Origin of the sequence: Macrococcus epidermidis (assembly GCF_024205965.1) — a bacterium.
GTDB lineage: Bacteria > Bacillota > Bacilli > Staphylococcales > Staphylococcaceae > Macrococcoides > Macrococcoides epidermidis.
The window spans coordinates 749,730-865,072 of record NZ_CP073819.1; the positions used below are offsets into that span (position 1 = coordinate 749,730).

Here is a 115,343-nt window from a genome sequence, read left to right on the forward strand (position 1 = left end):
ATAAAGTTAGAACGGTCGGTATTCAACTAGAAGATTTAAATGAATCTATGAAAATTATCGCAGTTGCAGGTGGAAGTACTAAACAATATGCGATTGAAGCATATTTAAATGTTGCACCCAAACATACGATTTTAATTATTGATTCAACTGTAGCGCATTGGCTGGTGAAACAAATTAAACAACAGACTTTACCAGTTACATAATTTAAGTTATATGCGTAATATTTTTGTTTTAATGACTTTTATGGTTATAATTAAATTATGTTGTATAACGTGAAATAATTAGTGAAAGTATACAAATTGTGTATTTGATTAATGTGTTAAAAGAATTGGATTCACTTAGGGGTATCCCCTAATAAAATATATATGATATATAAAGGAGGCCATTACTCATGGCAGTAAAAGTAGCAATTAACGGATTTGGTAGAATTGGACGTTTAGCATTCAGAAGATTACAAGAAGTAGAAGGTATTGAAGTAGTAGCAGTTAACGATTTAACAGACGATAAAATGTTAGCGCATTTATTAAAATATGATACAACGCAAGGCCGTTTCAAAGAAGAAGTAGAAGTAATTGAAGGTGGATTCCGTGTAAACGGTCGCGAAATCAAATCATTCGAAAATCCAAACCCTGCTGAATTACCATGGGGCGAACTTGGAATCGATGTTGTTTTAGAATGTACTGGTTTCTTCACTGATAAAGAAAAAGCACAAGCGCATATCGAAGCAGGTGCTAAAAAAGTATTAATTTCAGCACCGGCAAAAGGTGACTTAAAAACTGTAGTGTACAACGTTAACCATGACGTATTAGACGGTTCAGAAGAAATCGTTTCAGGTGCTTCATGTACGACTAACTGTTTAGCACCAATGGCTAAAGTATTAAACGATGAATTCGGAATTATCGAAGGATTAATGATGACAGTTCACGCATTCACAGGTGACCAAAATACATTAGATGCACCACATGCTAAAGGTGACTTCCGTCGTGCACGTGCAGCAGCAAACAACATCGTACCTAACTCAACAGGTGCTGCAAAAGCAATCGGTTTAGTAATTCCAGAATTAAAAGGTAAATTAGATGGATCAGCACAACGTGTTCCAGTACCAACAGGTTCTGTAACTGAGTTAACTACAATTTTAGAAAAAGAAGTTTCAGTTGAAGAAGTAAACGCTGCAATGAAAGCTGCTTCTAACGAATCATTCGGTTACACTGAAGATGAAATCGTTTCTTCTGATATTATCGGTATTACTTATGGTTCATTATTCGATGCAACACAAACACGTGTAATGACTGTTGGTGAACACCAAATGGTTAAAACAGTAGCTTGGTACGATAACGAAATGAGTTATACTGCTCAATTAGTACGTACTTTAGAATTCTTAGCTGAACAAGCACAATCTAAATAACATTTTATTCACGCGTAAGCGGGGGAAGATTTCGCTTCTCCTGCTTATTTTATTATTAGGGGTTCATTGTTATAATTAACATCGTAAACACTAATATTTTATAGGAGGCCACAAAGATGGTTAAAAAAATTGTTTCAGATTTAGACTTAAAAGATAAAAAGGTTTTAGTACGTGCAGATTTTAACGTACCTATGAAAGATGGTGCGATTACTAATGATAATCGTATCGTAGAAGCATTACCTACTATTAAATATATTATTGAACAAGGTGGTAAGGTTATTTTATTCTCTCACTTAGGTAAAGTGAAAGCAGAAGAGGATAAAGCGAAGTTATCATTACAACCTGTAGCAACACGATTAACTGAACTATTAGGGAAAGATGTTAAATTTGTAGCTGAAACACGTGGACAAGCATTAGAATCAGCAATTGATGCATTAGCTGCGGGAGATGTTTTATTATTTGAAAACACACGTTTTGAAGATGTAGATGGTAAGAAAGAAAGTAAAAACGATCCTGAATTAGGTAAGTACTGGGCTTCTTTAGGAGATGTGTTTGTCAATGATGCTTTTGGTACAGCTCATCGTGAGCATGCATCAAACGTAGGAGTAGCTACACATTTAGAAACTGCTGCTGGATTCCTGATGGAGAAAGAAATTAAATTCATAGGTGGCGTAGTAGAAAATCCTGAGCGCCCATTTGTAGCAATTTTAGGTGGCGCGAAAGTCTCTGACAAAATTGGCGTTATCGAAAACTTATTAAAAGTAGCTGATAAAGTATTGATCGGTGGAGGTATGGCTTATACTTTCTTAAAAGCTCAAGGTAAAGAAATCGGTCAATCATTATTAGAAGAAGATAAGATTGAATTAGCGAATGATTTATTAGCACGAGGAGAAGGTAAGATTGTATTACCAGTTGATGCAGTTGTAACGAAAGAATTCTCAAATGATGGAGAAATTTCAACTGTTTCAGTTGATGAAATTCCTCAAGATTTACAATCGTTAGATATTGGACCAGCTACGATTGAATTATTCAAAAAAGAATTAGAAGGCGCTAAAACAGTAGTTTGGAACGGACCAATGGGTGTATTTGAAATGAGCAACTTCGCTAAAGGTACAATCGGTGTTTGTGAAGCGATTGCACATTTAGATGGTGCGACTACAATTATCGGTGGTGGAGATTCAGCTGCAGCTGCTATGGATCTTGGATTTGCAGATAAATTTACACATATTTCAACAGGTGGCGGAGCGTCATTAGAATATTTAGAAGGTAAAGAACTACCTGGTATTAAATCAATCTCTGAAAAATAAAAAGGTGGCTATTAAAATGAGAAAACCAATTATCGCAGGAAACTGGAAAATGAACAAAACAGTTAAGGAAGCAAAAGATTTTGTCGCTAATTTACCTGCTTTACCAAGCACGGATAGCGTTGATGCAGTTATTTGTGCACCAGCAATTCAATTAGATGCATTAGTAAGTGCGAACGTTGAAGGTTTAAATATCGGCGCGCAAAACTGTTATTTTGAAGATAATGGAGCATATACTGGAGAAACTTCACCAGCTGCTTTAAAAGACTTAGGTGTTAAGTATGTAGTTTTAGGGCATTCTGAACGTCGTGAGTACTTTGGTGAAACAGATGAAGATGTAAATAAAAAAGCATTAGCTGTTTTTAAACACGGTATGACGCCAATTATCTGCTGTGGTGAAACAGATGAAGAACGTGAATCAGGTCAATTTGAAGCTCGTGTTGGTTCTCAAGTTTCTAACGCATTAAAAGGATTTACTGAAGAACAAGTTAAATCTGCTGTCATTGCTTATGAACCAATCTGGGCAATTGGAACTGGTAAATCTGCTACAAGTGAAGATGCTGAGTCATCTTGTAAATTCGTTCGTTCAGTTGTTGAAAAAGACTTCAATACAGAAGTAGCACAAGCTGTACGTATTCAATATGGTGGTTCTGTTAAACCTGAAAACATTAAAGAATACATGGCAAATGAAAATATTGACGGTGCGTTAGTAGGCGGAGCGTCATTAGAAGTAGATTCATTCGTAAAATTGTTAGAAGGTGCTAAGTAATGAAAAGCCCAACTGCTTTAATCATACTTGATGGCTTTGCTTGCCGAGAAGAGACATTCGGTAATGCAGTAGCTCAAGCAAATAAACCGAATTTTGATCGTTACTACAACAAATATCCACATGAGCAATTAATGGCGTGTGGACTTGATGTAGGATTACCAGAAGGACAAATGGGTAATTCAGAAGTTGGCCATTTAAACATTGGTGCCGGCCGCATTGTGTATCAATCATTAACACGTATCAATAAATCAATTCAAGATGGTGACTTCTTTACAAATGAAGTGTTATTAGATGCGATGAAACATGTAAAAGAACATGAGTCAGCGTTACACTTAATGGGATTATTATCTGACGGTGGTGTACACAGTCATTACAAACATCTGTTTGCATTATTAAAGCTTGCAAAAGAACAAGGTGTTGAAAAAGTTTATGTTCATGCATTTTTAGATGGTCGTGATGTTGGTCAGCAAACAGCATTACAATTCATTGAGGAAACTGAACATCAATTTAAAGAAATTGGTGTTGGACAATTTGCATCTGTTTCAGGTCGTTATTATGCGATGGATAGAGATAAGCGCTGGGATCGTGAACAGTTAGCATATGATGCGATGACATACGGTAAAGGTGTCGAATACAAAACAGCTAAAGCTGGTGTTGAAGCAAGTTATGCTGAAGGTGTTAACGATGAGTTCGTAGTACCATTCGTAGTAAAAGACGAAGAAGTTGGTTCAGAAAATACAGGTGTTAATGATGGAGATGCAATGATCTTCTTCAACTTCAGACCGGACCGTGCAGCACAATTATCAGAAGTCTACACGAATGAGGAATTTGATGGTTTTAAAATGGATAAACGATTAATCGGCATCAAATTTGTAACATTTACTAAGTATAATGATCAAGTGAAAGCTGATGTTGTGTTTGTTAAAGAGGATTTAGTCAATACCATTGGTGAAGTTGCAAGTAAAAATGGCTTAAAACAATTACGTATTGCAGAAACTGAAAAATATCCACACGTGACATATTTCATGAGTGGTGGACGTAATGAAGCGTTTGATGGAGAACGTCGTGTATTAATTGACTCACCAAAAGTTGCAACATATGATTTGAAACCTGAAATGAGTGCATACGAAGTACGAGATGCATTGCTTGCAGAACTTAATAAAGGTGATTTGGATTTAATTTTATTAAACTTTGCCAATCCTGATATGGTAGGTCACTCAGGGATGCTTGAACCTACAATTAAAGCGATAGAAGCAGTCGATGAATGTTTAGGTGCTGTCGTTGATAAGATTATAGAAATGGGAGGCACTGCAATAATTACAGCTGACCATGGGAACTCAGATGAAGTATTAACAATCGACGGAACACCTATGACTGCGCATACAACTAATCCGGTGCCAGTAATTGTAACACGTGAAGATATTACCCTGCGTAGTGGTGGCCGTTTAGCTGATTTAGCACCAACATTAATTGATTTATTAGGTGTTGAAAAGCCTGTCGAAATGACCGGTGAATCATTAATTCAAAAGTAATTCACACTTAGATTAAAAGTATTACTAAAATTAATTTAATTAATTGATTATTCCTGACAAATCGGGAATAATAAAATAGAAAATAAAACAAACAAAGGAGTTTTACACATGCCAATTATTACAGATGTTTATGCACGCGAAGTATTAGATTCAAGAGGTAATCCTACAATTGAAGTTGAAGTATTTACAGAAAGTGGTGCTTTAGGTCGTGCATTAGTACCTTCTGGTGCTTCTACTGGTGAACATGAAGCTGTTGAATTACGCGATGGTGATAAAGACCGTTACATGGGTAAAGGTGTATTAAAAGCTGTTGAGAATGTTAATGAAATTATCGCTCCAGAAATCATCGAAGGTGATTTTTCAGTTTTAGACCAAGTATCAATCGACAAAATGATGATCGCTTTAGACGGTACAGAAAACAAAGGTAAATTAGGTGCAAATGCTATTTTAGGTGTTTCAATCGCTGTAGCGCGCGCAGCTGCTGAATACTTAGGTATGCCTTTATACAAATACTTAGGTGGATTTAACGGTACACAATTACCAGTGCCTATGATGAACATCGTTAACGGTGGTTCTCACTCTGACGCACCTATCGCATTCCAGGAGTTTATGGTATTACCGGTTGGCGCACCTAACTTTAAAGAAGCTTTACGTTGGGGAGCAGAAATTTTCCATAACTTAGCGAAAATTTTAAAATCTCGTGGATTAGTAACTGCAGTAGGTGACGAAGGTGGATTCGCTCCAACATTCGAAGGTACTGAAGATGCAGTTGAAACGATTTTAGAAGCAATTAAAGCAGCAGGTCTTGAACCAGGTAAAGATGTATTCTTAGGTTTCGACTGTGCTTCATCTGAATTCTATGAAAACGGTACTTATGATTATGCTAAGTTCGAAGGTGAAGGCGGTGCGAAACGTACTTCAGCTGAACAAGTAGATTACTTAGAAGAATTAGTTAATAAATATCCAATTATCTCTATCGAAGATGGTATGGATGAAAACGACTGGGACGGTTGGAAAGCTTTAACTGAACGTTTAGGAGATAAAGTTCAATTAGTTGGAGATGACCTGTTCGTTACGAATACTAAAATTTTAGAGCGTGGTATCAACGAAGGTGTTGGTAACTCAATCTTAATCAAAGTTAACCAAATTGGTACTTTAACTGAAACATTTGAAGCAATCGAAATGGCTCAAAAAGCTGGTTATACTGCAGTAGTTTCTCACCGTTCTGGTGAAACTGAAGATACTACAATTGCTGATATCGCAGTTGCTACAAATGCAGGTCAAATTAAAACTGGTTCATTATCACGTACAGACCGTATTGCGAAATACAACCAATTATTACGTATTGAAGATGAATTATTTGAAACTGCTAAATTTGAAGGATTAAACTCTTTCTACAACATCAGTAAATAATAACTTTATAGTCTATACATCGAAAAGGAACGTGACGACGTTCCTTTTCTTTATGTTTCTTTTTACAAGTGAATATGTTAATATAATATGAGTTATTAGAAATTGAGGAGGACCATCAATGAATACTTTACTTACAGTATTACTAATTATTGATTGTCTTGTATTGATCACTGTTGTGTTATTACAAGAAGGTAAGAGCAATGGCTTATCAGGAGCAATTAGTGGTGGAGCTGAACAATTATTCGGAAAACAAAAACAACGTGGTGTTGATTTAATTTTAAATAGAATTACTATTGTTGCGTCTGTTTTACTTTTCTTAATTACAATTGCAATCGGTTATTTTGGTATTTAATAAGGGGTCCGGACACGTTGTTCGGGCTTTTTTATTTTTATTTTGTACTTAAAACACATACAATAAATATATAAGGAGATATTTTTGATGAAAATGAAAATTCAATTACCTAAACCATTCTTTTTTGAAGAAGGCCCAAGAGCAGTGTTGTTATTACATGGCTTTACTGGAAACTCTTCTGATGTGCGTCAATTAGGACGTTTTTTACAGAAACAAGGGTATACATGTTATGCACCGCATTATGAAGGACACGGTGTACCTCCAGAGGAGCTGCTACAGTCCAGTCCACATGTTTGGTGGAGTCAGGTTATAGAAGCTTATGATTTCCTGAAATCAAAAGGATATGATGAAATAGCAGTAGCTGGTGTATCACTGGGAGGCGTATTTAGTTTAAAATTGAGTCAATATCGAGATGTAATAGGTGTTGGGACGATGTGTTCACCAATGCATATAAAGACGACAGGGAATATGTTTGATGGTGTGCTTGCATATGCACGTGAATTTAAAAAGCGTGAAGGAAAGACGCCTGAACAAATTGAGAACGAGATGTCAGCCTTTCATCCAACATCAATGCTTGAAGAATTACAGACGACATTAGCTGAAATAAGACCAACTTTAGATAATGTATATGCGCCTTTATTCGTTGCACAAGGACGTTTAGATACAATGATAGATATTGATTCAGCGAATATTATATATAATGAATCTGAAAGTGAAGAAAAAGAGATACATTGGTATGAGAAAAGTGGTCATGTTGTTACAATAGATATTGAGAAAGAACAATTGTTTAATGACTTTTTAGCATTTTTAGAAAAGCTTGAATGGTCAAATTAAAAAGGAGGCAATATATATGCATCTATTTGAAGAAGAAGTTATTGCATATTTACAATCATTAAAAGGGAATGCAATTACGGTAGAAGATATAGAAAAACATCTTGGTTTAAAAGATGCAGATGCCTTTACTGGACTTGTAAAAACTTTAGTAGCGCTTGAGCAGTCAGGCAAGATCAATCGCACTAAAAATGATAAATACTATATACCGGGTAGTCCGGGAGACTTAGTACAAGGTACTCTAAGTCAGCACAAAAAAGGATTCGCTTTCGTTCGTCCGGAAAATGAGGCGATAGAAGATGTATTTATCCCGCCAAATAAGATCAACAGAGCGATGGATGGCGATACAGTATTAGTGAGTGTGTCAAAAGCAAGTGATGGGCGTAACGAAGGTGAAGTTAAAGCAATACAGAAACGTGCGATAACGCAAGTTGTCGGAACCTATACTGAAGCGAGACATTTTGGGTTTGTACTTCCGGATGATAAACGTATTACACAAGATATCTTTATTCCTAAAGGTAAAAATCTTGGTGCTGTAGAAGGACATAAAGTATTAGTGGAATTGACACAATATGCTGATGGCACGAACAATCCTGAAGGTATGGTTAAAGCAATCCTTGGACATAAAAATGATCCTGGTGTAGATATATTATCCATTATCTATACACATGGTATTAATATTGATTTCAATCCTGCAACTATTGAAGAAGCGAACAATGTGCCGGATGAAATTGAACCACATGATTATAAAGATCGTGTAGATTTACGTGACGTATTAACCATTACAATTGACGGTGCTGATGCCAAAGATTTAGATGATGCGATTAGTGTAGAAAAGTTAGAAAATGGCAATTATAAATTAATCGTTTCAATTGCTGACGTCAGTCACTATGTTACGGAAGGATCAATGCTAGATCAGGATGCATTTGAGCGTGGGACGAGTGTCTATTTAGTCGATCGCGTAATACCTATGATTCCACATCGATTAAGTAATGGTATCTGTTCCTTAAATCCTAAAGTCGATCGATTGACGTTAAGCTGTGAGATGGAAATCGATCATACAGGACGTGTTGTAAATCATAAAATTTATCAAAGTGTGATAAACTCTGATGAAAGAATGACGTATGATGCTGTCAATCAGATATTAGAGCATAATGATGAAATCTTAATACATGAGTATAAACATATTCATGAACTGTTGATACACGCAAAAGATTTAGCTGATATATTAAAACAAATGCGTGTAAATCGTGGAGAAATTGATTTCGACCTTAAAGAAGCTAAGATTTTAGTAGATGAAGTAGGTGTGCCTAAAGAAGTTGTTATTCGCGAGCGCGGATTAGGTGAACGATTAATTGAATCATTTATGTTAATGGCCAATGAAACCGTAGCCGAACACTTTGCAAAATTAAAAGTACCATTTATTTATCGAGTCCATGAAGAACCGAAAGCAGACAGATTAAAGCGATTCTTTGAATTCATTACAAATTTCGGTTTAATCGTTAAAGGCGGTACTGAAAATATTCATCCAAAAACGCTTCAGAATATCGGTAAAGAAATTAAAGATAAACCAGAGGAATTAGTTATCTCTACACTTATGTTACGTTCAATGCAGCAAGCGAAATACTCTGAACAGAATTTAGGACATTTTGGACTTTCTGCTGAATACTATACACACTTTACATCACCAATCAGACGTTATCCGGACTTAATTGTTCATAGATTAATCCGCAAATACTTAATCGAACATTCAATGAATGAAGAACAAAAAGCAATATGGGAAGACAAGCTTGTTGATATCAGTGAACATACTTCTAAACGTGAACGCCGTGCGATTGATGCAGAACGTGATACAGATGATCTGAAAAAAGCAGAATATATGATTCAACATTTAGGTGAAGAGTTTGAGGGTATTATTAGCTCTGTTGCTAACTTCGGAATGTTTGTAGAACTTGAGAATACAATCGAAGGTATGGTACATAACTCTAATATGACAGATGATTATTACCACTTTGATGAACGTCATATGGCGATGATTGGTGAACGTCATGGTAAAGTGTTTAAAATCGGTCAAAAAGTAAAAGTAAAAGTCGTGAATGTAAATGTTGATGAACGCATGATTGATTTTGCGATAGTCGGTATGGACATGGCTAAAATTGAAAGTAAAATACGTGAAGTTAAGATTAAAGCTGAACGTAAAAGTGGTGGTAACAATAATAACCAAAAACCACGTAAAAAAGGTCGTGGAAAAGCGGCTGGCGAAAAGTTTAGTAAAGCAGCGAAGAAAAATGGTGGAAAGAAACCATTCTATAAATCCAAAGCAGTGAAAAATGCAGGTAGAGGCAAAAAGAAATAGAGGTGAAGTTATGCCAAAAGGTGACGGAAAGACATTAGCACAAAATAGAAAAGCAAGTCATGATTATACCATTGAAGAAACATTTGAAGCGGGAATTGTGTTACAAGGGACAGAAATTAAATCGATAAGACGCGGCAGTGCGAACTTAAAAGATTCTTACGCAAGAGTGTATAACGGTGAAATGTATGTGTATAACATGCATATCGCACCGTATGAAGAAGGAAATCGATTTAATCATGATCCTTTGAGAACACGTAAACTGCTTATGAAACGTAAACAAATCGATAAATTGTTTGGTCAGACACGTGAGCAGGGTTATGCGTTAGTGCCACTTAAGTTATATATTAAGAATGGTTACTGTAAGATGCTTGTAGGACTTGCCAAAGGTAAGAAAGACTACGATAAACGACATGCATTGAAAGCAAAAGAAGCGAAACGTGAAATGGATCGTGCGATGAAAGAGAAATACTAACTACCGGAGAAATTCGGTAGTTTTTTGTTGTGCAAGTAATAAATATTTTCCAGTGCAAAGAATTAATGAAGTAATCAAATTCTATTTAATATATAAAAGAGCTTATACCCCTTAAGGTATAAGCTCTTCTTTATGTATGGAGACGGCGGGAGTCGATTATTACAATATTGATAGTAATTAAAAAATGCTCAAAGCACTGATATAATAACGTTTTCGATACCTAGCACAATAGCAATATATCGTATAAATTATAAGTTTTAATCAAATTTGGGGGAACGATTAGCCCTCTAAATTGATAGTTTTTTTACTGTTATCAAATTTAGTATTTAAACCCTCTTTGAATACAGTAGCATACTTAATATTTGGCTTACCATCTTCAAGTGTGAAATGATATTTGGCTACTGGTTCATTATCTTCTTTTATCGTTAGATCCTCACCAGCAACAACAACTGCATAATTTTGAACATCACTAATTATAAAATTCCATTCTGAAAAATATTCAATATCAAATTTATTAATTCTGTTTTTATCCATGAGATGCATTATCTCTTTTTGAGTAGACGGGTACAAGTGACCGTATCGGGTAGTTACCTCTACAGTAGATGAATGACCAAGCCTAGATGCAACTATCATTGGACTAGCACCATTATTTATTAATAAACTAGCGTGTGAGTGTCTGAACTCATGAAGTACGATACGTGGTATATCATCACCTAATGAGTCGAGTACAGTCTTATACCATCTATCAATAGTGGACTCACTGAAAGGCTTTGTAAACGTACCAAACAACACATAGAAGTCTTTATATACGTTATGTTGCTTATACCATTCCTGGTATTGCTTTAATTCTTGCATTATATGGTCAGGAAGATATACATCACGAGTTGATGCCTTTGTTTTAGTCGTTGTAATTGTACCGTGGTAGTCCGTTTTATCTATATGGATATAACCCTCATTCCAATTAATATCATTCCATGTCAACGCTCTACATTCACCCTTACGACATCCAGTCCAATAGAGAAGTGAGAAAAACATTCTATGTTGTAAAGATGGCACAGCATCAATAAATGTATTGAATTGGTCAAGAGTCCAGTATTCTAATCTCTTATGTGACTCTATCTCAAAGTTACCAACTAATGATGCTACATTCTTCTCTAGTCCATGATAGGTGATAGCATGGTTTAATATCTGTACCAGGAATACATGCATCTTCTTTAGGAACTCACCACTATAACCCTCTTTTAACTTCTTATTCTGAAACTTCATAATGAGTTTGGTATCTATCTCAAATACATCAGCTTTATTAAAGAATGGCAGTAAGTGATTATTTAAATGCGTTTTAAGTGCTTTGATGCTGGATGCTTTACGTCTTGCAGAATACCATTCAAGATATTCATTGGCTAACTCATCAAAGGGGAGTTTATTTATCTTACCAATGCCCTCCAACTCATCAATAAACCTATTACATTCTTGTACTGCATCTTTACGCATTTTAAAGCCACTTCTTGAAATCTCTTTACGCTTACCAGTTACATCATAATATTTAAGTCGGAAGTAGTAAGTACCACGCTTTTCATCCTTATGAATGTTATGTGAGATTTTTAGATCATGCATAGGCTAGTCCTCTATTTTTTCTGTTAAAAGTAACTCAGTTAATGAATTTTTATCAAAATGATTAAGGTTGTCTTCATTCGTAAGTAAGTTAAATAATTCTGTAGAATTGCTTATTTTTCTAAATTTACTTTGCAAATATACATCTATCAATTTTTTTATAGTCCTTATATCTCTGTTATCCAAAGTGTTGTAGAAAAACATATCATTTTCATTCAGAGATATTTTATTTTTAATATTTTTACGAAATATATAGGAACGGCCATAAAAAATTTCATATTCATTTTGAGTTAATAACCATTCGAGATCTAAAAATGGTTTGTCGACAATATTAAAAGAGGAAGAATTCTTGTTTAATAACACTTTGTTTTCATATATGTCTTTTTCTTTAGAAGTTGAGTTTTTTATTTTATTTTCCATGTCTGTGATATAAAAGTCATTAAATTTAGTAAATATAATATCCAAATCATTTTTCTTTAAATCGCTATCTTCAGCGTTTAAGAATTTTTTTAGTATTTCTTTAATTTCATAATCAATTAATTCAGAAACATCATCTACATTTTCATATTGGTTTGTTAATGAAATTAAATTCTTTTTAAAGCCTTTTAATATGTTATAGAGGTATTTTTCAGTAGGGAAATTTCTTTTGCCATTTTCTAATTTACTTATGTAGGCAGTAGAAACGTCAGATAGATCCGAAAACCTTTTAACTGATAAATTATAATACTCTCTTTCATTCTTTAATAATTCTCCGAATTTCATTATATTATCACCTCATTATTATATTAACAGAAATTTTGTACTTTGGGTACAAAAATATAAGTGTTGACAATATGTAATGTATATTATATTATTAATTTGTACTTATAGTACAAACAAGTAAACATATACAAAAAGCAGAGGTGATAATATGAAAAATCAATTCAGTACGATTTTAGGTTCTCAAAAGAAAACTATGTCAGACGTATACAAAGCCACTAAGATTAGTCGCACAACGTTATCTGGATTATTCTATGAACGCACTAAAAACCCAGATACACAAACAGTGATGAAGATATGTGAGTATCTGGATATCACACCCGATGAATTTTTCGGAATTAAAAAAGAGGAGGGATAACATGAGTAAACATTGGCAGTTGTATATTTTGAGAAGTGAGGCAGGTAAAAGTCAAAAAGACATGGCAAAGTTACTAGGTATCTCACCTAATCGCTACTTATTACGTGAAAATATGAAAGCAGATTTCAGTTTGCCAGAGGCTCAAAAACTTGCAGAGTACTTCAATGTATCACTTGATGAACTATTCCCACCTAAAAATGTAAAGGAAGTGGGATAGATGAAATACGCAATATCATTTTTAATCTATACGATCATTACAATGCTTATTATGGTGAATTTAACTGATGAAGTAATTGCATTATATTGCTTGTACTTTTCAACTATAGGAATGGTACTCATAGCAACAGCAGGAATTATAAATTATGAAGAGAAAAGAGGATATTAAACATGACAGACAAACAAATTAAAGAGATTTACAAATTAGCAGATGTATTAGAAACGATTACTAATAATGAAGTAGATTTATTTGAAAGCGAAATTAAAGTAGGTGGACAAACATTCAAAGTTGAATTAGAGCCATTAGAGTATGCTCAAGTAGTGGCAAAAGGTGTAAGTAATGCATTGATTGAAGTAGTAAATATGGAGGATGAAGAGTAATGGATATTAGAGATATGAAACTACAACTCGAAATGTTGCAATTAAAAGTTAATGCTTTAACTGACCATGTTTATGATCATCTATCACAAATAGAAACATCTATTGAAATGGATTGGATAGAGCCTAATCCAGTAGCGAAACGCTATTTAATCGAAAATATGAGAGATATTTATATCACATCTACAGTTGCATCAGATATTGAAAAAGATGTTGAACGTTTATATGAAGAAATTTGCAAAGAAAAAGCCAGTACATCTCTAAACTTTGGCGAGTCAGATGTACCAGCAACGAACGAACAATAATGAAATTGTTCAACTGTATATTATATATGAAAGTTGGTGTTTTTATAAGTGAATACACCTAATTATAACATGAATATGATGTTGAATGTATATAAAAATCAGTATTCAAATACTTATATAGGTAGTGAGTTGGTTACATTCGACAAGTTAGTTGAATGGCTAAAAATGACTATTATATCAAGTGATAAATTTAGTAACGGTACTTTCATTATTGGTGACATGAAAGAGGATAAGCACAGGAATGATGCCAATGTGATTAATCGACACGCACTCACTATAGACATTGATGATCTAGCACCAGGAACAACAGTTATAGATGAATTGAAAGATAGGTTTAACTTCTCTTACGTTCTATACAGTACGCACAATCACGAGCTACAAGCCCCACGTTATCGCTTGATAATACCATTAGATAAGCCAATAACAAAGAAATACTATAAGCCAGCTTTACAGCTATTTGAAAAGCAATTAGGACTAAATTTTGATGATAATGCTTTTGATTGGTCTAGGTGCATGGCTAGAACTTCATTAAAGACTAAAGAAAGCGAGTTTATATTTGAGTATCAGCATACTTATTTTCTTAATACTGAAAAGCTGATTGCTGGATTAGATGTGGATGAAACTATAACTATCGATTATTCAAGTATGAAACGTGACAGCAGTCATTGGGATGCTATTGGATATGGTGGTTTAACTGATGGAGATGGCAGAAACAACGCTTTAGCATCAATCACAGGACATTTAATGCGTAAGAATGTCGATATAAACCTTATTGTCGGTTTACTCACTACCTGGAATGACAGCAACAAGCCACCTCTACAATTAAAGGAATTTGAGAGAACTGTTAGATCAATAATTACTAAAGAATTAAAACGCAGAAATGGAGGTGCTTAATATCACAGAAACTGAACAACTTAAAAAAATAGCATCCGAATTGATGCAGGTACAAAAAGAAACAGGAACTCAGGAACTTATACCGAACAAATTTAATATTAATAGTAATGGTGCATTGTCGATATTGAAGAAATATATCAAAGATGAAAAAACAGGTGAACAAGTACCAAACTATGAATACGTGGCAAAAAACTTTCCTAGAATTGAGGGAAAATTTAGAGATGTTGAAACTGATGCACTATTCTATGTGATCTCTTTTAATGATGGTGGTAAGCGTATATTTAAGCGTGTTAAAGCCACTACACTTACTAAGAAAGCTGAACTATTAGAGTTGTCTTCTTATGGACTGGATGTATCAGATAACAATTATAAGAATGTCATGTTATTTCTTTCATTGATGCAGGCAACTAATGAATATATTGAAACGCAAGCATCAACACGGATAGGACATATCAAAAACTATTTTATTATTCCTAATGCAAAAGATGAAGATATTAAGCTATTCATCGAGGATGTATCATATCAGAAAATGGCAGATGCATTTAAAAGTAAAGGAACTTTAGAAAGCTATCAAAAGAATGTGTTTGAACTCATCAGAGACGAGCCGACAGCAGTTGTTACGCTTTATGGTGCTTTAGGTAGTGTATTACTTAAAGAACTTGATATTGAGCCATTCATATTAGATTTAAGTGGTAAGACATCTACAGGCAAGACAACAATACTTAAACTTGTTGCGAGTTGCTGGGGAACTGGGGAACTGGTGAACAGTTGGAACTCGACACAGGTCGCAATAGAACGTAAAGCATCATTTTATAATTCATTTCCTTTGTTGCTGGATGATACACGAGCAGGCAACCCCCATGTTATTAAGAATGTGATCTATAGCCATTCAGTCGGACACGACAAAGGTAGAGGAAACACTACCAGCATCAATAAAGAGAATAGTTGGCAGTCGATTTTAATATCTACTGGTGAGAATGCCATAAGTGAATATAGTGGTGGCAGAGGTGGTGCTGGTGCTAGAGCAATCACTATAGAAGATGAGCCATTTCAAGAGCCACGTTTTAATGAATTATATTCAGCTATATCAAAAAACTATGGCACTCTAGGGATTGAATTTTATAAACAGTTTGCAGATAACAAACAATTATATGTAGATCAATACCAGTATATATGCAAGAAATATCATAGTAAATCAAATAATAATGAAGTGCTTGAAAGACTATCTCGAGCCTTTGCATTATTGGAACTCACAGGCACGATATTGAACGACATTAAAGGCTTTGAACACAACTACAGCGACTATGTAGAACAAGCCTACAAGTCAATGCTAGAGCAAAATAAGGCTATTGATAAACCTAAGGAACTACTTATATCAGTACTGGAATATATGGATAGTCACAGGGACAACATTTTGTATGCTGGTGAAAAGTTTGGTAGAGGTGAGATAGTCGGAATATACAAAGACAATTATCTTGCAGTGATGCCACAGACACTCAAAATGTTACTAGAAATTGAATTACAAAAGACGTTAAAAGAGTGGCAGTCTAGAGGTTATCTAATTACAGATAATAATAGAACTGTAAAACAAGTTAAGCAAAGTGGCAGAAGGTATACAGCGTACGCAATTAGAAATTCAACAATTAATGAATTTGGATTTGACTTTAAAGAAGAAAAAAATGATTTTCCTTAAAGGTACAACTGGTACAACGTGAGTACAACATATTATTTGTATAACGTTGTACCGATAATCGTTGTCATATCAACGGTTAAACAAGATAGTACAACAAGTACAACGTAATTTTTAATAATATATATAACTTTTTATACTTTTAAGTAAATAGATAGATTAATAAATATATAAGTGTATTTTAAAAAAAGCGTGTACTTGTTGTACTATTCATTCAAACCGTTGGGAGAGTAAGGGTAAACGGTACAACAAAGACGTTGTACCTCACGATATTAGTGTTGTACCGTTGTACCTTTTTACCACCAACACATATAAAGTGGCTAAACTGTTATGTATTCTCCTTATCCACACACATATTAATATCCACACACATAAACACGGAGGAATTAATATGAAAACACTAGAAATAAATCAACAAAAATTAGAATTAGATGCAAAGATGAGCCAGGAACACTTAGATGTATTAAATATCATTAAGGAAAGCAAAGATGATGCAATCACAAGAAAGCAGATTGTCGCAATATTAGGCAAAGATGCAACTTATTTCAGACAACTAAATGACATTATCACTGATCTTGTTGTCATATTCAAAGAGCCTATCGGAAGTAGCTCAATTAAATATAAAAATGGTTACTTCTATTGTAAAAATGAGAATGATTTTAGGATTGCTAGAAACTCACTAAATTCTAGAGTCGATAAAATCAGGGAACGTGAAAGAGTACTATATGAATTGAGTAAGAATAAGTAACATCCGTTGAATGTCGGGAGACGTGCAACATTCCATTTTTCCTTATCCATTTATCCACACACATAAATTTTATTAATAAAAATAATGAAAGAGGTTGAAATATGAAGACACAGTATTTATTTGATACACATGAACAATTAATTAATGATAATTCAATGGTTATCGCTGATTTACAGGAAAGTATTAGAACGAAAAAGGGTGACTTAGACACATTTAATAAGCAGTATGAAGAGTTTATTAAGAATGGTGATGATGACAAAGCAGATAAGTTATTTAGTGAAATTGTTAAGGCTGAAACAGATATTAAGATGACACAAAAGAAGTTAGAGACTAAACGTCCTATCTTAAAAAATAAAGAGATAGATAATGCTATTGAAGTATGTACTCATCTTAAAGATTTACCGAACTTATATAAAGAAGAAGCTGAAATACTTAAAGATGAGTATATAGAGGCTAAAAAGAAGTTAGATGAAGCTGAAAATAAAATAAAAGAATTAAATAGAGAATTTGATAATGAATATCAAGATTATGTTGATTTATTTGATGAATACCATGGAGATTATCCACATGTAAACAAAGATTTTGTTGAAAGAGCAAAAGCGAAAGGTATAAGTAAAAACGCTGGAGAATTTCCTTTGAGAAAAAGTACATCTGTAAGAATAATTAATTTATATGAACTAAATAAAGAAATTGGAGGCAATAATTAATGAAAATTGAAAACTTAATACCTTCAGATTTTAGTAATCTTAAAAAAGCTTTGGAATCACAAGGAGTATACACTGGAACGATATTTAATGCTTTGGCACAAGATATAGAGCAAATACAAAATAAAGTAATGACAGAATTTGAGATTGACAAGAGCGAACTACAGACATAGAATTTAGAACTTAAACAAAAGTTGCAGGACTTTGAACATTCAGGATTGGAGACTAATTTAAACGGTAATGAGCGAACAAAATCGTTTTCTGAAAAGGTTAGAGAGAAAAGAGTAATAGGTAATAGTAAAAGTGCTGGTAATGAATACGAGAACTTATCATTAGCTGAAAAAATAAGAAGAAAAAGAATTATTTAATAATTAGGAGGAAATATATTATGAATCATAAAAAATTTACAAACTTAAGAAAAGTATTAGAGGACAAAGGAGTGAGCTTTGACATACCAATTATGTCGGCTATTGATAGAGATATTGAACAAAATATTAAGGGATTAAGTGATGTAAAAGAATCACAGAAAGAAGTAAATAAATCTAATACAGTAAATTCAAACGAACCGTTTTCAAAGTCTGTCGCTGATAAATTTAGATCTAAGAGAATAATTTAATAAATAGTTTGGCTAGATTGAATAAAATCAATTTAGCCATTCTTTATAAAATGAGGTGGTAAAGTGCAATTAACTGAAAGGCAAAGACGATTTGCAGATGAGTACATCAAAACAGGTAACGCATATCGCTCGTGTATTAATGCTGGATATAGTGAGAAATATGCTAAGTCACAAAGTCATTTATTATTGGAAAATGTGGGAATTAAGACTTACATAGACGAAAGACTAGATGCTATTAAATCTTATGAGATTGCAGAACAAAAAGAGATATTAGCATATCTTACAAGAGTAATGAGAGGACAAGAAACTGATACGGAAGTTATACCTATATCAGTTGGCAAAGGTATGCAGGAATTGAGAGAGATTGAAAAGAAAGTAGATTCTAATATTCGTGTTAAGTCAGCAGAGTTATTAGGTAAACGTTATGGTACATGGATAGATAAGCAGGAAAACACTAATAGCGTTATTCTTATAGATGTTGGCGAATATACAGAAGATTATCAAAAGCATGTTGAAGAAATAAGTGAGAAACTGCCTAACAGTACCATATTGATAAATGATGTACCTTTGGAGGACTAATGAAACAAGATTATAAAATTAATGAGAACGGTAAAGTAGTTATTGAATTGATAGCTGACAATTTTAAGCATATTGGCAAGAAAGGAAAGTTTAAAGGCTGGATAAGAATTGAACGGACAAATTATAATATAGAATTTAATAAAGTGGATGAAATTAATGTATTAGCTTACTGTCCGATATGTAATGAATTAAATAAAGCATTATATTTAGATCCATTTGATGAAACACCAGCACATGATAATGAACCGATTTGTTATAAATGTTGCAGTATTTGAATGATTTAGTTTAAAAATCGTAAGGTTTTGTAAGGTAGAGCCATAAAAACAGGCAAGGTTTAGGAAAGGTAATCTACTATTGAAATTCAAGGTATCCAAAGTTTTACCAAAGGTTAGCAAAAGATTAAAGTAAACGAGGTGATTATATGCAACCTACAAGATTAGATGGCAAACCTTATACTAAAGAAGAAATAGAGGTAATGTATAAATCAGCAATTAAAAGAGAAGGTGAAAAACGTCACAATAAATATAAACTTGATGATAACGCTACAAGTGAGAGTTTTTTTAAGTTTGTTGATAGAGAAGTTGAATGATTAGAAAAAGGGCTAGATTAGGTATAGGTATGTACAACTTATAAAGAGGTGATTTAATGAAGTTAATCAGATTCACCAGCACACACATTTATACACCATATAATAAAATAACTGAATATGAGTTATTAAGAGATTATTCACCTAATAGCATTAAATTAAAGATTGCTTTCATGAATATGCAGATCAATGAAATGTATCATTTATCAGTAAGCCATACTACAACAAGTGACACATTCGGAATAATTACAGTAGGATGCAAAGTTGAGGCTTTAGCACTATGGATAATTGAGCAGAAAGAGTCATTAGAGCGATACAAAGTTAAATCTAATACAAATATGCAGATATTAAAAGAATGCTTGAAATACTACTCTAAAATTGAACAGAGGGATATTAAGCGTTATCTTATATCTAACGGAAATTATGGCAGAGTTGATTTAATTGAACAGTTAAGAAAAGATATATTTGAGTATCGTCTTAAAGGCTATTTAGAGCGTGATACAGAGCAAGTTAAAGCAGAGGATATAAAACCCAATGGAAAGTGTTTGATTGCAGTATGAGTAAGGAAAAACGGGAATTAAAGAAGTACATATTAAACTATCATAAACAGATAGAAGATGTTGAAATTGATGATCATATGCTGGAGGATGAAATATTTTTCTCTTTAGATGATGTAACTGATGTAGATTATAATGAAGCACTTGAACAGGTTACTAATATAGCAGATTCAAATACTATTAATGTGCTGATTGAGAAAGTACAAGAGATAGCGACTGAAAGAGAAGAGGCTATATTCCTTTGTTTCTTGCAGGGTAAGGATATTGAAGAGATTAAGCGTATATTTATGCTAGGTGAGGCAATGCTTAATAAACATCTTGATAGAGTGATTGATAAAGTGTTAGAGGGTAGCCATTAAGTTGGTTATTCTCTTTTTATTAAATGTGTCAAAATTGTGAACAAAATATGATTAATTAATGTCAAGTAATTTAAATAAACTACTTTATGTATTGTTTTCGATATATAAGAGGGTATATAATTATTGAACAATTAATATTACAAACCATAAAAAAAAGGAGATGTTTAATATGACAGTAAGAATTCCATCTAAAGAATCTTTGAATATTAAAAAGCCGTCTCAAAGAGCTATCACAGAAATTAACAAACGTATTTCAGAAGGAAATAAACCAGTAAAAAAACCATTTCCTTATACTAATCTAGATTTCGTTACTATAAAATAAAAAAAAGAGTGATTTTTTGAATAAATTAAATCTTATCAATGTTAGAGGTATGTCCAAAAATGACATACCTCTATATAAATGCTCAAAATCTGAAGAGATAGATTATTTTTTAAATAATGAAGCATGGGAATATTCGAGACCAGACAAATTAATAAGCAATACTCACTATTTAATGATTGATGACAATATTGCAGGTTATTTCACTATATCATTACAGACTTTTAAAATGCATAGGACTAAGAAGAAAGAAATTAATATTACTAGTTATCATCACAAGAATGGTGAATATCAAGTGTTATATCTTAATCTTTTTGGTTTGGATGACAACTTTAAGAAAAAAACACTAGATAATACTGATATTAAGGTAAGTAATTATTTGATGTTCCAATTTTTTTTAAAAGCAAGTAGTATTTTAAATACTGTACCCTTTGCGTTAATAGTGTTGCAAGCCGAACAACCTTTACGTAAATTTTATGAGGGATATAAATTTGTTTATGTAGAGAAACATAGAAGTGGAAGAGGCATATACGTCTTACCATCATCTATTATTGATAATTTTTTCGATATGGAAGATCCGGAATATCCATTTTACGAACTTTTAAACTATTTACAAAATAATATAGAATAATTCCACCTTAAATTAACGTTTTGGTGGTTTTCTTATGCCCTATTTTAAGCGACTTTACGCACAATCACCCACGATATAAAAGTTATCGTGCTTAAAATCGGAATGTCAGAACACTGTAATTTACATAAATCATTGAAAAACAATCTTTATATCATTATGATGATTGTAATGGAAGATAATTCTATATGATATTACTTTGTGAAAGGGATGTTATTATGAATAATAAAAGCTACAAACTAAAAGAATTAGATGTAATTTTGATGGTAGTTTGTATGGGAATAGGTGCATTTCTAGGTTTATTAGCATATACACAAAACTGGTTAGGATAATAGTATTTTTAAGGTGGTATTTCATGTATAAAGAGCCAAATAAAAGAGATTGGATAATATTTATTGGATTAGTAATATTACTGTTAATAGGTTTCATTTTAGAAATATATTTGAGATTGAACTAAAAATCATACGCATTATATAGATTTCATTATGCATAAAATATTCATTCAAAGCCCAGTACCGAACACTCAAAAAGGCTTTAAATCAACAATGTATATTTTATGTATAAAGCTAAAAATATGCGAACACCTTAAACTGTTGATATGATTTGTTTTCATAAATATTTTCGTTTACATAATTAAATATTATCGGAAGTTAAAATGAATACCGTATACATTATGTAAAAATGGATATACCAATCTAATAGTATCTAATGAAAAAGAATTTACATTCAAATATCACATTACTAATGCTGGTATTGAATTAATGGATGAATTAAAAGAATACATAGAACACTATTAATATGGAAGAAACTCAAACAACTAAATGGCTACATATCAACGTGTGCTGGGGGAAAATTGGGGGAATACTGGGGGAACAAAAATAAAAACCCTTTAGCAACAAGGCTAAAAGGCTAATGTATGGAGACGGCGGGAGTCGAACCCGCGTCCAAAGATCCTGCAATTGATACTTCTACGTGTGTAGTCCTGTTATTGAATTTCACGATACATCTGAAAACGGACATCCGAATGTATCGCTAGCCCGATTAATCTCTTACGAACAGACTCCAGGCGGAAGTGTTCGTCGTATCCTACTAAAGTTGAACCTCTACATCAGGCACATAGGCGATGCTTGAGAGAGGTGCAGAGTGCGATTAGGCAGCTACTGCGAAATTGTTTGTTTTGCCAGTTATTATAACTGTTGTGTTGATAACGAAGACAACCCTCCGACACGCTATACCAACCCAAGTGACCCCTGTCGAATCCGTAACGCCCCCGAGATAGTATGAATAAAATAACTAGCATACTTAAATATAACAAATTGAAACACATATTTCAATAATAAAGCATAATACCTTATAGGTACTATGCTTTATTATGGATATGAATGGTCTTATCATTTTCATCAATAGATACGATAATCTGATTATTATTGTTCATATTTTTAAAAGTGATATTATCTTCACTATCTTTAGTGAATTCGATAACGTCCATTATGCTATGGCTTTTGTATATGGGTTTTGTAATCGCGATATAGTCTTCGTTTTCTACTAAACGAATGGCTATCTTCGTGTGGTTATCTATTTTCCATCCTGGTAACGTTTTTAAATCAAATAGTGTTTTCATTATTATCCTCCATATATTAATCACTATGCTTTCCAAATTAAATTCTTGTGAACTTATAATATGGGTATAATTGATACAATTTATTAATCAAGTAAGGTAAAATAGACTTAAGAGATTGTTCAATAATTAACAGCACTTATCTATTTTACCATACTTTCACTTTAATTATTGGATGAATAAGAGGAGGACTTATTTTGACAGAGCAGAGTAGTGCAATTCCAAAGGTAATATTGACGTTATCAGATGTACAGAACACAGATGATAAAGTGATTAAAGAAGCGATTGAATATATCGATTATTTCGATGTCGTTGAATATCGAGCTGACTTAGCACAAGGTTCAATTGAATTTTATGAATCTGAGATTGCTTTTATAAAGAATAAGTTTCCATCAAAACAAATTTTATTTACATATCGCACAGAAGATATGAATAACAAGACAAAAATTACGATGGATGCTTATTTTGAACTTATTAAAGAAGTGATAGAGAAAAAGTTATGTGATATTATCGATTTAGAATTGATGATGTACGAAGACTATATGGATAAATTATTGGTTTTGGCACGTGCGAATAATATTTTAGTGTTAATCAGTCACCATGAATATGAATTCACTCCACGTATTAAAGATATGCTCGCGATATATAATCGCATGATTAAACTAGATGCAGATTACTGTAAACTAGCGGTTAAACCGAATGATGGTAAAGATGTGCTTAACTTAATGTCAGCAGTTTATGAAACAAAACAAAACTGTAATTTAAATATTATCGGTATAGCAATGGGAGAAATTGGAAAGATTACACGAGTGGCGTGTGGGATATTTGGATCATCTATGACCTTTGGCTATGTCGGCAATCCAGTTGCACCAGGCCAAATTCATATTAAAGATTTACATGATCAGATTGTACTTTATAAGTCATGATTTACAAATTAATGATACTTCTTTATAATTGATAATGGTTATCATTTATGAGGAGGTATTTTTTTGGAATTAAAAGATGCGATAAAAAATAGAAGAAGTATTAAACAGTATGTCGATACAACTGTTGAAGATAGCGCTGTAGAACGTGCGATTGAATTAGCGACATATGCACCTAACCACGGTATGCGTGAACCTTGGCGCATTGTGTGGGTGAAAAAAGAAAGATTAGAAAACTATGCTCAGACGTTTGCTGACGTTGCATTTAAGAATAATGCAGAGAAAAAAATTCAGCATGTAGACAAAACAAAAATACTTGCTGGTATATTGTTAGTCGTTGGTCCACGCGATCGACGTCAAAAAGAAAATTTAGAAGATATTCTTGCGATTGGCGGTTTTATGCAGACGCTTTCATTAGCTTTATATGAAGAAAAGATAGGGAGCTGTATTAAAACACAACCACCTTTACTACACCCAGAGTTATCAAAACATCTAGGTTGCGAGGCTGATGAAATGATTTATGGAGCGGTTTATTTAACAGCTCAAACGGAATCAGAATATAAGCCACGAAAGAATAATAATTTAATTTCAACATATTAAAAAAACCATCCATTTCATCAATGGATGGTTTATAAATTTAAAATTTTATTTTAAGTTCTCGGCTAAAAATGCTTTAACTGATTCAGGTGTTTTTGCGTTAGCAGAATGAAGATGTGCTAATTTTTCACCTTTTTCAAAGATAAGGATACTTGGGATACCCATTACTTCATTCTCATCAGCAGCTTCAGGTACTTGGTCACGGTTGATTTTATACCATGTATAATCATTGTATTCATCTACAATAGGATCAATCCAGAAATCCATACGTGTACAATCGGGACACCAATCTGCAAAGAATTTTACGATTACTTTCTCATCTTGATTTATAATTTCTTTAAATTCTTCATATTGACTTATTGTTCTCATAATTATTCCCTCACAGTGTTTTATATAATTTATTTATATGATAATTATATACCTTTTTAATAAATTATTAAACGATAAGGATTGCAGTTGTAACCTTTAAGAATAATTGTTAATATTAGGTTAAATTAAGAAGGAGGCCTATGATGATAAAATTTTATCAGTTACCAAATTGTAGTACATGTAGAAAGGCAGCAAAATATTTAGAAACACATGGCGTTAGTTTTGAACCTATCCATATCGTTGAACTTACTCCCACGGCTGCTGAATTTAAAGCGATTGTAGAGCAGACAAATGTTGATGTTGATGCGCTTTTCAATAAACAGGGTGCTAAATTTAAAGCATTAAACCTTAAAGAAACATTAAGCGAAAAGTCAGATGATGAAAAGTTTGAATTACTTGCTTCAGATGGTATGTTAGTTAAAAGACCGTTAGCTGTTAATGGCAATAAAATTACTTTAGGCTTTAAAGAAAAAGAATATAGCGATACTTGGTTATAAAAATGATTGAATAAACGCTTACAATGTGTCATTATTATAGTGATAGTACTTTAATTAAACGGAGGGTTTATAATGTCAAACTTAAAATTTTCAAAAGATCACGAATGGGTAAAATCAGAAGATAATGTTAAAACAATCGGTATTACAGATTTCGCACAATCTGAATTAGGGGATATCGTATTCGTTGAATTACCAGAAGTTGGAGATGAAATCGAAGTTGGTGCTCCTTTTGGTAGCGTTGAGTCAGTAAAAACTGTATCTGAATTATATGCTCCTATCTCAGGCAAAGTTATTGAAGTTAACTCTGAATTAGAAGATTCTCCTGAATTAGTAAACGAATCAGCAATGGATCAAGCTTGGATGATTAAAGTTGAAGCTGACGATGCTGCACTTGAAGAATTAATGGATCAAGCACAATATGATGAAATGATTAACGCATAAATGGTATAATTTCCTTGATAATAATTTATCAAGGAATTTTTTTATTATCAAATTGCTAAAACTGAATACAATATGATAAAAAGGTGATGGACATGTCTGTAATTACTAAAGTTATCGTTGTAGAAGGAAAGCGTGACAAACTAAGATTACAAGAAGTATTAACGGAACCTGTACATATTATATGCACCAATGGCACGATGGGTATCGGAAAACTGGATGATATGATTGAAGATTTGTACCATCATAAAGTTTATATTATGACCGATAGTGATAAAGCTGGACGTAAAATTAGATCTTGGTTTAAACGCCATGTGAGTGAAAGTAATCATATTCATATTGATCCGAAATACGGTGAGGTGGGTAATTGTCCACTAGATTATTTAGCAAGAACGATGATGAAACATCAGTTTGATGTAAAACAACAATTGATATGGAAAGGTAAGCCCGCGCAATATGAACTTAAATCAGCTTTTGCAATTTGAAATTTCAGATCAACCATTTATTCTATTTGGATATACCCCGTTTTGTGGTACATGTAAGCTTGCAGAAAAGATGTTAGATATTACTGCTGCATCTCTAAATATACCCGTTATAAAAATTGATTTAAATTATTATGAAAATTTAAGTCAGTATTATGAAATAAAAAGTGTACCTGTGCTATTGTTTATTCGTAATGGGATAGTCGAAAATATTTCTTATCAATTTGAGTCCGTAACAACTTTGTATGAAAATTTAAATTTACTGTTGACGAATACTTCAAATTGACTTAAGATAAAGAACATATTCATAAAACAACTAAATAAACTCTTATCCAGAGTGGTGGAGGGATGTGCCCTATGAAACCCGGCAACCGTCAATAATGACATGGTGCCAATTCACATAAAGTTATATTAACTTTAGAAGATGAGAGAGTCGAAAATAGATAATTATCGTCTTTCTTATGTTCACATAGGAGAGACGTTTTTTTGTTAGGAGGCCAAATTTGATTACATTAAACAATGTTGTAAAGACATTTACAACAAAAAAAGGAAATATACAAGCTGTCGATAACGTAAATCTTGAAATTCAAAGCGGTGAGATTTACGGTATTATTGGTTTCAGTGGTGCCGGGAAAAGTACATTAATTCGAATGTTTAACGGATTAGAATTACCGACGAGTGGTGACGTGATTGTAAATGGCAGTACCATCAATAAACTGTCAAAGCAGCAACTGAATAAAGAACGTCAAAAAATATCAATGATATTCCAGCATTTTAACCTACTTTGGAGTAGAACGGTATATGACAATATTGCATTACCTCTTGAAATAGCCGGCGTTAAAAAGAGCGACATTAGTCCTAAAGTGAAATCTTTGATTAAACTTGTTGGATTAGAAGGCAGAGAAAATGCTTATCCATCAGAATTGTCAGGAGGGCAAAAACAACGTGTAGGTATTGCCCGTGCATTAAGTAATGATCCTGACGTTTTACTTTGTGATGAAGCAACGAGTGCTTTAGATCCACAGACGACAGATGAAATTCTAGAACTATTAGTTGATATCAATAAAACGTTGAACTTAACCATAATTTTAATCACCCATGAGATGGAAGTTATCCGCAAGATCTGTCACAAAGTAGCTGTAATGGAGTTAGGGAAAGTGGTTGAAGAAGGATCAGTGATAGAAGTATTTAATAATCCAAAAACAACTATCACAAAACGTTTTGTACGTGATGATATCCAGGATAATGAAACTGAGACTTCAATCGAAGAGATTAAACAAGCATATCCACATGGCAGTATCCTGAAATTAAAATTTGTTGGCTCTTCAACTGGCCAGCCTATCGTAAGTAAAGTAATTAAGAAGTACGGCATCGAGATGAATATCTTAGCAGGAAATGTTAAACATACTCAATCAGGATCTTTCGGTAATTTAATTGTTCATGTTAAAGAAGTTAACGGATCACTTCAACCTATCGCTGAAGAATTAAAAAGCCATGGTGTTGAGATGGAGGTAGAAAGACATGGATAATTTTATTAAAACATTGACAGATATGTTAAGCATGAAAAATGTGGTATGGGCAGATGTATGGACTGCAACCGTTGAAACTTTATCAATGACTTTTATTTCTGCAATATTCACATTTATATTTGGGTTAATTATCGGTATTATATTGTTCTTAACTTCTCGCAGTAAGTCAAAAGCAGCACGTGTATTTTATAGTGTTACAGCTTTTATCGTCAATTTATTCCGAGCAATCCCATTTATTATCTTGATTTTATTGCTATTTCCATTTACAAATTTAATCATGCAGACAATCAGTGGAGTAAAAGGAGCACTGCCAGCTTTAATTATTGGTGCGGCACCTTTCTACGCACGTCTTGTTGAAATTGGATTGAAAGAGATAGATAAAGGTGTAATCGAAGCTGTTGAATCAATGGGCGCAAATACATGGACATTAATTAAAAAAGTATTAATTCCTGAAAGTTTACCAGCAATTGTATCTGGTATTACAGTCACAACGATTGCACTCGTTGGTTCTACAGCAATCGCTGGCGTTATTGGTGCCGGTGGTTTAGGTAACTTAGCTTACTTAGTTGGATTCACAAGAGGACAAAATGACGTAATTTTTGTTTCTACAGTAATTATTTTAATTATTGTATTCCTCATTCAATTCGTCGGTGACATTATTACGAAGAAAGTTGATAAACGTTAATTATCCAGAATGGATTTTTATAAAAATAATACAAAAAAGAGGAGCGTTAAAAATGAAAAAATTATTTTACGTATTTCTTACTGCATCATTAATATTAATTCTTGCAGCTTGTGGTAATGATAAATCTGACGACAACAAAACTTCAAAGTCAGATGACAAAACGATCACAGTAGGGGCTTCACCCGCACCACATGCAGAAATTTTAGAAGAAGCAAAAGCAGCACTAAAAAAAGAAGGTTATGATTTAAAAATTAAAATCATCAATGACTATACAACACCAAACCGTATGTTATCAGAAGGTGACATCGATGCGAACTACTTCCAGCATACACCGTATTTAGAAACTGAGAAAAAAGCTAAAGGATACAACATTGAATCAGCAGGAAATGTCCACGTTGAACCAATGGCGGTATATTCAAAAAAAGTGAAAAACTTAGATGAATTAAAAAAAGGTGCAACAGTGTATGTATCTAATAACCCGGCTGAAGAAGGACGCTTCTTATCATTCTTTACAAAAGCAGGTTTAATTAAACTTAAAGACGGAGTAGATCCTGTAAAAGCGACATTTAAAGACATCGTTGAAAATAAAAAAGATATTCAATTCAACAACAAACAAGCAGCAGAGTTTGTTCCTAAAACTTATAACAATGGTGAAGGTGATGCAACAATCATCAACTCTAACTTTGCTTTAGCAAATAAATTAAATCCAGTTAAAGATTCAATTGCAATTGAAGGTGAAGATTCTCCATACGCAAATTTAATTGCAGTGCAAGAAGGACATAAAGATGATGCTAAGATCAAAGCATTAGTTAAAGTATTACAATCAAAAGAAATCCAGGATTTCATCAATAAAAAATATGATGGAAAAGTAATTCCAGCAAAATAGTAAAAAAATGAGATTAAGACATTTGTCTTAATCTCTTTTTTTATTAATGTGAAGATGATATAGAATGAAGAGTTAGTTTGGAAGAGATTTTTAAACTATATTGAAGATTAAGGTTGTATTCATGTTTCTTTATTTTCAATCAAAAGACATATTTTCTCACTGATTAAAAATATTTAGCCCGATTAATTTAACTAATATCTTATTTAGGTTATAATAAGTACTGTGATTTAAGTCATAGGTCTTTGACCTCAGATTAAAATTATTATAAACTAGATAAGATGAAATTATTATATATATCGGAGGGAATTCAATATGGTATCAGTTTTAGAAATTAAAGATTTACACGTTTCAATTGAAGGGAAAGAAATTTTAAAAGGTGTAAATTTAACGATTAAACAAAATGAAATTCATGCAATCATGGGGCCTAATGGTACTGGTAAATCAACTTTATCAGCAGCAATTATGGGTCATCCTAAATATGAAGTTACGCAAGGTGAAGTTTTACTTGATGGCGAGAATGTATTAGAAATGGAAGTTGATGAACGCGCACAAGCTGGTCTTTTCTTAGCGATGCAATACCCATCAGAAATTTCTGGTGTTACGAATGCAGACTTCTTACGCTCAGCAATTAATGCTAAACGTGAAGAAGGTAATGAAATCAATTTAATGCAGTTCATCAAGAAATTAGACAAAAATATGGAATTTTTAGAAATGGATTTAGATATGGCACAGCGTTACTTAAACGAAGGATTCTCTGGTGGGGAGAAAAAACGTAACGAAATTCTTCAATTAATGATGCTAGAACCTAAATTTGCAATCTTAGATGAAATCGATTCAGGTTTAGATATCGATGCATTAAAAGTTGTATCTAAAGGAATTAACGAAATGCGCGGAGAAAACTTCGGTTGCTTAATTATCACGCATTACCAACGTTTATTAAACTACATTACGCCTGACTTCGTACATGTTATGATGCAAGGTAAAGTTGTTAAATCAGGTGGAGAAGAGTTAGCGAAACGTCTTGAAGCTGAAGGTTATGACTGGATTAAACAAGAGCTTAACATTCAAGATGAAACAATTAACGCGTAATACCTGATAATTAAATAGGAGGAAAATGTGATGAGTACAATCGATGTAACAAACGATATGATTAAAAATTTCTCAGCATCACGCAATGAGCCAACATGGATGGCAGAATTACGTGCTGACGCTTTTAATAAATTAAATACAATTGAAATGCCAAAACCAGATAAAACAAAACTTGATAAATGGGTCTTTGATGTTCACCATAAAGCAATCAAAAGTGATGTCTATGCTTCAACTGATGCTTTACCTGAAGCGGTTAAAAATTTATTGGATATGGAGAATGTAGAAAACCTTATTGTGCAACATAACAATACACCTGCATTAGTAAAAGTTGAACAGTCTTTAATTGATCAAGGTGTAATCGTAAAAGATATTGAAACTGCATTAATTGAAAACAGTGATTTAGTAAAACAATACTATATGACTGAAGCTGTAAAAGTAGATGAACACCGCCTGACTGCATTGCATGCTGCTATGATGAATGGTGGTCTATTCGTATACGTTCCACGTAATGTAGTTGTTGAAAATCCAATTCAATATGTAGTATTACATGATAATGCAGATGTAAATATCATCAACCATTTAATCATTGTTGCTGAAGAAAGTGCTGAAGTAACATATGTTGAGAACTATTTATCAACTGTAGAAACAAAAGATGCACAGTTAAATTTAGTTTCTGAAGTTATCGCAAAAGATAATGCTAAGATCACTTACGGTGCCGTTGACTTTTTAAACAAAGGATTTACAGGACATGTGATTCGTCGTGGTATGGCTGCAAAAGATGCAACGATTGACTGGGCTTTAGGTTTGATGAATGATGGAGATACAATCAATGATAATACGACTTACTTAAATGGTGACAATTCTAAGAGTAATTTAAAGATTGTTGTAGTAGGTCGTGGAGAACAAAAATTAAACTTTACAACTCAAATCATACAATATGGTAAATCTAGTGAAGGTCATATCTTAAAACACGGTGTAATGAAAGATTCAGCATCTTCAATCTTTAATGGAATCGGCCACATTAAACATGGTGGTACAAAAGCAGACGCACAACAAGAATCACGTGTATTAATGTTATCAGAGAAAGCACGTGGAGACGCTAACCCGATATTATTAATCGATGAAGATGATGTTACAGCAGGACATGCAGCTTCTGTAGGCCGTGTGGATCCGATGCAATTATTCTATTTAATGAGTCGCGGTATTTCTAAACAGGAAGCAGAACGTTTAGTCATTCATGGTTTCTTAGCTCCAGTAGTAACTGAATTACCAATTGAAGCAGTAAAACGTCAATTAACAGACGTTATTGAAGAAAAAGTAATGGGTAAATTATAAAATACAGTTTTGAAAGGTCTTGATACAAAATGACCAGCTTAAATGTTGAAGCAATCAGAAAAGATTTTCCGATTCTAACTGAACAAGTAAACGGAAAAGATATCATTTATTTAGATTCATCAGCGACTAGTCAGAAACCTTCAAGTGTAATAGAGAAAACAAAATATTATTATGAGCATATGAATGCGAATGTACACCGTGGTGTACATACTTTAGGTACGCGTGCTACGGATGGGTATGAAAATGCACGCGAAACAGTACGCAATTTTATCAACGCGAAATATTTTGAAGAGATTATATTCACACGCGGTACGACAACAGCAATTAATACTGTAGCACACAGTTATGGTGATATTGCGGTTAGTGAAGGTGACGAAATTGTCATTACTGAGATGGAACATCATGCAAATTTAGTTCCGTGGCAACAACTTGCGAAACGTAAGAAAGCAGTGCTTAAATATATTCCACTTGAATCAGATGGCACGGTTACGTTGGAAAATGTACGTGCAACAGTTACAAGCAAGACAAAAATTGTTGCAATGGCACATGTTTCTAACGTTCTAGGCATAATCAATGATGTGAAAAGCATCGCTGAAATTGCACATGAAAATGGTGCTGTGATGGTAGTTGATGGTGCGCAGGCAATACCTCATATGAATGTTGATGTGACTGATTTAAATTGTGACTTCTATGCGTTCAGTGGACACAAGATGCTTGGTCCAACAGGAATCGGAGTTTTATATGGTAAAAGAGAATATTTAAATCAAATGGAACCGATTGAATTTGGTGGAGATATGATTGACTTTGTAGGCTTACAGGACTCTACATGGACAGAATTACCGACTAAATTTGAAGCGGGTACACCGCTTATCGCTGAAGCAGTAGGTTTAGCTGAAGCTATTAATTATTTAAGTAACATTGGCATGGACAATGTGCTAGCATACGAACATGAGCTTACGGCATATGCTTATGAAAAGATGAGTGAAATTGAAGGTTTAGAAATTTACGGTCCAACTGTAGATAAACGTGCAGGATTAATTACTTTTAATTTAGAAGGTGTACATCCGCATGATTTAGCAACTGCATTAGATTCACACGGTATTGCGATTCGTGCAGGGCATCATTGTGCACAACCTTTAATGAAATGGTTGGGACAGTCCTCTACAGCACGTGCAAGTTTCTACATCTACAACACAAAAGAAGAAGTAGATCAACTTGTTCAAAGCTTGAAAGAAACAAAGGAGTTTTTCAGTTATGAGTTTTAATAATTTAGATCAACTTTATCGTTCTGTCATAATGGATCATTATAAGAATCCTCGTAACAAAGGTGTTATCGAAGATGGTGCCTTAACAATAGATATGAACAATCCAACATGTGGAGATAGAATTCGTCTTACACTTGATATTGTTGATGATATTGTGCAGGATGCAAAGTTTGATGGTGAAGGTTGTTCTATCTCAATGTCTAGCGCATCAATGATGACTGAAGCAATAAAAGGTAAGACAATAGAAGAAGCATTAAAGATGAGTGATGAATTCTCTAAGATGATGCTTGGTGAAGATTATGAAATAGATGAAGAAGCTGGAGATATTGAAGCACTTTCTGGTGTAGCTAAGTTTCCGGCGCGTATTAAATGTGCGACACTTGCCTGGAAAGCATTAGAACGTGGCACAAAGAATGAAAACTAAAAGGAGTGAATGAAATGGTTAAACAAGCACCCGATGTTGGTGATTACAAATATGGTTTCCATGATAAAGACGTTTCTATTTTCCGTTCAGAACGTGGACTAACTGAAGATATCGTAAGAGAAATTTCAAAGATGAAGGAAGAGCCACAGTGGATGTTAGATTTCCGCTTAAAATCTTTAAAACAATTCTATAAAATGCCTATGCCGATGTGGGGTGGGGATTTATCAGAATTAAACTTCGATGAAATTACGTACTATGTAAAACCATCTGAACATACAGAACGTTCTTGGGACGAAGTTCCTGAAGAGATTAAACAAACATTTGATAAATTAGGTATCCCTGAAGCGGAACAAAAATATTTAGCTGGAGTATCAGCACAATATGAATCTGAAGTTGTATACCATAATATGCAGGAAGATTTAGAAGAACAAGGCATTATCTTTAAAGATACAGATTCTGCATTACGTGAAAATGAAGATATCTTTAAAGAGCATTTTGCTTCAGTAATTCCACCGGCAGATAATAAATTTGCTGCATTAAACTCTGCAGTTTGGTCAGGTGGATCGTTCATCTATGTACCAAAAGGTGTAAAATTAGAAACACCGTTACAAGCGTACTTCCGTATTAACTCTGAGAATATGGGACAATTTGAAAGAACATTAATCATCGTTGACGAAGGCGCAAGTGTACACTACGTTGAAGGATGTACAGCTCCAGTTTATACGACGAATTCTTTACACTCAGCTGTAGTAGAAATCATCGTTAAAAAAGATGCATATTGCCGTTATACGACAATTCAAAACTGGGCAAATAATGTATTCAACTTAGTTACAAAACGTACATTCGTTTATGAAAATGGAACGATGGAATGGATTGATGGTAACATCGGTTCTAAATTAACAATGAAATACCCTGCATGTTACTTATTAGGTGAAGGTGCACGTGGTATGACATTATCTATCGCCTTAGCAGGTAAAGGACAAGTTCAGGATGCTGGTGCGAAAATGATGCACATGGCACCAAACACTTCTTCAACTATCGTCTCTAAATCGATCTCTAAACAAGGCGGTAAAGTAGTTTACCGTGGTATCGTTCATTTCGGACGTAAAGCGACTGGTGCGCGTTCAAACATTGAATGTGATACATTAATCATGGACAATGAATCAACTTCAGATACTATTCCATATAACGAAATGTTAAATGATAATATTTCTTTAGAGCATGAAGCGAAAGTTTCTAAAGTATCAGAAGAACAGTTATTCTACTTAATGAGCCGTGGTATATCAGAAGAAGAAGCGACAGAAATGATCGTAATGGGCTTCATTGAGCCATTTACAAAAGAATTACCAATGGAATACGCAGTTGAAATGAACCGTTTAATTAAATTTGAAATGGAAGGTTCTATCGGTTAAAATATAAATAAATGCCTAAGACGCTATGTCTTAGGCATTTTTTTCTGTGTTGTAATATTTACCAATGAACTGCTGTTTGTCGTTAAATAAAGTCGGATAACTTAAAAATCCGACCATCACACTTGAAAGTGTTGCTGCTGTCAATAATAAGAACAGAATAAGTAATTGGAATTGTGCAGCAACGATAGGATCTGCCCCACCGATAATTTGTCCGCTCATCATTCCGGGAAGTTGCACGAGCCCCATTGTCTTTTGGCTTTCGATTGTCGGTATCATTGAATTTTTTATAGATGCCATAAGCACTCTATGAATGGCTTGTTTTGGATTTCCTCCAAGTGAGAGAATTAATTCGATTTGTTCTTCATTTTGATCAAGTTCACTTAAGAAACGATTGAGAAATAGTAGCGATAATACCATTGCATTACCAATCATCATTCCGCTAATCGGTATTACATAACGCGCTTCAAATGGTATGATATGAAAGCCTAGTAGAATGGTTTGCGTTACTACTTCTACTGTGATTAACGTCAGCACGATCTTCCAGGTGATACCTTTTATTCCTTTTCCTTTTTTTATAATATTTTGCGTTGCGGCTGTAATCATTAATAATATCATCAGCAGGATGTAGATTGGGTGATTGCCATCAAAAACGAAAGTTAGTAAATAACCGATGAAAATAAGCTGAATTGTACTTCTAATCGTTGCGATGATAATATCTTTTTCAAGCCCGAGTTTCAATGTATAACTTAAGACTAATGGTATCAGTACGAATATAAGTGTTAATGCCAGTTGTGTTAATGTCATTCTATTTCTCCTTTCAGAAAAGCATTCAAGGTTCCATTATTGGATTCAAATAATTGACTTGCTTCACCTGTAGTAACAACTTCACCATCTTTAAGCATGCAGTAGTAGTCTGCAGCCCGTTTCGCCTGATCAACGTCATGCGTTATCCAGATAACCGTGACGTTATATCTTTCATTGATTTTGTGAATCAATGCTTCTACTTCACGTACACTTCGTGGATCTAAGCTCGATGTAATTTCATCGAGTAATAAGACTTTAGGCTGGTTAACTAATGTTCGTGCGATAGAAAGACGTTGACGCTGTCCTCCTGAAAGACTTTTTACATTTGTATTGAGGTCAATTGTATCTAAATTTAGCTGGTCGAGCAGTTTCGATGCTGCTTCAACGGGTAACTTCTGATTAAAAAGCGTTTTAGGTAGATTGATATTATCGTATACTGTGCCTTGTATCATTGGTGCACTTTGAAGTGCTAATCCAATTTGTTTTTTCAGCTCAACTAAATCAAGTGATTGAATAGATTGATCATCAATTAATATATCACCAGAAGTTGGACTGATTAATCCGTTGATCATTTTTAAAATAGTCGTTTTGCCGGCACCACTGGGACCGATTAAAGCGGTGATCTTACCGGAATGAAAATTTGTCGATACATTTTTTATAATATGTTTATCATTAACAGAAAAATTTACATCATTAAGGGTAATGGTAGTCATAAGTTCTCCAATCTATATTTTGATAAGTTTATGATAAAATAACAGTTAGGTGATGAAATGATATATATAGGACTTACTGGTTGGGGAGATCATGATACATTATATGCAGATCTCACAAATAAAAATGAAAAGCTTTATCATTATGGTGCGCATTTTCCGATAGTTGAACTGGACGCTACGTATTATTCTGTTCAACCTGAACGCAATATTCAAAAATGGATAAAAGAAACACCGGATAATTTTAAATTTATCGTTAAAATTCATCAAGCACTCACAGGACATGCTGCAGTAGAAGATTTTGCTGCATCGAGAATGGAGCTCATTGAACAATTTAAAACAATGCTTCAACCTATATATGACGCTGGAAAGCTTGGATGTTTACTCATTCAGTTTCCACCTTGGTATGATTGTACTACAGTAAATATCAATTATATTATTTACTTGAAAAACCATTTTAAACAATTTCCTATTTGTATTGAATTTAGAAATGATAGCTGGTTTACAACTGACATGAAAGAACATACACTTAATTTTCTATATGAACATCAATTAATCCATTCTGTATGTGACGAACCACAAGCGGGTCATGGCAGTATACCATTCGTAAATCGTATCACACATGAGGATGCGCTTGTTCGCTTTCACGGAAGAAATGTTGGCGGATGGACGAAAAAAGATTTGTCTGACCAGGAATGGCGAGATGTACGCTATCTTTATGATTATAACGAAACTGAATTAAAATTTTTAGCGAAAGAGCTTCAAATTCTCGATCAGAAAGCCAGAAATGTATATGTTGTATTTAATAATAATTCAGGTGGCCATGCAGCCGGCAATGCGAAACGGATGTGTGAAATTTTAAATATCGAATATACAGGTTTAAACTTTAAACAACTAAAACTTTTTTAGGAAGTGTTGAAATGAGTATGACTGCAATTTTTGTTTTAATATTTTTAGGTTTATTTTCAAGTATTATTGGCTCAATCGTTGGTATCGGTGGTGGTATCATTATTGTGCCGGCATTAATATATTTAGGTATGGAAATTGGATTAATAGATGGTATTACACCACAGAAAGCGATTGGAACATCTACTGTGATTTTAATTTCAACAGGTTTATCAGCATCTCTTGGTTATATAAAAAATAAACAGGCAGATCTTAAAAATGCTGTTATCTTTATGGTGGGTATTATTCCCGGAGCATTAGTAGGTGCTCATTTAAGTCAGTATTTAACGATTCACCGCTTTAATCTTTATTTCGGTATCTTCTTAATTATTATGAGTATTGTTTTAATGGTAAGGGATAAAATAAAACCGATTAAATTCTTCCAGAATAAAAAATATGAAAAATCATATACCGATATAAAAGGTGATACTTATCATTATAGTATTGCACCAATACCAGCTGTTTTATTAACATTTCTGGTAGGATGTTTAACAGGTCTTTTTGGAATCGGAGGAGGGGCTTTGATGACACCTCTGATGATCATTATCTTTAGATTTCCGCCTCATATTGCAGTAGGCACGAGCATGATTATGATTTTTGTATCAAGTGTCAGTGGCGCAACAAGTCATATAATACAAGGAAATATTATATGGCCATATGCAATTATACTAATTATTGCTAGTTTTATTGGTGCAAAGATCGGTGTGCAGATTAATAAGCGCATGAAATCAGCTACAGTTGTACTGATGTTACGTATTATATTAATGCTATTAGGAATATATTTAATTATTAAAAGCTTCACTGGATGATAAGGAGGCAATTGAATGGATATAAAAATATTTCATACGAATGATATGCATAGTTATTTATCAAACTATAAGAAAATCACACGATATATTCTGGACATAAAGTCAGAATCTCAAAACATGCTTTATTTAGATTTAGGTGATCATGTTGATAGAAGTCATCCATTTACAGAAGCAACGCTTGGTCAGGCAAATGTTCAGTTGTTAAACGAAGCGCAGGTGGATGTCGTAACACTTGGTAATAATGAAGGAATTACTTTAAATTTTGAGGATTTCAATCGACTTTATCAGAATGCAAATTTTAAAGTGACATGCTGTAATTTATTTGATGAAGCTGGACATTTACCTAACAATATTGATAAATCTGTGATTTATGAAAAGAATGGTATCAAATTTGGTATCGTTGGTGCTACGGCGGAATTCACACCTTTTTATAAGGCTTTAGGATGGATTGTTACTGATCCGATGACGGCTATTTCAGAAGAAATTCAAAATTTACGACCGAATGTCGATGTCGTTATCGTTTTAAGTCATTTAGGTAAATTCTTTGATAGAACGCTTGCAGAAAGTCATCCGGAAATCGATTTGATTCTCGGTGCACACACACATCATTATTTTGAACATGGTGAGCAAGTTAACGGAGTTCTAATCGGAGCTGCAGGAAGATACGGTGAGTACTTAGGGGAAGTTACATTGTCTTTTGATGGTAAGAAGCTTGTGAATAAAAAAGCGAGATTAATTAACACAGATGATATACGTAATACTGAAGATGATTATTATGCACAAGGTAAAACGTTATTATCAGAACCGATTACAGAAAGGCAAATTGATTTACCGAGAAGATTATATAGTGCATCATATACGACATACATATTAGCGGATAAACTAATGCAATTTACTGGTGGAGAATGTGCGTTAATCAATACTGGACTTATCGTTAATGGATATACCGGCAATCAATTTACAAAATATGAACTGCATAAAATGTTGCCACATCCGATTAATCCTGTAAAAATTACTTTGACCGGACGTGAGTTAAAAGAAGTGATAAATGTTAGTCAACAACATGAATATAAAGATGAGATCGTTAAAGGGTTTGGTTTTAGAGGCGATTTATTTGGTATGTATGTATTACATAATATCGGATACATACAATCACAGCAAAGATATTTTATTGGTACAGAAGAAATTGATAATCATCAGAATTACAAATTAGCAACATTAGACATGTATACTTTTGGCCGATTCTTCCCACAGTTTGTTCAAAATGAAAAAGAATATTTCATGCCTGAATTTTTGCGTGATTTAATGCAAACAGCAATTGAAAATAATGAGTACAATTTTTGAACAATAAAATCTTAGAATTTCAAAATAATAACTTTATGTTATAATTGTAGAATAATTAATTGGAGGGATTGAATTGGCGACTAAGAACGAAGAAATCTTAAGAAAACCCGAATGGCTTAAAATTAAGTTAAATACAAATAAGAATTACACTGGCCTGAAGAAAATGATGCGTGAGCATAATTTAAATACAGTTTGTGAAGAAGCAAAATGTCCTAATATTCATGAATGTTGGGGTGAACGTCGTACAGCTACGATTATGATTTTAGGGGCAGTTTGTACGCGTGCATGTCGTTTCTGTGCCGTTAAGACAGGTTTACCCAATGAACTTGATTTAAACGAACCGGAACGTGTTGCAGAATCTGTTCGTCTAATGAATCTTAAACACGTTGTAATTACTGCAGTTGCACGTGATGACTTAAAAGATGGCGGTTCTGAAGTATATGCTGAAACGATTCGTAAAGTACGTGAAGTAAATCCTTATACAACAATAGAAGTCTTACCATCAGATATGGGTGGAAGTTTTGATAACTGGGAACGTTTAATGAATGCACGTCCTGATATTTTGAATCATAATATTGAAACAGTGCGTCGTTTAACGCCAAGAGTTCGTGCGCGTGCGAAATATGATCGTTCATTAGAAGTATTACGTCGTTCAAAAGAATTGCAACCAGATATTCCTACAAAATCAAGCTTAATGGTTGGCTTAGGTGAAACTTGGGAAGAAATTTTAGAAGTTATGGATGATCTACGTGCAAATGATGTTGATATTATGACAATTGGTCAATATTTACAACCTTCACGTAAGCATCTAAAAGTTCAAAAATATTATACACCATTAGAGTTCGGTAAATTGCGTAAAATAGCAATGGAAAAAGGATTTAAACATTGTCAGGCTGGACCGATGGTACGTAGTTCTTACCATGCCGATGAACAAGTTAATGCTGCTGCAAAAGAAAAACACAGACTAGGTGAAGCTGCAAGCGAGTAGGTGACTTATGATTATTAACGTGAATCAACATTACTTTCATATTATAGAAAATCATAAAGATGCATTTAATCAGGAAATGTTCGAAGGACGTTACTCAGAAATTTTAGACCGATATCCATATATCGTAGGAGATATCGGATTTGAACAATTAAGGTTAAAAGGATTCTTTGATGATAAGAAAAAAGGTGCAGATATTAGTAAGAGATTTTCTGCAATTCAGGATTACTTACTAGAATACTGCAATTTTGGATGTGCCTATTTCGTGTTAAAACGTTTAACTGAAAGTGAAGTTGTGAAATTAACACAACCAGAATTAATAACAGATATAGAATCAAATGAACATGATGATCTTACTGAAGTGATAGTTGAAGAGGAAATAGAAGATAGCGTTGTAGATGAAGTTGCTGATGATTCAAAACCGACTGCCGACAATGAAATTGCAGACGAAAGTCATCATGCATTAAAAGAAAAGAATATGAAGACATTTAGTAATTTCATTAAATAAAAAAAATTCCAGCTTACTTCGGTAAGCTGGAATTTTTTAATGGATCACTTCGTTAAGGAATTCAGTAATTTCTATAGCATCAGCGTCATTAATGCCAAATACATGGGCAATATAACCTTCTTCATCGAGGTCATCGCGACCAATAATACCGAATTTATTCGACTGAGTATTGAGCACAATCGTTTTGCCATAATGTCTATCTGTTTGAATCAGTGCTAAGTCATGTCGATTTTCACCAACAAAGCTTACAAATCGTATATTTGCCTTTTCAGTATCATCGTATAAAAACATATCTATCATTAAGCATTCCTCCAGTAATTTTATTATACATGTTGTGTATTGCTTTTCAAAATTTGATAGAATAGTGGTGGAGGCGATCAGATGTATTTTGTAGATAGAGATGAATTAGAAGAAAAACTCGTGTATATTGATAAGTTATCAAAAGAAGTAGTAAATTCTGAAGGATTCGCATTAGAACGTGTATGTCATATGCTTATAGAAGCAGTTGTTGATGTAGGAAACATGATTATTGATGGATTTGTTATGCGTGATCCTGGTAGTTATCAGGATGTCATTGATATTTTAGAGATGGAAAAGGTGATTTCTTCGATATCTAAAGATGAAATTAGTAAGACATTACCTACACGTCAATGGTTTGTTCGAAACTATACTGATATTAACCATGCAGAAGTAAAGCGTATTTTTATGGAGAACATCAATGCCTATCAAAAATTCAAAAACGATGTTGATACGTTTATAGCAAATGAACTTGGTCCTGTATCAGCATTTGGGAAAGGTAGTAAAAATGAAAAAATATAGTGGATACTTATTAGATTTAGATGGCACGATGTATGCCGGAACAGAAGTCATTGAAGGTGCTAGAGAATTTATTGCCTATTTAGCGAATAATAACTTACCTTATTTATTTGTAACGAATAACGCATCAAAAAGACCGGATGAAGTAGCAGATAAACTTTCTAAGATGGGATTTGTAGCACATGCTGATAACGTAGTGACAAGCGCGATGGCTACAGCATCATATATAGCTGATGAAAAACCTGGGGCAACGGTCTATGTTATTGGTGGAACAGGTATTCGTCAAGCCTTAGAAGATGAAGGTTTAGAGATCAAAGAAGATGAACATGTAGATTATGTTGTAATCGGTCTGGATGTAGATATCAACTATGAAAAATTATCGATCGCTTGTTTAGCTGTACGAAATGGTGCGAAATTTATTTCTACTAATCCAGATACATCGATTCCAACTGAACGTGGTTTCTTACCTGGTAACGGTGCATTAACAAGTGTTATCACTGTTTCAACTGGCGTGGAACCTAAGTTTATCGGTAAACCGATGCCTACAATTATGAATAAAGCTGTTGAAATGATTGGCCTGGATAAGTCAGAACTTGTTATGATTGGTGACTTATATATGACAGATATTATGAGTGGTATTAATAGTGATATCGATACACTTCATGTACAGACAGGTGTATCAACTTATGAACAGGTTATGGCTGAAGCGGTACCACCAACTTATAGTGTTAAGAACCTATTAGAAGTAATCGACATGTATGAAGGGGAATAATATGAAAGTATTGATTACAAGAAGTATTCCAAAGCATTATGTTGAGCAATTAGAATCTGTTGCAGAGGTAGAAGTTTATCCAGAGACGATTAAACCGATGCCAAGAGAAGCATTACTAGAATCATCAAAAGATAAATCTATTGTTATTTCAATGCTAAGTGATACTATTGATAAAGAATTTATCGATAATAACCCGGACCTTAAAGCAGTGATCAATCTTGCCGTTGGTTATGACAATATTGATATCGATTATGCACGTAGTAAAGATATAACGGTATGTAATACACCTGACGTACTTACAGAAACAACTGCTGAACTCGCATTTACTTTAATGTTTGTAACAGCAAGACGCATCATTGAAGCAAATGAATTAGTAAAAGAGGGTAACTGGGTTGGATGGTCTCCTTATTTACTTGCCGGACTTGATGTGTATAAAAAGACAGTCGGAATATTTGGTATGGGAAATATCGGTACGGCATTAGCGAAACGCTGCATCGGACTAAACATGCATGTTCAATATCATAACCGTAGTGAAAGCGAAGCTGCAAAAGCACTTGGAGCAAATTATGTATCTTTTAATGAATTACTTGAAACAAGTGACTTTATCATATGTACTGCACCATTAACTAATGAAACAAAAAATATATTTAATAAAGATGCATTTAAAAAGATGAAATCAAGTGTGATATTTATAAATATTGGTCGTGGTGGGCATGTCGTTGAAAATGACTTACTGGAAGCCATTCAAAACGAAGAGATTTATGCAGCAGGGGGTGATGTATTAAATAACGAACCTGTAGGGAAAGAACATCCATTTCTATCTGAAAAGCGCATTACAGTGCTTCCGCATATCGGAAGTGCAACAGTAGATACGAGAAATGCGATGATTGAGCTGTGTATAAAAAATGCTGAGTTAATTATTGAAGGTAAGAAGCCTGTAAGTGAAGTGAAAAATAATTAAAAGAATGATCCATTATCAGGATCATTCTTTTTTAGTGATTATATTACTATTAAATTTCTATTTTTCTGTCTTTATTTTCTATTTTATCGGGAGACTGTAAAAAGGCATTTGATTCAATTTCAAAACCTAAATCTTCGATGATCTGATAATCTTCTTTGTTCGGTTGACCTTCAGTTACTAAATAATCACCAACAAAGATAGAGTTTGCAGCATACAAGGCAAGAGGCTGTAAAGAACGAAGGTTGACTTCACGGCCGCCTGAAACGCGAATTTCTTTCGTTGGATTAACAAGACGGAATAAAGATAAAATTTTTAAGCATTTATTTGGAGTCAGTTCATCTTTATCTTCAAACTTTGTTCCCTTGATTGCATGTAAGAAGTTTACCGGGATACTATCAGCATCAATTGCTTTAAGTGCAAATGCCATATCAACGATATCTTCATCTGTTTCCCCCATACCACAAATTACGCCGGAACAAGGTGAGATATTATTAGCTTTCATAATTTCAACAGTATTTACGCGATCTTCATATGTATGTGTAGAAACGACTTCTTCATGATATCGTTTACTCGTGTTGAGATTATGGTTATATCGATCTACGCCTGCAGCTTTTAATTTTTTTGCCTGCTCATCATTCGTTAATCCAAGACAAGCACAAATTTTAAGCTGTGGATGATTTGCTTTGATCGCTTCAACAGCGTTCGTAACTCGGTCTACTTCACGGTTTGTAGGCTTACGTCCACTCATAACGATGCAATAAGTACCTACTTTATTTTTAACTGCACTATCTGCCCCTTGAATAATCTTATTCTCATCGACTAAAGCGTAGGGTGTACAACCTGTTTCATTTTTATCTACTTTGATTGATTGACCACAATAGCCACAGTCCTCCGCACAGAGACCACTTTTTGCATTTAAGATCATATTAAGTTTTACCTTGTTTTGATAATAGTGATAACGTACTTGGTAAGCATCATTTAATAATGATAATAAATGATGGTCAGGTGTTTGTAGTATTTGGAGTGCTTCTTCTTTTGTTAACGTATAGCCATTAATAACACTTTCTGCATAATTCAATTTTAGTCCCCCTAATAATTAGTTAACTAAATTATATCATAGGTTTACAATAGGTGGAGATTAAATGAGTAGTAGGTCATAAAATTGATTTAAGTTATTTATTTATCAATCTCATTTATTTTGTATTAAAGATATAGCGGAATTGATAATATTATTGTCAAAATACCGCTAAAACGGTCAAAATAAAAAACCGAGACAATAGTCTCGGTTCAAATTATCATTAAAATACTTGTTCTACTTCTACTACGCCAGGTACTTCTTCAAGTAACGCGCGTTCAATACCAGCTTTTAATGTAATTGTTGATGAAGGGCAAGTACCACATGCACCTAAAAGGCGAAGTTTAACGATTCCATCTTCAACATCTACTAATTCACAATCGCCACCATCTCTTAATAAGAATGGACGTAATTTCTCTAATACTTCATTCACAGCATCAAACATTGTTTGTTGTTCAGTTGTCATTTTAACTCCTTTCGAGTAAATGTAGTGGTTTACTCTAACTTTTTTAGTATAATCAATATAGCATATAAATACGATAGTTTAAAGGGGGATGTATTATAAATGATAAATGTTATCATTTACGGCGCTGATGTTGTATGTGCAAGTTGTGTAAATGCACCGACATCTAAAGATATTTATGACTGGGTTCAACCGAATTTAGATCGAAAGTTTCCGGATTTACAATTTAACTATAACTATATCGACATTAATAAATCCGAAAACTTAACAGATCATGATGAAAATATCATTGAGCAGATTAACCACGATGAGTTATTCTATCCGTTAATTACGATGGATGATGAAATAGTGGCTGATGGATATATTCAATTACCACAGGTTACTAAATTCGTAGAAGAACATTATGTAAAATAAAACGATTAGGATGACCTAATCGTTTTATTTTATCCATTATGATATTTATATAACCATAAGACACCTGATTTCATTAATCGTGCGAGTCTTCCAGTCACTGTTTTCTCCATTAAATAAGCAAAGCCTTCTTTTTCTCCTAAAGATCCCATAAACCCTTGTAATTTTAGTTCTGGCATCACTTCAGGTAATGGTTTATCTGTCCAGATCATTTTCATAACATCGATGATTTGTTCTGCCTGAACTTCAGCAAGTTGAGCACTTGGTGCATGTGGTAAAGCTGCACAATCACCAACGACATAGACATTTGGATGCGTCGGGATTTGGTGATATTGATTTAATTTAACACGATTGCCATCACCGATTTCAACAGGTAGATTACGTACAATTTCAACAGGTTGTATACCTGCCGTCCATACACAAATATCTACTGAATAGGAAACGTCATTATTATAAAGCGTACCAGGTTCAACTTTAACGACGTTTGAATTAGGAATAACTTCTACATCGTTTTTATCGAACCATTTCTTAACATAATTACTTAATTTCTCAGGAAAAGCCGGTAAAATTCTTTCACCTCTGTCAAATAGTTGTATCTTTAAATCTTTTCTTGATTCACGTAATTCACTAGCAAGTTCGATACCGCTTAAGCCAGCACCTACAATCCCCACTGTAGAGCCAGATGGCAAGTCAGCTATCGCTTGATAAGTTTTACGTGCTTTTGTCATTGTCTGAATGCTGTATGTATATTCTTCTGCACCAGGAACGTTATGATATTTATCTTCACAGCCAAGACCTATTACTAACTCATCATAATCCACATGATTTTCACCGATAGATACAATTTGTTTCTCAAGGTCAATTTGAGTAACTTCTCCATAGACAATATTTAGACGCTTATCTTGTGGAAATTCTACACGTACATCTTTATCAGATTCTGTTCCGGCAGCTAGTGCATAAAACTCTGTCTTTAAACCATGAAATGGAATCTTATCGATTAATGTGATATTGTATTCCGCTGGTAATGTATTCGGCAGGAGTCTTTGCATAATACGCATGTTACCATAGCCCCCACCAAGTAATACTAAATTTTTCATTGTTTTAATCCCCTTCGTAAGTCAAAGTTCTATTGTTTTTCCTCAATCTAAATTATAATATAGATTACCATTAAATTATAGCGATTATATAATACTAACGATAATAAAAGTTGATATAAAATGATAAGTAAAAGTTATCATTATTAAGGAAGATGAAAATGAATCCAATTGTGGAGTTTTGTATTTCAAATTTAGCCAAAGGCAGTCAAAGTGTGTTTGATGAATTATCTAATGATCCAAATATTGATGTGTTAGACTATGGTTGTCTCACATATTGTGGGCAGTGTAATGATAGTCTTTATGCGCTTGTGAACGGGGATATCGTCACAGGTGACACACCAGAATTATTAAAACAAAATATTTACAAACATATCGAAGAAACATGGTTATTTTAAGGAGGAATTGATTATGAGTACTGTAATTTTAACAGAAGCAGCTGCATATGAAGTTAAATCAATGATGGAAAGCAATGGTTTACCGAATGGTTACTTACGAATTTCAGTAAAAGGAGGCGGATGTACTGGTTTATCATACGGTATGAGTGCAGAAGAGAATCCTAACGAAAATGATGAAGTTTTAGATTATTATGGTGTGAAAGTATTAGTTGATAAATCAGATGCGCCTATTTTAAATGGAACGACTGTAGATTTTAAACAATCATTAATGGGTGGAGGATTTGCAATTGAAAATCCAAATGCGATTGCATCTTGTGGATGTGGTAGTTCATTTAGAACAAAAGATGTCGCAGGTACACCAGAAAATTGTTAAGCCCCTTTAATTAAAAATTTACAATACACTTGTATTTATAGTGTAAAAGTCTTAATATATAAGTTGGAATATTCAAAAATAAATTTGTGACAAAAATCACATTTTATGAGTTGAAAGATTGATATATTAAAAAATTATTGAGAATGGGTGAATACAAATGGGATTTGAAAGAAAAAAAGTTGTTGTATTAGGTGGAGGATATGCAGGTCTACAAACTGTAACTAAATTACAGAAATTAGTTTCAACACAAGATTGTGATATTACACTAATCAACAAAAATGAATATCATTATGAAGCAACTTGGTTACATGAAGCTTCAGCTGGTACGCGTGAATATCAGGATTGTTTATATCCTATTGCAAGTGTTTTAAATCATTCAAAAGTAGATTTCGTCGTTGACGAAGTTACTAAAATCAATAAAGATGAAAAAACTGTAGAAACAACAAACGGTACTTACAAGTTTGATATTTTAGTTGTAGCATTAGGTTTCGAATCAGAAACATTTGGTATTGCAGGCATGAAAGAACATGCATTCCAAATTGAAAATATTAATACTGCGCGTCGTATTGCTGCGCATATTGAAGAACGTTTTGCACACTATGCAAACAGTACAGAAAAAGATGAAAAAGATTTAGCAATTTTAGTTGGTGGTGCCGGCTTTACTGGTATCGAATTATTAGGGGAATTAGTAGAAAAAGTACCTGCTTTATGTAAAGAATACAATATTGATCAATCTAAAGTGAAATTAACATGTGTTGAAGCGGCACCGAAAATGCTTCCAATGTTCTCTGAAGATTTAGTGAAATATGTTATGGATTACTTAGAAAAACGTGGTGTTGAATTTAAAATCGCTACACCTATCGTTGCTGCTAACGAAAATGGTTTTGTTGTTAAAGTTAATGAGCAGGAAGAACAATTATATGCAAACACTGTTATTTGGGCTGCGGGTGTTCGTGGTTCTAAATTAATGGAAGAATCATTTGATGGTGTTAAACGTGGTCGTATCGTAGTACGTGAAGATTTACGTATCGATGGCTATGATGATATCTTTGTAATTGGTGACTGTTCAGCAGTAATGAGCGGAGAGCGTCCTTTACCAACGACTGCTCAAATTGCTATGCAACAAGGTGAATTTACTGCTTCTGCTATCCAAAAATTATTAAATGGTGAGAAATTATCAGCATTTGCTTATGATGATAAAGGAACTGTATGTTCTTTAGGTTCTCATGATGGTGTTGGTGTTGTATTCGGTAAAGAAATTACTGGTAAAAAAGCTGCATTCATGAAAAAATTAATCGATACACGTGCTTTATTCAAAATTGGTGGCGCTGGTGTTGCATATAAAAAAGGTAAATTTTAATATTGTCTCAATATTAAATGCTTAAAAAGTGAGCGGGGCATAATGATTGCCTACCTCACTTTTTTTATAAGTAAGGAGAAGATTATGGCACGAGATAAAGTTTGGTTAGGGGTCAATGCAATAGTAATTAATGATGCAGGTGAATGGCTCTTACTTAAGAAACAATATAGCGGTATGCGTGGCATGTGGAGTACACCTGCAGGTTTTATTGATAATGGTGAAACTGCAGATCAGGCTGTAATAAGAGAATTATATGAGGAGACAGGTATTAAAGGAGAAGTTCAAGGTGTAATCGGACTAAGAAGTGGTGTTATTAATAATGAAATATCTGATAATATGATATTATTTCTTGTCAAACCGCTTACAACGGATATTACTATTCAGTTTCCAAATGATGAAATTGAAGTTGTAGCATGGAGAACACCAGAAGCAATTCTTCAGGACAAAGCTGTGTCACCGATGATTCATCATCTTTTACAGGAAAAAAGCGAAGCAATAACGCTTACAAGTACTGAGTCTCCTGGAGCACATTTTAATTATACACATTATCACTTATTTACTTAGGAGGGGCACTTTTGACAGCACTTATTCAGTTGATTATTTCAACACTTTTATTTTTTGTTTTATTTTTTGGTATCGCATTTATTTTAAATATGTTACTGAAATCAACTTGGATTATGACGGCTCTTTATCCTTTTGTTGTATTTGCAATTGTCGATAAAATTTCTACAGCGGATTATTTATTAAAACCAAAGTTCGCTTTTAATAAATTATGGACAGGCTTAACCCACCTTTTACCTGCGGATATTATTATGTTATCAGGTGGCTTGATAGGAGCAATCACTGCGGGTTTTGTTATTAGAAATTTAAGACGCAGCGGATATACAATGTTTTAAGGAGTGGGCATATGCTAAATAAACATATACAGACACACATAGACACGAGCTATGTGTGTTTTTTACCATCACAAATCAGTCAGTTAAGACCGTTACTGGAAAACCATAAAGCAATTATTGAAGCACAGTATCCTTTACGGGATAAGGCATTACCATACTTTATTTCATCGGAGAATACTCTATTTTTATTTATACCGGTCGGAAATATAAAGCATTTTAATATGCAGAAGATTATTGATCTCGTTACAGTAATTGAAAATTTATATCTTGAAAATTCAGAGTTAGTAAAACGAGCTGCTCATGTAGACATTCATCTGGCATTACTTACAAAATATTTGTCACATGAACAAGTGATGATGATACAAGCAGCGTTGTTTAACTTATTTAAAATATATATTAATGATAGCGACGCGGTAAATACGCTAACAGCAATTCCAGAAGAAGTTACAGAAAGAACGATATGTTTAATCAATGATGAAAATATTAAGATGTATGAATATATTCCCAAAAGTGCCACTACATTATTTATCGTTATAGGTCATGTCAGTTCTGTTCCTGAAACATTACTAAAAGCATTATTACCATCTTCTGTTGGTATGATCTATATTCAATACAGTGAATTGCTGCAAGAAAGTGAAGAACGCATTGCTTTCAATGGTAAGACTGTCAGAACACATCGTCAAAATTACTTTAATATATTATATGATGTGTTGTTCTATGCAAAACAATATCGTTTAAATACAGCTTGTATACAGTTAAAAAATCATGAATATGAAGTAGAACAGATAAGAAGTATGAGCCAAATTGACAAAAGACAGATAATTATAAAACATAATAATTTACAATTCATTTCGAAACTTATCCAGGAAAACTTTGAGTTTACGTATCAATTTCAGCATCAGATAGAACCTAAAGATGTTCTGGATTTAATTACCCTTGAACAATTTGGCCTTAATGTTATAAGTCCAAATGTTCTTGAAGTTGATTTAATCAATTATCCTGATAATCAACATGTTTATTCCCATATTATAAAATTAATGCATATAGCGCTTGACGAAAATAAATAATTCCTTTATCATGGTAGTACATTAGCGAACTAAAGTGTTTGGGGGTTATTTATTTATGAATGCAGTTTTAATCGCAGTACTAGTGATGGTTATATTAAGTTTATGTAGGCTTAACGTTGTGCTATCACTTTTTATAGGAGCGTTAACAGGTGGTCTTGTTTCAGGGCTGGGAATTGAAAAGACCATTAAAATATTCACTGAAGGTATAGTGGATGGAAGTGAAGTCGCATTAAGCTATGCTCTACTCGGAGGTTTTGCAGCATTAATTTCTTATAGTGGTATTACAGATTATTTTGTTGAAAAAATAATAAATAAACTTAAAGTTGAAAATAAAAAAAATACGAGAATATACACTAAAGTAATATTACTTGTTTCTTTAATTATTATTTCTTGTATGTCTCAAAATATTATTCCGGTGCATATTGCATTTATTCCGATTATCATACCACCTTTACTTAGTTTATTTAATGAGTTAAAGATAGATAGAAGATTATTAGCAGTAATCCTTTGTTTTGGATTAAACTTTCCATATGTATTGATGCCATATGGTTATGGATACATCTTCCACGGTATTATTAAAAAAGGATTCGATAAAGCAAACTATGCGATTGAATTTAGTGATATATATAAAGCGATGATTATACCTTCTATGGGATTTATTGTAGGACTCATTCTTGCCTTTATAATATTTAGAAAACCGAGAACATATCATACCGTAGCTTTAGCACCGACTGAGAATAGACCACCGCTTAGACCATATGTCATATTTATTACAATTCTTGCGATTTTAAGTACATTTATTGTGCAGACTATGACTGAATCAATGATCTTTGGTGCATTAGCAGGGATATTAATTTTCTTTGTATCATTTGCATATGAATGGAAAGCGTTAGATGAAACTTTAACAGAGGGTATTAAGATTATGGCTTACATTGGAGTGGTGATGCTTACTGCAAATGGTTTTGCGAGTCTTATGAGCGCTACTGGAGATGTAGAACGTCTAGTTCAGGATATGGTAGCATTCACTGATGGTTCAAAAGTATTAACAATAATTTTTATGTTAATCGTTGGTCTCATTGTGACACTTGGTATCGGATCTTCGTTTGCAACCATTCCAATCATTGCTGCATTATTTATTCCGTTAGGAGATTCTATTGGACTTAGCAGCATGGCGATTATAGCTATTATTGGTACTGCAGGTGCACTTGGTGATGCAGGTAGTCCGGCTAGTGACTCTACACTTGGTCCAACAGCAGGGCTTAACATGGATGGTCAGCATAACCATATTTGGGATACGTGTGTACCGACATTCTTATTGTTTAATATACCGCTCATTATTTTCGGATTTATTGCAGCAATGGTATTATAGATAAAAAGAAGTCATGGAGGATATCATGGATTCAAATTTATTATCTGTACCAAGTTTAATAACACATTTTAAGATTGAACAAGTAAGTTTTGATGGTGATTTATTAGTGATGAAAATGCCAATTACTGATGTTGTCCGTCAACCATTTGGTTACCTACATGGAGGAGCAACTGTTGCACTTTGTGAAACAGCAGCATCATATGGCTCATCGTTACTTATCGGTAAAGATGAGATTCCATTAGGTCTAGAGATTAATGCTAATCATATATCAAGCGCAAAGTCAGGCGATGTATATGCTAAAGCATTGATTATTCATCAAGGAAAATCGACTCATGTTTGGGAAATAAAAGTATATGATGACAGAGATAGATTAATTTCCACGTCACGATGTACCGTTGCAATTAAAAAGCTGAGATAAGGACGAAATCCTTATCTCAGCTTATTTATTTTAAATTTTAACCTTACTATTCTGCATTCTTAAGGTCATCTCTAACAGTTGAATTTGTATAAGCAGTACCAGAATAATAAGCACTGCGCATAATTAAATGAGCTCCAATCGGTCCCGTAGAGAATATAAATAGAATTGCGAGAATCAATGTCGGTTCAAAATGATGATCTCGACCTAAAAAGTAAAGAAATACGCCGAACATCATAAACATAACACCAAGCGTTGAAGATTTACTGGCAGCATGTGCACGAGTATACACGTCTGGTAAGCGGATTAAACCGATAGCACTTATTACTGTCAGCAATGCACCGATAATAATAAAGAACATACTAATGACGATGACGATTGTGTCGATCATATTCAACGATTTCTCCTTTCTCTATAAACTTCGCAAAAGCAGTTGTTCCTAAGAAAGCAAGTACGCCAAGTAGCATAATGATGCTTATATAATATTTAGTATTTAACAGTACAGAGAATAGAGCAATCATAGCCATGAGAGAGATACCTAAAGCATCAAGTGCAACAACTCTGTCGGCTAAAGTTGGTCCTTTAATGACACGGTATAATATACCGAGCATCGATAAAGAAACGATGATCAATGCGATAATGATGATAATATTGGTAAATTCTATTGTCATGTTAATCCAATCTCCTTTATCGCATCTTCAAAAGAATGCTTAATGCCATCTATTTCTGAATCTAAATCACTGAAGTCAATTGCATGGATATAAAGCTTGCTTTTATCATCACTCACTGCTACAACGACGGTTCCTGGTGTTAACGTAATCAGTAAAGATAATAAACTGATTTCCCAATCTTTTCTTAAATCGGTTGGATACATAAAGAATGCAGGCTGTATATCGATTTTTGGTGCAATAACGATTTTTAAAACACTGATATTTGCTTTAAATAATTCGATAATAAATATTACGATTAAACGTAGCACTTTTAAGAATGGAATGAGATAAAACCCACCAGGTAAAAATGGTCTCATGATATATATCCCTATGAGTCCGAATAAATAACCTAGTAACATATTACCGAAAGATACAGAACCAGTTAAGATACACCATAGTATGACTAGTCCTGTATGTATAATCATTTGAATCGCCATTATTTCACCCCTAATGCTTTGACATAAGTTTCTGGTGAATGAATTGATAATGCAGCTTTTTCAATGACAGGATATAGCGCGTCACTCATAACCCCGAATAATACTGCGAGAACTGTCATCAATACTGCCGCAAACATCATCTTGTTGATTGCAGGTTTTATGTATTTTTCACCAGTACCATAGAAAACTTGTAAAAAGATATTGATCACTGAATATAATACGACTAAACTACTGATTAATACGATGATAGCAGTCATCACATATCCTTCATTCATCGCTGCTTTTACGATAAAGTATTTTCCGTAGAAACCACTTAATGGTGGAATACCTGCAAGGGATAAGGCTGCAATAAAATACGTAAAGCCAAGCAGCGGATAATCTTTTATAAGACCACCAATCTTTCTAATGTCTGTTTCATTCGTAACTTTCATAATGATACCGATAAGCATAAATAAACTCGCTTTAATAATCATGTCATGAATTAAGTAATAAATGCCGCCAATTGTAGCTTCTTTTGTAAAAATTGCAAGTCCCACGATAATCACGCCCACAGCTATCATAATATTATAGATGATAATTTTCTTCATATCACGATAAGCAAGTGCTCCGATACAACCAAATATAATTGTGAGAAGTGCTAATATAAGGAGTATGTTGTGCACGAATTCTCCAGACTGACTGAAGAATAAACTGTACGTTCTGTATAATGCATAAACACCGACTTTAGTAAGTAATGCGCCGAATAAAGCAAGAATTGGTATTGGTGGAGCGTAATAAGCGCCAGGTAACCAGAAGTATAAAGGAAACATTCCTGCTTTTGTAGCAAATACAAAAATAAATAGTATCGCACAGATTACAATGATATTTTGGTTTTCAAGACTATCAATTCTGCTGCTCATATCAGCCATGTTTAATGAGCCGATAACTGAATACAGCATACCGATTGCGAGTACAAAAAATGCTGAACTCGTAACATTTACAAGGATATATTTTATACTTTCCTGTAATTGTATCTTCGTTCCTCCGATAATCATCAATACATATGAACTAATTAAGAATACCTCAAAGAATACGAATAAGTTAAAGATATCTCCAGTTGTAAATGCACCATTTAAACCAGTTAGCATAAACATTACGGAAGTATAATAGTAGTAGGTTTCACGATCGATACCAATAGATTGATATGAATAATAGATCATAATCAACGTAATTAATGTTGTTGTTAGCACTAAAAGTGCAGATAACATATCAGAAACGAGCACAATACTATATGGTACTTTCCAGTTACCGAGTTCTAAATATATTGTGCCGTGTTTAAAGACCTGTATAAACTGATAAAGTGCAACAAAAAATGTTATTAAAGTACCAAAAAAAGCTACCATTCTTTTAATAATAGGTTGTTTTCCGATAAAAATTAATATTATTGCGGTTATTGCAGGAATAATAATAGGGAATACAATTAAATTACTCATCTTCAGGTACCCCCTTATAATCAGATACATTGTCAGTACCTAATTCTTTATAACTTCTAAAAGCTAGTACTAAGAAAAATGCAGTAACAGCGAAACTAATTACAATTGCTGTTAATATTAAAGCTTGTGGAATTGGATCTGTATAAAAATGCTGATCCTCTTCATAGATGGGTGATGCACCTTTTTTTAAGCCACCACTCGTAAGTAATATTAAATTGACTGCATGAGAAATGATAGATGATCCGATAATAATTCTGAGCAAACTTTTAGAGAGAATCAAATATACTCCACAAGTAACAAGTATGCCACTTAATATAATGATTAATATTTCCATTATTCATTCTCTCCAATCGTTAATATTATCGTTAAAGTCGTTCCAATTACGGCAAGCATTACTCCAGTGTCAAATAATACTGCAGTATGAAGATGTAGTTCACCCAGGAGCGGTAAATGCAGGTCGCCAAACGTATGTGTGAAAAACGGCTTGCCTTGTAGAATACTGATTAACGGTGTACCATAGCAAAACATTAAACCGATAGCGATGACCTTTTTAAAATCAATAGGAATAATCTGTTGTAAAGTTTTAATATCATACGCGATTAAAATAATAAGAAGAGCAGATGATATGAGTAGTCCTCCTACAAATCCTCCGCCTGGTGTGTAATGACCACCCATAAATATGGCAAAGGCAAAAGTGATAATAATAAAGAAGACAACAAGTGTACAAAACTGTAAAATAACATCATTATTTTGCTTTTTCATTATTATCACCTCTGTTCTGTCTTAATCGAATTAATGTATAGATACCTATACCAGCTATTCCTAGTACACTTGATTCGAATAATGTATCAAATCCACGGAAATCTACTAAAATTACGTTGACCATATTTTTTCCTGCAGCAAGTTCATATACATTTTTAATATAGTATTCTGCAATGGATGGATAAAATTTGTTACTATATGCTGCTAATGCAATGATTGTGACACAAATACCAGAAAGTAATGCAATTACAAAATTCGAAATTTTAAATCTTGAACTTTCTTCATGGCGATACTGACGTGGCAGATGATAGAAACACATTAAGAATAATGCGGTTGAAATTGTTTCGATTGCTAATTGTGTTAACGCTAAGTCTGGTGCATCGAAGAATACGAATAATAAAGCAATTGAATAACCGATAGCACTGAGCATGATAATACTAAATAAACGTGATTTTGATTTTAAGATCATAACAATCGCAATTAATATGATGCCAACGAGAATCAACTCATATGGCTGGATTGAACCGAGCGACTCAAAATTAATATGAATCGGATTATTAATAAATACATAGATCGTCATGATGATAAGCGTAAGCAGTATTGCAGACATACTAAAACGAATTGTTCTTAACACTAAAAACTGATTAATCATCTTACTTTTCTTTTGTGATTGTGCAAGTAACATATCATAACCTCTATTCAGGCTGAATTGAGCAGGCAAGATAGTATATATTTTTTCCCAATATTTAAATGTAGCAACAAGTAGTGCACCAAAAATAATGATAGCTAATGTAATAAATAGTGGTGCATTAAATCCATGAAAATGATGAATATGCTCTATATGAACAGATTGATTTAATATACTGTTTGTTGCAGCGCTCAGTAATGGTAAAAACATATTTGGAACAAGTGAGATCACAACCATGATGCTAATTAATACTATAGGTGAAGCGAGTAATAACTTTGGAGCTTCGTGTGGCGCTTTCTCAGTTGAATTATCTTTAGGGGAGCCAAAGAATATATCGATGATTAACTTTATACAGTATATAAAAGTAAACATACTTCCTATAAACATGAGTATTAATGCAATACTTGAAAGTATTGGTTGGCCTGAGAAACTACTATTTACTGCATTTAATACAGATGTAATAAACATTTCTTTACTTAAGAAGCCATTAAAAGGTGGAACACCTGCCATACTTAATAAGCCAAGCACTGCAATTGTAAACGTTACAGGCATTAATGTGAGTAATCCATTAAGCTTACGGATATCACGTGATCCTGCTTCATGGTCGATAATACCGACTGCCATAAATAGCGCACCCTTAAATGAAGCATGATTTAAAATGTGGAACACACTAGCCGTAACTGCAATAATGAAAAGTTCATTATGATTATTTTTTAGTGCAAATGAGCCAAATCCAAGTAAAGACATAATGAGTCCCAGCTGACTGATTGTACTGAATGCAAGAATTCCTTTTAGATCTTTCTGATTAACAGCTTTCATCGATGCAAAACACATTGTGAATAAGCCGATAAAGATTAAGCTGTTTGTCCACATATTACTGACTGCAAAAATAGGAGTAAATCTTGCTACAAGATAAATACCGGCTTTAACCATTGTCGCTGAATGGAGATATGCACTGACAGGTGTTGGTGCTTCCATAGCATCTGGTAACCATATATGAAATGGAAACTGAGCTGATTTAGTAAATGCTGCTAATAAGATTAATACGATAGCTAACGGAAATAATTTGTGATGCTGAATTATATTTGCGTTTTGAATCATTGCATCTACTGAAGTCGTGTGCGTAATACTTACTAAGATGGCAATAGCACCAAGTAACATTAAACCACCAAAGACGGTGATTAACATCGATTTCAAAGCTCCTTGAATTGATTTTTCTTTAAAATACCAGAATGATATCAATAAGAAACTTGAAATACTTGTTAGTTCCCAGAACATATAAAGCGCTAAAATATTATCACTTAGTACAACACCAAACATTGCACCCATAAATAACAATAAATATGTATAGAACTTTCCAAGTTCCTCTCTTTTACTAAGATATGAAATAGAATAGAATACTACGAGCATACCTATCACAGAAATAAGTAGAGCAAAAAGTAAACTAATGCCATCTATTTTAAAGTTTAAATTTAATCCTACACGTGACATCCAGTTATTTTTTTCAAATAATGTCTGGCCTAATGAAGATAATTTGCTCATAAAGAATATTGAAGCAATTACAGGAATGGGTAGTACAAACCAACCCGTAAGAATAGTACGAAGTTGTTTCTGTAGAATAATTGGAAATAACGCTGCTATAAATGGCAGCAATACTATCCATAAAGTCATCTTAAAACCTCCTTTAATATTTTATTATACAAGAAAAATACACGGATTTATTTCTAATGGTTTAATTCGATGACAACGTATCATCTATTCCTTAAATAAGAAGAAACAGATTAAAATTAAAAAATCGTCATATAATTGTCACTTTTTTATTCCGGGAAAGAAAACTTGTACTGACGTTCATAATCATGCTTTAAATTTGTTAATGTTTCGAGCGCTTTCCTATTAAATGAAGTGTCTTCGCTCATTAATTTTTGCTCCATTTTTGATACTGCCTGAATTAATGAATCGACATATGGGAGTATTTCATTTGTATAAGGTTTCAGTAAATTTTCATCTACGATACGTTTTTCTTTATGAGAGAGTGCTTTACGTTCATGGAAAAATACATTTTCAACCTCTCCTCTATTATGCAAATCTCCCTGCATTGGGTGGGTGATAACACTTTCAACGCTAACCAGAACACCATTTGGCTGTTCCTGAACTTTCTCTACAATATAAATACCAGATTTGTGCATAAGTCTAAAATACATATTTCTCATCCTTTTTGTGTTAATATATTATGGTAATAATCATATCATGAAGGAGCTTAAAAATGACTAATTTTCCGCAATTAAATACAGAAATTTCAGAAAATGAACGTTTAGTAGAAATGGTAACAACAAAAGGAACAATGAAAATTAAATTATTCCCGGAAGTTGCACCAAAAACAGTTGAAAACTTTATTCAGTTATCCGAAAAAGGATATTATGAAGGTATTATCTTCCACCGTGTTATTAATGATTTCATGATTCAAGGTGGAGACCCAACTGGCACTGGTATGGGTGGAGAGAGTATTTACGGAGATAAGTTTGAAGACGAATTTTCTATGGAAGCATTCAACTTATATGGCGCTTTATCTATGGCCAATGCTGGGCCAAACACTAATGGCTCTCAATTCTTCATCGTTCAGATGAAACAAGTACCAGCTCAAATGTTATCACAATTAAAACAAGGTGGATGGCCAGAAGAGATTGTTGATAAATATGCTGAAGTTGGTGGAACACCTTGGTTAGATCAAAAGCATACAGTATTTGGTCAAGTCGTTGAAGGATTTGATGTATTAGAAACAATCGCTAATGTTCAGGTTGGTCCACAAGACAAGCCGGTAGAAGACGTAGTGATTGAAAAGATTAACGTATTAAAATAAATGTTGCATAGGGCTAAACGCTTTGTCGACGACCTGGATAAACGGCGTCTCACTTGCAGTCCTTTCGACAAAAACAAAACTTTCCTTAAATCAAAGAGCGATTTATAGGAAAGTTTTTTATTTTGCTTAGCACTAAACGCAAGTTCGACGACCTGGATAAACGGCGTCTTCAAAGCAGACGCTAGGCAAACTTCAACAAAGCATTCAAAATCAAAGAGCGATTTTTTAGCATTGTTTCCAGTTTGCTTGCGTCTAAACGCTTTGTCGACGACCTGGAATAAGTCATGAAATGTTCATGACTTATTCTTTTTTTGTGAATTTTTAATGATATAATAATTTATTAGATTAGGGGTGATGCATGATGATGGAATTTTTATATTTTCCGGAAAATAAGTGGGAATATGTCCCGGCAGTGTTATCATTAATATTCTTTATGACACTTGCGTATATTTCTTTTAAAATGTTTAAAAGAAATTCACTGAAACAAGAAGAAAAGTTTAAAATATTTGAAGCTGAAGTGATGCGAAAACTTGAGGATGAACGCCATGAATCCAGATTTTAATATAGCAATGTACAAAATTTTAAACAACTGGAACCCGATGCAACTTGAAGATGCTTCTCAAGGAGATATGGAATATTACGAAATAATGGATATCGTACATCAAAAATTATCTATTGACGAAACAATTCAGAGAATATCAGAAATTTTCATGCATAGTTTTGAACAGTCACCTGATAAACAAGAAATTAAAGATATTTTAAATGAAATTTATAAATTACGTGCAACTTGTGAAATCGTGTAGCAACTTACTAGCTACATGATTTTTTTATACTCATTTTTATGGTAAAATAATGATATTAAAAATGAGGGATAAATATGATGAATAAAAAGTACAAAAAGGGACAGTTTATTAAAGTTAAAGTGACAGGCATACAACCATATGGAGCATTTGTTGAGACTGATCAGCATACAGAGGGATTAATACACATTTCTGAAGTGATGAATGATTATGTCCACAACTTAAATTTATTTCTCTCAGTGGGTCAAATTGTTAAAGCGAAAATTCTCGACATTTCTGAAGATGGTAAATTAAATTTATCTTTAAAAGAAAACGATTATTTTAAACGTCAGGAACGAAAAAAGGAAAAGAAATCAGTACTTGAAGAACTTAAACAACCAGAAAATATTGGTTTCGAATCGTTACGAGAAAAACTGCCAGAATGGGTAGAAAAGGGAAAAAAACTACAATAGTACAGTGGTTTCTTTCTTTAATTTATGCATGTTTGTGCATAAAAAATTATTTTGCAAAATTTAAGTATTAAGGGTTGAAGTATTTCTTAAAATTAGTCATTATATAGTATGTAAGGGTTTTCTATTAAACAAACAAAGAGGAGGCAATGTAATGATTTCGTACAAACACGAACCATTCACAGATTTTAGCGTCGAAGAAAACAAACAAGCGATGTTAAAAGGCTTAGAAACAGTAAATGCATATTTAGGAGAAGATTATCCATTAGTAATTGGTGGAGAACGTGTAATGACTGATAACAAATTACGTTCTTTCAATCCTTCAAATAGAGAAGAAACTATTGGTCATGTATCTCAAGCAACTCAAGAACATGCTGAGAAAGCTATGGCTATTGCAAAAGAAACATTTGAAACTTGGAGATCAACTAATCCAGCTATGCGCGCAGATATCTTATTCCGTGCAGCAGCGATTATTCGTCGCAGAAAAATGGAATTCTCAGCACTTTTAGTTAAAGAAGCTGGTAAGCCATGGAATGAAGCAGATGCTGATACTGCAGAATGTATTGACTTCTTAGAATTCTATGCGCGTGAAATGTTACGTTTAAAAGACGGTGTTAAAGTTGAAAGCCGTCCAGGTGAATACAATAGATATGATTACATCGCATTAGGTGTTGGTGTTGTTATCTCACCATGGAACTTCCCATTAGCGATTATGGCAGGAACTACTGTAGCACCACTCGTTACAGGTAATACTGTATTATTAAAACCATCTTCAAACACTTCTGTAGTTGCATATAAATTCGTAGAAGTTTTAGAAGAAGCGGGTATGCCTAAAGGTGTAGTAAACTATATTCCTGGTTCAAGCCGTGATATTGGAGACTTCATTGTGGATCACGTTGACACACGTTTCATTTCATTCACAGGTTCACGTGATGTTGGTGTTCATATTTATGAGCGCGCAGCAAAAGTACACGAAGGTCAATTAAACTTAAAACGTGTTATCGCTGAAATGGGTGGAAAAGATACGATCGTTGTTGATAGCGAAGCTGATTTAGAGTTAGCTGCTGAATCAATTGTTAAATCTGCATTCGGATTCTCAGGTCAAAAATGTTCTGCATGTTCTCGTGCAATTGTATTAGAAGATGTTTATGATGAAGTTGTTGCAAAAGTAAAAGAAAAAACTGAAAAATTAACTGTAGGTAATCCAGAAACGAACGAACACTTCATGGGACCTGTTATCGACGAAAAATCTTTAAATAAAATTAAAGAATACATTGAAATTGGTAAACAAGAAGGTAAATTATTAGTTGGAGGAACGACAGAAGAGTCTGTTGGTAACTTCGTGAATCCAACTGTATTTGTAGATGTTAAACATGATGATCGTATTATGCAGGAAGAAATCTTTGGTCCTGTTGTAGGAATTGCTAAAGCAAAAGATTTCAAAGAAGCGATTAAATTTGCAAACGATACTGACTACGGTTTAACTGGTGCAGTCATTACAAATAATCGTGAACATTTAGAAGAAGCACGTCGTGACTTCCATGTAGGTAACTTATACTTCAACCGTGGATGTACTGGTGCGATTGTTGGATACCAACCATTTGGTGGATTCAAAATGTCAGGTACAGACTCTAAAGCTGGTGGACCTGATTACTTAGTACTTCACATGCAAGGTAAAACAACTTCAGAAATGCTTTAATTTCGATGTTTGTACTTTAACAATCAAATAATTAATTTAATAAAGCAGTAGTGTGAATTCACTACTGCTTTTATAAAAAATTGTAAAAAGGGGAATAATAATGACTAAATCACAAGATATCATTGAAATTACAAATCATTACGGTGCACCAAACTATCACCCACTTCCAATCGTTATCTCTGAAGCTGAAGGAGTATGGGTAAAGGATCCTGAAGGGAATAAATACATGGATATGTTATCTGCTTATTCAGCAGTTAACCAAGGGCACCGTCATCCTAAAATTATTCAGGCATTAAAAGACCAGGCTGATCGTGTTACTTTAACTTCACGTGCATTCCACAGTGATCAATTAGGTCCTTGGTATGAAAAGATTTGTAAGCTTGCTGGTAAAGAAATGGTATTACCTATGAATACTGGGGCTGAAGCTGTTGAAACTGCTATTAAAGCTGCACGTCGTTGGGCATATGATGTTAAAGGTGTAGCAAAAGATCAAGCTGAAATTATCGCAATGAAAGGTAATTTCCATGGTCGTACGATGGCTGCAGTATCTTTATCAAGTGAAGCAGAATATCAACGTGGATACGGTCCATTATTAGGTGGATTCAAATTAGTTGAATTTGGTGATATTGAACAAATCAAAGCAGCAATTACACCTAATACAGCTGCAGTATTACTTGAGCCAATTCAAGGTGAAGCAGGAATCAATATTCCAAAAGACGGATTCTTAAAAGAAGTTCGTGATCTTTGTACTGAAAACAATGTATTATTTATCGCTGATGAAATTCAAGCTGGTCTTGGACGTTCTGGTAAAATGTTTGCTACTGATTGGGATAACGTAGTGCCAGACATGTACATTTTAGGTAAAGCATTGGGTGGCGGAGTATTCCCTATCTCATGTGTATTAGCAGATAAAGAAATTCTAGAAGTATTTAATGCAGGAAGCCACGGTTCTACATTCGGTGGTAACCCATTGGCTTGTGCAGTTTCAATGGCAGCTTTAGATGTTCTGGTTGATGAGAAGTTATCTGAACGTTCTTTAGAATTAGGGGAATACTTCCAATCTAAATTAAAAGAAATCGACAATCCAATTATTAAAGAAGTTCGTGGTAAAGGATTATTTATCGGTGTTGAATTAACTGAAAATGCACGTCCATATTGTGAACAATTAAAAGAATTAGGCTTATTATGTAAAGAAACACATGATACTGTAATTCGTTTTGCGCCACCATTAATCATTTCTCAAGAAGATTTAGACTGGGCGATTGAAAAAGTTAAATCTGTATTCGAAAAATAAATGGTAGCGTTTTCAAAAAGGGCTTTTAAAAGATTTTAAATATGTTACAATAAAAATTGAAGTACTTAAGAATGAAAAAGAGGGCGAATAACATGTCAGAAAACACTACAAGTTTAGTATCATCTACACAAAATATAATTCATGAAGCATTGGATAAACTTGGTTTCGATGAAGGAATGTACGATCTAGTTAAAGAACCTTTACGTTTATTAACAGTGCGTATTCCAGTTAAGATGGATGATGGAACAGTAAAAACTTTTACAGGTTACCGTGCACAACATAACGATGCAGTAGGACCTACTAAAGGTGGCGTTCGTTTCCATCCAGATGTTGACGAAGATGAAGTTAAAGCTTTATCAATGTGGATGACTTTAAAATGCGGTATCGTTGATCTACCATATGGTGGTGGTAAAGGTGGAATCGTTTGTGACCCACGTCAAATGAGTATTCACGAAGTAGAACGTTTATCACGTGGCTATGTACGTGCAATTTCTCAAATTGTTGGACCAACAAAAGATATTCCTGCACCGGATGTATTTACAAACTCACAAATCATGGCTTGGATGATGGATGAATATAGCATGATGGATGCGTTCAACTCTCCAGGATTTATTACAGGTAAACCGATTGTATTAGGTGGATCACAAGGACGTGACCGTTCTACTGCATTAGGTGTTGTAATTGCGATTGAAGAAGCGGCGAAACGTCGTGGAAAACAAATTGAAGACTCACGTGTTGTTATACAAGGTTTCGGTAATGCAGGAAGCTTTTTAGCGAAATTCTTATATGACATGGGTGCTAAAGTTGTAGGTATCTCTGATGCACATGGTGCATTACATGATCCAAACGGATTAGATATCGACTATTTATTAGACCGTCGTGACAGCTTCGGTACTGTAACGAACCTTTTTGAAGATACAATTACAAACAAAGAATTATTTGAGTTAGATTGTGATATTTTAGTACCAGCAGCAATCTCTAACCAAATTACGAAAGATAACGCACATGATATTAAAGCTGAAATCGTAGTTGAAGCAGCAAATGGTCCAACTACACCAGAAGCAACTAAGATATTAACTGAACGTGGTATCTTACTTGTACCAGACGTTTTAGCAAGTGCTGGTGGTGTTACTGTATCTTACTTCGAGTGGGTACAAAATAACCAAGGTTACTACTGGACAGAAGAAGAAGTAAATGAAAAATTACGTGAAAAATTAGTTAAAGCGTTTGATAATGTTTATTCATTAGCAGAAGCTAGAAAAGTAGATATGCGTTTAGCAGCATACATCGTAGGTATTAAACGTACAGCAGAAGCTGTACGTTACCGTGGATGGGCATAAGATTATTGAGACACACTCTTTTATGGGTGTGTCTTTTTTATTAATAAGTTCTGAAATTGGGGAATCACCAATTTCGAAAGAGAAAAGTAGTCTGAAATTGGGGAATCACCAATTTCGAAAGAAAAAAGTAGTCTGAAATTGGGGAATCACCAATTTCGAAATAAAAAAGTGGACTGAAATTGGGGAATCACCAATTTCAAAATAAAAAAGTGGACTGAAATTGGATATTCTATGTAAAGAGTCATTTTTAAGTCGAATAAATACCAAAAATCGAATATTTCTAATACAATAAACACAAATAGAAAGGAGATTATAAAAAATGAACGATTTTACATTTCAAAATCCAACGACTTTAGTCTTTGGTAAAGAGAGTACTGACCAATTACCACAAATGATTGAAAAATTTACTGAGGGTAAGAACATCTTATTAACATATGGTGGAGGTAGCATTAAGAAAACAGGTCTTTATGATCGTGTTATCAAATTATTAGAAGGCTACAATGTGTTTGAACTTGCTGGTATTGAACCAAATCCACGTCTTTCAACTGTAAAAAAAGGTGTGCAGGCAGTAAAAGATAACAATATTGACTTTATTGTTGCAATAGGTGGGGGTTCAGTTATTGACGGTACTAAGTTAATCTCTGCTGCTTCAACAAGTGATGTTGATCCTTGGGATATTGTTACAAGAAAGGCAACTGTTGAAAGTGCAGTTCCTTTTGGAACGATTCTTACAATCTCAGCTACTGGTTCAGAAATGAATTCAGGTAGTGTGATAACTAACTGGGAAACAAATGAAAAACTTGGTTGGGGTTCTCCACTTGTATTTCCTAAATTTAGCTTGTTAAATCCAGAATTACTATATACATTACCTAAAAATCAGACAGCAAATGGTATTATCGATAGTATGAGTCATTTACTGGAGCAATATTTCAATGAAGCGTCAAATACTGAAATCGGAGATGCGATGATCAGTGGGGTAATGAAAGCAATCATGAAAGCTGGTCCTGTAGCAATGGAACAACCTGAAAACTACGAAGCACGTGAGACAACAATGCTTGGCGCAACAGTTGCATTAAATGGTTTCATGCGATTAGGATATGCTGGGGACTGGGCGACACATAATTTAGAGCATGCAGTTAGTGCTGTATATGATATCCCACACGGTGTCGGATTAGCAATTATCTTCCCGGAATGGATGCGTTATGTGAGCAAGAAATCTCCAGCGCGATTCGTTAAGTTTGCTGAGGATGTATTTGATGTCGATAGTCGTTTATCTGATGAAGAGAAAATTAATTTCGGAATTGATGCGATTTCTAATTTCTGGACTTCTCTTGGTGCACCAACGAAATTATCCGAAGTTGGGGTAAAAGAAGAAGACTTAGAAGTATTTGCAGAGAAAACTTTAATCTATGGACCTTATGGTAACTTCTATAAACTTCAAAAAGAAGATATTATGGCAATTTATCAAGCCGCATTATAAATCTTTGAAAGCCTAACATAGGCTTTCTTTTTTTAGATTTTTGATTAATTTTGTAAGCTAAATGTAAAAATTCTAAAGTTTATTTCTTAATTCACATTTATTGATTAACTTCTATTAAAATTTATTTGTTACATTAATTAAATTTTGCGGAGGTTATACAATGAGGAAAACAATTCGAGTGATCATTGCTACTTTATTAGGTATTACTTTAACTACACCACTTTCAGTCAATGCAAAAACGTTGAAACACGAAGAATTTATGAATGTTGCACATCGTGGAGCTAGTGGTTACGCACCTGAACACACGTTCTTTGCATATGACAAAGGGCATTATGAAATTGGTGCAGATTATATTGAGATTGATTTACAAATGACGAAAGATGGTCATTTAATTGCATTGCATGATGAAAAGTTAGATCGTACGACAAACGGTACAGGTTTAGTTAAAGACCATACATTAGCGGAAATTAAACAACTAGATGCTGGCTCATGGTTTAATGAAAAGTATCCTGAGTATGCAAATGAAGCATATGTTGGCGCTCAAGTACCAACATTGGATGAAGTGATCAGTAGATACGGGAAAAATGCTAATTACTATATTGAAACGAAGTCACCGGACGTTTACCCTGGAATGGAAGAAGCTTTATTAGCAGTGCTAGATCAACATGGTTTACTTAAAAAAGGGCGTTTAAAACAAGGACATGTTTTAGTACAATCATTCTCAAGCGAGAGTTTATTAAAAATGCATCAACTCAATTCAGATGTTCCTTTGGTACAATTAACAAGTAAAGGATTTATGTCTTCAGCAACAGAAGCAACATTGCGTCAAATTAAAACATATGCTGATGGCTTTGGTCCAAGCTTTCAGGACTTAACGAAAGAAAATACAGCATTACTAAAATCAATTGGTTTTGAAATACATCCTTATACAGTTAATAAAGAAGAAGATATGCGACGTTTAAATGATTATGGTGTCGATGGTGTATTCACAAATTACCCGGACGTTTACGAACGTATTTCAAATGAAAAATAAAAACAAGGCGAGTCTAATTTAACTTAGACTTGCCTTGTTTTATTTGTGCTAAAACTGATTGCGTGCTTGTACCGTTATAATTTGTTCTTCGTTCAACGGCAGATTTTGGAGCTAATATTATATAAATTTCATCATTAATTTCAGGATGAATTGCTTTGTATCTTTCTAACGAAACATCTTTTAAATATATGTTCTCTTTTATACATTCAGCGACGAGTTTACCTGTTATAGCATGTGCTTCTCTAAATGGTATACCGAATCCGACGAGGTAATCAGCAAGTTCAGTTGCATTTGAAAAGTCTTGTTCAAGCGTATTTGAAATATTTTCTTTATTAATTTGCATTGTATCGATCATGCCGCTATAAATTGTTAAACTATCTAAACAAGTCTCAATTGAGTCAAAGAATGATTTCTTATCTTCCTGTAAATCTTTATTATAGGCAAGCGGTAATGATTTAAGTGTCATTAGCATACCAATATAATTGCCAGCGACTGTTCCGGATTTGCCACGTACGAGTTCTGCCATATCAGGATTTTTCTTTTGAGGCATAATAGATGATCCTGTAGAATAAGCATCACTCAACGTAATAAAGTTAAATTCATGAGAACACCAAATGATGATTTCTTCTGATAATCTGGATAGATGCATCATGATTAGATTGATATTATTCATTGTCTCAAGAATATAATCTCGATCACTTACTGCATCGATACTATTTGGGTAAATGTGATCAAAGTTTAATAGTTCAGCAGTCTGTTGCTGATTGATTGGATAAGTAGTTCCTGCTAAAGCACCTGAACCAAGCGGTGAGATATTAATACGTGATAGACTTTCCTCTAATCTTTCTTTATCACGTTGTAACATCCAGAAATAACTCATCAAATGATGTGATAATAGTATCGGTTGTGCACGTTGTAGATGTGTATAGCCTGGAATAATGACTTCAATATTATCTTCTGAAACATGAAGGATACTTTGCTGAAGTTTTGTGAGCGCATCAATCATTAACTTCACTTTTTTCACAGTAAATAAATGCATATCTGTCGCCACCTGATCATTACGTGAACGCCCAGTATGCAGTTTTCCGGCAACTGGCCCAATTTTTTCGGTTAACAGATGTTCAATATTCAAGTGAATATCTTCATACTTTGATGAAAAAGTAAGTGTATTGTTTTGATGATCCACCTTAAGTGATTCGAGTCCTTCTTTAATTTGATTTGTTTCATCATGCGTTAAGATATTACTATCACCAAGCATTGTAACATGAGCAATACTGCCTTCAATATCTTCATAAAATAGAGCCTGATCAACATCGATAGACTGATTGAATTTCTCAACGAGCGCATCCATGGATGCTTCAAAGCGTCCTCCCCATAATGCATCACTCATTAAAATCACCTCTGTAAACCTCTGTTGCTAATTTTGTAGGTAATTCGTATATTTCAATAAAGCCGACACTTGCTTGTTGATTAAACGCATCCTCTTTTGTATATGTTGCGAGTTTCTCATTATATAGTGAGTTATCACTTGTACGTCCAACAACAGTAATATTACCTTTATACAGTTTAACTTTAACTTTTCCATTTACATATTGCTGCATATCATTGAGCATATTTCTAATATGATCTGATAATGGAGAGAAGTATAGTCCATTATAGATGAGGTTTGCAAATTGTTGTTCAACATATGGTTTAAAGTGTTGCACATCTTTCGTAAGCGTTATTGTTTCTAAAGCCTGGTGGGCATTAATAATAATCATAGCACCTGGTGCTTCATACACTTCACGAGATTTAATACCGACAAGTCTATTTTCAACGTGATCAATTCTACCGACGCCGTGTTCCCCACCTATTTTATTCAGTTGTTTAATCAGTGTATGTAATGGTAAGTTTTCTCCATCGATTGCAGTTGGCAGTCCGTCTTTAAACGTAATTTCGAGATAAACTGGATTGTCTTGAGCATCAACGGGTGACTTTGTTAATTCGTAGGCATCTTCTGGTGGTTCTATATATGGATTTTCTAAAATACCACATTCGTTACTTCTTCCCCATAAATTTTGATCGATAGAATACGGTGAATCAAGATTGATTGGAATCGGGATGTTATGTACTTTAGCGTATTCAATTTCTTCTTCACGACTAAATCCCCAATCACGCACAGGTGCTAACGTCTTTATACTCGGATCTAAACTATGGATTGCAACCTCGAAACGTACCTGGTCATTTCCTTTTCCTGTACAACCATGTGCGATATATTGCGCATCGAACTGATGTGCAACTTTTACAAGTTCTTTAGCGATAAGTGGACGGCTAAGGGCAGAAATTAAAGGATATGTATTTTCATATAAAGTATTACCTTTAATCGCATAGCTTAAATAATCTTGTGCATAAACTTCTACCTGGTCTAACATAATGGATTCAATTGCTCCAACTGTAAGAGCTTTTTCTTTTACAGTCTGAAGGTCTTTACCTTCGCCAACGTCTAGACAACAAGCGATGACATCATAACCTTTTTCAATAAGCCATTGAATAGCAACACTTGTATCTAAACCTCCTGAATATGCAAGTACAACTTTTTCTTTTGCCATAAATAAAAACTCCTTTATAATAAATATTTGATATTATGAATTAATATACATATAAAGATAGCAGAATAGAAAATTGATTTCAAGTGTTTTATTCATAAAAGTGCATAATTATAGAATAATAATTTTGTTTAATTATTATTTAAGTGCTCTATAACAAGTATTCTAAGAAAGAATCAAATGTCATAAAAATTTAAATTTTATAAATATGTATACGCTTACAAAATGCGATTCCATTGAGATGTATGTTTGGTTAGAGTACAATAAATGTGAATTTACAAACAGGAGGATTTATGATGACACATATTAAATTTGATTACAGTACAGCTGAAACTTTTTTTGGTCAGCACGAATTAGAGCAAATGCAGTCGATTGTTAAGGATGTACATAGCACAATTCATGATGGAACAGGTGCAGGTAGCGACTTTCTAGGATGGGTGAACTTACCGAAAGATTATGACAAAGAAGAATTTGCACGTATTCAGGCTGCTGCGAAAAAGATTCAGTCTGATAGTGAAGTGCTGGTAGTTATCGGTATCGGCGGGTCTTATTTAGGAGCGCGTGCAGCGATTGAAATGTTAAACAAATCGTTTGATCATTTAAAAACTGAACAAGGTAAACCTCAAATCATCTTTGCAGGCCACCAATTATCTTCTTCATACTTAAGCGACTTAATCGAATATGTAAAAGATAAAGAATTCTCAGTTAACGTTATCTCAAAATCAGGAACGACAACTGAACCTGCTGTAGCATTCCGTGTATTTAAGAAATTATTAGAAGAAAAATACGGTAAAGAAGACGCGAAGTCTAGAATTTATGCGACTACTGACAAAGCTAAAGGCGCTTTAAAATCACTTGCAACAACTGAAGGATATGAGACATTTGTTGTACCTGATGATGTGGGAGGACGTTTCTCAGTATTAACAGCTGTAGGATTATTACCGATTGCAGCAAGTGGTCATGATATTGAAGCAATGATGCAAGGTGCAGATCAAGCGCGTATCGATTTAGGTTCAGATAGCTTAAAAGAAAATATTGCATATCAATATGCCGTTATTCGTAATGTTCTTTATAATAAAGGTTACACAATCGAAATGTTAATCAACTATGAGCCGAGCCTTCAGTACTTCAATGAATGGTGGAAACAATTATTCGGTGAATCTGAAGGTAAAGACTTTAAAGGTATTTATCCATCAAGTGCCAACTTCTCTACTGACTTACATTCATTAGGACAATATGTTCAGGAAGGTCGTCGTGATATTTTTGAAACAGTTGTGAAAGTACAAAATCCAAGAGCGGATATCACGATTGAAGCAGATGATAATGATTTAGATGGATTAAACTTCTTAGCAGGTAAAACATTAGATTTTGTTAATACGAAAGCATTCCAGGGTACAATTTTAGCGCATAGTGATGGTGGTGTGCCAAACTTGGTAGTTGAAGTACCACAACTGGATGCATTCACGTTTGGTTATATGGTTTATTTCTTCGAATTAAGTGTAGCGATGAGTGGCTACTTATTAGGTGTGAATCCTTTTAATCAACCTGGTGTTGAAGCATATAAACAAAATATGTTCGCATTATTAGGTAAACCAGGATTCGAAGATAAAAAAGCTGAACTTGAAGCACGCTTAAATAAATAATATCGTTGTCTAATTGAGCTAAGGTGTATTGCCTTAGCTTTTTTAATGCACTTTTTCTTTAATTTCGATAAAATGAGATGAGAGTAGGTGGCGTTATGGATTTTATAATGCAGTATTTTAGTGAAGAAGCAATCAAAGGATACTTTGATACTTTTGAATCATTTGGTATCATCATTGCATTCTTACTACCTTTTATCGAAGCATTTTTACCGATATTACCGATTGCTTTATTTGCAGTTGTTAATGTAAATACATATGGTCTTTTTTGGGGGTTTATTATTACTTGGTTGGGTGCTTTTTGTGGTGCATATATCGTATTTCTATTAATAAGGAAATACGGACAACACAAATTTCTGAGACACCTCAATAACCACCCTCATACTTTGAAATTCATTAGACGTATTGATGAAAAAGGTGTCATGCCGTTATTCATTTTATTGTGTTTTCCTTTTACACCATCAAGTGTGATAAACGTTGTCGCTGGGTTGAGTACAATACCCTTGAAACAATATCTTATTGCTGTTTTAAGTGGAAAAGCAGTAATGCTATTCATATTAAGTTTTATCGGTAACGATATATATTCCTTTGTTAGAGAGCCGAAAAAGAGTATAATTGTAGCTATAGCTTTATTCATTTTATGGATGATCGGAAAGCTTATTGAAAGGAGTATTACACATAACGAGGCCAAACGATGAAAATTAAAAGTATTGTCTTTTCGTTAGTATTTTCACTGATTTTTATCATGTTATTACGTTCTTTTTTTATTTCTAACTATATAATTGCTGGTCATTCAATGGAACCTACATATCATGATGGTGATCGCGTACTCGTCAATCAATTCATTGATATTATAATTGAACCGCAAATAGATGATGTATACTTTTTTAAACTGAATGAAAATGAAACTATGATAAAACGTATTATTGCAACGCCGGGTGATTACATAAAAATATCTAAGAACACGCTTTATATTAATGGAAAGAAGTCAAGATACAGTGATGCGTCGATGCAGCTATTGCTAGATGATAAGATGAGAAAATATCGTACTGTTCCGCAGGATTGTTACTTAGTTCTTGGAGATAATATAGATGATAGTACTGACTCAAGAACATATGGATGTATCAGTCGAAATCAGATGTTAGGAAAAGTGATATATACGTATTGGCAGAATAAAAAATAAGAGGTGGCAATTTGAAAAAGGAAATCGTAGAATGGTTGATTGCGATAGCAGTTGCAGTAGCTCTAATATTTGTAATTAATCAATTTTTATTTGTAACGTATACCGTTAAAGGAGATTCAATGGATCCTACTTTAAAAGACGGTGAAAAAGTTATCGTGAACAAGATTGGTTACACATTAGGAAATATTGACAATGGAGATGTGATTGTTTTCCATGCAGATGAAAAAGCAGACTATGTAAAACGTGTTATCGGTAATGCTGGTGATACAGTTGAGTACAAAGATGACCAATTATATGTTAATGGCAAAAAAGTAGATGAACCATATCTAGAAGAAAATAAAGTAGCAAAAACAAATATATTATTAACTGAAAATTTTAGAGTTAAAGATCTAGTAAATGCAAATGGGAAAAATAAGATACCAGAAGGTAGCTTATTAGTATTAGGTGATAATCGTGAAGTAAGTAAAGATAGTCGTTATTTTGGTTTAATTAAAGAGGAACAGGTGGTCGGAGAAGTTGCATTACGCTACTGGCCATTCAATAGTTTTCATTACAATTTTGATTCAAAATAAAAACTAACGCACTTTTTATAATTTATTATAAGAAGTGCATTTTTTTTAGGAGGTAAATTTTATGTCCGTTAAATTTTTGATGGGTAGACGTGGTACCGGTAAAACGCATTATATTATTGAATCCATTAAAGATAAATTGAAAGAACAAGCATTAGGTGATCCAATTATTATGATTGCACCGAGACAAAGTACATTTTCAATTGAACAAGCGTTAAGTCATGATGAATTAATCAAAGGAAGTATGCGTACTGCAATATATTCTTTTGATCGATTATATTGGCGTCTGAAAAGTGAACTTGGTGGCACGGATTTATCATTGATTTCAAAAGCGGGCATTGAGATGTTGACGTATGACGTATTATTGCAGCAACAAACGCAATTACGTCGTTTCCAGACATCGAGCCAGTACTATGGATTTAGTCAAAAACTCAGTCAGACGATCAGTGAATTAAAAAAATATAATGTAACAGTTGAGCAATTAAAAGCTTTATCGACTGCTAACTTAGAAGTAAGAACGCAGGATAAACTGCATGATATTGCACTTGTTTATGATCATTTAAATAATGAAATGATCAATGAATTTATGCAATCTGAAGACACACTCTATCATTTAATTCAGCTGATAGAATCATCTGCATCAATAAAGCAATCTGATATATATATAGATGGATTTTATAATTTTACGACAATCGAATATTTAGTTATTATAGCGCTGTGCAGACATGCAAAATCTGTGACGATTGCATTAACGATTGATCCGGAAAAGCGAAGTGATTTATTTCGTAAAACAGAAGAAACTTATCATGATATTACAGAATACTTAAAGACTGCTCATATTGATTTTGAAATCAAAAAATTTATTACGAAATATCGTTTTAAAAATGCAGCTTTAAACCATTTAGAAGAAAATTTCGATGCAATTCATGTAGATGCTTATCCTGAATCTTCAATTGAAATATTAGAATCAGATAACATCCAGTCTGAAGTGAATGCAATTATGCATAAAATATATAATCTAGGAAAATCTGAATACAGGTATAAAGATATCGCCGTATTATATCGCGATCAATCTTATGCGGATGCTTTAATTAAAAGAGCAAATCAACTGAAGATTCCTTATCATACGGATAAAAAAGAAGTGATGCATCATCACCATAGTATAGAATTAATTCGTTCATTACTTGATTTCTTTAAAAATACTTATCAAATCGATCATCTGTTTAGAGCACTAAAAACAGGTTTACTCACGAAAAATGTTGAACGTTTAGACATACAGTTTGTTGATATGCTTGAAAATGTAATGATAACACGAGGTATGCAATATAAAGACTTGATTCAAAGAAGAAAGCTTCAATTTAATAAAGATGATATGTATTCCACGGAAGTGTGGGAGCAGTTTTTACAATACATAGATACGACACTGGAAATTATTGAGCTTTTAAGAATTAGTTTGATGAATGCTACGAATGCGAATGAATTTGCTACACACTTATATCAATTCCTTTTAAATATTCAGTTACCTGAATATTTGATGGCAAGCCGTGATAAGATGCATGAAGTGGGACAAAATTATAAGGCGCTTGAGTTTGATCAATTGTTAACAGGTATTAACCAAGTGTTAGACGATTTTGTTGAAGTACTACGTGATAAAGATTTACCTTATCAAGTAATGGCAGAAATCTTAGATGTTGGACTTGTTGCTTTAGAATATAGTGCTGCGCCACAAGGCTTGGATCAAATACAAATTTTGAACTTAGATTTAGCTAAAGTTGAAAATAAAAAAGTTATCTTTATTTGTGGACTGAATGATGAAATATTACCACGTCGCATCAAAGAAGATGCAATTATTACTGATTATGAAAAAAGAAATATATCAGATATCGGTGGCTTAAAATTAGCACCAACCACTGATTTATTGACGCAAGATGAACGTTTTGTTGCGTATATAGCGATGACCAATGCAGCTGAATTGCTTTTCCTGTCATATAGTTTGATGAATCAGTCTTATGAGGCGATGCGTCCTTCTCCTTTTATTAACGATATTAAAGGCATCACTCTTACCCATACAGTTAACACGTCACAATTTAAACCAAACGAACGAATAACGACGATAAATACTGGTATTAATGTTGCAGCGCATCATTATCAGGATGCTGAGTGGCAGGCTATTATTAACTACTACAATAACAATGGCTACAGCGATATATTTGATCTAGGTAAATACCGTAACCAGACAAAACCGTTGAATGAAATAAATATTGATACACTATATGGTGATGTTATAAAAGCAAGTGTATCGCGCTTTGAAAGCTATAATCAATGTGCTTTTAAACATTTTGCTGATCATGGATTAAGACTGAGACCTCGTGATAATTATGAACTGCAAAGTTTCCAGCTCGGAAATATTTATCATGAAGTATTAGCATATTTAGGAGAAACGTATAAAGACCAATTATTTAAAGTTTCTAAAGAGGATATCAGACAAGCAGTACGTCAATATTTAGCACAACATTTACCGAACGTACAGTTTGAAATAATGTATTCTAAACAACATTATCGTTTTATGATGCTTAAGATTGAAGCGATGCTGACTGATACATTTAGCATGATTCAGTCACATCAGAAACAAAGTAAATTTAAGATGGCTAAATTTGAAACTCGATTCGGTAAAGGCGGAGCACTTGAAAGTCAAAAGATTAATTTACCTGTTGGAAAAAAGGTCGAAATTAGTGGTCAGATAGACAGAATAGATATATTAAATCATATGAATCAGGATTATGTCTCTGTTATAGATTATAAATCCGGGTCAACAGCCCTTGACTTACGTAAAGTTTATTATGGCATTCAGATGCAGATGATGACCTATATGGATGTCGTATTACAAAATAAATCAGCCCTTGGACTCAAAGAGACAACACTTCCTGCAGGTATGCTGTATTTTCATGTTTATGAACCAAAACTTAAGTTGAATCATAAAAATGAAATGTCCGAAGATCTGTTAAAGAAAAGAGCTGCGGCATATAAGATGGACGGTTATATTATTGATGATTTAGATCTGGTGAGTTATTTTGATGATGCGATAAGTGAATCGAATAAATCAGATATAGTACCTGCTAGTTTAAAAAAATCAGGAGAATTTACTGCTGCATCTAAAGTATTACCTGTCGATGTGCTTTATCGCTTTATTGAACATAATCGTAATAACTTTAAACAAACGGCGCAAAATGTGTTATCTGGAGACTGTAGTATTATGCCTTTATCTTATGATAATAAGTTACCGTGTGATTTTTGTGATTTCAAACCGGTTTGTCATATCGATCCAATTTTAAATGCACAGGATATCCGTGTAAAAGATGAAAAGATAGATGCTATTCAAGAAGTAATGAAAGGAGAACAAACTGATGGCGATGACGTGGACTGAAGACCAGTTGCTTGCGATAGAAACAGTTGGTCAGGATACTTTAGTATCAGCGGCAGCAGGCAGTGGTAAGACTGCTGTTCTCGTTGAACGGATTATCCGTAAAATAATCGATCAAAAAATAAATATCGATGAAATGCTGATTGTGACTTTTACGAATGCGAGTGCCAAAGAAATGCGCGAACGTATTCATGCAAGAATATTAAGTGAATTAAGGAATAATCCAACAGAACATCTTAAAAACCAGCTCATTAAAATTCATCAGGCAGAAATATCAACCCTTCATCGTTTCTGTTTGAATTTAATCGAGAAATATTACTATACAATCGATTTGGATCCTACTTTCAGGACAGGAAACGATGAAGAAATGTCACTATTATTGATGCAGGCGATTGATGAAGTTTTAGAAGAGGCGTATGAACGTCTGGATGATAACTATTTAAAGTTAATCCTACATTTAACAAATGAACGCAGTGACAATGAATTACGCGCCTTACTATCTAAATTATATTACTTTACGATCGCTAATAGTGAACCGCTACGATGGTTACAAAATATTCGACTAACTTACAGAAATGCGCACACAGAAGATGAAAATTTCAAACGTTTAGCTGAGATTATCGAAACGTCAATAAAACATGCACGATATCTTATCAGACGTGCAGAAAATTACTGCATGGATGAAGTGTTTGAGAAGACGTTAGCATATTTACAGAATATCGATAAAAGTCTTGAAATGCCGAATGGATTAGACGCTCAATATGAAGTGATTAAGAATATTACGTTTGGACGTAAACCAACTGTAAAGACTAAAGATGATCCGGAAGCGAAGACGATGAATGATTTAATCACTAAAGATCTATCTGAAGTAAAAGGTATTATTGCCACGCTTCAAAGTATGTTATATGCGCCACCACAAGAAATGGCAGAAGATATACAGGCAATGTACGGTGAAGTGTCTGCACTAACTGAACTAACGGCTCAAGTGATTGAGCGTTTCGCAACATTAAAACGCGAACGAAAAGTAATTGATTTCAGTGATTATGAGCATTTTGCATTGAAGATATTATTATCTGACGGTAAACCAACTGAAATTGCACAAAATTTATGTGAACATTATCATGAAATTTTAGTCGATGAATATCAGGATACTAACCGTGTGCAGGAAAGTATTATTCAGGCAATCAAAAAACATCCGGAATCTTCAGGTAATCTATTTATGGTTGGTGATGTTAAGCAATCGATATACAAATTTAGACAAGCTGAACCTGAGCTATTTCTGCAAAAATATGCTGAATTTAAAATAGAGAAAACCGGTAAAGTTGTTGAACTTTCTAAAAACTTTAGATCACGTCTTTCTGTTATTGATGATACGAATGCAATATTTGAACGTATTATGGATACAACGATAGGTGATATCGAGTACGATGATGCACAAAAACTATATTACGGTGCACCATTTGACGATGAACGACAATCAACAGAAATGGTAGTCATCAATAAAGCGCATATTGCGTTAGAACATCCCGAAAGTCATTACATTGCGCAACGTATTCAGCAAATTATTGAAAATGAGCAAGTATATGACGTAAAAACTCAACAATACCGTAAAGCTACATATAAAGATATTGCGATTCTTGAACGTGGTTTTAGTAATGCAGTGACACATATGCAGGTGATGAAAGCATATAATATACCATTTCATGTGAGCAGTAAGGAAGGTTATTTCAAGACAGATGAAATAGAATCTATCATGAGTTTTTTACGCGTTATTGATAATCCGTTGCAGGATATTCCGTTAGCAGGTATATTACGTAGCATCATCTATCAGTTTAGCGCTGATGAAATTGCAACGATTCGATCTATCGATACTTCAATCTATCTTTATCAAAACTTATTGCAGTATAAAGAGAGTGGCAGCAATGATACTTTAAAAACAAAAGTAACAAAAGTATTAAGTGATATTGAAGATTATCGTAACTGTCAACAATCGATGAGTGTAAGTCAGTTAGTGTCATATATATATGAGGATACACATTTTGTTGAAAAATATTTATTATTAGCTGGCGGGCAACAGCGAGAAGCAAATTTAAATAAGTTACTTAGTTTAGCTGATAACTTTGAACAATCAAGTTATCGCGGTGTTTTCCAGTTTATCCGATATATCGATAATATGTTAAATAACCAAAAGGATTTTGGTGAAGTGAATATCATATCGGATGAAGCGGATGTCGTAAGAATGATGACAGTCCATGCTTCTAAAGGGTTAGAGTTTCCATTCGTAATCTATGCAGGTTTAAATAAAAAATTTAACTTAAGAGATATGAACTCAGATGTATTACTAGACCAGCGTATGGGATTGTCAATTAATTATTTCGATGCAACAGCAAATGTTTCATTTCCTTTAATGTTAAATGGTATATTCAAGCATCAGCTCAGATTGTCACAAGTATCTGAGGAATTACGTCTCATGTATGTAGCATTTACACGTGCACGTGAGAAATTAATTTTACTTGGTTCTGTTCGAACGGAAGAAGCATTAGAGAAGTATCACAATATTGATATGCACGATAAACTTGATCTTTTCTATCGTATGAATGCTACGACGCCTCTAGCATTTATCCTGCCTGCGATATTACAGCCTGATGCGCCGCTTCATATTCCGGTCACTATGATTTCTGAACTTGAGTTTATTCAACCAGATATTACTGAACCTTCAGTCGATGCAGATTTAGAAGCATTAAAATGGTTAACTGACTTAGAAAATTATCGTTATCCATATGAGGAAGAATTTACGCTACCGACAAAAGAAAGTGTATCTGATATTAAGAAAGCAGAATTAGAAGACGACTTAACAATGTGGACGTATGTCAATCAATATAAACTTGGTAAGAAACAATTTGATCGACCGAAGTTTATGACTGAACAGAAGAAAACAGCGCAGGAAGTCGGAACATTAATGCATCTCGTTATGCAGCACTTGCCACAGAAAAGAATGAATGATAGTGAGTTACACGACTTCATTGAAAGTTTAGTTGATAAGAAATTGATTGCTGCTGAAGATGTGGCATATATTAATATCGCGCATATCAAGACCTTTATGTCATCTGAAATTTTCAGTATGTTAATAGAGGCTGAAGAAGTATATCATGAACTGCCATTTGTTATCGGCAAACAATATTTAGTCGATGCACATCCAGATCAACTTGTACAGGGGATGATCGACTGTGTGTTTAAATATCATGATGAATATTATCTATTAGATTATAAGACAGATAAAGTTGTGCCAAGGTTAGGCAGAACGATTGAGGAAACAATACATGCTATGGCAGAGAACTATCGCGTTCAGATGACTTATTATAAAGCAGCACTAGAAACGGTGTTAAATGCCCCTGTAAAACCTTATCTGTATTTCTTTGAAGGTGGATTAGTAGAGGTGAAAGCATGAAACCAACTTTAGTACATGTGCTATATGCAATACCACTTATATTATATACATTAAGTGTGGCATTTTTAATCAATCAGCCGATTGAACTGATTAATCCGTTTGAATATTATAATGCAATGGAGATGCCAACCTTATCTTTATATATCATGATGATTTTATTTGTAAGTTTTAGTATGTTCGGATTTATTATTGCGTATCGTTTTTCTATTTTAAGTAAGCTCAATAATAAATCGATGCTATTATTTATACTATTTAGCTTATTATTTTCATTATTTATCACAAGAATGAGTGTGATGTTAGGGCTAGCAGTTATATTACCGATATTAAAGTTATTAAGTAGAAAGCAAATATCTTCCAGACAATATTTATTGTTGTCTGGCAGTATATATGCTGGATTTTTATTGATTATCATCATTCCGTTAATGATTCTGTTTAAAGATTATGAAGCATTTTTAAATGTAAATCAATTTCAGCAGTTTATAGAGATTTATAATAAACATCAATTGTTTGATTTTATACGTTTAAATATTATCTTATTTATTTCACATTTATTACATTATATCGTAGTGATATTTATCGGAATGTTGCCGGGATTATTAATGGGCATGTATCATCGTAATAAAAGGGAAGACTCAATTAATATCATCATTCAGGCGCTCATTTTTTTAATTAGTGGAACAGCTGTAAAGCTACTTATCTTTAAATTTAGCTATAGTTTTCTGCAATTTTCACTGGCGATCCTCGGTTCAGGCTTACAAGGGATAGGATTAATGCTTTTAATAATCTTATGCTTAAGATACATTGAGAGGCAGTATAAGACAGAAGAGATGACAATGTATGCACTACTATATATCATTACAATTTGTATAATAGAGCTAGTCATTTATAGTTTATTTACTGGAATATATAATTTACCGTATCCAGCACCATCTATCGTAAATTTATTGCAGTATTCTGTGATTGTTGCACTTATTATAGCTATATTATTCATTGTTTTAAGTAACGTGAGTGACAAACATTATAAAAATAATCATAGATAAATCTAAAAAGCATGAAAGTTATGACAATATTCTGTATAATGAGGGCAACACAAAAGAGGAGTGGAAGCAGAATGAAGTTTTTAACATTTAAGATTGGCGATAAAGAAACATATGGTGTCAAAGTTAAACGTGAGGATGCAGCCTGGGATTTAGTAAAAGTATTTGCTGATTTCAAGGAAGGGGATTATCCTAAAACACTACTTGAAGCTTTACAGCAAAATAATACAGTAGATTTTCAGGAGTTAGTGCGTGCAACAATTGAAAAAGTTGAAGCTTCTGAAAAAAAAGCTGATTATAAATATGAATTTACAGCGATTCAGTTCTTACCACCTGTTACACCTACAAATAATGTTATTGCTATTGGTCGTAACTATGAAGAACATGCATCTGAGTTAAATAATGAAGTAGATCAGTTATATGTATTTACTAAAGCACCATCAAGTTTAATCGGTGATGGTAACGCAATTCCTTCACATAGTGACGTAACGAACGCACTGGATTACGAAGGTGAATTGGGTGTTGTTATCGGTAAATATGGACATAAAATTCCAAAAGCGATGGCATTGGATTATGTTTATGGTTATACAATTATCAATGATATTACAGCACGTGACTTACAGAAAGCACATTCACAGGCATTTCTTTCAAAAAGTTTAATGGGTGGTTGTCCGATGGGACCATACATCGTTACAAAAGATGAATTACCTATGCCTGAGAATGCAAATATCGTGACGAAAGTTAACAATGAAATTCGTCAGGATGGTAACACGAAAGATATGGTATTAAAGATTGATGATTTAATTGCCGAAATTTCAAAATATGTTGCGCTTCACCCAGGAGACATTATTGCAACGGGTACACCAAGTGGTGTTGGAGCAGGTATGAATCCTCCTGTTTACTTAAAACGTGGCGATGAAATTAAAGTAACGATTGATGGTATCGGTACTTTAATGAACACAGTTGGAGAATAAAAATTTTTAATAGAGAGACAGTCTTTAAAACGGACTGTCTTTTTTATGGAAAAATTTAATTATAGTGAAGAAACTAAACGCATTAGTAACGAAAATATTAATTATATGTTAAACTATATGAGTATGTATTATAGATAGGGGGAACAATGATGATCACTGGTATGTTACATTTACACATCATGAGTTGGGTTGTTTTATTAATCGTCTTTTTTGCAGCATATGAAAACTTCTCAGATCGTTTAGGACCAAGCAAATATTTTAAACCACTGATGATGTTATTACGTATCTTTGCTTTACTTGCTCTAGTAAGTGGATGTTACATCTTCTTTAAAGCAATGAATGCAGATGCAATGATGTATGGATTTAAATTTTTATTAGGATTAGCAACAATTGCATTGATGGAAGTAACTTTAGCACGTAAGAAGAGAAAGAAACCTTCAAGAAACTTCTTCTATATTGTGATTTTAGTTGCAATCATTACGATTGGACTAGGTGTTCATTTACCACTTGGACCAATCACAGGTATGTTTAAATAATCCATTAAGAACCTCAGAATTGAGGTTCTTTTTTTCATTCATGAACTTTTTATGAATTTCTCCCCACGTTCTATTTATTTTAGTATAATCAAATATAACGACTAAAGTGAGGTAATTATAATGAAAAAATTAATAACGCTACTAGCAAGCATTCTTTTATTGTTAACGTTTCACCAGAATGCAGATGCCGCTACAAAACAGGATTTACGTATTTATAGTTTAATAATCGATCGTTTTATGAATGCCAATGATACGAATAACAAACATATTCATAACGAAAAAGATAATACATTACCATATGGTGGAGATTTAAACGGTGTTATCAATAAGATGGATTATATTAAGAAGATGGGATTTAATACAATTCATCTTTCTCCGGTATTCGAAAAAGATCAAAATGATTATTTAGGTTATAAAGTTAAGAATTATAATACGATTGATGATGTTTATGGTGGCGAGAAACAATTTAAAAAAATGATTAAACTCGCTCATGATAAAAAGATGAAAGTTATTGTAGATATTCCATCTACTGTAACAGAAGGCTATACTGAGACAAATGACACGAAGATGAATGACTTTCAAAAAGCTTATTTTAAGGACATGAAAATCATCGACTTAAAAAATAGTAATAACCAAAAAAAATTCAAAACATCAGTGACACAATTTGTTGATAAATATCATATCGACGGTGTTTCGATGTACGTTATGCAGGATGGTATTGATGCAAAAGCAATATTCCCTGAAAATGTTGAAACAATCGCAATATTAAATGAAGATATTACTGTTAGTGGCTTCAAACATATTCAAAAATTAGCTACTACGAAGGCAATCGCTAACGCTTTTAAGACAACAGATCAGGAAATCCCTGAAAAGTACGAAAAGAATGAATTACTAGCAAGTGATAACTTCTTTATGCCGAGGTTTACAAATTACGCAGCGAATGAAAATATGTTTCCTGGTACACGTATTAAACAGCTGATGAGTTATTTAATGGTTCAAAAAATGCCTATCAGTATGACATATGGTACTGAAATAGCAATGAACGGAGATAAGGCACCTGATATTCATCAGTTACTTGATTTCCGCGTTGATAAAGAAGTTATTGAATATTTAGAAGTTACAAGTGGTGTTTATAAAAAGTATGATGAAATGTTTGATGGTAAATCCGAAGTTATCTATAATAAAGAAGGTAATCAATTAATTTATTTTGATACTAACAAGGTCGACTTTATCTATAACATTAATAATACGAGCAAGGCAACGAATATTAAGCTGGATAGCAAACGCGTGCCTAAAGATAAAATGTTAAGTGGATTATTAATAGGAGACCGTATTCATTATAAAGATAATAAGTTTTCACTGATTACAAATCGTGAAGAAGCGGAACTATACGCAGTTGTGAAGAATCAAGGATTTAACAATGGTTACCTAATTGCTGCTGGTGCGATTATCATATTATTCACTTTATTTATTATCGGAGCAACTCGAAATAGAAAAAGATATATAGCGAATCAGCAAAATAATCAAAAATAAAAAAACCGCAAAATGCGGTTTTTTTATTTTTGTTCTGCTTTATAGCCGAGCATATTGATAATATCTTTTGGACTACTATAGACAGGACTGTATGCAATCTCTATATCCTTAAAATCATCTATTGTCAGATTACCAATCATAGCAGTTGCGATAATATCGATACGTTTATCCACACCATATTTACCGAATGCTGAAGCACGTAATATTTTACGCGTCTTCTTATCGAAATAAACATTGATTGAAATTTGTTCTGCGTCAGGCATATAACCTGCATGATGTTTTTGTGTTTGTTGAACGATTTCATAATCAAAGTTATCCAGCATATTCGGCGTTATACCGACACTTGAAAATGTATAATCGAATAATCGAATGATGTTCGTTCCAAGCAGACCGTTGAACTTTGTGGACTGAGGGTTAACGATATTATGTGCGATAATACTTGCCGCACGATGCGCACCCCAGGCAAGTGCAATTTGAGCTGGATAATCAACATGACGATATTTTGTCTGGATTGCATCACCTAAAGCGTAGATATATGGGATATTTGTCTCGAAATACGCATTGACCTTAATATGTCCGCTTTCAGTCAGTTCAATCTTACTAGATTGTAAAAACTGTGTGTTTGGTTTAATACCAAGTGCTGTAATGATCATATCATAATCAAATTTGCGACCGGATTTTAACTGTACAGTTTTACCATCCAATGTCTTCACTTCATCGTCTAATAAAACACGTACTCCATGTGCTTCGAGTATATCAGGGATGTGCTTCGTCATATCCGGATCGACGGATTTAAGTAGATGCGAACTGCGATGAAGCATTGTTATATTTAATCCACGATTTTTTAAATTTTCGATTAGTTCTAAACTTATGTATCCTCCACCGATAATTAGGATATCTTTAGCACCTTCAGTTTCAATAAAATTATTGATTTTATCAGTGTCTTCTAAATTACGCAGTGTAAACACATGATTACCTTGTAAAACAGGTAATTTAACTTGAGTTGCACCAGGTGATAAGATTAAATAATCAAATGTATCAGTAAAAGTACGATTATTTTTAATATCTTTTACAACAATCTCCTTATTTTCAGCTGATACTGAAACAACTTCATGATATGTTTTCACTGTAATTGATTTATTCGTCTTAAAAGAAGATTCAGTTGCAGCAATCAGTTTATTTCGAGGTGTTACCTCCCCACCTAAATAATAGGGTAACCCACAGTTTGCAAAGCTCATATCACGATCTTTTTCATATACAGTAATTTCTGCGTCACTCAATCTTCTAAGTTGAGAAGCCACAGTCGCACCACCTGCTACAGCGCCTATAACAATAACCTTCATAATTAAAGCCTCTATTCTATATTAAAATAACGCGCTAAATATTTTCCGATACCGTCTTCATTGTTTGAATCGGTAATATCATCTGCAATTTCTTTTAAATCATCAATTGCATTGCCCATTGCAACACCAGTATTCACAAACTGAATCATTTCATGATCATTATCTTCGTCACCGAAAGCGATCGTATTTTCTCTTTTAATGTTAAGATAATCTAATGCAATTTGAACACCGACAGCTTTATTGATACCTTTTTTGACGATTTCAATAACCGGGAAAGGAGCACCCCATCGTCTATGTTCTAAGTGCTCAGCATAAACATCATCCAGATGTTGATAAATATTTGGTATTTCTTTCTCTTCTGCCTGAATGAGAATTGATGTTGGTGGTTCTTTAATGCTATCTAAAAGATTGCCGACTTCAATTAGCGGGTTACCCATACTAAATCCTTCAAATAAATATTCGTCATGATAATGAAGATAAACATGATCTTTTACCTCTGCAACGATATTTTGAATATTTAAATGGGGAATTTTTTCGAATATTTCACGTGCCACTTTATAGTCTAGAGGCTGATGGAAAGTTTCAAATTTCATGTCGGTAGGATGGTGAACGAAAGCACCGTTAAAATTAACGATCGGTGTTGTCAGTCCAAGCTCTGTATAATAGATCTGACTTGCACGATATGGTCGTCCTGTTGAAATCATAAACTGATGACCTAACGCTTGTACTTTCTTAATGATTTCTTTTGTATAAGGCGTTATCTGTTGATTGTTATTGAGTAGTGTACCATCTAAATCGAGGCAAATGAGATGTTGTTCCAAAGTAAAAACTCCTTTAATCAGTATGAAAATTTATTAATTTGAAATAAGTTTGATATTTGTTATATTTAGATTATAACAAATAATGAGGTGATATAAATGGAAGAAGCAATGAAAGATAGTATTATGGGTGCATTAGAGAATGTTATCGACCCAGAATTAGGTATAGATATCGTAAATTTAGGACTAGTTTATCACGTAGATATGGATGATGATGGATTAGTCAATGTAGATATGACATTAACATCAATGGGATGTCCGATGGGCCCACAAATTATCGATCAGGTTAAAACTGCACTAGGAGAATTACCAGAAGTAAAAGATGTTGAAGTAAATATCGTCTGGAATCCAGTGTGGTCAAAAGACATGATGAGCCGTTACGCTAAGATAGCATTAGGTGTAAGCTAAAAACAGAGACATTTTCATGTCTCTGTTTTTATTCCATTTTGCAAATATTAATCGGACAATTTTCACAATTAATCTGATCTTTAAGATAGTCAATATTTTTTATCGTAATCCTTTTACCTTGTGTCGCTATGATATTTTTAGACTTCAAATCGCTGATAATTCGGTTGACTCCTTCACGTGTTGTACCGCCAAAGTTAGCTAACTCATTATTCGTCATATCAATATTAAGCTGGATGCCGTCTTCAGTTGAAGTACCATAGGTATTTGATAATCTTATTAGTGTAGAGTACACTGCACCTTTTTTACCTAACGTGTATAAATCTCTTAATTTATATTCCTGCTTTGCGTTCTCATTTTGAATCCACAATAACCATTCATAGTTTAACACTTCGTCATTTAATATAGCATTTTCAAACTGTTCGATATCCATCTTATAAACAGAAACTTTTGTCTTTGTTTTAGCGAATAATGAATGTTTTTTTAATCCGCAAAATAAAGTTGTAGAACCAAAGATATTTCTTGGACCTAGTAATTTCATTGAAAATTCTTTTCCATCTTCTAATACACGATGAATAACTACATTACCGCTTTTAATGACATATATTGCATTCGCAGGATCCTCTGCCTGATAAATATATTGATTTTGTTCATATGTCTCAAGCTTACCTTCTTCAGTTATGTAATTGATTATACTTATTGCTTCATGGTATTCAGTATGTACCATTTGTATCACCCGTATCTTTATTAGATTGAATATATTATATCATACAAGAAATAATGATTTCTTATAAAAATAATACTTTGTGTTAGATACAAGGTGGATAATTTGTTTTTTCTGTGAATTGGTTTTATAATATTATTATAGTCAAAGATAGTCAAACTATTGATGAGGTGATTTGATGAATATAGATAAGATGACATATAACGTACAGGCTGCCTTAGAATTTGCTCAAAATGACGCAGTAGAAGAAAAACTTCAAACGATAGAAGTAGAAAATCTAATGAAACATTTTGTAATACAAAGTGACAGCATGTTAAATACTATATTTGAACGCAGTAATTTAGATATAAAAGCATATGAGAGCATTTTAAATGAGGCATTAACTAAAATGCCCCGAGTAGAGGGTAATGTCCAGTATGGACAATATTTAAGCAATGGCATTAATCAGCTACTGAATGCAGCAGAAAAAAAGATGAATGAAATGGATGATCATTATATTTCTGTAGAACATATTATATTAGCTGCAATTGAAACACATGCACCTACAAGATCATTTGTTGGTAATAAAGCTGAAGTAGTATTTGAAATCATAAATCAGATTAGAGGAGGAAACCACGTGACGACACAAAATCCGGAAGTTCAATATGAAGTATTAAAGAAATATGGACGTGATTTAGTAGAAGAAGTAAGAAACGGAAAAATGGATCCGGTTATCGGACGCGATGAAGAAGTGCGTAATACGATTCGTATATTAAGCCGTAAAACAAAAAATAATCCGATTTTAATTGGTGAACCAGGTGTAGGTAAAACAGCAATTGTTGAAGGATTAGCGCAACGTATTGTAAAAAAAGATGTACCTGATGCATTACTGGATAAAACGATATTTGAACTTGATTTATCAGCACTTGTTGCAGGCGCAAAATTCCGTGGTGAGTTTGAAGAACGTTTAAAAGCAGTGCTAAAAGAAGTTAAAGAATCAGATGGTAAAATTTTATTATTCATCGACGAAATCCATATGTTAGTCGGCGCAGGTAAAACAGATGGTGCCATGGATGCAGGTAATATGTTAAAGCCAATGCTCGCGCGTGGTGAGTTACATTGTATCGGTGCAACAACTTTAAATGAATACCGACAATATATTGAAAAGGACTCAGCTTTAGAACGTCGCTTCCAGAAAGTAAATGTAGCTGAACCTGATTTAGAAGATACGATCTCAATTTTACGTGGTTTAAAGGAACGTTATGAAGTGCATCATGGAGTAAGAATTCAGGATACAGCACTTGTTGCAGCAGCAGAATTATCAGACCGTTATATTACAGATAGATTTCTACCAGACAAAGCGATCGACCTTGTAGACCAGGCATGTGCTACGATTCGTACGGAAATGGGTTCTAATCCTACAGAGCTAGATGCTGTGAATCGTCGTGTATTACAACTCGAGATTGAAGAAAAAGCATTGAAAAATGAAACAGATAGTAAGAGTCAAAGCCGTTTATCTGAACTTCAACGTGAACTTGCAGATGAGAAAGAGAAACAGCAGACTTTACAAGCACGTGTTGAAAAAGAAAAATCTCAAATTAGTATCGTTCAGGAAAAACGAGCTGAACTTGATAAATATCGTACAGCGCTGGAAGAAGCTCAAAGTAACTATGATTTAGGTAAAGCCTCTGAATTACAATATGGTAAAATACCGCAAGTTGAGAAAGAATTAGCTGATCTGGAAGACAGTTTGATTGAAGAAACGAAAGGCACTGACCGTTTAATTCGAGAAGTTGTAACTGAAGAAGAAATTGGTTATATTGTTTCACAATGGACGGGCATTCCAGTAAGTAAATTAGTTGAAACTGAGAAAGAGAAATTATTAAAATTATCTGAGATTCTACATGAACGTGTCGTTGGTCAGGATGAAGCGGTTGATTTAGTAGCAGATGCAGTCGTACGTGCACGAGCTGGAATTAAAGATCCTAATCGTCCTATCGGAAGTTTCTTATTCTTAGGGCCAACAGGGGTCGGTAAAACTGAACTTGCTAAAACGTTAGCCAGCACTTTATTCGATTCTGAAAAACATATGGTACGCATTGATATGAGTGAATATATGGAGAAACATGCAGTTTCTCGATTAATAGGTGCGCCTCCTGGTTACATTGGCCATGAAGAAGGTGGACAATTAACTGAAGCGGTTCGAAGAAATCCATATACAGTGCTCTTATTAGATGAAATTGAAAAAGCACATAGCGATGTATTTAATGTATTATTACAATTATTAGATGAAGGCCGTTTAACAGATTCTAAAGGAAGAATCGTGGATTTTAAAAATACTATTATCATTATGACAAGTAACATCGGATCACAATATTTATTAGATGGCATTGAAAATGAAGAAATTACAGAGACAGCAAGAACGAATGTAATGGATGCATTACATTTACACTTTAAACCAGAAATATTAAACCGTATGGATGATATTGTACTGTTTAAACCATTGAGTAGAAATGATATGACATTTATTGTTGATAAAATAGTGCGTGAATTAAATACGCGTTTAGATAGTCGTGGTGTAAAAGTTGAATTAACGGATGAAATCAAGCGATGGATTGCCGACACAGCTTATGAGCCACAGTTTGGTGCAAGACCATTGAAGCGATTTGTTCAAAAAGAAATCGAAACGCCTTTAGCTAGATTACTGATTAAAGAAGATTATTCAGAAGGAACAGTGATTAAAGTAGATCGCATAAATGATGAAGTTAAATTTATGGTATAAAAAAAACGAGACAGCTGTCTCGTTTTTTTTTAATGCTCTTCGTGTGCTGGAATTGGCTCATTTGGAACAAGGTGTGCAATAATAATTGCTAATATACCAAAGATAACACTAATAATTGTTGCGAATGGTAAGTTTAAGTCATTTCCGCCACCTAAACTCATTAATACGAAGTTACCCATTTGAACTAAAATAAAAGCCCAAACAAATGTCATAATATATTGCATATGTTTATCCCCCATGAAAGATGTTATATTAATTATTATAAAAGAGTGTACGCAAATTGTATACCCCTGACATTGAAAGGAATAAAAAATGAAAAAATTTCTCGTTTTTCTAGTAGTGCTTATTACAGTACTTGGTACGATAGTTTATATTAAAATCCCAAAATATCATGAAATAAATAGTGTCGGTTTTATCTTTCCTGAATCAATCAATGATCAGACTTGGGGGACTAAAGGTTACAAAGCAGTACTGGATATTGTTCAGGAATATGATTCAAACTTTTACATACAGGAAAATATAGATAATGTTGAAAAAACTAAACTAGTACTGAATGAATTTCTTGATAGAGATGTCTCTATTATTTATGGACAAGGATCAATGTATGAAAAAATCTTTAATGAATATGCAAAAAAATATCCTGATGTTCACTTTGTTTTTACAAACGGGATAAGTAAACACAAAAATGTTTCTGCACTTAATATAGAAGCGTATAGCATGGGCTTTTTTGCTGGTTACTTAGCTAGTCACGAATCAAAGACACATCAAATCGGCGTGATAGGTGCATTCGATTATCAGCCTGAAGTTAAGGGATTTATGGATGGTGCATATTATGAAAATAACAAAACTGTCATTCAGGCTTCTTTTGTGAAGACTTGGGAATATAATAATGATGTAAGTGTCATCACAAAAAAAATGATTGAAAATGATGTGGATGTATTTTATCCGGCAGCAGATGGAATTAACAGTGAAGTCATGGGAATTGTTAAAGATTATGATCGTAAAGCAATTGGATATATCACGGACCAAAGCTATCTCGGAGACTTTGTTCTGGCAAGTACTGTGCAGGATATTTCAACGTTGTATCAGGATATTGCAAGAGAATACTCAGAAGGTAGGCTTGTGGGTGGAACAAAATATTATGGTATGAAAGATAATATTAGTGAGCTGCAGGGTTATTCTCCGTTAGTATCATCAAGCACGATTGAAAAAATAGAAAAAATGATTGAGGAATATAAGAAAACAGATAAACTGCCAAATGGCAAAAAAGCACCTAAAAATAATGCGAATGTTTATCTCGAAATCGATGCTGAAAAATAAAGGACTTCTATTTGAAGTTCTTTATTTTTTGTGGTAAATTAGTACCAGATACTAAAAGTAGATATAAGAGGTGCGAATATGAATGTCGGTATTAAAGGTATAGGGGTATATATTCCGGAAAAAATAGTAACGAATGAACATTTTGAAAGTTATCTGGACACTTCTGATGAATGGATTTCACAAATGACAGGTATTAAAGAAAGAAGATTTGCAAGAGCTGATCAGGATGTGAGTGATTTAGCATACATTGCATGTGAAAATGCAATTAAAAATGCTAAAATAAAGAAAGAAGAAATAGATATGGTTATTGTAGCAACTGCAACAGGCGATCATAAATTCCCGTCTGTAGCAACGATGCTTCAGGATAAACTTGGATTAAGAAATGTTCCCGCAATGGATCAACTCGCAGCATGTACAGGCTTTATCTATAGTTTAATTACAGCAGAACAATTCATTAAAACAGGGTTATGTAAAAATATTTTAGTAGTAGGCGCAGAAAAGTTAACTAAAATTGCAGATTTAAATGATCGTAATACAGCAATTTTATTTGGAGATGGGGCTGCAGCTGTCATTGTGAGTGAAGTTGCTGAAGGATATGGCTTCCTATCTCATGAATGGGGAAGCGATGGTTCTGGCGGTAAATATTTATTTGATAATAAAGAAACTGGATTACTTGAAATGAATGGTCGTGAAGTATTTAAATTTGCGGTACGTATTATGGGTGATGTTTCATTGAAGTCAGTTGAGAAAGCGGGTCTAAAGCCAGAAGAAATTGATATGTTTATTCCACATCAGGCCAATATACGTATTATGGAATCAGCACGTGAACGTTTAGGGATACCTCCAGAGAAAATGAGTGTTACTGTCGATAGATATGGTAATACATCAGCAGCCAGCATACCGCTTTCATTATTCCATGAATTAGAACAAGGGAAGATTAAAAACGGTTCTAAATTAGTTTTTGTTGGGTTTGGTGGAGGTCTGACATACGGTGCTATGACATTAATTTGGGGAGATAAGGAGAGAAAATAATGAAAAATAGAGTTGTAATTACTGGAATCGGTGCACTTAGCCCTATCGGTAATGATGCACATACTACATTTGAAAATGCTGTGAATGGCGTTAACGGCATAGCGCCTATTACACGTATTGAGCATGAAGATATGGCAGTGAAAGTAGCGGGTGAATTGAAGGATTTCAATATTGAAGATCATATGCCATTGAAAGAAGCACGTCGAATGGATCGATTTACGCAATATGCAGTGGTAGCAGCACGTGAAGCATTAAATGATTCGAAACTAGAAATTACTGATGATAATAGTGATCGTGTGGGCGTTTGGATTGGCTCGGGAATTGGTGGCATTGAATCTTTCGAAAATGCACATCAAACATTAGTTGATAAAGGACCTAGACGTGTTAGTCCATTCTTTGTTCCGATGTTAATTCCTGATATGGCTGCAGGACAAGTTTCTATTGATTTAGGTGCAAAGGGACCAAATGGATGTACTGTTACAGCATGTGCAACAGGAACGAACTCTATAGGTGATGCTGCCAGAATGATACAATATGGAGATGCTGATGTTATGATAGCAGGGGGTACAGAAGCGCCAATTACACGTCTAAGTATCGCTGGTTTTACATCTAATCGTGCACTTAGTACAAATGCAGATCCTGAAACAGCATGTCGTCCATATCAGGAAGGACGCGATGGGTTTGTTATGGGTGAAGGTGCAGGTGTCGTCGTACTAGAAAATTTAGACCACGCATTAGCGCGAGGCGCTCATATCTATGCAGAAATTGTAGGATACGGTAATAATGGTGATGCACATCATATTACAGCACCAGCACCGAATGGTGAAGGTGGCGTGCGTACGATGAGGATGGCACTTAAAGATGCCGGCATTGAAGCGGATAAGATTGATTACTTAAATGCCCATGGTACAAGTACACCGATTGGTGATGAATATGAAGCGTTAGCGATTAAGACAACATTCGGAGAACATGCAGAAAATCTATTAGTATCTTCTACAAAATCAATGACGGGTCATCTATTAGGTGCAACAGGTGCAATCGAAACAATTATTACAGCACTTTCTATTGAAACAGGGAAAATTGCACCAACAATCCATCAGGAAGATGAACATGCTTTCGGATTGAATTTTGTACCAAATAAAAGCGTTGACCGCGACATTGAATATGCGATGACAAATAGTTTGGGATTTGGTGGTCATAATGCAGTTCTTATCTTAAAAAAATATAGTGAATAGGAAAAAAGTGAGAAATTAATTTTTCTCACTTTTTTCTTGTGTTAACAAATGTTAATTTTTATAATGTGGATGAGGTGAATATATGTTTATTAAAGTACATCATCCAGACCAATATATTCAATATTTACTTGCAGTAGAAGATAGAATTACATTACAAGAAAATGATCGCATCAATCTTTTCAGATATAAAAGTGGATTATCTGGAGAAAGAATGTTTTATAACCTTCTAAAAAATATACTTGAAGGTATAAAAATTTGGGACATTACTTTGGATAATAATGATTCATCACAATATGACTTTCTAATAGTGGTTGATAAAGTGATCTATCATTTTGACGTTAAGAACTATAGTGGTGTATATACATACAAAAATGATAATTTCATTAGTGAAAATGGACGGAACTATAAAAATATTATGGCACAGCTCGATGCAGCACATGACAGACTCATTAGAATTGTGGAGTTAAACAATTGGGGATATAAAGTGGAAAGTAAAATTATATTTATTAATAAACAATTCTCTATTCGAAATTATGATGGTAATCCATTGATACTCTTTCATAATCAAATCGATAGTTTTATTCAGTATTTATTAAAAAGAAAAACATATAAAAATGATCTTTACGTAGCAGAAAAGCTTGTTGAATTAAGTAATCCGAAAGTATTTGAAAGGATTTATTATTATCCATTCGAAAAGATGAAATCAGGTCCACGTTGTCCAAAATGTCTGCAAATTAATAAGGTAGAAGCATTGAACAAATTTAAAACTGTATCATGTGCATGTGGACATACATATGAGAAATCAGAGATGCTGCACAACATAATTGATGATCTCTTTCATATTAATCAAGGTATTATTAAGACTAAAGACGTGGTTTATTGGAGCGGCGTACCAGAGAGAAGTGTGCGAAGATTTTTAAAACAGAATTATCATTCTCAAGGGAGCAATAAAAACAGAAGTTATGTAAAGAATGATGGCCGATAAATTAAAAATATCGGACATGAAATCTCAAAACTAGTCCAAATCTCTAAATAATGGCCGATAAATTAAAAATATCGGCCATGAAATCTCAAAACTAGACCAAATCTCTAGATGATGGCCGATAAATTAAAAATATCGGCCATGAAATCTCAAAACTAGTCCAAATCCCAAAATAATGGCCGATAAATTAAAAATATCGGCCATCATCATTATCATCAATATGCTACACAATGCTATACATAGCAATTAAACTTATAATCACTAATCCAAGCGATACAAATAAAATCGGATTAGTCCATAAATACTTTTCCTGTCTGATGCGCAATTCTTTATTGAAGTCTGGATCTTCATCCATCGTTTCCTTAATTCGTTTCGGTGCCATCATGTAATTAAACTTTCTAAAGGAATGTCCCATAATACTATATGCCCCATCACTATACATCATCATAAATAATCCGATACACAAACCAATCATTGAAACAGTAAAGATACCGTTTAAAAAATTTAATAATTTTAGACCACTAAACAATGCGTATATAACAGCTAAACCTGTTTCTATCGCAAAAATAATCATGTAATTTTTCACATATATTCCTCCTGTATTAACTTTATTTATTATATCTTTTATTTCTTTAAATGCATATAAAATGTTATAAAAATGAATAATCATTTTAAAATATATTACAATTATTGATAACAACAACATTAATGAGATTTTTATATACACAATAAAGTATAAATATACACAAAATTCAACGCTTTAGTGCACTATACATGTATAAAAAGTATTAAAAATATTAAGAAAAATGTATAAAAAGTTATTGCTATTTATTTACTATAACATTTATAATAAAGTTAATCTTCTGAAAATTAACAGAGGCATTTTTAGAAATGGGGGAAAGAAATGAAAAGACAGGTAAAATCTTTATTAGTTTTATTTCTAGCAATTACTATGGTACTTGCTGCATGTTCAGGTAAAAAAGGTGGTTCTGGTGATACTGCTGGTGGCGACGATAAAACATTACGATTAGTTGCTTCAAGTGATATCCCAACAATGGACTCATCTTTAGCAACTGATGCCGTATCATTCAATGTATATAACCAAACGATTGAAGGTCTATATACATTAGATAAAGATGACAAAGCGGTTCCTGCAATTGCTAAAGGTGAACCAAAAATTTCAGCTGACGGTAAAAAATGGACAGTAGAATTACGCGATGATGCAAAATGGACAAATGGTGATCCTGTTACAGCTAAAGACTTCGTATTTGCTTGGCAACGTGCATTAGATCCAAAAACAGCTGCAGAATATGCTTACATCATGTACGACTTAAAAAATGCAGAAGCTGTTAATACAGGTAAAATGAAACCTTCTGAATTAGGTGTTAAAGCAGTTAATGATACAACTTTAGAATTTGAATTAGAAAAATCTAAGCCTTATTTCAAAGAATTATTAGCATTCGGTACTTTCTTACCTCAAAACGAAAAATTCGTTAAAGAAAAAGGCGAAAAATACGGTACAACAGAAAAAGATACATTATATAATGGTCCTTTCGTATTAAGCGAATGGAAAACTGAAGACAAATTTACTTTAACGAAAAATGATAAATACTATGATAAAGATAAAGTAAAATTAGATAAAATTACTTACAAAGTTTTAAAAGATGCTAACTCAGGTGTTAACTTATTTACAACAGGTAAAATTGATCGTGTCGGTTTACCTGCAGAATTTATCGATAAATACAAAAATGATAAAAACTATTCTACAGAATTAGATGCTTCAACATTCTTCATTAGAATGAACCAAACAAAAAATAAAGATTTACAAAACAAAGATTTACGTATAGCTTTAGCGAAATCTATCGATAAAGAAAAATACGTTAAAAACAACTTAAATAATGGTTCTGTAGCAATTGACACATTAATGCCAAAAGACTTTGTTAAAGACAAAGCAGGTAAAGACTATGTTGATGGTGTTAAATCTCCATTAAACTACGATGCAAAAGCAGCAAAAGCTTCTTATGAAAAAGCGAAAAAAGCTCTAGGTAAAGATAAGTTCACTTTTGAATTCTTAACATTCGACCAAGAGTCTTCTAAGAAAGATGCTGAATACTTTAAAGAACAAATTGAATCAACTTTACCAGGTGTAACATTAAAAATTAAACAACAGCCATTCAAACAAAAATTAGATTTAGAATCTAAAGGTAACTATGAATTATCATTAGGTGGTTGGGGTCCTGACTATCCAGATCCAATGACTTTCTTAGATATGTTTGTAACTGACGGTCCACATAACCAAACTGGCTGGTCTTCAAAAACGTATGACAAAGCAATTGAAGAAGCGAATGGTCCATTATTAACAGATGTTGAAAAACGTTGGACAACATTACAAAATGCTGAAACTGAATTCTTAAATGATGCAGTAATTATTCCAATCTATCAACGTGGTGGCGCATTCTTAACGCAACCATACGTGAAAAACATTGTTTCTCATAAATTTGCTGGAGATTATTCATTCAAAGAAACTGAAATTAAGAAATAGTATCTTGAAACCAATTTAGAAGGAAGGATATGCAACTTATATCCTTCTTTTTAAATAAATAAAAAAAGTTGTATGAATTATGAGAAAATTTAGTTATTATAGTATTAGAGCAAAAAATGATTTTGCGCTATATGATTATAAGGAGGAAGAAGTGCATGTTAAAATATACGATTAAACGAATTTCTTATATGCTTTTAACATTGTTCATTGTTACAACGGCTACGTTCTTCTTAATGAAATTAATGCCTGGTTCACCGTTTAACGATGAAAAGTTATCAGCTGAACAGAAAGCAATCGTGAATGAAAAATATGGATTAAACGATCCATTAGGAGTGCAATATCTCAATTATTTAAAGAAAGCAGCAACAGGTGATTTCGGAGTATCATTCCAATATGATAATAAAGACGTATTAGGATTAATTATTCCTCGTCTTGGACCATCTGCTGAAATTGGTCTTTACGCAATGATCATCGGTGTAACGCTTGGGATTATATTAGGGGTTATTGCTGCAGTGAAACAAAATACATGGGTGGATTACTTAGCAACTGTATTCTCTGTACTTGCTATCTCAGTACCATCATTCGTTTTAGCCGTTTTATTACAATATTTCTTAGCAGTTAAAGTACAATGGTTCCCGGTTGCAGGTTGGGAAGGATTTGATTATGCCGTATTACCAGCCATTGCACTATCAGCTGGTGTTATTGCAACTATCGCAAGGTATATCCGTTCAGAAATGATTGAGGTTTTAAGTTCAGACTATATTACTTTAGCACGTGCTAAAGGTAATTCAACTTCTAAAGTATTATTTGGACATGCATTACGTAATGCATTAATTCCTATCATTACATTAATTGGTCCAATGACAGTTGGTATCTTAACAGGAGCACTTACGATCGAAACGATCTTCGGTATTCCTGGTCTTGGAGATCAATTCGTGCGTTCTATTCAAATGAATGACTATCCAGTTATTATGGCACTTACAGTATTTATCTGTGCATTATTCGTAGCAGTATTATTTATCGTTGATATTTTATACGGCATCATTGACCCACGTATCCGTGTACAAGGAGGTAAAGATTAATGGCAAAATTTAATGAAGTAGAAGAAAATGTTAGTCATGCAAATTTAAATCAAAATTTAGCGACACCTCCTGGTTCATTTGTATTAGCAAATCGTGACGAAATCAATGAAGAAAAAATTGAGCGTGAATCGAAAACATTCTGGCAGGATGCATGGTTACAATTAAAAGCTAACAAAGCAGCTATCCTTGGATTAATTGGTTTAATCTTATTGACGTTAATGGCATTTATCGGGCCTATGATCAGTGGTCATACGTATCGTGCACAAAACGTTGACCATTCAAACTTACCGCCAAAAATTATGGCACTTAAAGATGTAGGATTCTTACCGTTCGACGGTAAAGATAAAGATGGTTTCGATGTTTATGAATCTAAGAATGTTAAAGAAGCTTATTGGTTTGGTACAGACTCGCTTGGACGTGACATCTTTACACGTACTTGGAAAGGTACACAAGTTTCTATCTTTATTGGTATCGTAGCAGCATTCTTAGACGTTGTTATCGGGATTACTTATGGATCTATTTCAGGTTTCTTTGGTGGCTGGGTAGATACATTGATGCAGCGTATCATCGAGATTATTGCATCGATTCCTAACTTAATCATCATGATTTTATTCGTAATTCTCTTCGGTGGTAGTCTATGGACAATCATCTTAGCCATGTCACTAACGGGCTGGATTGGAATGAGCCGAATCGTGCGTGGACAATTCTTAAAGTTAAAAGGGCAAGAATATATTTTAGCGTCAAGAACATTAGGTGCTTCTAACGGAAGTCTAATTTTTAAACATATTTTACCGAACACATTAGGACCAATTATCGTAACGGCAATGTTCTCTATCCCTGGAGCGATTTTCTTCGAAGCATTCTTAAGCTTCATCGGTTTAGGTTTAGAGCCACCGATGACATCACTTGGGGCATTAGTAAACGATGGTCGTAAAATGTTATTGATTCACCCATATCAAATGTTTGTTCCATCTGCAGTATTATCATTATTAATCTTATGTTTCTATTTATTTGGTGACGGTGTACGTGATGCATTCGATCCGAAAATGCGTAAATAAAGGAGGAAATTAGAATGGCAGAAAGAATTTTAGAAGTTAAGAATTTAAAAGTTTCCTTCGATATTAACGCGGGGGAAGTTCAGGCAGTACGTGGAGTTGATTTCCACTTAGATAAAGCAGAAACATTAGCAATCGTTGGAGAGTCTGGTTCAGGTAAATCAGTAACGACGAAAGCGATTATGAGATTGTTACCATCACCACCTTCACGTATTAAAGAAGGAGAAATCTTGTTTGATGGTAAAGATATTGCAAAGCTATCAGAAAAAGAAATGCAGCAAGTGCGTGGTAAAGATATTTCGATGATCTTCCAGGATCCAATGACTTCATTAAATCCGACAATGAAAATTGGTAAGCAAGTTATGGAACCGCTGATTAAACATCAAAAGTTATCTAAAGCAGAAGCGAAAGAACGTGCATTAGATATATTACGTTTAGTAGGACTTCCAAATCCAGAAGGTCGTTTCAATAACTATCCTCACCAATTCTCTGGTGGACAACGTCAACGTATCGTTATTGCAACGGCACTAGCATGTGACCCGAAAATTCTAATTGCTGATGAACCTACAACAGCACTTGACGTAACAATTCAGGCACAAATTTTAGAATTGATGAAAGATTTACAGAAGAAAATTGATACTTCAATTATCTTCATTACACATGACTTAGGGGTAGTTGCAAACGTAGCAGATCGCGTTGCAGTAATGTATGGTGGACAAATTGTTGAAACAGGAACAGTAGATGAAATATTCTACAATCCTAAACACCCATACACTTGGGGATTATTATCATCTATGCCAAGTTTAGATACTCATCAGGATACAGAATTAATTGCTATTCCTGGTACACCACCAGATTTAATTAAACCACCAGTCGGTGATGCCTTTGCACGACGTTCAGATTACGCATTACAAATTGACTTTGAACAGGAGCCACCTTGGTACCAGGTTTCAGATACGCACTTTGTGAAATCTTGGTTGATGGATCCGCAAGCACCTAAAGTTGAACCGCCAGAAATGGTTAAACAAAAGCTGCGCCCTATGCCTGGTGACTATGCAGAACCAAAACGTGTTGAGGGGGTTAGCTTCTAATGAGAGACGATAGAGTTCATAACAATACAGAAGGTCGCGTTAAAGTAATTGACGATACAGGAAATACAACACAAGATGTTAAAGTTGAAAAAACTGTTACACATACGACAGAACCTGTAGTAGATCATACAGTAGAACATACAATTGAGGATGGTCCAATTCAGGTAAGTGAAGATGCAATTAAAGAAGATGCGTCACAATATAGTGCATCTGAATTGAATAAAACTAAACTTACTGAAGTAGAAAAAAAAGCAGCGGGGATTAAACCATATGCTGAAGGCAAAACAAAATTAATTGAAGTAAGAAATTTAAAGCAATATTTTAACGTTGGCAAGAAAAATGAAGTAAAAGCTATCGATGATATCACATTTGATATTTATCGCGGTGAAACTTTAGGTCTTGTAGGTGAGTCAGGTTGTGGTAAATCAACAACAGGACGTACACTGATTAAGTTATATGATGCAACAGGCGGAGAAGTTATCTTTGATGGGACTGATATTCAGTCGATTAAAAATAAGAAAGATTTATTGAAGTTTAATCGTCGTATGCAGATGATCTTCCAGGATCCATATGCATCACTTAACCCGAGACTTAAAGTTATGGATATTATTGCTGAAGGTATTGATATTCATAAACTTGCAAAGAATAAACAAGATCGTGCAAATCGTGTTTACGAGTTACTTGAGACAGTAGGTTTATCAAAAGAACATGCTAACCGTTATCCACATGAATTCTCAGGAGGACAACGTCAGCGTATCGGTATCGCACGTGCATTAGCAGTAGAACCAGAGTTTATTATTGCCGATGAGCCAATCTCAGCACTTGACGTATCTATTCAGGCGCAGGTTGTAAACTTAATGCAGAAATTACAGAATGAACGTGGCATTACATTCTTGTTTATCGCCCATGATTTATCAATGGTTAAATACATTTCAGACCGTATCGGTGTAATGTATTTCGGTAAATTAGTTGAAGTAGGACCAGCGGATGCAATCTATAACAATCCACTTCATGAATATACGAAGTCATTATTATCTGCAATTCCATTACCAGATCCGGAATCAGAGCGTACGCGCGTACGTAAAACTTATAACCCGGATGTTCATGCGTATACTGCAGACGATGTATTAGAGTTACGTGAAGTTGCTCCAGATCATTACGTATATTGCTCACCGAAAGAATACGAAGCATTAAAGAAATCTTATAATCATAATTATTAAACAATAAAGGACAATGAGAAGCATTAATCTCAATGTCCTTTATTTTTATGCATAAATCTTTATATATTTATAAAAAGTAATAAAAAGGAAAAAACATACTTTATAAATGTTAACAAAACATAAGAAATATAACTTACCGTCATAAAGGGATTCAGAAAGAAATTTAAAGTTATACTTAATAAAAGAATGTGAATAAATATAAAATAATAAAATATTCAAAAAAATTAAAAAATGTATAAAAAAAGTATTGCTATACCGTGAAATATAAAATATAATTAATACAAATCTTCTGAATATTCTAAACAGCAGATTGAATAATTTATATGTAGGGGGAAGTTGAATGAAAAAGAATTTTCAATGGTTTTTAGTTTTATTATTAGCTTTAACTGGCTTTGTATCAGCTTGTTCTGGCTCTGGCGGAGATAAAAAATCTGCTGGTGGAGACGGCAAAGACAGCCAAGTATTGAACTTTGCAGAAGGTTCTGATATTCCATCTATGGATTCGTCAATGGCAACTGACCAAGTATCTTTTAATGTATTCAACCAAGTAATGGAAGGTCTTTATACTTTAGATAAAGACGATAAAGCCGTACCTGGTGTAGCAGAAGGAGATCCAGAAAAGTCTAAAGACGGTAAAACATGGACAGTCAAATTACGTAAAGATGCGAAATGGTCTAATGGTGACCCTGTAACAGCGAAAGATTTTGAATATGCATGGAAACGTACAATCGATCCTAAAACAGGTGCTGAATATGCATATATTATGGCAGATTTAAAAAATGCTAACAAAATCATGGAAGGTAAAGCGAAACCTGATGAGTTAGGAGTTAAAGCAATTGATGATAACACATTAGAAATTCAATTAGAAACTAACGTTCCTTACTTCCAGGAATTATTAGCTTTCGGTACTTTCTTACCACAAAACGAAAAATTCGTTAAAGAAAAAGGTGACAAGTACGGTACAACTAAAGACGACACTTTATACAATGGTCCTTTCGTATTAAATGAGTGGAACACTGAGAAAAACTTCCAGTTAACACCAAACAAAGAATACTGGGATAAAGATAAAGTGAAGTTAAAAGAAGTAAACTTCCAAATCGTTAAAGAAACACAAACTGCTTTAAACTTATACACTACTGGTAAAATTGATGCTGTAGGTTTATCTGCTGAAAACGTTGATAAATACAAAAATGATGCTAAATACAAAGATCAGTTCTCAACTCAACTAGGATCTTCAACATTCTTTGTACGTATCAATCAATCTAAAAATAAAGATTTACAAAACAAAAACTTACGTTTAGCTTTAGCGAAAGCAATCGATAAAGATAAATACGTAAAAACTTTATTAAATAACGGTTCTGTAGCAACAGATGCTTTAATGCCTAAAGAATTCGTTAAAGGTCCAGACGGTAAAGATTATAGTGAAGGTGTTAAATCTCCATTAAACTATGACAAAGATGAAGCGAAGAAATATTTAGATAAAGCGAAAAAAGAATTAGGTAAAGACAAGTTCACATTTGAATTTTTAACTTATGATCAAGATACATCTAAAAAAGATGCTGAATATGTTAAAGAACAATTAGAAACGAACTTACCTGGCGTTACTTTAAAAATTAAACAACAACCATTTAAACAAAAATTAGCTTTAGAATCTAAAAAGAACTATGAATTATCATTTGCTGGTTGGGGTCCTGACTATCCAGACCCAATGACTTTTATCGATATGTTCGTAACTGACGGTCCACATAACCAAATGGATTGGTCAAACAAAGAATTTGATAAATTAGTTAAAGATGCTAAAGGTCCATTATTAGCAGATCCAGAAAAACGCTGGACAGCTTTACAAGAAGCTGAACAAATCTTCTTAGAAGATGCAGCGATTATTCCGATGTATCAACGTGGTTCAGCACGACTTCGTCAACCATACATTAAAAACTATGTTGTTCATAAATTTGCTGGAGATACTACATTAAAAGAAACTTATATCGAAGGTAAAAAATAGTTACTACATTAAGAGCACATCACTGAATTTCAGTGATGTGCTTTTTTAATTATCTATTTTCTTTTTCTGCCTAAACCCATTGCGTTTTCCATCTTTTTAAGCATTTTATTTGCTTTAAATGCTGCTTTTTCAGCACCACGGTCAAGTATTTCATCAAGTTCTGGTGAATTCATGTAGTATTCATATTTTTCCTGGAAGGGTGTGATAAATGCGACTACAACGTCTGCTAAGTCTGATTTAAAGTCGCCATAACCTTTTCCTTCATACTTACTTTCAAGTTCTTCAATCGTTTTACCAGAGAAGATTGAATAAATACCTAGTAAGTTAGAAATACCAGGTTTATTTTCTTTATCATATTTTACGATGCCTTCAGAATCAGTAACAGCACTTTTAATTTTTTTCGCTACTGTATTCGGTGGATCAAGGAGAGAAATAAATCCTTTCGTATTGCTATCAGATTTACTCATTTTTTTCGTTGGATCCTGTAAACTCATCACGCGTCCACCGACTTTAGGCATTCTAATTTCCGGAATCGTAAATATATCATTATATTTATTGTTAAATCGTTCAGCGAGATCACGCGTTAATTCAAGATGTTGTTTCTGATCATCACCGACAGGAACGATGTGTGTGCCATATAATAATATATCCGCAGCCATAAGTGGTGGATAAGTTAATAATCCTGCAGGAATACCTTCTTTACGATCCTTTGCCTTATCTTTAAATTGCGTCATACGTTCTAGTTCACCAATCGTTGAAATCGTTGTCAGCATCCAGCCTGCCTGTGCATGAGCTGGTACTTCTGATTGAATGAAGAGCGTTACTTTTTCCGGATCTAATCCACTGGCAAGATAAAGTGCTGCCAGTGAACGGATATTTTTCCTTAATGCTGCTTTGTCCTGTGGTACAGTAATCGCATGCTGATCAACAATACAAAAGTAGCAGTCATAGTCATTTTGAATTTCAACAAATTGTTGTAATGCTCCGATGTAGTTTCCGATTGTAGGAACACCGCTCGGTTGAATTCCTGAAAATAATGTTTGCATATATAAAACTCCTTTAATAATAGTAAGTATATTGTACTATATAAACGGATATAATAAATAAACAGATATCATAAATATTATGATTAATTTATTATGTGACAAAAATGAAAATTAATGAAAACGTATTGTAATAAGGATTTATAAGGTGTATAGTGTAAGAGTAAATAATAAAATTTTGTGAGACTATCTTGAGTGATTTATGATTGAATGTTCAGATAATTATTTTCATTTTATTAGAGAATTCTCATTAAATTTTAATGTTCAGATAATATAATAACAATATCAGGTTAGAACAAACTTCTATAGCATTTATCTTAACATTAGATTGCTTAATATAATTTTATAATTATTTTTAAGTTTTATTATTTGACAATGTTTAAGTTAACACGTATAGGGTAAATATAACTAAGCGTTTAAGATAAATTATGCAAATAATAATCTAACCGATAAATAACATAATTAGGAGAGTGAGATGTATGGTAACATTATTTACTTCACCAAGTTGCACATCTTGCCGTAAAGCGAAAGCATGGTTACAAGAACATGACATTCCGTATACGGAGCGTAATATATTTTCAGAAAACTTATCAATTGATGAAATAAAAGCAATCTTAAGAATGACAGAAGATGGTACAGATGAAATCATCTCTACACGTTCAAAAACATTCCAAAAATTAAATGTTGATATTGACGCATTACCATTACAGGAGTTATATGAAATTATTCAAAAAAATCCTGGGTTATTACGTCGTCCAATCATCTTAGATGAAAAGCGTTTACAAGTTGGATACAATGAAGACGAAATTAGACGATTCTTACCACGTAAAGTGCGTACGTTCCAATTATTAGAAGCACAACGTATGGTAGATTAATTTTAATTAACAAGCTGTCATAATTTGTTCACATGAACGAATTTGACAGCTTTTTTATGTATCATTTTAAGGTTTATTCATTGTGAGGATATACCCTTTAATGTACAATAGACTTACAATTCTATTGATAGGGGGAAAGACCATGAGAATTGAACGCGTCAATGACACTACATTAAAATTTTATTTAACATATGCAGATATAGAGGCTAGAGGATTTAAACGCGATGATTTATGGACGAACCGTAAAGCTGGTGAAGAATTCTTTTGGTCTATGATGGAAGAAATCAACGAAGAAGAAGAATTTTTTGTTGAAGGACCATTATGGATACAAGTCCATGCATTTGATAAAGGTATTGAATTTGTTGTAACAAAAACTAAACAAGATGATGTTTTACATTTACCGGATGATGAATCACCTGAAAATCTTGAATATCAGGTAAACGATTTCTTAAACAAATCAGTTCAGGATGAAAAAGAATTACGTGATTTATTAATGAAAGCATCTGAAATAAATGATTTTGATAATGAATTTATTGCACACTTTGATGATCTTGAGCATGTTATCCAGTTCAGTTATGATGATCATCTTGATATTGACATTGAAGACCTGCTTTATATGCATGAAGGAAGATATTATTATTATGTACAGTTTGACGAACGTTTATCAGATGATGAAGTACATACATATGTTGCGCATGTATTAGAGTATGCTGATGAATCACGTATTTCTAAAGAACAACTTGAAGAGTATGGAAAAGTTGTGATGAGTCATAATGTGAAACATCAAGTACAAAAATATTTTAAATTGTAGTGATTAACAATATTTACACAATTGTAAAAAATACTTTAAGCACTTTCTACTATATATAAGTAGGAGGTGCTTTTTTATGCTTGTTGCTTTAAATGATGCCGGAGAATTAATTGAGGCAAATCGTGCATTGCCAGGACGATACACTTGTCCAATTTGCAACAGACCTGTTGTATTAAAAAAAGGAAAAGTTAAGTTACCACATTTTGCACATCAAACTTTAAAAGATTGTTTTATGTACACATACAAAAAAGAAACAGTGGCCCATATAGAAGGTAAATATTGCCTATATGATTTGTTTCATCCTTCTACATGTTTTATGGAATATTATTTGTCATCAATTGAGCAGATACCTGACTGTTATCATACTTCTTCTATCGCATTTGAACTGCAGATGTCAGTAATACCAGTTTCTCACATTGTTACAAGAACGTCTGGCTACAATTCAATCGGTGTAGAAGTAATATGGATTGCTAAATTTGAAGATATTAAAATCAATGATACTCAAATGAAACTTACACACTTTCAAAAATCATTAATTCATTTAGCAAGTAATGTATTGTTTGTATATCATACGCAGTTAAAATCTTTTTTTGCCTTACAGATTATCCGTGTACTGAATCATAATGAGTTTGAAATTAAAATTATTAGGATTATAAATGGAGAAGCGATACTTTCTATTATTACTGATAATCAGCTAAAGTTGACACATCGTGTATTGAGCAAGATAGAAACGAAAAAGCATATTCAAAATTGCTTAGCCAAAAAGTCAGTGCTGCAGCCCACATTAAGTGGTCTTTATCAACTGAGAATAGATCATAGAAATATTCCGGAATACTTACGCATTGTAATACCTGAACAGATTTATATTGATAAACATCCAATAGAATGGCAGGTTGAATTGATGGTGATGATTCACAATCAACAATTTGATTTTGAAAAATGGATGAATTGCTTAAAATTATCCGAACAAAGTAACTTGTTGATATCGCAGCCAGAACTCTCTTTACACATCTTAAAAGTTTATCAGCATATATCAAATCAAATGCGTGCATTAATGACTGAAAAATGAGAAAATTAAATGTATTAATGAAATGGAGGATTTAAAATGACAGAATTAATGACAAGAAGCGAACAACAAGAGAAAAATACATGGGATTTAACGACAATATTTAAATCCGATGACGCGTGGGAAAATGCCTTTACTGAGCTTTCAGAGTATCTTGGCAAAGAAAAAGCATTTCAAGGTAAACTAAGTACCTCAAGTGAAACTTTATTAAATGCATTATTATTAGATGCTGAAATTGATGAACTATTAGGTAAAGTCTATGTATATGCACATCTTAAACATGATGAAGATACAACGAATGCAAAGTATACTGCTTTTGAGCAACGCGCTGCAACACTTGCAAGTCAATTCTCATCTGCCTGGAGTTTTATGTTACCGGAACTGATGACAATTGATGAATCACAGTTAAATACATTTATTGCAGAACATAAAGGGTTAGAACGTTTTAAATTTGATCTTGAAAAAATTAATAAACGACGTGAACACGTTCTTAGTGAAAAGGAAGAATTGATATTAGCTGAAGCTCAGGAAGCACTTTCTGCTTCAAGTAATACATTTAGTATGTTTAACAATGCCGATTTAACTTTTGATAACATAAAAGATAAAGATGGTAATTCATTACCGTTATCTCATGGTAACTATATTACTTATTTAGAATCTGATGATCGTGTATTACGTGAAAATGCATATAAAGAGGTTTACGCTAAATATGGTGAGTTTAATAATACATTGTCACAAACACTCGCAGGAAAAGTTAAGGCAAGCGTATTTTCAAGTAAAGTAAGAAATTATGAAAGCGCTCGTCATCAAGCTTTATCAAACAATGATATACCGGAGTCTGTATATGATACCTTAGTTCAGACGGTTAATGATCATCTGCCATTATTACATCGCTACACAGCATTACGTAAAGAATTATTAGGTCTAGATGAGATGTATATGTATGATATGTATACGCCTTTAATAGAAGATGTTGAATTCAAAGTAACTTATGAAGAAGCGAAAGATTGGATGCTGGCATCACTTGAACCGATGGGTAGTGAATATATTGAAGTAATTAAAGAAGGATTAACGAATCGCTGGGTAGATGTTTACGAAAATAAAGGAAAACGAAGTGGTGCTTATTCATCTGGTACTTTTGGAACAAATCCATTTATTTTAATGAACTGGACGGATAATGTAAACAATACATTTACATTGACGCATGAATTTGGACATAGTGCACATAGCTATTTTTCTAGAAAGAATCAGCCGTCTAATATGTCAGGTTATTCAATATTCGTGGCTGAAGTGGCATCAACATGTAATGAGGCATTACTGGCAGATTATATGTATAAAAATTTAGAAGATGAAAAGAAAAAGTTATATTTACTTAATTATCAATTAGATGGATTCAGAGGGACTGTATTCAGACAGACGATGTTTGCTGAATTTGAACATATCATCCATACAATCGTTGAAAATAATGAACCATTAACTGCTGAACGATTAAATAAAGAGTATGCTGCATTGAATAAGAAATATTATGGAGATGCTGTTATAACGGATGATAATATTCAATATGAGTGGAGCCGTATACCACATTTTTATTACAACTATTATGTTTATCAATATGCAACAGGTTATAGTGCAGCATTTGCGTTAAGCAAGCAAATGCTTGAAGAAGGCGCACCTGCTGTGGATCGTTATATCAATCATTTCTTAAAAGCAGGTAGTTCTGATTATCCTATCGAAGTGCTAAAAAAAGCTGGTGTTGATATGACATCAAGCGCTGCTATTGAAAATGCTTGTAAAGTGTTTGAAGAAAGATTAGATGAATTTGAAAGATTAATAAAGTTATCAAAATAATAAATAAGTAGTGAATGCGTTTACAATATGTCAAATTTGTGAACAGTATCCATTTTATTTGAAACAGAATAAATAACGTGTTATATTAAGTACATGAAATTAATCACATACCAAACATACCCCTTTGTTTGAGTGAAAAATTTCTCCCATCCCCTTTGTTTAAATACCGTGTAATCAGACACGGTATTTTTTTTATGAGATTTTTTAATATTATATTTTAAGTGCACAAATAACTGTTATGAAAAACAATGAAACTGTACTAATAAATTCTTTGGAAAAACAGACACACAAAAACCGATATCATATACGATATCGGTTTTTGTGTGATATATTATAGTGATTTGTAACGCCAGAATAAATCATGATCATAATAAACATCTTCAATAATATTCTGGAGCTTTAATTTTCGTAACTCATTCATCAAAATATGATGTGGCCACTCATAAACAGTTTCGAGTTCATGTTCACTTACCATTTCCTGATCACGAATATATTCTGAAAGCGTTGGTGGTAACTTTTTTTCTATCGGTGTTTCTACAAGTTCATTGATGATATATGTGTAAATATGATAAGCGTGAATACCTTCAACTTTTAATCCTTCATCTTCATAATTTTCGTTAAAGAAAACAAGTGTAGGTGTAACATTGACATCCATTTCATTTGCGATATGTTGGTCACACTTTAATGAGGAAGTAACATGATTACTACGTATGTCATTAGTGAAGACTTCTATATCTAATCCTGCTTTTTGCGCACAATGCATAATCAATTCTTTTGTGATTATATCTTGTTTTGGCATTATTTCATTCTGTATAAAGTTCAAAAATAGATTCGCTTTCTTTCTTCCTTGTAATTCAGCTGCTTTAAATGCTAAAGCGATATTATCATCGCAAGTTGTACTTTGTGCCTGGCATTTTGTGAGTACTTTCAAAGTAGGAAGTAGAATTTGTTTAATATCTACGAATTGATAGTATTCAATTTGCAATTTACGTAAAGTTGCTTTAAGTTTCCAAGAATCTTTACAAAAAGGATCAAAGAAAGAATAGATCTCTATTTTTTTATTAGGCGATAATTGTTCTCGCGTTTGATTTACCATTAATTGTAGTTGTCCCATTCTACATCACCTTCATCCTTTAATCGACATTTTTCATATGTTCAGCAGTAAGTGTTAAACGTTGCAATAAGTATGTTCTAACATCTTCATCCATCGGTACTTTATATGCAGCTTTCGTCATATTTTCGAGCCATGCGTCTTTTTCAAATTCTCCAATCACAAAAGGCATATGACGTGCACGCATCATGGGATGACCATGTTCGTCAGAATAGAGCGTTGGTCCTCCTAAAAATTGTGTTAAAAATTGCTTTTGCTTTCGAGCTGTTTCATTAAAATCACCAGGAAATAAATGATTAATACGTTCATCTTCTTTAACATAAGAATAAAAGATATCTATCATTTGATATAAATTATCCTGGCCGATGCGATCATAAATCGTATCCATCTGACATCTCCTTACTTTCATACTAATATAGCATGTATATTACAATTTTAAAGTATTTTGCTTGAAAGTTTACTGTAGTGGTTATAAAATCTTTGCACTTTGCTCATTGTTTCTTGTTTGTCAATGTTATAATATTCAAGTAACGCATCAAAGTGTACTTTTCCTTCTTCGTAGTCGTTTACTTCATATTCCAGCTCGTAATCGCTCGTATCAAGATAATAACTGGCATCAAGGACAAGGAGACCGGATTTATACTCTATTTCGCGACGTTCTGTCGATAGCGCACCAAATACACGAAGTGAATTATCAGCTATATTCATTTTTTTTAATTGCTGTTCAATATTTTCAGGGATGTAACGTTGTTCGATATATTCCTGATCTATGATACGCTCATCAATCACACCAGAATACTCCATGACACCAATTGTTTGTGGTATTTTTAATGTCATCATTTTAGATGCTCCATTATCACGAATTCTAAGTGCACATTTCTGCGATTTTAAATCGAATTGATTCGTATCGATATAAAAATTGGTTTGCGTAATCATCGGCGCATCGATAAATAACGCGTTTTTTAATTTTTCGTAAGTTGAATAGTCAAGTAGATTCTTGAATTCAATTTCAAGTTCTTCCATGGTGAACCCCCTTTTATATATTTTAATTATGTACAACATAATATATGAAGTAAAGTATATTACATTCTATTCATGACTAAATCAAGAATCATTAAAACATTTACAATAATTATGTTAAAATATTCATGTTAAGGAGATGACACAAAAATGAATTTACATGTCAATGAAATTAAATTAGAAGAAAATAAAGTGATGATATTTACAGAAGAATCACCAATTGAAGCAACAGCCACAGGTACAATGGTGGTAGATAGTGATAATTTTCAATTTGTTTATTTATTAGATGGTGGCGAGAGCTTCGCTAATTTACGATTTGTTGAAGAGACCTGGCATATGATGAAAGCTTATGAATCATATCCGTGGTTTTTATACGGTACAATTGAACTGATTAATTTTAAAGAAGAATTTGATGAACTCATTGAAAATATTCAAGGAAATTTTAATTATGGTAAACCTTTTGTAGAACGTGTTGAAGAGGTATTTGAGCTATAGAATGAGGTGTTGTTATGAACCAATGGGATTTATTTTTATCACCATACAAACAAGCAATCGACGAACTTAAAATTAAATTAAAGGGTATCCGTAAACAATTTCAATCAGAAGGTAAATCATCTCCGATAGAATTTGTAACCGGCAGAGTTAAACCGATACCAAGTATCATTGAGAAAGCAAATACACGAGGTATTCCGTTTGATCGTTTAAGTGAAGAAATGTACGATATTGCTGGTCTTAGACTGATGTGTCAATTCGTAGATGATATAGATGTTGTTGTACAGATGTTGCGAAATAGACATGATTTTGAAGTAGTTGAAGAACGAGATTATATTAAAGACACAAAAGAAAGTGGTTATCGCTCATACCATGTCATTATTAAATATCCAATTGAAACATTAACAGGTCAAAAATTTATACTGGCAGAAATACAAATAAGAACGTTAGCGATGAACTTCTGGGCAACTATTGAGCATACATTACGATATAAATATGCAGGAGACTATCCACCAGAAATTCAAAATCGTTTAGAGCGTGCAGCAGAAGCAGCATATCTATTAGATGAAGAAATGTCTGAAATTCGAGAAGAAATAAAAGAAGCTCAAAAGTTTTACTCAGAACAACGTAGTGAGATTAGAGACTAAGAGGGTGAGAGAATGCGCTTTAATATATTGTCTAAAGGTGATTCAAAAAGCAATGCTTTAAAACAGAAAATGATAGGATTTATGAAAGATTTTAATATGACTGAAGATGTTGAAACACCCGAAATCGTTATTTCTGTAGGTGGGGATGGTACATTATTACAAGCCTTTCATACATATAGTCACCGATTGAGTGAAACAAGTTTTGTTGGAATACATACAGGACATCTTGGTTTTTATGCAGACTGGCTACCGCACGAAGTTGAAAAATTAATTCTTGCTATAAATAATGATTCTTTTCAAGTCATAGAATACCCTTTAGTTGAAGTTATTGTTAGATATGAGGAAGGAAGACCTTCAAGATATTTAGCCCTTAATGAAGCAACAGTGAAAACACACAATGGAGCAACACTCGTAGCTGATTTGTTTATCCGTGGGGATCAATTTGAACGTTTTAGAGGAGATGGTTTATGCATTTCGACACCGAGTGGATCTACTGCATATAATAAAGCACTCGGCGGCGCATTGATCCATCCTTCATTAGAAGCGATGCAAATAACAGAAATAGCATCGATTAATAATCGGGTGTTTCGTACAGTAGGATCTCCTTTAGTATTACCAAAGCATCATACTTGTAAGGTTGTTCCAGCTAATCCTAGTACTTTACAACTTACTTTTGATCATCTGACAGCAGATCATAAAGGTGTGGCTTCGATACAATATCGTGTTGCAGATGAGAAAGTTCGTTTTGCAAGATTTAGGCCTTTTCCATTCTGGAAAAGAGTTCATGATTCTTTTATCGCAAACGATTGATTCAAATTAGATACACGATTAAAGAAGCCACAACTGTAAAAATATTTTTACAAAGTCAGCGTTATAGCAAGAAATCATTAAGCGCCATTAAACAAAATGGCGCTTTACTTGTAAATAATCATGCTGTAACTGTTAGAGCAAATATATCTCAGGATGATACATTAACTGTGCGACTTCCTGAGGAAATAAGAAGTCCATACTTAATAACAAATCACATTCCAATTGAAATATTATATGATGATTCTTTTATGATCATAGTAAATAAACCTAGTTTTATGAACACAATACCTTCTCAATTACATCCACATAATAGTTTATTAGAAGCAGTATATGGATATCTCGAACAAAAATTTGATAACAGTGTGCTTCATCCTGTTAGCAGGCTTGATAGAAATACGAGTGGTATTGTAGTATTTGCTAAACATCAGTTGATTCATCATTTGCTGACGAATGAAATAGAGAAACATTATTTATTAATATGTCTTGGTGAAATGAAGCCTAAAGGTAATATTTGCATACCGATTGAAAGAAGTGACACTTCAATCATCACCAGGCAGGTTAGTGTCTATGGTCAAAATGCTCGAACTGAATATCAATTACTTCAATATAATAAATTCATGAATATATCATTGGTAAAAGCACGTCTACACACAGGTAGAACACATCAAATACGTGTCCATTTTTACACATTAGGACATTCACTGATTGGTGACACATTGTATGGGAATGACAAAAAAATCGATAGACATGCACTTCATGCTAACGAAGTCCGATTTAAACATCCAATTTACGGTAATCAAATAAATATAAAGTCATCATTACCAAAAGATTTAAGTCATTTTTTTGATATGTTATAATAAATTGTATTTTGGAGGTGAGATTATGTCAGAAGAAGAAGTTGTTTTAGAAGAAGAAATGTATAACAAAGAAGCATTAGATGAACTATTGTTGAGTGGTGATATAGACCAGTTTAGAGAAGAATTCCTCGAACTTCATACATATGATCAAGGTGAGTATTTCACCGAGTCCAGTGATGAATATCGAGATAAAATTTATCATTATTTATCTCCAAAAGAAGTTGCAGAATTTATGGAAACAACTGAAATGGAAGATGATGAATATGATCACATCTTTGAAGAAATGGACGCACGTTATGCAAGCAGCATGTTTGAAGAGATGTCTTTCGATAATGCAGT

The 115,343-nt window shown here is 33.5% G+C and carries 126 protein-coding genes, 1 other RNA gene, 2 pseudogenes and 1 riboswitch (2 of these 130 cut by a window edge); of the genes and pseudogenes, 99 read left to right on the forward strand and 30 right to left on the reverse strand.

Annotated elements, in window-relative coordinates; all coding sequences use genetic code 11:
* The 10 genes from KFV12_RS04010 to smpB all read left to right on the forward strand — a co-directional run.
* Positions 1–203 carry the final stretch of a sugar-binding transcriptional regulator gene (locus KFV12_RS04010; RefSeq protein ID WP_111714313.1) on the forward strand. Its footprint begins 841 nt before the window's first position, so the window shows 203 of its 1,044 coding nt (coding positions 842–1,044); its start codon lies off the left edge, out of view; the stop codon is at positions 201–203.
* A gap of 188 nt (positions 204–391) precedes the next feature.
* Complete coding sequence (gene gap, locus KFV12_RS04015) at positions 392–1,405, forward strand: type I glyceraldehyde-3-phosphate dehydrogenase (protein WP_111714314.1); 1,014 nt, start codon at positions 392–394, stop codon at positions 1,403–1,405.
* A 116-nt stretch (positions 1,406–1,521) separates the two neighbouring features.
* Positions 1,522–2,712 (forward strand): phosphoglycerate kinase, encoded by a 1,191-nt coding sequence (locus KFV12_RS04020; protein ID WP_111714315.1) that lies wholly within the window; start codon positions 1,522–1,524, stop codon positions 2,710–2,712.
* Between the two features lie 16 nt (positions 2,713–2,728).
* The gene (gene tpiA / locus KFV12_RS04025; protein WP_099580378.1) at positions 2,729–3,478 is read left to right on the forward strand and encodes a triose-phosphate isomerase; all 750 of its coding nucleotides are present in this window, start codon (positions 2,729–2,731) and stop codon (positions 3,476–3,478) included.
* Positions 3,478–5,010 (forward strand): 2,3-bisphosphoglycerate-independent phosphoglycerate mutase, encoded by a 1,533-nt coding sequence (gene gpmI, locus KFV12_RS04030; protein WP_254257362.1) that lies wholly within the window; start codon positions 3,478–3,480, stop codon positions 5,008–5,010. The genes tpiA and gpmI overlap by 1 nt, the downstream gene beginning before the upstream one ends.
* 108 nt (positions 5,011–5,118) lie before the next feature.
* Positions 5,119–6,423, forward strand: a complete 1,305-nt coding sequence (gene eno, locus KFV12_RS04035) for a surface-displayed alpha-enolase (protein WP_096077072.1) — start codon at positions 5,119–5,121, stop codon at positions 6,421–6,423.
* 118 nt (positions 6,424–6,541) lie between these two features.
* Positions 6,542–6,775, forward strand: coding sequence for a preprotein translocase subunit SecG (gene secG / locus KFV12_RS04040; RefSeq protein ID WP_096077071.1), 234 nt, complete (start codon positions 6,542–6,544; stop codon positions 6,773–6,775).
* A gap of 93 nt (positions 6,776–6,868) precedes the next feature.
* Entirely contained in the window at positions 6,869–7,609 is a 741-nt protein-coding gene (locus KFV12_RS04045; protein WP_254257623.1) for an alpha/beta hydrolase, read from the forward strand.
* Between the two features lie 16 nt (positions 7,610–7,625).
* Positions 7,626–9,962, forward strand: a complete 2,337-nt coding sequence (rnr, locus tag KFV12_RS04050; protein WP_111714318.1) for a ribonuclease R — start codon at positions 7,626–7,628, stop codon at positions 9,960–9,962.
* A 10-nt stretch (positions 9,963–9,972) separates the two neighbouring features.
* Positions 9,973–10,434: an SsrA-binding protein SmpB gene (smpB, locus tag KFV12_RS04055; protein WP_099580384.1), complete on the forward strand. Its 462-nt coding sequence runs from the start codon at positions 9,973–9,975 to the stop codon at positions 10,432–10,434.
* A 531-nt stretch (positions 10,435–10,965) separates the two neighbouring features.
* On the opposite strand, the pseudogene KFV12_RS04060 reads toward smpB, so the two are convergent.
* A pseudogene (locus KFV12_RS04060) lies at positions 10,966–12,048 on the reverse strand (site-specific integrase); the annotation flags it as partial.
* 3 nt (positions 12,049–12,051) lie between these two features.
* Positions 12,052–12,807, reverse strand: a complete 756-nt coding sequence (locus KFV12_RS04065) for a helix-turn-helix domain-containing protein (RefSeq protein WP_254257363.1) — start codon at positions 12,805–12,807, stop codon at positions 12,052–12,054.
* Positions 12,808–12,955: 148 nt separating this feature from the next.
* Between KFV12_RS04065 and KFV12_RS04070 the strand changes: the two genes are divergently transcribed.
* The 18 genes from KFV12_RS04070 (at position 12,956) to KFV12_RS04155 (ending at position 21,744) form a co-directional block, all read left to right on the forward strand.
* Positions 12,956–13,162: a helix-turn-helix domain-containing protein gene (locus KFV12_RS04070; protein WP_254257364.1), complete on the forward strand. Its 207-nt coding sequence runs from the start codon at positions 12,956–12,958 to the stop codon at positions 13,160–13,162.
* Between the two features lies 1 nt (position 13,163).
* The gene (locus KFV12_RS04075) at positions 13,164–13,379 is read left to right on the forward strand and encodes a helix-turn-helix transcriptional regulator (RefSeq protein ID WP_254257365.1); all 216 of its coding nucleotides are present in this window, start codon (positions 13,164–13,166) and stop codon (positions 13,377–13,379) included.
* Positions 13,380–13,547, forward strand: a complete 168-nt coding sequence (locus tag KFV12_RS04080) for a hypothetical protein (RefSeq protein ID WP_254257366.1) — start codon at positions 13,380–13,382, stop codon at positions 13,545–13,547.
* Between the two features lie 2 nt (positions 13,548–13,549).
* Positions 13,550–13,759, forward strand: coding sequence for a hypothetical protein (locus KFV12_RS04085; RefSeq protein ID WP_254257367.1), 210 nt, complete (start codon positions 13,550–13,552; stop codon positions 13,757–13,759).
* Positions 13,759–14,061: a hypothetical protein gene (locus KFV12_RS04090; RefSeq protein WP_254257368.1), complete on the forward strand. Its 303-nt coding sequence runs from the start codon at positions 13,759–13,761 to the stop codon at positions 14,059–14,061. Before KFV12_RS04085 ends, KFV12_RS04090 begins: the two co-directional genes overlap by 1 nt.
* Positions 14,062–14,109: 48 nt before the next feature.
* Complete coding sequence (locus KFV12_RS04095) at positions 14,110–14,955, forward strand: primase C-terminal domain-containing protein (protein ID WP_254257369.1); 846 nt, start codon at positions 14,110–14,112, stop codon at positions 14,953–14,955.
* Positions 14,948–16,648 carry a DUF927 domain-containing protein gene (locus KFV12_RS04100; RefSeq protein WP_254257370.1) on the forward strand — a complete coding sequence of 567 codons (1,701 nt, stop codon included), beginning with the start codon at positions 14,948–14,950 and terminating at the stop codon, positions 16,646–16,648. The genes KFV12_RS04095 and KFV12_RS04100 overlap by 8 nt, the downstream gene beginning before the upstream one ends.
* Positions 16,649–17,036: 388 nt before the next feature.
* A complete protein-coding gene (locus KFV12_RS04105; RefSeq protein WP_254257371.1) occupies positions 17,037–17,393 on the forward strand; it encodes a hypothetical protein in 357 nt (118 codons plus the stop codon).
* 101 nt (positions 17,394–17,494) lie between these two features.
* On the forward strand, positions 17,495–18,100 hold the full coding sequence (locus tag KFV12_RS04110; RefSeq protein ID WP_254257372.1) for a hypothetical protein: 606 nt from the start codon (positions 17,495–17,497) through the stop codon (positions 18,098–18,100).
* Complete coding sequence (locus KFV12_RS04115; RefSeq protein WP_254257373.1) at positions 18,100–18,270, forward strand: hypothetical protein; 171 nt, start codon at positions 18,100–18,102, stop codon at positions 18,268–18,270. Before KFV12_RS04110 ends, KFV12_RS04115 begins: the two co-directional genes overlap by 1 nt.
* Positions 18,271–18,485: 215 nt before the next feature.
* Entirely contained in the window at positions 18,486–18,713 is a 228-nt protein-coding gene (locus tag KFV12_RS04120; RefSeq protein WP_254257374.1) for a hypothetical protein, read from the forward strand.
* Positions 18,714–18,776: 63 nt separating this feature from the next.
* Positions 18,777–19,292, forward strand: coding sequence for a terminase small subunit (locus KFV12_RS04125; protein ID WP_367304769.1), 516 nt, complete (start codon positions 18,777–18,779; stop codon positions 19,290–19,292).
* A complete protein-coding gene (locus KFV12_RS04130; protein ID WP_254257375.1) occupies positions 19,292–19,567 on the forward strand; it encodes a hypothetical protein in 276 nt (91 codons plus the stop codon). Before KFV12_RS04125 ends, KFV12_RS04130 begins: the two co-directional genes overlap by 1 nt.
* Positions 19,568–19,713: 146 nt before the next feature.
* Positions 19,714–19,881: a hypothetical protein gene (locus KFV12_RS04135; RefSeq protein WP_254257376.1), complete on the forward strand. Its 168-nt coding sequence runs from the start codon at positions 19,714–19,716 to the stop codon at positions 19,879–19,881.
* Between the two features lie 56 nt (positions 19,882–19,937).
* Positions 19,938–20,438, forward strand: a complete 501-nt coding sequence (locus KFV12_RS04140) for an encapsidation protein CP3 (protein WP_254257377.1) — start codon at positions 19,938–19,940, stop codon at positions 20,436–20,438.
* Positions 20,435–20,794, forward strand: coding sequence for a hypothetical protein (locus tag KFV12_RS04145; RefSeq protein ID WP_254257378.1), 360 nt, complete (start codon positions 20,435–20,437; stop codon positions 20,792–20,794). The genes KFV12_RS04140 and KFV12_RS04145 overlap by 4 nt, the downstream gene beginning before the upstream one ends.
* A gap of 169 nt (positions 20,795–20,963) precedes the next feature.
* The gene (locus KFV12_RS04150; protein ID WP_254257379.1) at positions 20,964–21,116 is read left to right on the forward strand and encodes a hypothetical protein; all 153 of its coding nucleotides are present in this window, start codon (positions 20,964–20,966) and stop codon (positions 21,114–21,116) included.
* Positions 21,117–21,132: 16 nt separating this feature from the next.
* Positions 21,133–21,744, forward strand: coding sequence for a hypothetical protein (locus KFV12_RS04155; protein WP_254257380.1), 612 nt, complete (start codon positions 21,133–21,135; stop codon positions 21,742–21,744).
* A 911-nt stretch (positions 21,745–22,655) separates the two neighbouring features.
* On the opposite strand, the gene ssrA is transcribed toward KFV12_RS04155, so the two are convergent.
* Positions 22,656–23,013: a transfer-messenger RNA gene (gene ssrA, locus KFV12_RS04160) on the reverse strand.
* A gap of 88 nt (positions 23,014–23,101) precedes the next feature.
* Entirely contained in the window at positions 23,102–23,362 is a 261-nt protein-coding gene (locus KFV12_RS04165) for a hypothetical protein (RefSeq protein ID WP_111714320.1), read from the reverse strand.
* A 194-nt stretch (positions 23,363–23,556) separates the two neighbouring features.
* Here KFV12_RS04165 and aroD point away from each other — a divergent pair, with 194 nt between their 5' ends.
* Together aroD and KFV12_RS04175 are read left to right on the forward strand one after the other, a co-directional pair.
* Positions 23,557–24,285: a type I 3-dehydroquinate dehydratase gene (aroD, locus tag KFV12_RS04170; protein WP_254257381.1), complete on the forward strand. Its 729-nt coding sequence runs from the start codon at positions 23,557–23,559 to the stop codon at positions 24,283–24,285.
* A gap of 63 nt (positions 24,286–24,348) precedes the next feature.
* Positions 24,349–24,882, forward strand: a complete 534-nt coding sequence (locus tag KFV12_RS04175; protein WP_254257382.1) for a nitroreductase family protein — start codon at positions 24,349–24,351, stop codon at positions 24,880–24,882.
* A 45-nt stretch (positions 24,883–24,927) separates the two neighbouring features.
* Here KFV12_RS04175 and KFV12_RS04180 read toward each other — a convergent pair whose 3' ends face one another.
* Positions 24,928–25,248 carry a thioredoxin family protein gene (locus KFV12_RS04180; RefSeq protein WP_096077065.1) on the reverse strand — a complete coding sequence of 107 codons (321 nt, stop codon included), beginning with the start codon at positions 25,246–25,248 and terminating at the stop codon, positions 24,928–24,930.
* 143 nt (positions 25,249–25,391) lie between these two features.
* Between KFV12_RS04180 and KFV12_RS04185 the strand changes: the two genes are divergently transcribed.
* The 12 genes from KFV12_RS04185 (at position 25,392) to sufB (ending at position 35,290) form a co-directional block, all read left to right on the forward strand.
* Positions 25,392–25,745 (forward strand): Spx/MgsR family RNA polymerase-binding regulatory protein, encoded by a 354-nt coding sequence (locus tag KFV12_RS04185; RefSeq protein ID WP_254257383.1) that lies wholly within the window; start codon positions 25,392–25,394, stop codon positions 25,743–25,745.
* A gap of 72 nt (positions 25,746–25,817) precedes the next feature.
* Positions 25,818–26,186 carry a glycine cleavage system protein GcvH gene (gcvH, locus tag KFV12_RS04190; protein WP_111714323.1) on the forward strand — a complete coding sequence of 123 codons (369 nt, stop codon included), beginning with the start codon at positions 25,818–25,820 and terminating at the stop codon, positions 26,184–26,186.
* Between the two features lie 92 nt (positions 26,187–26,278).
* Positions 26,279–26,668, forward strand: coding sequence for a toprim domain-containing protein (locus KFV12_RS04195; RefSeq protein WP_111714324.1), 390 nt, complete (start codon positions 26,279–26,281; stop codon positions 26,666–26,668).
* Complete coding sequence (locus KFV12_RS04200; protein ID WP_111714325.1) at positions 26,640–26,951, forward strand: thioredoxin family protein; 312 nt, start codon at positions 26,640–26,642, stop codon at positions 26,949–26,951. The genes KFV12_RS04195 and KFV12_RS04200 overlap by 29 nt, the downstream gene beginning before the upstream one ends.
* A 39-nt stretch (positions 26,952–26,990) precedes the next feature.
* Positions 26,991–27,096: riboswitch (SAM riboswitch) on the forward strand.
* Between the two features lie 72 nt (positions 27,097–27,168).
* On the forward strand, positions 27,169–28,194 hold the full coding sequence (locus KFV12_RS04205) for a methionine ABC transporter ATP-binding protein (RefSeq protein WP_254257384.1): 1,026 nt from the start codon (positions 27,169–27,171) through the stop codon (positions 28,192–28,194).
* On the forward strand, positions 28,187–28,879 hold the full coding sequence (locus KFV12_RS04210) for a methionine ABC transporter permease (RefSeq protein ID WP_111714327.1): 693 nt from the start codon (positions 28,187–28,189) through the stop codon (positions 28,877–28,879). The genes KFV12_RS04205 and KFV12_RS04210 overlap by 8 nt, the downstream gene beginning before the upstream one ends.
* A gap of 52 nt (positions 28,880–28,931) precedes the next feature.
* Positions 28,932–29,765 carry a MetQ/NlpA family ABC transporter substrate-binding protein gene (locus KFV12_RS04215; protein WP_254257385.1) on the forward strand — a complete coding sequence of 278 codons (834 nt, stop codon included), beginning with the start codon at positions 28,932–28,934 and terminating at the stop codon, positions 29,763–29,765.
* 312 nt (positions 29,766–30,077) lie between these two features.
* Complete coding sequence (sufC, locus tag KFV12_RS04220; RefSeq protein ID WP_239242314.1) at positions 30,078–30,854, forward strand: Fe-S cluster assembly ATPase SufC; 777 nt, start codon at positions 30,078–30,080, stop codon at positions 30,852–30,854.
* A 30-nt stretch (positions 30,855–30,884) separates the two neighbouring features.
* The gene (gene sufD / locus KFV12_RS04225) at positions 30,885–32,189 is read left to right on the forward strand and encodes a Fe-S cluster assembly protein SufD (protein ID WP_254257386.1); all 1,305 of its coding nucleotides are present in this window, start codon (positions 30,885–30,887) and stop codon (positions 32,187–32,189) included.
* 29 nt (positions 32,190–32,218) lie between these two features.
* The gene (locus KFV12_RS04230; RefSeq protein WP_111714330.1) at positions 32,219–33,454 is read left to right on the forward strand and encodes a cysteine desulfurase; all 1,236 of its coding nucleotides are present in this window, start codon (positions 32,219–32,221) and stop codon (positions 33,452–33,454) included.
* The gene (gene sufU / locus KFV12_RS04235) at positions 33,444–33,878 is read left to right on the forward strand and encodes a Fe-S cluster assembly sulfur transfer protein SufU (RefSeq protein ID WP_111714331.1); all 435 of its coding nucleotides are present in this window, start codon (positions 33,444–33,446) and stop codon (positions 33,876–33,878) included. Before KFV12_RS04230 ends, sufU begins: the two co-directional genes overlap by 11 nt.
* 14 nt (positions 33,879–33,892) lie before the next feature.
* Positions 33,893–35,290, forward strand: a complete 1,398-nt coding sequence (gene sufB / locus KFV12_RS04240; protein ID WP_111714332.1) for a Fe-S cluster assembly protein SufB — start codon at positions 33,893–33,895, stop codon at positions 35,288–35,290.
* Positions 35,291–35,320: 30 nt separating this feature from the next.
* Here sufB and KFV12_RS04245 read toward each other — a convergent pair whose 3' ends face one another.
* On the reverse strand, positions 35,321–36,094 hold the full coding sequence (locus KFV12_RS04245; RefSeq protein ID WP_111714333.1) for an ABC transporter permease: 774 nt from the start codon (positions 36,092–36,094) through the stop codon (positions 35,321–35,323).
* Positions 36,091–36,807: an ABC transporter ATP-binding protein gene (locus KFV12_RS04250; RefSeq protein ID WP_111714334.1), complete on the reverse strand. Its 717-nt coding sequence runs from the start codon at positions 36,805–36,807 to the stop codon at positions 36,091–36,093. Before KFV12_RS04250 ends, KFV12_RS04245 begins: the two co-directional genes overlap by 4 nt.
* 57 nt (positions 36,808–36,864) lie before the next feature.
* On the opposite strand from KFV12_RS04250, the gene KFV12_RS04255 reads away from it, so the two are divergent.
* The 5 genes and pseudogenes from KFV12_RS04255 to KFV12_RS04275 form a co-directional block, all read left to right on the forward strand.
* Complete coding sequence (locus KFV12_RS04255; protein WP_254257387.1) at positions 36,865–37,713, forward strand: DUF72 domain-containing protein; 849 nt, start codon at positions 36,865–36,867, stop codon at positions 37,711–37,713.
* An 11-nt stretch (positions 37,714–37,724) separates the two neighbouring features.
* The gene (locus KFV12_RS04260; protein WP_111714336.1) at positions 37,725–38,558 is read left to right on the forward strand and encodes a sulfite exporter TauE/SafE family protein; all 834 of its coding nucleotides are present in this window, start codon (positions 37,725–37,727) and stop codon (positions 38,556–38,558) included.
* Positions 38,559–38,573: 15 nt separating this feature from the next.
* Entirely contained in the window at positions 38,574–39,902 is a 1,329-nt protein-coding gene (locus KFV12_RS04265) for a bifunctional metallophosphatase/5'-nucleotidase (RefSeq protein WP_239242310.1), read from the forward strand.
* Between the two features lie 73 nt (positions 39,903–39,975).
* Positions 39,976–40,890 carry a lipoyl synthase gene (lipA, locus tag KFV12_RS04270; RefSeq protein WP_096077047.1) on the forward strand — a complete coding sequence of 305 codons (915 nt, stop codon included), beginning with the start codon at positions 39,976–39,978 and terminating at the stop codon, positions 40,888–40,890.
* 10 nt (positions 40,891–40,900) lie between these two features.
* Positions 40,901–41,278, forward strand: a pseudogene (locus KFV12_RS04275) (YutD family protein); the annotation flags it as partial.
* 153 nt (positions 41,279–41,431) lie between these two features.
* On the opposite strand, the gene KFV12_RS04280 reads toward KFV12_RS04275, so the two are convergent.
* Complete coding sequence (locus KFV12_RS04280) at positions 41,432–41,695, reverse strand: DUF3055 domain-containing protein (RefSeq protein ID WP_111714338.1); 264 nt, start codon at positions 41,693–41,695, stop codon at positions 41,432–41,434.
* Positions 41,696–41,776: 81 nt separating this feature from the next.
* Between KFV12_RS04280 and KFV12_RS04285 the strand changes: the two genes are divergently transcribed.
* From KFV12_RS04285 to KFV12_RS04295, 3 genes are read left to right on the forward strand one after another with little or no spacing between them, the layout of a single operon-like run.
* Positions 41,777–42,214, forward strand: coding sequence for a DUF86 domain-containing protein (locus tag KFV12_RS04285; RefSeq protein ID WP_099580425.1), 438 nt, complete (start codon positions 41,777–41,779; stop codon positions 42,212–42,214).
* The gene (locus KFV12_RS04290) at positions 42,201–42,983 is read left to right on the forward strand and encodes a TIGR01457 family HAD-type hydrolase (protein ID WP_133446397.1); all 783 of its coding nucleotides are present in this window, start codon (positions 42,201–42,203) and stop codon (positions 42,981–42,983) included. Before KFV12_RS04285 ends, KFV12_RS04290 begins: the two co-directional genes overlap by 14 nt.
* A gap of 1 nt (position 42,984) precedes the next feature.
* On the forward strand, positions 42,985–43,944 hold the full coding sequence (locus KFV12_RS04295; RefSeq protein ID WP_254257388.1) for a 2-hydroxyacid dehydrogenase: 960 nt from the start codon (positions 42,985–42,987) through the stop codon (positions 43,942–43,944).
* 49 nt (positions 43,945–43,993) lie between these two features.
* Here the strand turns inward: KFV12_RS04295 and bioB are convergent, their stop codons facing one another.
* Both bioB and KFV12_RS04305 read right to left on the reverse strand, forming a co-directional pair.
* Positions 43,994–45,022 (reverse strand): biotin synthase BioB, encoded by a 1,029-nt coding sequence (bioB, locus tag KFV12_RS04300; protein ID WP_111714341.1) that lies wholly within the window; start codon positions 45,020–45,022, stop codon positions 43,994–43,996.
* A 220-nt stretch (positions 45,023–45,242) separates the two neighbouring features.
* A complete protein-coding gene (locus tag KFV12_RS04305) occupies positions 45,243–45,560 on the reverse strand; it encodes a NifU family protein (protein WP_372486722.1) in 318 nt (105 codons plus the stop codon).
* A gap of 24 nt (positions 45,561–45,584) precedes the next feature.
* Here KFV12_RS04305 and KFV12_RS04310 point away from each other — a divergent pair, with 24 nt between their 5' ends.
* The gene (locus tag KFV12_RS04310) at positions 45,585–45,896 is read left to right on the forward strand and encodes a YuzD family protein (protein ID WP_254257389.1); all 312 of its coding nucleotides are present in this window, start codon (positions 45,585–45,587) and stop codon (positions 45,894–45,896) included.
* Between the two features lie 29 nt (positions 45,897–45,925).
* On the opposite strand, the gene KFV12_RS04315 is transcribed toward KFV12_RS04310, so the two are convergent.
* Positions 45,926–46,990: an NAD(P)/FAD-dependent oxidoreductase gene (locus KFV12_RS04315; RefSeq protein WP_111714342.1), complete on the reverse strand. Its 1,065-nt coding sequence runs from the start codon at positions 46,988–46,990 to the stop codon at positions 45,926–45,928.
* Between the two features lie 158 nt (positions 46,991–47,148).
* Between KFV12_RS04315 and KFV12_RS04320 the strand changes: the two genes are divergently transcribed.
* From KFV12_RS04320 to KFV12_RS04355, 8 genes are all read left to right on the forward strand, one after another.
* Positions 47,149–47,385, forward strand: coding sequence for a YuzB family protein (locus tag KFV12_RS04320; protein ID WP_099580433.1), 237 nt, complete (start codon positions 47,149–47,151; stop codon positions 47,383–47,385).
* Positions 47,386–47,398: 13 nt separating this feature from the next.
* Positions 47,399–47,758, forward strand: a complete 360-nt coding sequence (locus KFV12_RS04325; protein WP_111714343.1) for a HesB/IscA family protein — start codon at positions 47,399–47,401, stop codon at positions 47,756–47,758.
* Between the two features lie 157 nt (positions 47,759–47,915).
* Positions 47,916–49,118 (forward strand): NAD(P)/FAD-dependent oxidoreductase, encoded by a 1,203-nt coding sequence (locus KFV12_RS04330; RefSeq protein WP_111714344.1) that lies wholly within the window; start codon positions 47,916–47,918, stop codon positions 49,116–49,118.
* An 84-nt stretch (positions 49,119–49,202) separates the two neighbouring features.
* Positions 49,203–49,682, forward strand: a complete 480-nt coding sequence (locus tag KFV12_RS04335; protein WP_436970157.1) for an NUDIX domain-containing protein — start codon at positions 49,203–49,205, stop codon at positions 49,680–49,682.
* Positions 49,683–49,693: 11 nt separating this feature from the next.
* Positions 49,694–50,014, forward strand: coding sequence for a YuiB family protein (locus KFV12_RS04340; protein WP_099580438.1), 321 nt, complete (start codon positions 49,694–49,696; stop codon positions 50,012–50,014).
* A gap of 11 nt (positions 50,015–50,025) precedes the next feature.
* Positions 50,026–51,081, forward strand: a complete 1,056-nt coding sequence (locus tag KFV12_RS04345) for a hypothetical protein (RefSeq protein WP_254257390.1) — start codon at positions 50,026–50,028, stop codon at positions 51,079–51,081.
* 55 nt (positions 51,082–51,136) lie between these two features.
* Positions 51,137–52,450 carry a Na+/H+ antiporter family protein gene (locus KFV12_RS04350; protein ID WP_254257391.1) on the forward strand — a complete coding sequence of 438 codons (1,314 nt, stop codon included), beginning with the start codon at positions 51,137–51,139 and terminating at the stop codon, positions 52,448–52,450.
* Between the two features lie 25 nt (positions 52,451–52,475).
* Positions 52,476–52,868: a PaaI family thioesterase gene (locus KFV12_RS04355; protein WP_111714347.1), complete on the forward strand. Its 393-nt coding sequence runs from the start codon at positions 52,476–52,478 to the stop codon at positions 52,866–52,868.
* Positions 52,869–52,914: 46 nt separating this feature from the next.
* Here the strand turns inward: KFV12_RS04355 and mnhG are convergent, their stop codons facing one another.
* The 8 genes from mnhG to kapB form a co-directional block, all read right to left on the reverse strand.
* Positions 52,915–53,256 (reverse strand): monovalent cation/H(+) antiporter subunit G, encoded by a 342-nt coding sequence (mnhG, locus tag KFV12_RS04360; RefSeq protein ID WP_111714348.1) that lies wholly within the window; start codon positions 53,254–53,256, stop codon positions 52,915–52,917.
* Positions 53,228–53,536 carry a Na(+)/H(+) antiporter subunit F1 gene (locus tag KFV12_RS04365; protein ID WP_111714349.1) on the reverse strand — a complete coding sequence of 103 codons (309 nt, stop codon included), beginning with the start codon at positions 53,534–53,536 and terminating at the stop codon, positions 53,228–53,230. The genes mnhG and KFV12_RS04365 overlap by 29 nt, the downstream gene beginning before the upstream one ends.
* The gene (locus KFV12_RS04370) at positions 53,533–54,012 is read right to left on the reverse strand and encodes a Na+/H+ antiporter subunit E (RefSeq protein WP_111714350.1); all 480 of its coding nucleotides are present in this window, start codon (positions 54,010–54,012) and stop codon (positions 53,533–53,535) included. Before KFV12_RS04370 ends, KFV12_RS04365 begins: the two co-directional genes overlap by 4 nt.
* The gene (locus KFV12_RS04375) at positions 54,012–55,484 is read right to left on the reverse strand and encodes a Na+/H+ antiporter subunit D (protein WP_133422737.1); all 1,473 of its coding nucleotides are present in this window, start codon (positions 55,482–55,484) and stop codon (positions 54,012–54,014) included. Before KFV12_RS04375 ends, KFV12_RS04370 begins: the two co-directional genes overlap by 1 nt.
* Positions 55,477–55,818: a Na(+)/H(+) antiporter subunit C gene (locus tag KFV12_RS04380; protein WP_096077027.1), complete on the reverse strand. Its 342-nt coding sequence runs from the start codon at positions 55,816–55,818 to the stop codon at positions 55,477–55,479. Before KFV12_RS04380 ends, KFV12_RS04375 begins: the two co-directional genes overlap by 8 nt.
* Positions 55,818–56,246, reverse strand: coding sequence for a Na(+)/H(+) antiporter subunit B (locus KFV12_RS04385; RefSeq protein WP_111714352.1), 429 nt, complete (start codon positions 56,244–56,246; stop codon positions 55,818–55,820). The genes KFV12_RS04380 and KFV12_RS04385 overlap by 1 nt, the downstream gene beginning before the upstream one ends.
* On the reverse strand, positions 56,230–58,605 hold the full coding sequence (locus tag KFV12_RS04390; RefSeq protein ID WP_254257392.1) for a Na+/H+ antiporter subunit A: 2,376 nt from the start codon (positions 58,603–58,605) through the stop codon (positions 56,230–56,232). Before KFV12_RS04390 ends, KFV12_RS04385 begins: the two co-directional genes overlap by 17 nt.
* Before the next feature lie 146 nt (positions 58,606–58,751).
* Positions 58,752–59,135, reverse strand: coding sequence for a sporulation phosphorelay system protein KapB (gene kapB / locus KFV12_RS04395; protein ID WP_254257393.1), 384 nt, complete (start codon positions 59,133–59,135; stop codon positions 58,752–58,754).
* A gap of 62 nt (positions 59,136–59,197) precedes the next feature.
* On the opposite strand from kapB, the gene KFV12_RS04400 reads away from it, so the two are divergent.
* From KFV12_RS04400 to KFV12_RS04440, 9 genes are all read left to right on the forward strand, one after another.
* Positions 59,198–59,791 carry a peptidylprolyl isomerase gene (locus KFV12_RS04400; protein WP_111714355.1) on the forward strand — a complete coding sequence of 198 codons (594 nt, stop codon included), beginning with the start codon at positions 59,198–59,200 and terminating at the stop codon, positions 59,789–59,791.
* Positions 59,792–60,152: 361 nt separating this feature from the next.
* A complete protein-coding gene (locus KFV12_RS04405; protein WP_111715502.1) occupies positions 60,153–60,353 on the forward strand; it encodes a hypothetical protein in 201 nt (66 codons plus the stop codon).
* Positions 60,337–60,594, forward strand: coding sequence for a DUF1871 family protein (locus tag KFV12_RS04410; protein WP_170122427.1), 258 nt, complete (start codon positions 60,337–60,339; stop codon positions 60,592–60,594). The genes KFV12_RS04405 and KFV12_RS04410 overlap by 17 nt, the downstream gene beginning before the upstream one ends.
* A gap of 77 nt (positions 60,595–60,671) precedes the next feature.
* On the forward strand, positions 60,672–61,043 hold the full coding sequence (gene ygs / locus KFV12_RS04415) for a S1 domain-containing post-transcriptional regulator Ygs (protein ID WP_096078102.1): 372 nt from the start codon (positions 60,672–60,674) through the stop codon (positions 61,041–61,043).
* Between the two features lie 151 nt (positions 61,044–61,194).
* Complete coding sequence (gene pruA / locus KFV12_RS04420; RefSeq protein WP_239242303.1) at positions 61,195–62,739, forward strand: L-glutamate gamma-semialdehyde dehydrogenase; 1,545 nt, start codon at positions 61,195–61,197, stop codon at positions 62,737–62,739.
* Between the two features lie 100 nt (positions 62,740–62,839).
* On the forward strand, positions 62,840–64,033 hold the full coding sequence (locus tag KFV12_RS04425) for an ornithine--oxo-acid transaminase (RefSeq protein ID WP_099580466.1): 1,194 nt from the start codon (positions 62,840–62,842) through the stop codon (positions 64,031–64,033).
* A 92-nt stretch (positions 64,034–64,125) separates the two neighbouring features.
* A complete protein-coding gene (locus KFV12_RS04430; RefSeq protein ID WP_254257394.1) occupies positions 64,126–65,373 on the forward strand; it encodes a Glu/Leu/Phe/Val family dehydrogenase in 1,248 nt (415 codons plus the stop codon).
* Between the two features lie 319 nt (positions 65,374–65,692).
* The gene (locus KFV12_RS04435; RefSeq protein WP_240838074.1) at positions 65,693–66,853 is read left to right on the forward strand and encodes an iron-containing alcohol dehydrogenase; all 1,161 of its coding nucleotides are present in this window, start codon (positions 65,693–65,695) and stop codon (positions 66,851–66,853) included.
* A gap of 160 nt (positions 66,854–67,013) precedes the next feature.
* A complete protein-coding gene (locus tag KFV12_RS04440; protein ID WP_254257395.1) occupies positions 67,014–67,886 on the forward strand; it encodes a glycerophosphodiester phosphodiesterase in 873 nt (290 codons plus the stop codon).
* 13 nt (positions 67,887–67,899) lie between these two features.
* On the opposite strand, the gene argH is transcribed toward KFV12_RS04440, so the two are convergent.
* Positions 67,900–69,276 (reverse strand): argininosuccinate lyase, encoded by a 1,377-nt coding sequence (gene argH, locus KFV12_RS04445; protein WP_254257396.1) that lies wholly within the window; start codon positions 69,274–69,276, stop codon positions 67,900–67,902.
* Positions 69,269–70,474 (reverse strand): argininosuccinate synthase, encoded by a 1,206-nt coding sequence (locus KFV12_RS04450; protein ID WP_111714362.1) that lies wholly within the window; start codon positions 70,472–70,474, stop codon positions 69,269–69,271. Before KFV12_RS04450 ends, argH begins: the two co-directional genes overlap by 8 nt.
* 293 nt (positions 70,475–70,767) lie before the next feature.
* Here KFV12_RS04450 and KFV12_RS04455 point away from each other — a divergent pair, with 293 nt between their 5' ends.
* The 10 genes from KFV12_RS04455 to KFV12_RS04500 all read left to right on the forward strand — a co-directional run bounded on the left by KFV12_RS04455 (position 70,768) and on the right by KFV12_RS04500 (position 84,812).
* On the forward strand, positions 70,768–72,114 hold the full coding sequence (locus KFV12_RS04455; protein WP_254257397.1) for a glucose-6-phosphate isomerase: 1,347 nt from the start codon (positions 70,768–70,770) through the stop codon (positions 72,112–72,114).
* Positions 72,115–72,209: 95 nt separating this feature from the next.
* On the forward strand, positions 72,210–72,809 hold the full coding sequence (locus KFV12_RS04460; RefSeq protein ID WP_111714364.1) for a TVP38/TMEM64 family protein: 600 nt from the start codon (positions 72,210–72,212) through the stop codon (positions 72,807–72,809).
* Positions 72,806–73,294 carry a signal peptidase I gene (gene lepB, locus KFV12_RS04465; RefSeq protein ID WP_111714365.1) on the forward strand — a complete coding sequence of 163 codons (489 nt, stop codon included), beginning with the start codon at positions 72,806–72,808 and terminating at the stop codon, positions 73,292–73,294. Before KFV12_RS04460 ends, lepB (KFV12_RS04465) begins: the two co-directional genes overlap by 4 nt.
* A gap of 11 nt (positions 73,295–73,305) precedes the next feature.
* Positions 73,306–73,866, forward strand: a complete 561-nt coding sequence (lepB, locus tag KFV12_RS04470; protein WP_254257398.1) for a signal peptidase I — start codon at positions 73,306–73,308, stop codon at positions 73,864–73,866.
* A gap of 61 nt (positions 73,867–73,927) precedes the next feature.
* Entirely contained in the window at positions 73,928–77,287 is a 3,360-nt protein-coding gene (addB, locus tag KFV12_RS04475; protein WP_254257399.1) for a helicase-exonuclease AddAB subunit AddB, read from the forward strand.
* Complete coding sequence (addA, locus tag KFV12_RS04480; protein WP_254257400.1) at positions 77,268–80,732, forward strand: helicase-exonuclease AddAB subunit AddA; 3,465 nt, start codon at positions 77,268–77,270, stop codon at positions 80,730–80,732. The genes addB and addA overlap by 20 nt, the downstream gene beginning before the upstream one ends.
* Positions 80,729–81,772 (forward strand): hypothetical protein, encoded by a 1,044-nt coding sequence (locus tag KFV12_RS04485; protein WP_254257401.1) that lies wholly within the window; start codon positions 80,729–80,731, stop codon positions 81,770–81,772. The genes addA and KFV12_RS04485 overlap by 4 nt, the downstream gene beginning before the upstream one ends.
* A gap of 71 nt (positions 81,773–81,843) precedes the next feature.
* The gene (locus KFV12_RS04490; RefSeq protein WP_254257402.1) at positions 81,844–82,743 is read left to right on the forward strand and encodes a fumarylacetoacetate hydrolase family protein; all 900 of its coding nucleotides are present in this window, start codon (positions 81,844–81,846) and stop codon (positions 82,741–82,743) included.
* Between the two features lie 146 nt (positions 82,744–82,889).
* Positions 82,890–83,279 (forward strand): YisL family protein, encoded by a 390-nt coding sequence (locus KFV12_RS04495; RefSeq protein ID WP_367304771.1) that lies wholly within the window; start codon positions 82,890–82,892, stop codon positions 83,277–83,279.
* A 120-nt stretch (positions 83,280–83,399) separates the two neighbouring features.
* Entirely contained in the window at positions 83,400–84,812 is a 1,413-nt protein-coding gene (locus KFV12_RS04500; RefSeq protein ID WP_254257403.1) for an alpha-amylase family protein, read from the forward strand.
* Between the two features lie 23 nt (positions 84,813–84,835).
* Here the strand turns inward: KFV12_RS04500 and KFV12_RS04505 are convergent, their stop codons facing one another.
* Entirely contained in the window at positions 84,836–86,158 is a 1,323-nt protein-coding gene (locus KFV12_RS04505) for a CoA-disulfide reductase (protein WP_254257625.1), read from the reverse strand.
* An 8-nt stretch (positions 86,159–86,166) separates the two neighbouring features.
* Positions 86,167–86,976 carry a Cof-type HAD-IIB family hydrolase gene (locus KFV12_RS04510; RefSeq protein ID WP_111714373.1) on the reverse strand — a complete coding sequence of 270 codons (810 nt, stop codon included), beginning with the start codon at positions 86,974–86,976 and terminating at the stop codon, positions 86,167–86,169.
* Between the two features lie 96 nt (positions 86,977–87,072).
* Between KFV12_RS04510 and KFV12_RS04515 the strand changes: the two genes are divergently transcribed.
* Positions 87,073–87,381 carry a metal-sulfur cluster assembly factor gene (locus tag KFV12_RS04515; RefSeq protein WP_099578638.1) on the forward strand — a complete coding sequence of 103 codons (309 nt, stop codon included), beginning with the start codon at positions 87,073–87,075 and terminating at the stop codon, positions 87,379–87,381.
* 28 nt (positions 87,382–87,409) lie between these two features.
* Here KFV12_RS04515 and KFV12_RS04520 read toward each other — a convergent pair whose 3' ends face one another.
* On the reverse strand, positions 87,410–88,105 hold the full coding sequence (locus tag KFV12_RS04520) for a Crp/Fnr family transcriptional regulator (protein WP_254257404.1): 696 nt from the start codon (positions 88,103–88,105) through the stop codon (positions 87,410–87,412).
* A 175-nt stretch (positions 88,106–88,280) separates the two neighbouring features.
* Here KFV12_RS04520 and clpB point away from each other — a divergent pair, with 175 nt between their 5' ends.
* On the forward strand, positions 88,281–90,863 hold the full coding sequence (gene clpB, locus KFV12_RS04525; RefSeq protein ID WP_254257405.1) for an ATP-dependent chaperone ClpB: 2,583 nt from the start codon (positions 88,281–88,283) through the stop codon (positions 90,861–90,863).
* 29 nt (positions 90,864–90,892) lie between these two features.
* On the opposite strand, the gene KFV12_RS04530 is transcribed toward clpB, so the two are convergent.
* Positions 90,893–91,087 carry a YjzD family protein gene (locus KFV12_RS04530; RefSeq protein WP_099578644.1) on the reverse strand — a complete coding sequence of 65 codons (195 nt, stop codon included), beginning with the start codon at positions 91,085–91,087 and terminating at the stop codon, positions 90,893–90,895.
* Between the two features lie 88 nt (positions 91,088–91,175).
* Here KFV12_RS04530 and KFV12_RS04535 point away from each other — a divergent pair, with 88 nt between their 5' ends.
* From KFV12_RS04535 to KFV12_RS04550, 4 genes are all read left to right on the forward strand, one after another.
* Positions 91,176–92,183 carry a BMP family ABC transporter substrate-binding protein gene (locus tag KFV12_RS04535; RefSeq protein ID WP_254257406.1) on the forward strand — a complete coding sequence of 336 codons (1,008 nt, stop codon included), beginning with the start codon at positions 91,176–91,178 and terminating at the stop codon, positions 92,181–92,183.
* A gap of 78 nt (positions 92,184–92,261) precedes the next feature.
* Positions 92,262–93,215, forward strand: coding sequence for a beta-ketoacyl-ACP synthase III (locus KFV12_RS04540; protein ID WP_111714377.1), 954 nt, complete (start codon positions 92,262–92,264; stop codon positions 93,213–93,215).
* Positions 93,215–94,450: a beta-ketoacyl-ACP synthase II gene (gene fabF / locus KFV12_RS04545; RefSeq protein WP_254257407.1), complete on the forward strand. Its 1,236-nt coding sequence runs from the start codon at positions 93,215–93,217 to the stop codon at positions 94,448–94,450. Before KFV12_RS04540 ends, fabF begins: the two co-directional genes overlap by 1 nt.
* Positions 94,451–94,532: 82 nt before the next feature.
* Positions 94,533–95,435: a nuclease-related domain-containing protein gene (locus tag KFV12_RS04550; RefSeq protein ID WP_254257408.1), complete on the forward strand. Its 903-nt coding sequence runs from the start codon at positions 94,533–94,535 to the stop codon at positions 95,433–95,435.
* A gap of 220 nt (positions 95,436–95,655) precedes the next feature.
* On the opposite strand, the gene KFV12_RS04555 is transcribed toward KFV12_RS04550, so the two are convergent.
* Positions 95,656–96,018, reverse strand: a complete 363-nt coding sequence (locus KFV12_RS04555) for a DUF3899 domain-containing protein (protein ID WP_254257409.1) — start codon at positions 96,016–96,018, stop codon at positions 95,656–95,658.
* A 318-nt stretch (positions 96,019–96,336) separates the two neighbouring features.
* On the opposite strand from KFV12_RS04555, the gene KFV12_RS04560 reads away from it, so the two are divergent.
* The 6 genes from KFV12_RS04560 (at position 96,337) to KFV12_RS04585 (ending at position 104,424) form a co-directional block, all read left to right on the forward strand.
* Positions 96,337–97,974, forward strand: a complete 1,638-nt coding sequence (locus tag KFV12_RS04560) for a peptide ABC transporter substrate-binding protein (RefSeq protein WP_111714381.1) — start codon at positions 96,337–96,339, stop codon at positions 97,972–97,974.
* A gap of 155 nt (positions 97,975–98,129) precedes the next feature.
* Positions 98,130–99,056: an oligopeptide ABC transporter permease gene (opp3b, locus tag KFV12_RS04565; RefSeq protein ID WP_111714382.1), complete on the forward strand. Its 927-nt coding sequence runs from the start codon at positions 98,130–98,132 to the stop codon at positions 99,054–99,056.
* Positions 99,056–100,114 carry an oligopeptide ABC transporter permease gene (opp3C, locus tag KFV12_RS04570; RefSeq protein WP_111714383.1) on the forward strand — a complete coding sequence of 353 codons (1,059 nt, stop codon included), beginning with the start codon at positions 99,056–99,058 and terminating at the stop codon, positions 100,112–100,114. The genes opp3b and opp3C overlap by 1 nt, the downstream gene beginning before the upstream one ends.
* Positions 100,115–100,128: 14 nt before the next feature.
* On the forward strand, positions 100,129–101,202 hold the full coding sequence (locus KFV12_RS04575; RefSeq protein WP_111714384.1) for an ABC transporter ATP-binding protein: 1,074 nt from the start codon (positions 100,129–100,131) through the stop codon (positions 101,200–101,202).
* A gap of 260 nt (positions 101,203–101,462) precedes the next feature.
* Positions 101,463–102,422, forward strand: a complete 960-nt coding sequence (locus KFV12_RS04580; protein ID WP_111715505.1) for an ABC transporter ATP-binding protein — start codon at positions 101,463–101,465, stop codon at positions 102,420–102,422.
* A 340-nt stretch (positions 102,423–102,762) separates the two neighbouring features.
* Positions 102,763–104,424, forward strand: a complete 1,662-nt coding sequence (locus KFV12_RS04585) for a peptide ABC transporter substrate-binding protein (RefSeq protein ID WP_254257410.1) — start codon at positions 102,763–102,765, stop codon at positions 104,422–104,424.
* A gap of 53 nt (positions 104,425–104,477) precedes the next feature.
* Here KFV12_RS04585 and trpS read toward each other — a convergent pair whose 3' ends face one another.
* Positions 104,478–105,470 (reverse strand): tryptophan--tRNA ligase, encoded by a 993-nt coding sequence (trpS, locus tag KFV12_RS04590; protein ID WP_111714386.1) that lies wholly within the window; start codon positions 105,468–105,470, stop codon positions 104,478–104,480.
* A gap of 476 nt (positions 105,471–105,946) precedes the next feature.
* Here trpS and spxA point away from each other — a divergent pair, with 476 nt between their 5' ends.
* From spxA to pepF, 4 genes are all read left to right on the forward strand, one after another.
* Complete coding sequence (spxA, locus tag KFV12_RS04595) at positions 105,947–106,342, forward strand: transcriptional regulator SpxA (protein WP_096076985.1); 396 nt, start codon at positions 105,947–105,949, stop codon at positions 106,340–106,342.
* A gap of 142 nt (positions 106,343–106,484) precedes the next feature.
* Positions 106,485–107,153: an adaptor protein MecA gene (gene mecA / locus KFV12_RS04600; RefSeq protein ID WP_239242278.1), complete on the forward strand. Its 669-nt coding sequence runs from the start codon at positions 106,485–106,487 to the stop codon at positions 107,151–107,153.
* A gap of 76 nt (positions 107,154–107,229) precedes the next feature.
* Entirely contained in the window at positions 107,230–108,222 is a 993-nt protein-coding gene (locus KFV12_RS04605) for a competence protein CoiA (protein ID WP_254257411.1), read from the forward strand.
* A 36-nt stretch (positions 108,223–108,258) separates the two neighbouring features.
* Positions 108,259–110,067 (forward strand): oligoendopeptidase F, encoded by a 1,809-nt coding sequence (gene pepF / locus KFV12_RS04610; RefSeq protein ID WP_254257412.1) that lies wholly within the window; start codon positions 108,259–108,261, stop codon positions 110,065–110,067.
* A 331-nt stretch (positions 110,068–110,398) separates the two neighbouring features.
* Here the strand turns inward: pepF and KFV12_RS04615 are convergent, their stop codons facing one another.
* Genes KFV12_RS04615 through KFV12_RS04625 form a run of 3 tightly spaced genes read right to left on the reverse strand, consistent with a single transcriptional unit; the run spans position 110,399 to position 112,201 of the window.
* A complete protein-coding gene (locus tag KFV12_RS04615) occupies positions 110,399–111,181 on the reverse strand; it encodes a DsbA family protein (protein ID WP_111714390.1) in 783 nt (260 codons plus the stop codon).
* A 19-nt stretch (positions 111,182–111,200) separates the two neighbouring features.
* Complete coding sequence (locus KFV12_RS04620; protein WP_111714391.1) at positions 111,201–111,566, reverse strand: globin domain-containing protein; 366 nt, start codon at positions 111,564–111,566, stop codon at positions 111,201–111,203.
* Between the two features lie 47 nt (positions 111,567–111,613).
* On the reverse strand, positions 111,614–112,201 hold the full coding sequence (locus KFV12_RS04625; RefSeq protein WP_170122429.1) for a CYTH domain-containing protein: 588 nt from the start codon (positions 112,199–112,201) through the stop codon (positions 111,614–111,616).
* Positions 112,202–112,348: 147 nt separating this feature from the next.
* Between KFV12_RS04625 and KFV12_RS04630 the strand changes: the two genes are divergently transcribed.
* The 5 genes in view from KFV12_RS04630 to mgtE are tightly spaced (at most 25 nt apart) and all read left to right on the forward strand, a layout consistent with a single transcriptional unit that may run on beyond the window.
* Positions 112,349–112,693 (forward strand): UPF0738 family protein, encoded by a 345-nt coding sequence (locus KFV12_RS04630; protein WP_111714393.1) that lies wholly within the window; start codon positions 112,349–112,351, stop codon positions 112,691–112,693.
* A 14-nt stretch (positions 112,694–112,707) separates the two neighbouring features.
* Entirely contained in the window at positions 112,708–113,337 is a 630-nt protein-coding gene (yjbM, locus tag KFV12_RS04635; RefSeq protein ID WP_111714394.1) for a GTP diphosphokinase, read from the forward strand.
* Between the two features lie 12 nt (positions 113,338–113,349).
* Positions 113,350–114,147, forward strand: coding sequence for an NAD kinase (locus KFV12_RS04640; protein WP_254257413.1), 798 nt, complete (start codon positions 113,350–113,352; stop codon positions 114,145–114,147).
* Positions 114,144–115,004: an RluA family pseudouridine synthase gene (locus KFV12_RS04645; protein ID WP_254257414.1), complete on the forward strand. Its 861-nt coding sequence runs from the start codon at positions 114,144–114,146 to the stop codon at positions 115,002–115,004. The genes KFV12_RS04640 and KFV12_RS04645 overlap by 4 nt, the downstream gene beginning before the upstream one ends.
* A 25-nt stretch (positions 115,005–115,029) precedes the next feature.
* Positions 115,030–115,343: the start of a magnesium transporter gene (mgtE, locus tag KFV12_RS04650; protein ID WP_239242274.1), read on the forward strand. It continues 1,063 nt past the right edge of the window; only the first 314 of its 1,377 coding nucleotides appear in the window; the start codon lies at positions 115,030–115,032; its stop codon lies off the right edge, out of view.

Excerpts from the sequence above, each read along its gene's own strand:
- gap (WP_111714314.1), top strand. The coding sequence starts at position 392 with ATGGCAGTAAAAGTAGCAATTAACGGATTTGGTAGAATTGGACGTTTA.
- KFV12_RS04020 (WP_111714315.1), top strand. The coding sequence starts at position 1,522 with ATGGTTAAAAAAATTGTTTCAGATTTAGACTTAAAAGATAAAAAGGTT.
- tpiA (WP_099580378.1), top strand. The coding sequence starts at position 2,729 with ATGAGAAAACCAATTATCGCAGGAAACTGGAAAATGAACAAAACAGTT.
- gpmI (WP_254257362.1), top strand. The coding sequence starts at position 3,478 with ATGAAAAGCCCAACTGCTTTAATCATACTTGATGGCTTTGCTTGCCGA.
- eno (WP_096077072.1), top strand. The coding sequence starts at position 5,119 with ATGCCAATTATTACAGATGTTTATGCACGCGAAGTATTAGATTCAAGA.
- secG (WP_096077071.1), top strand. The coding sequence starts at position 6,542 with ATGAATACTTTACTTACAGTATTACTAATTATTGATTGTCTTGTATTG.
- KFV12_RS04045 (WP_254257623.1), top strand. The coding sequence starts at position 6,869 with ATGAAAATTCAATTACCTAAACCATTCTTTTTTGAAGAAGGCCCAAGA.
- rnr (WP_111714318.1), top strand. The coding sequence starts at position 7,626 with ATGCATCTATTTGAAGAAGAAGTTATTGCATATTTACAATCATTAAAA.
- smpB (WP_099580384.1), top strand. The coding sequence starts at position 9,973 with ATGCCAAAAGGTGACGGAAAGACATTAGCACAAAATAGAAAAGCAAGT.
- KFV12_RS04065 (WP_254257363.1), bottom strand. The coding sequence starts at position 12,807 with ATGAAATTCGGAGAATTATTAAAGAATGAAAGAGAGTATTATAATTTA.
- KFV12_RS04070 (WP_254257364.1), top strand. The coding sequence starts at position 12,956 with ATGAAAAATCAATTCAGTACGATTTTAGGTTCTCAAAAGAAAACTATG.
- KFV12_RS04075 (WP_254257365.1), top strand. The coding sequence starts at position 13,164 with ATGAGTAAACATTGGCAGTTGTATATTTTGAGAAGTGAGGCAGGTAAA.
- KFV12_RS04080 (WP_254257366.1), top strand. The coding sequence starts at position 13,380 with ATGAAATACGCAATATCATTTTTAATCTATACGATCATTACAATGCTT.
- KFV12_RS04085 (WP_254257367.1), top strand. The coding sequence starts at position 13,550 with ATGACAGACAAACAAATTAAAGAGATTTACAAATTAGCAGATGTATTA.
- KFV12_RS04090 (WP_254257368.1), top strand. The coding sequence starts at position 13,759 with ATGGATATTAGAGATATGAAACTACAACTCGAAATGTTGCAATTAAAA.
- KFV12_RS04105 (WP_254257371.1), top strand. The coding sequence starts at position 17,037 with ATGAAAACACTAGAAATAAATCAACAAAAATTAGAATTAGATGCAAAG.
- KFV12_RS04110 (WP_254257372.1), top strand. The coding sequence starts at position 17,495 with ATGAAGACACAGTATTTATTTGATACACATGAACAATTAATTAATGAT.
- KFV12_RS04115 (WP_254257373.1), top strand. The coding sequence starts at position 18,100 with ATGAAAATTGAAAACTTAATACCTTCAGATTTTAGTAATCTTAAAAAA.
- KFV12_RS04120 (WP_254257374.1), top strand. The coding sequence starts at position 18,486 with ATGAATCATAAAAAATTTACAAACTTAAGAAAAGTATTAGAGGACAAA.
- KFV12_RS04130 (WP_254257375.1), top strand. The coding sequence starts at position 19,292 with ATGAAACAAGATTATAAAATTAATGAGAACGGTAAAGTAGTTATTGAA.
- KFV12_RS04135 (WP_254257376.1), top strand. The coding sequence starts at position 19,714 with ATGCAACCTACAAGATTAGATGGCAAACCTTATACTAAAGAAGAAATA.
- KFV12_RS04140 (WP_254257377.1), top strand. The coding sequence starts at position 19,938 with ATGAAGTTAATCAGATTCACCAGCACACACATTTATACACCATATAAT.
- KFV12_RS04145 (WP_254257378.1), top strand. The coding sequence starts at position 20,435 with ATGAGTAAGGAAAAACGGGAATTAAAGAAGTACATATTAAACTATCAT.
- KFV12_RS04150 (WP_254257379.1), top strand. The coding sequence starts at position 20,964 with ATGACAGTAAGAATTCCATCTAAAGAATCTTTGAATATTAAAAAGCCG.
- KFV12_RS04165 (WP_111714320.1), bottom strand. The coding sequence starts at position 23,362 with ATGAAAACACTATTTGATTTAAAAACGTTACCAGGATGGAAAATAGAT.
- KFV12_RS04180 (WP_096077065.1), bottom strand. The coding sequence starts at position 25,248 with ATGAGAACAATAAGTCAATATGAAGAATTTAAAGAAATTATAAATCAA.
- KFV12_RS04185 (WP_254257383.1), top strand. The coding sequence starts at position 25,392 with ATGATAAAATTTTATCAGTTACCAAATTGTAGTACATGTAGAAAGGCA.
- gcvH (WP_111714323.1), top strand. The coding sequence starts at position 25,818 with ATGTCAAACTTAAAATTTTCAAAAGATCACGAATGGGTAAAATCAGAA.
- KFV12_RS04195 (WP_111714324.1), top strand. The coding sequence starts at position 26,279 with ATGTCTGTAATTACTAAAGTTATCGTTGTAGAAGGAAAGCGTGACAAA.
- KFV12_RS04200 (WP_111714325.1), top strand. The coding sequence starts at position 26,640 with ATGAACTTAAATCAGCTTTTGCAATTTGAAATTTCAGATCAACCATTT.
- KFV12_RS04210 (WP_111714327.1), top strand. The coding sequence starts at position 28,187 with ATGGATAATTTTATTAAAACATTGACAGATATGTTAAGCATGAAAAAT.
- KFV12_RS04215 (WP_254257385.1), top strand. The coding sequence starts at position 28,932 with ATGAAAAAATTATTTTACGTATTTCTTACTGCATCATTAATATTAATT.
- sufC (WP_239242314.1), top strand. The coding sequence starts at position 30,078 with ATGGTATCAGTTTTAGAAATTAAAGATTTACACGTTTCAATTGAAGGG.
- sufD (WP_254257386.1), top strand. The coding sequence starts at position 30,885 with ATGAGTACAATCGATGTAACAAACGATATGATTAAAAATTTCTCAGCA.
- KFV12_RS04230 (WP_111714330.1), top strand. The coding sequence starts at position 32,219 with ATGACCAGCTTAAATGTTGAAGCAATCAGAAAAGATTTTCCGATTCTA.
- sufU (WP_111714331.1), top strand. The coding sequence starts at position 33,444 with ATGAGTTTTAATAATTTAGATCAACTTTATCGTTCTGTCATAATGGAT.
- sufB (WP_111714332.1), top strand. The coding sequence starts at position 33,893 with ATGGTTAAACAAGCACCCGATGTTGGTGATTACAAATATGGTTTCCAT.
- KFV12_RS04245 (WP_111714333.1), bottom strand. The coding sequence starts at position 36,094 with ATGACATTAACACAACTGGCATTAACACTTATATTCGTACTGATACCA.
- KFV12_RS04250 (WP_111714334.1), bottom strand. The coding sequence starts at position 36,807 with ATGACTACCATTACCCTTAATGATGTAAATTTTTCTGTTAATGATAAA.
- KFV12_RS04255 (WP_254257387.1), top strand. The coding sequence starts at position 36,865 with ATGATATATATAGGACTTACTGGTTGGGGAGATCATGATACATTATAT.
- KFV12_RS04260 (WP_111714336.1), top strand. The coding sequence starts at position 37,725 with ATGAGTATGACTGCAATTTTTGTTTTAATATTTTTAGGTTTATTTTCA.
- KFV12_RS04265 (WP_239242310.1), top strand. The coding sequence starts at position 38,574 with ATGGATATAAAAATATTTCATACGAATGATATGCATAGTTATTTATCA.
- KFV12_RS04280 (WP_111714338.1), bottom strand. The coding sequence starts at position 41,695 with ATGATAGATATGTTTTTATACGATGATACTGAAAAGGCAAATATACGA.
- KFV12_RS04285 (WP_099580425.1), top strand. The coding sequence starts at position 41,777 with ATGTATTTTGTAGATAGAGATGAATTAGAAGAAAAACTCGTGTATATT.
- KFV12_RS04290 (WP_133446397.1), top strand. The coding sequence starts at position 42,201 with ATGAAAAAATATAGTGGATACTTATTAGATTTAGATGGCACGATGTAT.
- KFV12_RS04295 (WP_254257388.1), top strand. The coding sequence starts at position 42,985 with ATGAAAGTATTGATTACAAGAAGTATTCCAAAGCATTATGTTGAGCAA.
- KFV12_RS04310 (WP_254257389.1), top strand. The coding sequence starts at position 45,585 with ATGATAAATGTTATCATTTACGGCGCTGATGTTGTATGTGCAAGTTGT.
- KFV12_RS04315 (WP_111714342.1), bottom strand. The coding sequence starts at position 46,990 with ATGAAAAATTTAGTATTACTTGGTGGGGGCTATGGTAACATGCGTATT.
- KFV12_RS04320 (WP_099580433.1), top strand. The coding sequence starts at position 47,149 with ATGAATCCAATTGTGGAGTTTTGTATTTCAAATTTAGCCAAAGGCAGT.
- KFV12_RS04325 (WP_111714343.1), top strand. The coding sequence starts at position 47,399 with ATGAGTACTGTAATTTTAACAGAAGCAGCTGCATATGAAGTTAAATCA.
- KFV12_RS04330 (WP_111714344.1), top strand. The coding sequence starts at position 47,916 with ATGGGATTTGAAAGAAAAAAAGTTGTTGTATTAGGTGGAGGATATGCA.
- KFV12_RS04335 (WP_436970157.1), top strand. The coding sequence starts at position 49,203 with ATGGCACGAGATAAAGTTTGGTTAGGGGTCAATGCAATAGTAATTAAT.
- KFV12_RS04345 (WP_254257390.1), top strand. The coding sequence starts at position 50,026 with ATGCTAAATAAACATATACAGACACACATAGACACGAGCTATGTGTGT.
- KFV12_RS04350 (WP_254257391.1), top strand. The coding sequence starts at position 51,137 with ATGAATGCAGTTTTAATCGCAGTACTAGTGATGGTTATATTAAGTTTA.
- KFV12_RS04355 (WP_111714347.1), top strand. The coding sequence starts at position 52,476 with ATGGATTCAAATTTATTATCTGTACCAAGTTTAATAACACATTTTAAG.
- mnhG (WP_111714348.1), bottom strand. The coding sequence starts at position 53,256 with ATGATCGACACAATCGTCATCGTCATTAGTATGTTCTTTATTATTATC.
- KFV12_RS04365 (WP_111714349.1), bottom strand. The coding sequence starts at position 53,536 with ATGACAATAGAATTTACCAATATTATCATCATTATCGCATTGATCATC.
- KFV12_RS04370 (WP_111714350.1), bottom strand. The coding sequence starts at position 54,012 with ATGGCGATTCAAATGATTATACATACAGGACTAGTCATACTATGGTGT.
- KFV12_RS04375 (WP_133422737.1), bottom strand. The coding sequence starts at position 55,484 with ATGAGTAATTTAATTGTATTCCCTATTATTATTCCTGCAATAACCGCA.
- KFV12_RS04380 (WP_096077027.1), bottom strand. The coding sequence starts at position 55,818 with ATGGAAATATTAATCATTATATTAAGTGGCATACTTGTTACTTGTGGA.
- KFV12_RS04385 (WP_111714352.1), bottom strand. The coding sequence starts at position 56,246 with ATGAAAAAGCAAAATAATGATGTTATTTTACAGTTTTGTACACTTGTT.
- KFV12_RS04390 (WP_254257392.1), bottom strand. The coding sequence starts at position 58,605 with ATGACTTTATGGATAGTATTGCTGCCATTTATAGCAGCGTTATTTCCA.
- kapB (WP_254257393.1), bottom strand. The coding sequence starts at position 59,135 with ATGTATTTTAGACTTATGCACAAATCTGGTATTTATATTGTAGAGAAA.
- KFV12_RS04400 (WP_111714355.1), top strand. The coding sequence starts at position 59,198 with ATGACTAATTTTCCGCAATTAAATACAGAAATTTCAGAAAATGAACGT.
- KFV12_RS04405 (WP_111715502.1), top strand. The coding sequence starts at position 60,153 with ATGATGGAATTTTTATATTTTCCGGAAAATAAGTGGGAATATGTCCCG.
- KFV12_RS04410 (WP_170122427.1), top strand. The coding sequence starts at position 60,337 with ATGAATCCAGATTTTAATATAGCAATGTACAAAATTTTAAACAACTGG.
- ygs (WP_096078102.1), top strand. The coding sequence starts at position 60,672 with ATGAATAAAAAGTACAAAAAGGGACAGTTTATTAAAGTTAAAGTGACA.
- pruA (WP_239242303.1), top strand. The coding sequence starts at position 61,195 with ATGATTTCGTACAAACACGAACCATTCACAGATTTTAGCGTCGAAGAA.
- KFV12_RS04425 (WP_099580466.1), top strand. The coding sequence starts at position 62,840 with ATGACTAAATCACAAGATATCATTGAAATTACAAATCATTACGGTGCA.
- KFV12_RS04430 (WP_254257394.1), top strand. The coding sequence starts at position 64,126 with ATGTCAGAAAACACTACAAGTTTAGTATCATCTACACAAAATATAATT.
- KFV12_RS04435 (WP_240838074.1), top strand. The coding sequence starts at position 65,693 with ATGAACGATTTTACATTTCAAAATCCAACGACTTTAGTCTTTGGTAAA.
- KFV12_RS04440 (WP_254257395.1), top strand. The coding sequence starts at position 67,014 with ATGAGGAAAACAATTCGAGTGATCATTGCTACTTTATTAGGTATTACT.
- argH (WP_254257396.1), bottom strand. The coding sequence starts at position 69,276 with ATGAGTGATGCATTATGGGGAGGACGCTTTGAAGCATCCATGGATGCG.
- KFV12_RS04450 (WP_111714362.1), bottom strand. The coding sequence starts at position 70,474 with ATGGCAAAAGAAAAAGTTGTACTTGCATATTCAGGAGGTTTAGATACA.
- KFV12_RS04455 (WP_254257397.1), top strand. The coding sequence starts at position 70,768 with ATGACACATATTAAATTTGATTACAGTACAGCTGAAACTTTTTTTGGT.
- KFV12_RS04460 (WP_111714364.1), top strand. The coding sequence starts at position 72,210 with ATGGATTTTATAATGCAGTATTTTAGTGAAGAAGCAATCAAAGGATAC.
- lepB (WP_111714365.1), top strand. The coding sequence starts at position 72,806 with ATGAAAATTAAAAGTATTGTCTTTTCGTTAGTATTTTCACTGATTTTT.
- addB (WP_254257399.1), top strand. The coding sequence starts at position 73,928 with ATGTCCGTTAAATTTTTGATGGGTAGACGTGGTACCGGTAAAACGCAT.
- addA (WP_254257400.1), top strand. The coding sequence starts at position 77,268 with ATGGCGATGACGTGGACTGAAGACCAGTTGCTTGCGATAGAAACAGTT.
- KFV12_RS04485 (WP_254257401.1), top strand. The coding sequence starts at position 80,729 with ATGAAACCAACTTTAGTACATGTGCTATATGCAATACCACTTATATTA.
- KFV12_RS04490 (WP_254257402.1), top strand. The coding sequence starts at position 81,844 with ATGAAGTTTTTAACATTTAAGATTGGCGATAAAGAAACATATGGTGTC.
- KFV12_RS04495 (WP_367304771.1), top strand. The coding sequence starts at position 82,890 with ATGATGATCACTGGTATGTTACATTTACACATCATGAGTTGGGTTGTT.
- KFV12_RS04500 (WP_254257403.1), top strand. The coding sequence starts at position 83,400 with ATGAAAAAATTAATAACGCTACTAGCAAGCATTCTTTTATTGTTAACG.
- KFV12_RS04515 (WP_099578638.1), top strand. The coding sequence starts at position 87,073 with ATGGAAGAAGCAATGAAAGATAGTATTATGGGTGCATTAGAGAATGTT.
- KFV12_RS04520 (WP_254257404.1), bottom strand. The coding sequence starts at position 88,105 with ATGGTACATACTGAATACCATGAAGCAATAAGTATAATCAATTACATA.
- clpB (WP_254257405.1), top strand. The coding sequence starts at position 88,281 with ATGAATATAGATAAGATGACATATAACGTACAGGCTGCCTTAGAATTT.
- KFV12_RS04530 (WP_099578644.1), bottom strand. The coding sequence starts at position 91,087 with ATGCAATATATTATGACATTTGTTTGGGCTTTTATTTTAGTTCAAATG.
- KFV12_RS04535 (WP_254257406.1), top strand. The coding sequence starts at position 91,176 with ATGAAAAAATTTCTCGTTTTTCTAGTAGTGCTTATTACAGTACTTGGT.
- KFV12_RS04540 (WP_111714377.1), top strand. The coding sequence starts at position 92,262 with ATGAATGTCGGTATTAAAGGTATAGGGGTATATATTCCGGAAAAAATA.
- fabF (WP_254257407.1), top strand. The coding sequence starts at position 93,215 with ATGAAAAATAGAGTTGTAATTACTGGAATCGGTGCACTTAGCCCTATC.
- KFV12_RS04550 (WP_254257408.1), top strand. The coding sequence starts at position 94,533 with ATGTTTATTAAAGTACATCATCCAGACCAATATATTCAATATTTACTT.
- KFV12_RS04560 (WP_111714381.1), top strand. The coding sequence starts at position 96,337 with ATGAAAAGACAGGTAAAATCTTTATTAGTTTTATTTCTAGCAATTACT.
- opp3b (WP_111714382.1), top strand. The coding sequence starts at position 98,130 with ATGTTAAAATATACGATTAAACGAATTTCTTATATGCTTTTAACATTG.
- opp3C (WP_111714383.1), top strand. The coding sequence starts at position 99,056 with ATGGCAAAATTTAATGAAGTAGAAGAAAATGTTAGTCATGCAAATTTA.
- KFV12_RS04575 (WP_111714384.1), top strand. The coding sequence starts at position 100,129 with ATGGCAGAAAGAATTTTAGAAGTTAAGAATTTAAAAGTTTCCTTCGAT.
- KFV12_RS04585 (WP_254257410.1), top strand. The coding sequence starts at position 102,763 with ATGAAAAAGAATTTTCAATGGTTTTTAGTTTTATTATTAGCTTTAACT.
- trpS (WP_111714386.1), bottom strand. The coding sequence starts at position 105,470 with ATGCAAACATTATTTTCAGGAATTCAACCGAGCGGTGTTCCTACAATC.
- spxA (WP_096076985.1), top strand. The coding sequence starts at position 105,947 with ATGGTAACATTATTTACTTCACCAAGTTGCACATCTTGCCGTAAAGCG.
- mecA (WP_239242278.1), top strand. The coding sequence starts at position 106,485 with ATGAGAATTGAACGCGTCAATGACACTACATTAAAATTTTATTTAACA.
- KFV12_RS04605 (WP_254257411.1), top strand. The coding sequence starts at position 107,230 with ATGCTTGTTGCTTTAAATGATGCCGGAGAATTAATTGAGGCAAATCGT.
- pepF (WP_254257412.1), top strand. The coding sequence starts at position 108,259 with ATGACAGAATTAATGACAAGAAGCGAACAACAAGAGAAAAATACATGG.
- KFV12_RS04615 (WP_111714390.1), bottom strand. The coding sequence starts at position 111,181 with ATGGGACAACTACAATTAATGGTAAATCAAACGCGAGAACAATTATCG.
- KFV12_RS04620 (WP_111714391.1), bottom strand. The coding sequence starts at position 111,566 with ATGGATACGATTTATGATCGCATCGGCCAGGATAATTTATATCAAATG.
- KFV12_RS04625 (WP_170122429.1), bottom strand. The coding sequence starts at position 112,201 with ATGGAAGAACTTGAAATTGAATTCAAGAATCTACTTGACTATTCAACT.
- KFV12_RS04630 (WP_111714393.1), top strand. The coding sequence starts at position 112,349 with ATGAATTTACATGTCAATGAAATTAAATTAGAAGAAAATAAAGTGATG.
- yjbM (WP_111714394.1), top strand. The coding sequence starts at position 112,708 with ATGAACCAATGGGATTTATTTTTATCACCATACAAACAAGCAATCGAC.
- KFV12_RS04640 (WP_254257413.1), top strand. The coding sequence starts at position 113,350 with ATGCGCTTTAATATATTGTCTAAAGGTGATTCAAAAAGCAATGCTTTA.